Annotated in this window: 73 protein-coding genes and 4 pseudogenes (1 of these 77 only partly in view); 46 read left to right on the top strand and 31 right to left on the bottom strand. The window is 69.1% G+C overall.

The window, feature by feature from the left end; genetic code table 11:
• The 24 genes and pseudogenes from ACFYWX_RS24735 to ACFYWX_RS24850 all read left to right on the top strand — a co-directional run.
• Positions 1-342: the 3' end of a hypothetical protein gene (locus ACFYWX_RS24735; RefSeq protein ID WP_389426255.1), read on the top strand. It extends 441 nt beyond the left edge of the window; the window shows 342 of its 783 coding nt (coding positions 442-783); its start codon lies beyond the left edge, outside the window; its stop codon occupies positions 340-342.
• A gap of 8 nt (positions 343-350) precedes the next feature.
• Complete coding sequence (locus ACFYWX_RS24740) at positions 351-1226, top strand: hypothetical protein (protein ID WP_389426256.1); 876 nt, start codon at positions 351-353, stop codon at positions 1224-1226.
• Between the two features lie 15 nt (positions 1227-1241).
• Positions 1242-1961: a hypothetical protein gene (locus tag ACFYWX_RS24745; protein ID WP_389426257.1), complete on the top strand. Its 720-nt coding sequence runs from the start codon at positions 1242-1244 to the stop codon at positions 1959-1961.
• 27 nt (positions 1962-1988) lie between these two features.
• Positions 1989-2738, top strand: coding sequence for a hypothetical protein (locus ACFYWX_RS24750; RefSeq protein ID WP_389426258.1), 750 nt, complete (start codon positions 1989-1991; stop codon positions 2736-2738).
• Positions 2735-3394: a hypothetical protein gene (locus ACFYWX_RS24755; RefSeq protein WP_389426259.1), complete on the top strand. Its 660-nt coding sequence runs from the start codon at positions 2735-2737 to the stop codon at positions 3392-3394. Before ACFYWX_RS24750 ends, ACFYWX_RS24755 begins: the two co-directional genes overlap by 4 nt.
• Before the next feature lie 33 nt (positions 3395-3427).
• Positions 3428-3829 (top strand): hypothetical protein, encoded by a 402-nt coding sequence (locus ACFYWX_RS24760; protein ID WP_389426260.1) that lies wholly within the window; start codon positions 3428-3430, stop codon positions 3827-3829.
• A 43-nt stretch (positions 3830-3872) separates the two neighbouring features.
• Positions 3873-4649, top strand: a complete 777-nt coding sequence (locus tag ACFYWX_RS24765) for a DUF317 domain-containing protein (RefSeq protein WP_389426261.1) — start codon at positions 3873-3875, stop codon at positions 4647-4649.
• A 272-nt stretch (positions 4650-4921) separates the two neighbouring features.
• A complete protein-coding gene (locus tag ACFYWX_RS24770; protein WP_389426262.1) occupies positions 4922-5311 on the top strand; it encodes a hypothetical protein in 390 nt (129 codons plus the stop codon).
• Positions 5308-6123: a DUF317 domain-containing protein gene (locus ACFYWX_RS24775; RefSeq protein WP_389426263.1), complete on the top strand. Its 816-nt coding sequence runs from the start codon at positions 5308-5310 to the stop codon at positions 6121-6123. The genes ACFYWX_RS24770 and ACFYWX_RS24775 overlap by 4 nt, the downstream gene beginning before the upstream one ends.
• A gap of 58 nt (positions 6124-6181) precedes the next feature.
• Complete coding sequence (locus ACFYWX_RS24780) at positions 6182-6562, top strand: hypothetical protein (protein WP_389426264.1); 381 nt, start codon at positions 6182-6184, stop codon at positions 6560-6562.
• Entirely contained in the window at positions 6553-7419 is an 867-nt protein-coding gene (locus ACFYWX_RS24785) for a DUF317 domain-containing protein (RefSeq protein WP_389426265.1), read from the top strand. Before ACFYWX_RS24780 ends, ACFYWX_RS24785 begins: the two co-directional genes overlap by 10 nt.
• 17 nt (positions 7420-7436) lie before the next feature.
• On the top strand, positions 7437-8030 hold the full coding sequence (locus tag ACFYWX_RS24790; RefSeq protein ID WP_389426266.1) for a hypothetical protein: 594 nt from the start codon (positions 7437-7439) through the stop codon (positions 8028-8030).
• A 5-nt stretch (positions 8031-8035) separates the two neighbouring features.
• Positions 8036-8806 (top strand): DUF317 domain-containing protein, encoded by a 771-nt coding sequence (locus ACFYWX_RS24795; RefSeq protein ID WP_389426267.1) that lies wholly within the window; start codon positions 8036-8038, stop codon positions 8804-8806.
• Between the two features lie 33 nt (positions 8807-8839).
• A complete protein-coding gene (locus ACFYWX_RS24800; RefSeq protein WP_389426268.1) occupies positions 8840-10639 on the top strand; it encodes a type IV secretory system conjugative DNA transfer family protein in 1800 nt (599 codons plus the stop codon).
• 289 nt (positions 10640-10928) lie between these two features.
• Positions 10929-11300: a hypothetical protein gene (locus ACFYWX_RS24805; protein WP_389426269.1), complete on the top strand. Its 372-nt coding sequence runs from the start codon at positions 10929-10931 to the stop codon at positions 11298-11300.
• 102 nt (positions 11301-11402) lie between these two features.
• The gene (locus ACFYWX_RS24810) at positions 11403-12173 is read left to right on the top strand and encodes a hypothetical protein (RefSeq protein WP_389426270.1); all 771 of its coding nucleotides are present in this window, start codon (positions 11403-11405) and stop codon (positions 12171-12173) included.
• Positions 12170-12631, top strand: coding sequence for a hypothetical protein (locus ACFYWX_RS24815; RefSeq protein ID WP_389426271.1), 462 nt, complete (start codon positions 12170-12172; stop codon positions 12629-12631). Before ACFYWX_RS24810 ends, ACFYWX_RS24815 begins: the two co-directional genes overlap by 4 nt.
• 178 nt (positions 12632-12809) lie before the next feature.
• Positions 12810-13742 carry an alpha/beta fold hydrolase gene (locus ACFYWX_RS24820; RefSeq protein ID WP_389426272.1) on the top strand — a complete coding sequence of 311 codons (933 nt, stop codon included), beginning with the start codon at positions 12810-12812 and terminating at the stop codon, positions 13740-13742.
• A 23-nt stretch (positions 13743-13765) separates the two neighbouring features.
• Positions 13766-14641 (top strand): hypothetical protein, encoded by an 876-nt coding sequence (locus tag ACFYWX_RS24825; RefSeq protein ID WP_389426273.1) that lies wholly within the window; start codon positions 13766-13768, stop codon positions 14639-14641.
• Positions 14641-15915, top strand: a complete 1275-nt coding sequence (locus ACFYWX_RS24830; RefSeq protein ID WP_389426340.1) for a DNA cytosine methyltransferase — start codon at positions 14641-14643, stop codon at positions 15913-15915. The genes ACFYWX_RS24825 and ACFYWX_RS24830 overlap by 1 nt, the downstream gene beginning before the upstream one ends.
• Positions 15915-17048 carry a DnaB-like helicase N-terminal domain-containing protein gene (locus ACFYWX_RS24835; RefSeq protein ID WP_389426274.1) on the top strand — a complete coding sequence of 378 codons (1134 nt, stop codon included), beginning with the start codon at positions 15915-15917 and terminating at the stop codon, positions 17046-17048. Before ACFYWX_RS24830 ends, ACFYWX_RS24835 begins: the two co-directional genes overlap by 1 nt.
• A 128-nt stretch (positions 17049-17176) precedes the next feature.
• On the top strand, positions 17177-17302 hold the full coding sequence (locus ACFYWX_RS24840; RefSeq protein ID WP_389426275.1) for a hypothetical protein: 126 nt from the start codon (positions 17177-17179) through the stop codon (positions 17300-17302).
• Positions 17303-17503: 201 nt separating this feature from the next.
• Positions 17504-17824: pseudogene (locus ACFYWX_RS24845) on the top strand (transposase family protein); the annotation flags it as partial.
• 352 nt (positions 17825-18176) lie between these two features.
• A pseudogene (locus ACFYWX_RS24850) lies at positions 18177-18566 on the top strand (ISAs1 family transposase); the annotation flags it as partial.
• Positions 18567-18806: 240 nt separating this feature from the next.
• On the opposite strand, the gene ACFYWX_RS24855 reads toward ACFYWX_RS24850, so the two are convergent.
• The 3 genes from ACFYWX_RS24855 to ACFYWX_RS24865 all read right to left on the bottom strand — a co-directional run bounded on the left by ACFYWX_RS24855 (position 18807) and on the right by ACFYWX_RS24865 (position 24480).
• Positions 18807-22757: a LamG-like jellyroll fold domain-containing protein gene (locus ACFYWX_RS24855; protein WP_389426276.1), complete on the bottom strand. Its 3951-nt coding sequence runs from the start codon at positions 22755-22757 to the stop codon at positions 18807-18809.
• Between the two features lie 87 nt (positions 22758-22844).
• A complete protein-coding gene (locus ACFYWX_RS24860; protein ID WP_389426277.1) occupies positions 22845-23123 on the bottom strand; it encodes a hypothetical protein in 279 nt (92 codons plus the stop codon).
• 1105 nt (positions 23124-24228) lie between these two features.
• Complete coding sequence (locus ACFYWX_RS24865) at positions 24229-24480, bottom strand: FadR/GntR family transcriptional regulator (RefSeq protein ID WP_389426278.1); 252 nt, start codon at positions 24478-24480, stop codon at positions 24229-24231.
• Positions 24481-24643: 163 nt separating this feature from the next.
• Between ACFYWX_RS24865 and ACFYWX_RS24870 the strand changes: the two are divergent.
• Positions 24644-25891 (top strand): annotated as a pseudogene (locus tag ACFYWX_RS24870) (lactate utilization protein B); the annotation flags it as partial.
• Positions 25888-26523, top strand: coding sequence for a lactate utilization protein C (locus tag ACFYWX_RS24875; RefSeq protein ID WP_389426279.1), 636 nt, complete (start codon positions 25888-25890; stop codon positions 26521-26523). The pseudogene ACFYWX_RS24870 and the gene ACFYWX_RS24875, both read left to right, overlap by 4 nt.
• Positions 26524-26749: 226 nt before the next feature.
• Here the strand turns inward: ACFYWX_RS24875 and ACFYWX_RS24880 are convergent, their stop codons facing one another.
• Positions 26750-28804 (bottom strand): alpha-L-fucosidase, encoded by a 2055-nt coding sequence (locus tag ACFYWX_RS24880; protein ID WP_389426280.1) that lies wholly within the window; start codon positions 28802-28804, stop codon positions 26750-26752.
• A gap of 666 nt (positions 28805-29470) precedes the next feature.
• On the opposite strand from ACFYWX_RS24880, the gene ACFYWX_RS24885 reads away from it, so the two are divergent.
• Complete coding sequence (locus ACFYWX_RS24885) at positions 29471-29911, top strand: hypothetical protein (RefSeq protein WP_389426281.1); 441 nt, start codon at positions 29471-29473, stop codon at positions 29909-29911.
• Between the two features lie 557 nt (positions 29912-30468).
• Here ACFYWX_RS24885 and ACFYWX_RS24890 read toward each other — a convergent pair.
• Positions 30469-32136 (bottom strand): helix-turn-helix domain-containing protein, encoded by a 1668-nt coding sequence (locus tag ACFYWX_RS24890; protein WP_389426282.1) that lies wholly within the window; start codon positions 32134-32136, stop codon positions 30469-30471.
• A 317-nt stretch (positions 32137-32453) separates the two neighbouring features.
• Here ACFYWX_RS24890 and ACFYWX_RS24895 point away from each other — a divergent pair, with 317 nt between their 5' ends.
• From ACFYWX_RS24895 to dmpG, 9 genes are all read left to right on the top strand, one after another.
• The gene (locus ACFYWX_RS24895) at positions 32454-33479 is read left to right on the top strand and encodes a LacI family DNA-binding transcriptional regulator (RefSeq protein ID WP_389426283.1); all 1026 of its coding nucleotides are present in this window, start codon (positions 32454-32456) and stop codon (positions 33477-33479) included.
• A 39-nt stretch (positions 33480-33518) separates the two neighbouring features.
• The gene (locus tag ACFYWX_RS24900; protein ID WP_389426284.1) at positions 33519-34511 is read left to right on the top strand and encodes a C-terminal binding protein; all 993 of its coding nucleotides are present in this window, start codon (positions 33519-33521) and stop codon (positions 34509-34511) included.
• Positions 34508-35809, top strand: a complete 1302-nt coding sequence (gene eno, locus ACFYWX_RS24905) for a phosphopyruvate hydratase (protein WP_389426285.1) — start codon at positions 34508-34510, stop codon at positions 35807-35809. The genes ACFYWX_RS24900 and eno overlap by 4 nt, the downstream gene beginning before the upstream one ends.
• The gene (locus tag ACFYWX_RS24910; RefSeq protein ID WP_389426286.1) at positions 35806-36831 is read left to right on the top strand and encodes a phosphotransferase family protein; all 1026 of its coding nucleotides are present in this window, start codon (positions 35806-35808) and stop codon (positions 36829-36831) included. Before eno ends, ACFYWX_RS24910 begins: the two co-directional genes overlap by 4 nt.
• Before the next feature lie 275 nt (positions 36832-37106).
• The gene (locus tag ACFYWX_RS24915; RefSeq protein WP_389426287.1) at positions 37107-38030 is read left to right on the top strand and encodes a VOC family protein; all 924 of its coding nucleotides are present in this window, start codon (positions 37107-37109) and stop codon (positions 38028-38030) included.
• Positions 38030-38905, top strand: a complete 876-nt coding sequence (locus ACFYWX_RS24920; RefSeq protein WP_389426288.1) for an alpha/beta fold hydrolase — start codon at positions 38030-38032, stop codon at positions 38903-38905. Before ACFYWX_RS24915 ends, ACFYWX_RS24920 begins: the two co-directional genes overlap by 1 nt.
• 64 nt (positions 38906-38969) lie before the next feature.
• On the top strand, positions 38970-39782 hold the full coding sequence (locus ACFYWX_RS24925; protein WP_389426289.1) for a fumarylacetoacetate hydrolase family protein: 813 nt from the start codon (positions 38970-38972) through the stop codon (positions 39780-39782).
• A gap of 36 nt (positions 39783-39818) precedes the next feature.
• Entirely contained in the window at positions 39819-40754 is a 936-nt protein-coding gene (locus tag ACFYWX_RS24930; protein WP_389426290.1) for an acetaldehyde dehydrogenase (acetylating), read from the top strand.
• Positions 40751-41773: a 4-hydroxy-2-oxovalerate aldolase gene (dmpG, locus tag ACFYWX_RS24935; protein WP_389426291.1), complete on the top strand. Its 1023-nt coding sequence runs from the start codon at positions 40751-40753 to the stop codon at positions 41771-41773. The genes ACFYWX_RS24930 and dmpG overlap by 4 nt, the downstream gene beginning before the upstream one ends.
• Positions 41774-42010: 237 nt before the next feature.
• Here the strand turns inward: dmpG and ACFYWX_RS24940 are convergent, their stop codons facing one another.
• The 12 genes from ACFYWX_RS24940 to ACFYWX_RS24995 form a co-directional block, all read right to left on the bottom strand.
• Positions 42011-43519: a CoA-acylating methylmalonate-semialdehyde dehydrogenase gene (locus ACFYWX_RS24940; protein ID WP_389426292.1), complete on the bottom strand. Its 1509-nt coding sequence runs from the start codon at positions 43517-43519 to the stop codon at positions 42011-42013.
• Between the two features lie 171 nt (positions 43520-43690).
• Positions 43691-44644, bottom strand: coding sequence for an alpha/beta hydrolase (locus ACFYWX_RS24945; RefSeq protein ID WP_389426293.1), 954 nt, complete (start codon positions 44642-44644; stop codon positions 43691-43693).
• Positions 44645-44693: 49 nt separating this feature from the next.
• Positions 44694-45983 (bottom strand): MFS transporter, encoded by a 1290-nt coding sequence (locus ACFYWX_RS24950; RefSeq protein ID WP_389426294.1) that lies wholly within the window; start codon positions 45981-45983, stop codon positions 44694-44696.
• A gap of 478 nt (positions 45984-46461) precedes the next feature.
• Positions 46462-46731: a hypothetical protein gene (locus ACFYWX_RS24955; RefSeq protein WP_389426295.1), complete on the bottom strand. Its 270-nt coding sequence runs from the start codon at positions 46729-46731 to the stop codon at positions 46462-46464.
• A gap of 73 nt (positions 46732-46804) precedes the next feature.
• Positions 46805-48247, bottom strand: a complete 1443-nt coding sequence (locus ACFYWX_RS24960; protein WP_389426296.1) for an amidase — start codon at positions 48245-48247, stop codon at positions 46805-46807.
• A 148-nt stretch (positions 48248-48395) separates the two neighbouring features.
• On the bottom strand, positions 48396-50060 hold the full coding sequence (locus ACFYWX_RS24965; RefSeq protein ID WP_389426297.1) for an MFS transporter: 1665 nt from the start codon (positions 50058-50060) through the stop codon (positions 48396-48398).
• 44 nt (positions 50061-50104) lie between these two features.
• Positions 50105-50965, bottom strand: coding sequence for an alpha/beta fold hydrolase (locus ACFYWX_RS24970; RefSeq protein WP_389426298.1), 861 nt, complete (start codon positions 50963-50965; stop codon positions 50105-50107).
• Positions 50950-52404 carry an amidase gene (locus tag ACFYWX_RS24975; RefSeq protein ID WP_389426299.1) on the bottom strand — a complete coding sequence of 485 codons (1455 nt, stop codon included), beginning with the start codon at positions 52402-52404 and terminating at the stop codon, positions 50950-50952. Before ACFYWX_RS24975 ends, ACFYWX_RS24970 begins: the two co-directional genes overlap by 16 nt.
• 124 nt (positions 52405-52528) lie before the next feature.
• On the bottom strand, positions 52529-54322 hold the full coding sequence (locus ACFYWX_RS24980) for a dihydroxy-acid dehydratase (RefSeq protein WP_389426300.1): 1794 nt from the start codon (positions 54320-54322) through the stop codon (positions 52529-52531).
• 12 nt (positions 54323-54334) lie between these two features.
• Positions 54335-55090, bottom strand: coding sequence for an SDR family NAD(P)-dependent oxidoreductase (locus ACFYWX_RS24985; RefSeq protein WP_389426301.1), 756 nt, complete (start codon positions 55088-55090; stop codon positions 54335-54337).
• A complete protein-coding gene (locus ACFYWX_RS24990; RefSeq protein ID WP_389426302.1) occupies positions 55087-55866 on the bottom strand; it encodes a hydroxypyruvate isomerase family protein in 780 nt (259 codons plus the stop codon). Before ACFYWX_RS24990 ends, ACFYWX_RS24985 begins: the two co-directional genes overlap by 4 nt.
• A gap of 1 nt (position 55867) precedes the next feature.
• Positions 55868-56761 carry an NAD(P)-dependent oxidoreductase gene (locus ACFYWX_RS24995; RefSeq protein ID WP_389426303.1) on the bottom strand — a complete coding sequence of 298 codons (894 nt, stop codon included), beginning with the start codon at positions 56759-56761 and terminating at the stop codon, positions 55868-55870.
• A gap of 377 nt (positions 56762-57138) precedes the next feature.
• Here ACFYWX_RS24995 and ACFYWX_RS25000 point away from each other — a divergent pair, with 377 nt between their 5' ends.
• Positions 57139-57777 carry a GntR family transcriptional regulator gene (locus tag ACFYWX_RS25000; protein ID WP_389426304.1) on the top strand — a complete coding sequence of 213 codons (639 nt, stop codon included), beginning with the start codon at positions 57139-57141 and terminating at the stop codon, positions 57775-57777.
• A 169-nt stretch (positions 57778-57946) separates the two neighbouring features.
• Here ACFYWX_RS25000 and ACFYWX_RS25005 read toward each other — a convergent pair whose 3' ends face one another.
• The 4 genes from ACFYWX_RS25005 to ACFYWX_RS25020 all read right to left on the bottom strand — a co-directional run bounded on the left by ACFYWX_RS25005 (position 57947) and on the right by ACFYWX_RS25020 (position 62269).
• Complete coding sequence (locus ACFYWX_RS25005) at positions 57947-58285, bottom strand: 3-hydroxyacyl-CoA dehydrogenase NAD-binding domain-containing protein (protein WP_389426305.1); 339 nt, start codon at positions 58283-58285, stop codon at positions 57947-57949.
• A 96-nt stretch (positions 58286-58381) separates the two neighbouring features.
• Positions 58382-59560 carry an acyl-CoA dehydrogenase family protein gene (locus tag ACFYWX_RS25010; RefSeq protein WP_389426306.1) on the bottom strand — a complete coding sequence of 393 codons (1179 nt, stop codon included), beginning with the start codon at positions 59558-59560 and terminating at the stop codon, positions 58382-58384.
• A 49-nt stretch (positions 59561-59609) separates the two neighbouring features.
• Positions 59610-60764 carry a CaiB/BaiF CoA transferase family protein gene (locus ACFYWX_RS25015; RefSeq protein ID WP_389426307.1) on the bottom strand — a complete coding sequence of 385 codons (1155 nt, stop codon included), beginning with the start codon at positions 60762-60764 and terminating at the stop codon, positions 59610-59612.
• On the bottom strand, positions 60761-62269 hold the full coding sequence (locus ACFYWX_RS25020) for an aldehyde dehydrogenase family protein (RefSeq protein WP_389426308.1): 1509 nt from the start codon (positions 62267-62269) through the stop codon (positions 60761-60763). Before ACFYWX_RS25020 ends, ACFYWX_RS25015 begins: the two co-directional genes overlap by 4 nt.
• A gap of 260 nt (positions 62270-62529) precedes the next feature.
• Here ACFYWX_RS25020 and gabT point away from each other — a divergent pair, with 260 nt between their 5' ends.
• The gene (gabT, locus tag ACFYWX_RS25025; protein WP_389426309.1) at positions 62530-63906 is read left to right on the top strand and encodes a 4-aminobutyrate--2-oxoglutarate transaminase; all 1377 of its coding nucleotides are present in this window, start codon (positions 62530-62532) and stop codon (positions 63904-63906) included.
• A 7-nt stretch (positions 63907-63913) separates the two neighbouring features.
• Here the strand turns inward: gabT and ACFYWX_RS25030 are convergent, their stop codons facing one another.
• The 3 genes from ACFYWX_RS25030 to ACFYWX_RS25040 all read right to left on the bottom strand — a co-directional run bounded on the left by ACFYWX_RS25030 (position 63914) and on the right by ACFYWX_RS25040 (position 68639).
• The gene (locus ACFYWX_RS25030) at positions 63914-65452 is read right to left on the bottom strand and encodes a PucR family transcriptional regulator (RefSeq protein WP_389426310.1); all 1539 of its coding nucleotides are present in this window, start codon (positions 65450-65452) and stop codon (positions 63914-63916) included.
• A gap of 105 nt (positions 65453-65557) precedes the next feature.
• Entirely contained in the window at positions 65558-67033 is a 1476-nt protein-coding gene (locus tag ACFYWX_RS25035; protein WP_389426311.1) for an aldehyde dehydrogenase family protein, read from the bottom strand.
• Between the two features lie 76 nt (positions 67034-67109).
• Positions 67110-68639, bottom strand: coding sequence for an APC family permease (locus tag ACFYWX_RS25040; RefSeq protein WP_389426312.1), 1530 nt, complete (start codon positions 68637-68639; stop codon positions 67110-67112).
• Positions 68640-68840: 201 nt separating this feature from the next.
• Between ACFYWX_RS25040 and ACFYWX_RS25045 the strand changes: the two genes are divergently transcribed.
• From ACFYWX_RS25045 to ACFYWX_RS25055, 3 genes are read left to right on the top strand one after another with little or no spacing between them, the layout of a single operon-like run.
• Positions 68841-69590 (top strand): FadR/GntR family transcriptional regulator, encoded by a 750-nt coding sequence (locus ACFYWX_RS25045; protein WP_389426313.1) that lies wholly within the window; start codon positions 68841-68843, stop codon positions 69588-69590.
• A gap of 45 nt (positions 69591-69635) precedes the next feature.
• Entirely contained in the window at positions 69636-70376 is a 741-nt protein-coding gene (locus ACFYWX_RS25050; protein WP_389426314.1) for a hypothetical protein, read from the top strand.
• A gap of 51 nt (positions 70377-70427) precedes the next feature.
• Entirely contained in the window at positions 70428-70619 is a 192-nt protein-coding gene (locus ACFYWX_RS25055) for an alpha-L-rhamnosidase C-terminal domain-containing protein (protein WP_389426315.1), read from the top strand.
• A gap of 324 nt (positions 70620-70943) precedes the next feature.
• Here the strand turns inward: ACFYWX_RS25055 and ACFYWX_RS25060 are convergent, their stop codons facing one another.
• Together ACFYWX_RS25060 and ACFYWX_RS25065 are read right to left on the bottom strand one after the other, a co-directional pair.
• Positions 70944-71972 (bottom strand): nitronate monooxygenase, encoded by a 1029-nt coding sequence (locus tag ACFYWX_RS25060; RefSeq protein WP_389426316.1) that lies wholly within the window; start codon positions 71970-71972, stop codon positions 70944-70946.
• A gap of 27 nt (positions 71973-71999) precedes the next feature.
• A complete protein-coding gene (locus tag ACFYWX_RS25065; protein WP_389426317.1) occupies positions 72000-73187 on the bottom strand; it encodes a YbfB/YjiJ family MFS transporter in 1188 nt (395 codons plus the stop codon).
• Between the two features lie 132 nt (positions 73188-73319).
• Between ACFYWX_RS25065 and ACFYWX_RS25070 the strand changes: the two genes are divergently transcribed.
• The 4 genes from ACFYWX_RS25070 to ACFYWX_RS25085 all read left to right on the top strand — a co-directional run bounded on the left by ACFYWX_RS25070 (position 73320) and on the right by ACFYWX_RS25085 (position 76526).
• On the top strand, positions 73320-74174 hold the full coding sequence (locus ACFYWX_RS25070; protein ID WP_389426318.1) for a LysR family transcriptional regulator: 855 nt from the start codon (positions 73320-73322) through the stop codon (positions 74172-74174).
• Positions 74175-74275: 101 nt separating this feature from the next.
• A complete protein-coding gene (locus ACFYWX_RS25075; protein ID WP_389426319.1) occupies positions 74276-75097 on the top strand; it encodes an MBL fold metallo-hydrolase in 822 nt (273 codons plus the stop codon).
• Between the two features lie 49 nt (positions 75098-75146).
• Complete coding sequence (locus tag ACFYWX_RS25080) at positions 75147-75551, top strand: tautomerase family protein (RefSeq protein WP_389426320.1); 405 nt, start codon at positions 75147-75149, stop codon at positions 75549-75551.
• Positions 75552-75614: 63 nt separating this feature from the next.
• Positions 75615-76526: a LysR substrate-binding domain-containing protein gene (locus ACFYWX_RS25085; protein WP_389426321.1), complete on the top strand. Its 912-nt coding sequence runs from the start codon at positions 75615-75617 to the stop codon at positions 76524-76526.
• Between the two features lie 41 nt (positions 76527-76567).
• On the opposite strand, the gene ACFYWX_RS25090 is transcribed toward ACFYWX_RS25085, so the two are convergent.
• A complete protein-coding gene (locus ACFYWX_RS25090) occupies positions 76568-77134 on the bottom strand; it encodes a TetR/AcrR family transcriptional regulator (protein WP_389426322.1) in 567 nt (188 codons plus the stop codon).
• A 49-nt stretch (positions 77135-77183) separates the two neighbouring features.
• Between ACFYWX_RS25090 and ACFYWX_RS25095 the strand changes: the two genes are divergently transcribed.
• Positions 77184-77681, top strand: a complete 498-nt coding sequence (locus tag ACFYWX_RS25095; protein WP_389426323.1) for a DUF1348 family protein — start codon at positions 77184-77186, stop codon at positions 77679-77681.
• A gap of 118 nt (positions 77682-77799) precedes the next feature.
• On the opposite strand, the gene ACFYWX_RS25100 is transcribed toward ACFYWX_RS25095, so the two are convergent.
• The 4 genes and pseudogenes from ACFYWX_RS25100 to ACFYWX_RS25115 form a co-directional block, all read right to left on the bottom strand.
• A complete protein-coding gene (locus ACFYWX_RS25100) occupies positions 77800-79029 on the bottom strand; it encodes an alpha-L-fucosidase (RefSeq protein WP_389426324.1) in 1230 nt (409 codons plus the stop codon).
• 256 nt (positions 79030-79285) lie between these two features.
• A pseudogene (locus ACFYWX_RS25105) lies at positions 79286-79544 on the bottom strand (alpha-L-arabinofuranosidase); the annotation flags it as partial.
• Between the two features lie 43 nt (positions 79545-79587).
• Entirely contained in the window at positions 79588-80409 is an 822-nt protein-coding gene (locus tag ACFYWX_RS25110; RefSeq protein ID WP_389426325.1) for a carbohydrate ABC transporter permease, read from the bottom strand.
• On the bottom strand, positions 80409-81152 hold the full coding sequence (locus ACFYWX_RS25115; protein WP_389426326.1) for a carbohydrate ABC transporter permease: 744 nt from the start codon (positions 81150-81152) through the stop codon (positions 80409-80411). Before ACFYWX_RS25115 ends, ACFYWX_RS25110 begins: the two co-directional genes overlap by 1 nt.
• Between the last annotated feature and the right edge of the window lie 323 nt (positions 81153-81475).

Here is an 81475-nt window from a genome sequence, read left to right on the forward strand (position 1 = left end):
CTCGACGACGCCGGCGACCACGTCAAGACGTTGCATGTGCTGCTGCACGGACTGTGGCTCGGCCACGATCTGCCCGGGCGTGAGGAGCGCATGCTGCAGATCCTCGGTCGGCCGCCGTTCGCCTTGCGCACCGACCCGATCGCCCTGTTCCGTGAGGCCGGCGCCCTGCGTGGGCTCGGCGAGTATCAGGCCGCGCTGGAGTCGATCGACCGTGCACTGGACCTGCTGCCGCCTGGCAACGTATCCGTCCACGCCGACCTCGTCCGCGAACGCTCCCTGATCGCCTCGGCCCGCGACGTCCAGCGCCTCGTCGGCCGCCACGCGGAAGCAGGCCCGGAATGATCCCTCGCGTGCACACCCGCAGCCCGTACGCCACGGAAGCGCTGACCGAGGCCCTCGGACGTCCCGTGTCCGATCAGGAGGGACTGACCGGGCACACGGCGGTCGCCCACTGGCCGGGCCTGGAGCCTGTCGCCCCTGACGACGAGCAGCAGCTCTGGACATCGCAGGATTGGGCGGACCACCTGGACACGCCGTCGTGGGAGTATCCCCGCGCCACGAGTCCCCGGAAGGACCGATTCGCCATCTGGCACGCCGACGTGCGTCTCGCCCTCGGCGACCGCCAGCTCACCGGCCCGGAGTGGTCCGAGATCGCGCACCGGCTCGCTCGCGCCGTCGGCATCGCCACGCCCGGCGACACGCGGAGCTGCCGCTGGATCGCGGTCCAGGCTCAGCCCCGGCGTCTCGATCTGATCGCCAACCTCATCCTTCCCGGCGGCACGTGGACTTCCCAGCCCGGCCTGCTCCTCCGGCTGGCGGCGGAGTGCCGGCGGCTGGAGACGGCCCTCAGCCTCCTTGGGCCCTTGCCTGCCCGGTCCTCGCCGCACGCCGCCGCTCCTCCGGCCGCCGTGCACTCGGCTGCCGAGACGACGGGGCAGCTTGCCGAGCTGCTGCACCAGCTCGCCGATGAGGCCACCGGGCCGCTGGTCACCGGGCGCGGCCTCGTCGAGTACGCGGCGCACCGTCTCGGCGCCCTTCCCCACGCCTACGGTCCCGCCATGGAACACCAGCTGGGATGGATCGCCCGCCGCCTGTACGGCATCCAGCAGGACCTCGACGCCGTTGTCGCAGACCTGGCTGCCACGCCTGACCGGACAGCTCAGCCACCCGCGCTGCCTGTCCCGCGGCCTCCGACCGCATCTGCTCGTACTCTTTCAACTCCCTAGAAAGTTCCTGCCCCTTTGGCCCTGGCCGACCGTCTGTTGACTCTCCGGCGCGATGTTCATTCCGGCGAAGTCCTTGCCCGCGGAGGAGATCCCGAAGCCCACAGCATCCTGGAGCGCACCGGGTTCGTCCTCGTTGCCCGGCTCCACGAGCGCTACCACCGCCTGCCCACCGGCCTCGACGAGGCCGAGGAGCAGCGGATCGTCACCCGCGCGGTAGCCCGGCTGCGTGCGGTGAGCTACCACGTCGACTGCGGCGAGGTGTTCGACACCGACCACCGCGAGCCGTACTACCGGCCCCTCGGCGCTCAGGTCGCACACCTCGCCGATCGTCTCCGCGAGGCGACCACGACCGACGAGGCCGCCGACGTCCTCACCGAGTTGACCGCCACCCACGACGGCATCCTGACCGCCCTCGGCGACGTACTCGTCGCGGCAGCCGACTTCTTCGAAGGACTCGGCCAGCCTTCCGACCAGTACACCGCCCGGCGTTTGCGCTACCTCGCCGAGGAACGGTTGCGGATCGTCCGGTCCGACCTCGCGCACACCCGCACCGACCTCGTCGGCCGGCACACGCCCCACCCCGGCCGGCGGCCGTGCACGGCCGAGACCGGCCCGGGCGAGACCGGCCCGGGCGAGACGGAAGCCTCCGCCGTCTGCGCCTGCCCGCCACCCCGCATCCCCGCCAGCCTCGGTCCCCTCCCCACCGCGCCGGTCCCCACCAGCCGCCGGAGATGACCCGCCTGTCCCTTCCCGAGGAGACCTTTGCACGCCCCCGATGACTCTCTCGCCTCCTTCGCCGCCGTCCTCGCCGGCGAACTGCCCGGCCAGTGGAGCAGCCAGTACCACCCCGACCGCGAAGACAACGACTACGACGAACTGGCCGTCGATGTCTGGGACATGGACCAGGTCGCCGATGCCATGGCCGAGTACAGCCTCGACCACTGCGCGGTCCTGACCCGGCGCGTGGACGGCACGCGGCTGTTCGTCATGGACCGCAAGGGCCACGACGACGGCTTCCTCATCGCCGCCATGGCGCCCAAGGACCTGCCCATCGAGGCGTTCCGCGACGTTCGCGAGCCCGACGGCATCGCCGTCGACGCGGACCCCTTCCACGCCGCCAAGCACGTCCGGCTTCGCCTGCTGCCCCGCTACGACCAGGCCCTCGCCCAGGTACGGGACAACGCCTCCCGCCTTGCTGCGGCCCTGGCCGACGAGCAGCGCGTCGTGATGACCTGGTCCGGCGAGGACCTCGTCGTCGCCAAGCCCGATCGCGACGACATCGCCCGGGCCCTGACCGAGTACGGCTTCACCTTCGACACAAGCCGGAACGTGTTTGTACTGTCCGACGGCGACTCAGCCCGGGTGGCCGCGTCCGTCCGCGCAGCCGGCCACCGTCTGTCCGAGCTGGGTGTCGGCGTCCTCCTGTCCCGCCCGACAGGCCGGGCCGCGCTGGACATCACACCTGCCCAGCGGCCCACCCCGCCGACTCCGGCCCCGCACCGAACCCGGTGACAGGCCGGGCCCCTGGTGGCGCGCCGGAGTTCTTCGTCCTCAGCTACATCACCATCACCCACGATCCGCGCACGCAGCTCGTCGTCGCCATCGGCGGCGACGAACGCGCGGCCGGCATTCTCCAGACGGCCGGAGGATTCATCGACGCCCCGGCCCCTCGCGGCCCCTACCACCGCCAGCCCCACACCATGGCTGTCGACGAGCAGCGCACCGGCGCCACCGCCGCAGCCCTGGCTCTGCTACAGGCCGGCTACAGCGTCCACCTCGACCCCGCCCTCAACACCCTGAGCAGGCGAGACGAGGACCGGCAGGCCGCCCACCGCTACCTGGACCACCTCGCCGAACGCGCCCGCAACGCCAGCGGCGGCCACGAACTGGCCTCCATCCTCACCGAGATCGTCGCTCCCGACGACGGTGTGCTGCCCCGCCTGCGCGACATCCTGGTGTCTCTCTGGACGCGTTGGGACGACCGCCTCCACGACGCCGGACGCCCAGCGGCCCCCGCCGAGCAGCTGATCGACACGGTCAACGGCCTGTCCCGCCACACCCAGCGGCTCCAAGACATCCGCAACCAGGCCGCCCGTATCCCGGCATCTGCTCCATCCCCCGGCACCACGGCCAAGCCCGTCCCCGCGGCGCCCGGCCGGAGCCGCTGACCGCCCCTCTTCCGCCATAGGAGCATCCACCCGATGGGTAACCGTGCCGACGACGAAGGCACCGACGTCGAGATCTACCGCAAGCCCCTGACCGACACCGTCCACGCCGACACCCCCACCGGCGCCCCCGAACAACTCCTTGCCCTGCTCGACCGGCTCGGCTTCGAACGCAAGACCGTCTCGCCCGCAGGCACCGCGGGACCGACCTACGCCTGGCACGAGGCCCCGAGCCACCTCAGCGAGGACGAGAAGAAGCGACTGGCCACCCGCGCCGTCCCCCCACTGCTCGCGGCCGGATACGTCGTCCACATCCCCGACTACCTCTTCGACCAAGCCGCCTACCTCAGCGCCGCGGACGAACTCCGCACCCAGCGAGCGGCACCGGCCACCGCCTCGCCCGCGCCGGCCGCCCGGCCCCGCCGTACGCGTGGCTGAATCACCCCGGCCCTCGGCCCGTCCCACAGGAGTCCACTCCCCGGTGCCCCAACGTCCGCCGCAGGCCGTCCCGTATGTCCTGGCCTCGCCCGGCTACCTCGCCGGCGGCGGCGACTGGGAACACCTGACCGAGCTGCTGCTGCACGGCCACGGCTGGCGCAACGTGTCCACGATCGACCAGCACACCGCCCTGGCCAGCCCCGACGGACGCCTCCACGTCATCCTCAACCGACGTGCGGACTGGACCTGGACCCTGCACGCCACCACCCCTGACGGGCAGGACTGGGCAGTGCTCCTCGGCGCGCACCTACCCGTCGAGTACATCACCGCCATGGTCAACGCCCTGCTCCAGCCGCCGCCCACCGGCGACCGGGCGGTCCTCGACCCGTTGCGTGCAGGGGGCTGGACCGAGCAGGCCACCAGTCCCGGGGCCTCGGCCGTGTCACCGGACGGCCTGGTCCACTTCACCGAGGAACCCGCTCACCCCAGCGCACCGAGACCCTGGCGCGCCGCCTGCACCGTCAACGGGTACCGGTGGTGGACAGCCACCTTCAGCACCCGCACCCCGCCCGGCATCGTCACCGCGTTCACCCGCAGCCTCGCCAGCGACGATCCGCTGCCGCGGATGGCCATCGGAACACCTCTGTACGGCTGCGGGCCCTACACCCGTCTCACCCCGACACCACACACGTATGAAGACGAGCAGGCGCTGCTCAAGGCCCGGATCGCCGACGTCCGCAGCCGCCGCGTCACCGGACCAGGCACCGCCACACCGCCGCCGAACCCCATCGGACGCACGCCGGCAACCCGCACGCGGTGAGCCTCACCCCTCTCGTCGACGTGCACCGCACCACCCCGTTCAGGAGATTTCCGTACCCCGCACCTCCCCTCGCCCCACGCCACCGCCGATCACCGCCGAGCGCCGGCCCCGTCTGGCCGTCTTCCTCTTCCGCCGCTACCTGCGCGCATGCATCGTGCGCGCCCCCGCCCAGCCCCATCAGCTTGCCGGAGGGCGACCCGAGACCGTGCTGGATGAATCCCGGCGCCTCGGCCACCACACCTGACCCCCACCCGTCTGCCTCCAGGAGGCCCGTGACCGACCCGCCCCTCCACTCCATCCCCCACGCCCGCGCGATCGCCGAACAGCTCGGCCAGCTCACCAGTCAGCTCGCGCTCGCCCCACCGCGCGAGGCCGCCCACATCCTCGCCACCGTCCTCGACCGCGACGTCGGCATCCTCGGCCACTTCACCCAACTGATGGCCACCGGCTCCCAGTTCGCCAAACGCACCTCCGAGCAAGGCATCCTCCCGCCCGAGGTCTGGCTCGCTGTCGGCCGCGCCGCCAACGAACTCCACGACATCGGCCTCGACCTCGACGAACACACCGAAGCCCTCGACGCCCTCGCCAGCGCCGTGGCACCAGCTCCCACGACAGCGCCGAAACCGGTGCCTACCGCCATGGTCGTGAGGAGACGCCGGTGAGCAGGAAACAGTGGACCGGCTGGCGCACACCACGCGCCGGAGGCGAACAGGCCGAGCAGCACTACCTCATCGAACCCCGTCATCTCGCCGGCGGCGGCAACCTCGGCCACGTCACCGAGTTCCTGCGCGCCTCCGGCTGGAAGGACTCCTCCCACCAAGGCGGCCCGTTCGTCTTCGACAGCCCCGACCGCACGATCCGTATCGGCTACGACCCGCACACCCAGCCTGGCGGCTGGACCATCTCCGGCAAGTCCGCCGGTGCCCAGCCTGCGTGGCATGCCACCTTCGGCCGGCAGACCCCGGTGGAGATCGTGGCCGGCGTCACCGACGCCCTCACCCGCCCCCGCTCCGCACACGCGCCCAACGCTTGGACTCCGCTGGAGCAACAGGGCTGGACCAGTGAGCGCGGCGAGGACCAGTCGTTCACCGCCGTCCATCCCGGCCGCGACACCTGGCTGCAGTACCGTCCCGGCGAGCGCGGCCAGGACCTGTGGTGGGCCGGGGCCCGCACGGAACACGGGCAGACCTGGGACGCGGTGTTCACCCCCACCACCCCGCTGCATCTCATCGAGGCATTCGCCACGGCGCTGGCCGACCCGCAGCCGGTGATGCGACCGCGGGGACATGTCCCGCCCACGAGCCGGGTCCGCACCACGTCCGTCTCGGTGCTGCCCTCCCAGCTCTCCGCCTGGCAGCAGGCCCGTATCACCGCCGCCCGCGCCGCTACCTGGGCCCGCTTCGCCACCACCGGCGCCCGCAAGCCGTCCCGCACCGCGGGCCCGTACGCCACCGCCGGTGGCCGACGCCGCTGACCCGCCTCGGGCAGCCCTCGCCAGGCGCCCGTTTCCCACCCCCACGCACGAGGAAGTTATGACCGACCTGACCTTTGACGACACCCTCACCGCCGAAGATATCCACAGGGCTGTCCACAGCCTGGCCCGGCTCACCGCCCATCTGCGCACCGGCCCGGAGAACACCGAAGCCGCCGCTCTGCTCGCCCCGCTCGTCCACGCCGCCCCCGCCCTCATCGACACCGTCGCCCAGGTCCTGCGTGAGGTCTCCCGGCTCCTGGCCCAGCACGCCGACGTCCCGTGGGACGCGACCGTGACCGACCTGGTGCGCGAGTATCTCGACGCCGCCACGGCCGTCGATCAGCTGCGCAACCCGCTCAGCAAGACACTGAGCCTGCTGGAACAGGCCCCGATCCGTACCGTGCACGGCGATGGCGGGGGGAGCGGTACATGCCGGTGACCGAGCGGCAGTTGGCCGGCTTCCGACGCGACCACGAGTCGACGATCCTGCATTCCACCAGTCCCCGGCACCTCGCGGGTCCCGGTGACGCCCGCCACGTCACCCACGCCCTGCTCGCCGCCGGCTGGACCATCACCTCCGACCCGGCTTCCCCCGAGACTGAGGTCACCAGCCCCGACCTGCAGGCACGGCTGCAAGCCGCACCCCAGTTCAACCCGTCCGGCAGCTGGTGGCGCCTCACGGTCGAGCCGCCCAACTCCCGTAGTTGGTATGCCTCGTTCACCCATCAGGTCCCGGCCGAGATCCTGGCCGGACTCACCGACACGCTCCTCACCGCTGCCCCTGCGGACCGGCCCGATCCGTGGGACCTCTTCCGCACAGCGGGCTGGAGCGTCACCCAGAGCGAGAACGGAACCGGCTTCGAGGCCCGCTCGCTCGACCGGCGGGTGGTCGTTGAATACAGCCGCCCCTACGACGACGAGATCTCCTCCTCGTTCTCCTGGCGGATCCGCACCCGGGAGTACCCCGCCGACGCCGCCGAGTCCGCTTTCGACGGTCGCCCTGTCTGGAGCGGCTGGCTCGACGGACACGCCCCCGCGCAGGCCATCGCCGGTTTCGTCGCCGCCTTGACCAGCGCCGAACCGCTGCTGCGCGGCTGGGGCCGGCACAACTGGCACCATGACGTCCAGCACGAGCGAACCAGCCGGACCGGCGCGGATGTCGCCGACGCTCACCAGCAGCGTCTCAAGCACGTCCAGGCCCAGGTCCGCGCCGCGCGACGCCGTCAGCGGCTGGACACCGCCCCCTCCTCGGCTCACGTCGGCGCCTCCAACTCCTCGGCGGCTCGTACCCGATGACTGATGAAAGACCCCCTGTGGCCTCCCCACCCTCCCCTCCGAGGGTCATCCACCAGCAGCGCCTCGACCAGCTCGCCGAGTTCCTCCACACCGGCGAACAGATCCTGGCCGCGTGGGACGCCTACTCCGACGAGCACACCGACCCCGACAGCTGGCCGTACGACGACGAGTCCTACGGGCGGCGCGCCGCCCGCCGCGACGCCGACGCCTGGATCGCCGCCGCACAGATCCGCCCCTTCGCCCGCGAGCTGGTCTCCACCGCCGAAGTCCAGCTCCAGCAGCTCCCCGCCCGGGCCGTCCAGTCCCACTGGGCGTGGCACCTGGCGGGCGCCGAAGACGCTCTCGACCAGCTCGACGCCTTCGAGGAGGACTATCGCGCCCGCCTCGACGACCTGCCGCCCTCCGCCCGGCCGGGGACAGAGGCATACGACGACCTCTTCGACGCCCGCAATGCCGAGGCATGGCACGCACTCAACGAGCTGGCCCTGCACGCCCCCGTGATCCTCGCCATTCACACGACGACCCAACCCACCCCGCCTCGTCTGGAGGCCGTCGCTCCTCGACCCGCTCCATCGGCTCCCGCTGCCGCGGCGCCCGTGGCACGGAGGTGAGCCGCATGCGTTTCCTGCCTGACGATGCGGCCGACGAACTCCTCGTCACCCCGCCCTGCCTGGCCGGGGGCGGGGACCCGCGCTGGGTCACCGTGGCCCTCCACCAGGCCGGGGGATGGCGCTATGACCACACTCCGCTCTCCCCGATCGTCCATCTGGTCCGGCCCGACCAGCAGGCCGAGCTGAGCCTGTACCCGGACCCGGACGAGCCGTGGTGGACGATCCTCCACGCCCCCACCGACGAACACCCCGCCTGGTACGCCCGGTTCGGGGCGCGCATCCCGGTGGAGATCCTCGCCGCGTTCACCGACGCCCTCACCGAGCCCGCCCCCGAAGCGGCGGCGGCGAGTGATCCCTTCGAGATCCTGTACGCGGCCGGCTGGCTGGAACACTCCGACGTCTCGGCCCCGTCCCCCGACAGCCCCGTCCGGGTCGAGCGCGCCGGCCAGGGGCAAGGCAGCTGGTTCGTCACCACCTCTCTGCCCGGCGACCCCGACACGGTGATCTGGCGCGCCCACCTCGGCGCCGACACCCCGCTCCACCTGGTCGCCGCCTTCACCAGCGCCCTCACCGACCCCGCACCGCTGCGCCGCGACCCGCTCGCCCTCCCCTTCCAGGCTCGTCCCCACCTGCGGACGGCCCCCGCGCCGACGGGCCCGCCGGGCGGGCTGGATCCGCTGGAGCAGCGCGTCCAAGACCTCGCCGCCCGCCGCCGGCGTGGCGCGCCCTCGCTGCCGCCGCGTCGGCCGCAGCCGCCACCGCGCCGTACGCGCTGACCCGGCCACACCCCTCACTCCGGAATCCTGCCCTTGTCCCACGCCTCCCCCGCCTCCTCCAGCAGCGACGGCTACGACCTCGCCTTCAAGGTGCTCCTCGGCGCCCTCGCGATCGCCGTCCCCCTGTCCAACCTCGCCTGGCTGTGCGGCAACCTCGCCGCCTGGGCCACCCACTCCGGTCCCTGGGCGCCGTACCAGCCCATCAACGCCCTCCTGCACCCCGACCAGCTCTGGCCCACAGCCGGAGAAACGACCCTGCTCATCGGTGCCCGCATCATCCCCGTCACCGTGATGATCGCCCTTGTCCTCACCGCCGCAGTCGTCTGGTCACGACACAAGAACTCCGGCAGTGGCCGGAAGAAGAAGATCGCCGGCATGGCCAAGGCGAAGGACATCGAGCCGCTGATGGCCCGGGCGATCACCGCCAAGGCCCGCTCCCTGCGCCCCAGCCTGAAGGACGCCAAGCACATCGATGCCGCTGACACCGGCATCCTCCTCGGCAACCTCCAGGGCAGCCGCCACGAGGTCCGCATGGGGTACGAGGACGTCGCCGTCGCCATCATGGCGCCCCGCTCCGGCAAGACCACCTCGCTCGCGATCCCCTCGATCCTCGCCGCGCCCGGCCCCGTCCTGCTGACCTCCAACAAGGCCGCCGGCGACGCCTACACCGCCACCCTCGACGCACGACAGAGGACCGGCCGGACGTGGTCGATGGACCCGCAGCAGATCGCCCACGCCGAACGGGAGATGTGGTGGAACCCGCTCGCCGATGCCAGGACCCTCGACGGCGCAGGCCGTCTGGCCGGCCACTTCCTCGCCGCTTCCGTGGACGCCAGCCAGCAGGGCGACTTCTGGTCCAAGGCCGGCAGCAACATCCTGTCGCAGCTGTTCCTCGCCGCGGCTCTCGACGAACGGCCCATCACCGACGTCATGCAGTGGCTGGCCTTCCCCGCCGACCGCACCCCTCTCGACATCCTGCGCGACCACCAGTTCACCGCAGTGGCCGCCCAGCTCAAGGGCACCGTCGAAGGACCGCCCGAAACCCGGGACGGCATCTACGAAACCGCCCGACAGTACGCCGCAGCCCTCCTCAACAGCGATATCGCGGCGTGGGTCACCCCGCAGAAGGACGTGTCCGAGTTCCGGCCGTCGGAGTTCATCTCGTCCACGGACACTCTGTACCTGCTGTCGAAGGACGGTGGAGGCGGCGCCAGTGCTCTGATCGCGGCGTGCGCGGACTCCGTCATGCGCGCGGCGACCGCGCAGGCCGAGCGCGCCGGCGGACGGCTCGACCCGCCGATGCTCGCGATCCTCGACGAGGCCGCCAACGTCTGCAAGATCTCCGATCTGCCCGACCTGTACAGCCACTTGGGCTCGCGCGGCATCATCCCCATCACGATCCTGCAGTCCTACCGCCAAGGCCAGAAAGTCTGGGGAGACGCGGGCATGGACGCCATGTGGTCCGCGAGCACCGTCAAGGTGATCGGCTCCGGCATCGACGATCCCGACTTCGCCGACAAGCTCTCCCGCCTCATCGGCGACCACGACGTGGAGACCACCTCGACCTCCATCTCCGACTCGGGGAAGTCGACCTCCGTGTCGATGCGGCAGGAACGGATCCTGCCCGCGGACGCGATCCGCGCCCTGCCCAAGGGCACCGCCCTGTGCTTCGCCACCGGCATGCGCGCCGCCATGCTCGACCTGCGCCCCTGGTACGCGGAGCCCGACGCCGACGCACTGACTGCCGCCTCCGCCCGCGCATCGAAGGCCATCACCGCCCGCGCCGTCGCCAAGCACGCCCCGCAGCAAAGCGACTACGGTCCCGCCGCCTGACCACCCACCACGCCCGAGCACCCCGCCGGGCTGCCCCACCTGTACCCAGCCACCGGGATGACCGATAGCCATCACCGACCACCACGACGTCTTCATCGGCTCGACCGATGACGGATGGACGTTCGCCGTCCTCAACCGCCCCATCCGCAACGCCGCCCGACACCTGACCGCAGCAGGCTTCACAGCCCGCCAGCACCAGAGCCGCACCCTCTACCTCCTGCAGCCCGGGACCGCCGAGGACGCGCATGAGCGCGCCGGCGTCGCCTTCTACGGGCTCCTGTCCCACACCATGGACCCCGTCGACCTCGCCTGGACCACGCGCTACCCCCGCACCACCGACGCCGAGCCCGAGGCGACCATGCGCTTCCACGACGGCACGGTCACCGCCACCGCGGTCACCGACCGGGCCTGCGGTGTCCTCATCCAGCACGGCTTCACTCCGACGAAGGCAACGCGGGAGTACACACTTCCCGCCGGGTTCGGTGAATCCGACGCCGTGGGCGCGGTGGTCTGTGCCGAATCCCACCTCTACACGCTCGGCGCCAGCGTGCGCGTCGACCTCGGGATCCCAACCCTCCAGGACATCCCGCCCGCGCCCGCCCGCCGTCCAGCCACGCCCGCGACACCCTCCCCGGACCAGGCCCACCGACGCAACCGCTGACCACCAAGCCCCCCGGCCCTCACCCGGAGCAGCACCATTCACCAGATCGACCTGCAAGCCGAGATCGCCCAACTGCGGCAACTCGGCAGCGCCTTCGAGGACTTGCACAGCGAAGTCCGCTCACTCACCCTCACACCCGGCACCGACGCCCGGCAGCAGCTCACGTCGAAGATCCTGTCCACGAACGAGCTGGTCCAACAGGCCATGGAACGCCTGGCCGCCCTCGACGGCAGCCAGTACGCCGCCGTACCCGGCAGCCGCCCGGCGCTGGATGCACTCGCCTCCGTCGTCTCCGCCGCCAGCATCGCCGCATCCGATCTGGCCTGCGCACTGGACGCCAATCCACTGGAGGGCGCAGCGTTTCCCGGCCCGCCAGCCGATGAAACAGCCGTGCGCAAGGCGCGATACGCGGAGGCAGTCCCCGTCATGGCGGAGCACCTCGCTAATGCCGCCCACCAGCTCGACCTGGCCCGCACTGGCTGCTACTACCTCGCCAGCGGCATCACCCGGGACCTGAAGCAGCACGCCGAACAGAACCATGCGACACCGGCGCCGAAGATCACAGACAGCCAGTACGCCGTCCTCACCCAGCTGTCCGCAGGCGGCGGCACTCGTTACGTGATCAGCCGGTACGGCGTGCTCAAGGCCATCGACAAGGACCGGGCCACCGTAAACGTCGCCACCCTCAACGCCCTCATCAGGCGACGACTCGTCGAGGTGGACACCACCACGCCTTTGCACCAGGGCCAACGCCTTCACGTCACCGTCGAAGGCCACCGCGCCCTCATCCAGCACACGCCCACCACGGCCTCCGTCCGCGCAACGGCCGTGTCGACTCCAGCGACGAAGCAGACAGCGGGACTCACGCGATGACCAGCGCCACCACACCCAACCCGCCGTCTCGTTCCACGGAGCACAGCCTCCCCCTGCCCTCCGGTCCTGCCGAACCGCCGTTGTCCACATCCGAGCTGTCGGCCATCGCGCGCCTCCTGACCTGGCAGCAGCGCGCCGCCCTACGGGTTCTGTCACGGACGCCCAGCCGAGTCCGGCAACGGGACAACGGCTCGCAGTATGTGGACACCCAAACCTCGTCGCACATCGCGATCACCACGTGGAACGCCCTGGAGCGCAAGGGCCTGGCCTACCGCGACGACACCGCCCACCCCGCGTCCCTCATCGGCCAGCGCCTGGCACTGACTGTCAAGGGACTGGCCGTCCTCAACCACCTCTCCCAGGCCACCTTCCCGTCCTCGGCAACCCAACTGTGGCCCCCCGCTCCGCCGCGGCATTTCACTTCAGCCCCCAGCGCCCTACACGCCCGGCGCCGCTGACCGCCCGTGCCCCGCGAGGCCGCTCCTCGGCATCAATCCACCCCCTCACGTGGCCAGCCGCCATGCGGACCGAACGACTTCCGTCACCAGCACTGCGTGGACGGCAACACGGCTGGCGCTATCTGATCCCCTTCTCCGGAGTCCCTCTGTGCTCAATCCGGCTTCTACAACGGAAGTTTTGTCGGTCTCCGCCACTGACGGCACTTCGCTGTCCGTCTACCGTGACACCCCAGCCCACCCACGGTCCGACGGCGCAACGATCGTGCTGGTGCACGGCGCGTCCGTCACCGCGGACCTGTGGCGCGTCCACACCCGCCACCTGACCGGCCTGGGCTTTCACGTCCTGCGCTACGACCAACGCGCGCACGGCCACACCCCGCGCGGACGAGCACCGCTCAGCGTCGAGCAGCTCGCCGACGACCTGCACCAGATCCTGCGCGCCCTCGCCCCCATCGAGCCGCTGGTGCTCGCCGGCCATTCCCTGGGCGCCCTCGTCCTCCAGGAACTAGCCGCCCGGCACCCTCAGCTCCTGCCCCGAGTCCGGGGCATGGTGCTGCTGTCGGCCACCGCGCACGGGGCGAGCGTGCTGCCCGGACTCGGCCCGCGCGCCCTGCTTCTGGCCGCCGGACGCAGCCTGTTCACCCTGACCTGCACCCACGCGCCCCAGGCTGTGGACCGGGTTCGGCGCCTGCTGCCCGCCACCCACCGCTACACCCTCATCCCCCGCCCCAGCACAGCGTCTGGCGGGCCTCCGCAGTGCCGCCACGGCGTACGCCACATCCCCACCGCCGATCTCGCCGCACTCTGGCAGTCCTTGCGCGGCTACCGGGCGCGCCACCTGCCCGTGCTGGAGCAGCTCGGCGAGCGGCTGCTGTTGATAGCCGGCGCGGACGACCGGCACATCCCCGCCGCCCACACCGCGCTACTGGCCGAGCGCCTGCCCGCCGCCCGCCTGGAGATCATCCCCCGCGCCACGCACGCCCTGCCCGTACGCCACCCGGCACTCATCAGCGCCCGCATCGCCCACGTCGCCGCCTGGCCGCACTCCCGCCCTAACCTCCCCAAGGACCCGTCATTCCCGAACTCCCCGCTTTCCGAGCAATTTCTCTAGGCGCCGGCATTCAGTCCAGCGCCATGCTCGCCCTGTCAGCAGAAGGCGTCCTCCCGAAGGTCGACTACGCGATTTTCGCCGACACGGGCTGGGAACCCAGGGCCGTCTATTCCCACCTGGACCGCCTGGAACGCGAGATAGCGAAGCCCGCCGGGATCTCCGTCCTCCGCGTCTCCTCCGGCAACATCAGAAAAGACGCCCTCGACCCAGATCACCGCTTCGCCTCCATGCCGCTCTACATCCTGAATAAGGACGGGCGACCTGGGATGACGCGACGCCAGTGCACCGGCGAATACAAAATCAAGCCGATCAAGAAGAAGGTCCGGGAACTCCTCGGCTACCCGCACCCGGCGCGCGTTCCCAAGGGGGTGTTCGTCGAGCAATGGGTCGGCATCTCCACCGACGAATTCCACCGCGCCAAGGACGCCGACGTCAAGTATATGCGCAACCGGCATCCCCTCATCGCGGACATGAACTGGTCGCGCACTGACTGCATCCGCTATCTGACCTCGCTCGGCCTAGCCGACACCCCGAAATCGAGCTGTCTCGGGTGCCCGTTCCACGGAAACACCCAATGGCGCCATATCCGCGACAACTCCCCAGAGGAATGGGAGGACGTGGTGGACTTCGACATGGCCATCCGCAAGGGAAATGCCCGCGCCAACGCCACCGGCAATAAGCTACTCGGCGAGGCATTCCTCCACCGCTCCCGCGTCCCCCTCCGCGAAGCCCCGATCGACCACGTCACCGCTGCCGAATGGGCGGCGATGCAGCAGGAACTCACGTACACGGAACCGGACTTGGAGGAGCTGGAGCAGGGCGTCATCGACGGTTGTTCCCCGTGGGCCTGCCGCGGGGAAGTCGCGCCGGTACAGGACGACTTCGGACTGGCCTCTTGATCACCCTGGACCTCTTTGCGGGGCCGGGTGGATGGAGCCATGCACTGCACGTCCTCGGTATTCGGGATGTGGGCCTGGAATGGGACGCATGGGCCTGCAAGACCCGTGCGGCAGCAGGGCAGTTGACGATACGCACAGACGTGGCCTTGTATCCGGTCTGGCCGTTCCTCGGGCGGACCGTCGGGCTGATCGCGAGCCCGCCTTGCCAGGCGTGGTCGATGGCCGGCAAGCGCCTCGGCCTGGTGGACCAACCCCTGGTCCACCAGGCGGTCTCCGACCTCGCCCTAGGCCGCGACACCCGCGAGCAGCTCCTCGCCGCCTGCCGGGACGCGCGCAGTCTGCTGGCTGCCGAGCCCATGCGCTACCTCCATGCCCTGAACACGGTGGGCGAACCGGAGTGGGTCGCCATGGAGGAAGTCCCCGACGTGCTGCCGCTGTGGCGCCAGTACGCGGCCGTCCTCCGCCGCTGGGGGTTCTCCGTATGGACCGGCATCCTCAACGCCGCCGACTACGGCGTACCGCAGACAAGAAGGCGGGCGATCCTGCTCGCCTCCCGGGTCCGTACAGCCGAACCGCCTGCTCCCACCCACGCCCAGGTCGCAGAGCCCGAGTCGCTGTTCGGGCCGGGCCGCGCCCGGTGGGTGTCCATGGCCGAGGCCCTCGGCTGGGGGGCCACCGACCGTCCCGTCCCCACCGTGTGCGCTGGCGGCGGACCAGGAGGCGGCCCAGAGCCCTTCCCTTCCGGCTCCCGCCAGACACTCGCCAACGCCCGGGAGCGCGGTCTCTGGCGCCCGCCAGTGCCCGCCGCGGACGGGACACTCGAACCGCAGACGCGTGGAGCAGGTTGGACATCCAGGCACGGCCCCCGCTCAGCCACACCCACAGATGCCTCGGCCCCCACCTTCACCAGTAAGGCCACGCACTGGAAGTGGTCACTGCGCAGCAATAACCAGGCCAACGCCACCGTCCGCCGCGTGGACGAGCCCGCAGGCACGCTCTTCTTCGGGCACCGCGCGAACGAGTGCACCTGGATCGCCGAACCCGTCGGCACCCCGCCGGAGAGCGAGACCAAGGCCGCGCCGGAGCCGATCCGGATCACCGCACGCGAGGCCGGCATCCTTCAGACCTTCCCCGCCGGCTACCCATGGCAGGGCAACAAAGGCCAGCAGTTCTCCCAGATCGGCAACGCCGTGCCCCCGCTCCTCGCCGGCCACCTCCTCGCGCCGTACCTGCGAGTGCCCCTCAACCCCGACGACTTCACCCTTGCCGCCTGATGCCCCGTACCCCCGCCCCCGACGAGGACGACAACCTCGACGACCTGCCCGACACGCATACGCCGCAGCCCGTGTACTACGCCGAGCAGGCCCTCCTCGGCGCCCTCCTCCTCGAACCCCACCGCCTCACCAACATCGCCGGGATTGAGCCCGACTCGTTCTCCAACTACGCGCACGGCGCCCTGTTCGCCGCGATCCGCGATCTGCCGACCCCCGACCCGGCCCAGCACACGCGGGACACCAGCTGGCTGAACGCGGTGCTCGCCGCCGCCCACCAGCAGGCCCGCGGGCTGACCGCCTCCTACCTGCACGCCCTGATCCAGGTCTGCCCGTGGCCCCGGCACGCGTCCGCGTACGCCCGGATGATCGAAACGGATCACGCCCGCCGCACCCTGCGCGCCCACGCCGAGCGCCTCGCGCAGACCGCGACGGACATCTCGCTCCCGCACCCTGTGCCCACCACCCTCGCCGAAGCCGACGCCCTCGCCGTCGCCGTGGACGACATCGCCGCGCGGTTCCCTGCCCACTCCGGCTCCCTGCCCCGCACCCCGGCACCCGCGCCGACCGCGACCCCCAACAACACCGAGGAGGCCGCCGAGGAGGAGCGGCTACTGCTCGCGACCGCGACGGCGCACCCTGCCGGCGTCGAGCAGATGCGGTGGCTGACCGCCGACGACTTCACGCACCCCCTGCACGCCGGTCTGTGGCAGTGCCTGACCGCTCTGGCCCGGCGCCGTGCCCCCGTCGACCCAATCACGATCCTCTGGGAGGCCCAGCAGCGCGGCCTCCTCGCATCCGGGGCCGAACCGGCAGAGCTGCTCGACGTCCTCGGAGCACCAGCCGGTTCCCCGGAGTACTGGGGCGAGCTGATCCTCCAGCGCTCAGTCCTCGCGACCGCGCACCACGTCGGCTGCCGCATCGAGGCGTTCACCGACGACCCGGCGACCACCACGTATCAGCTCGTCGTCGGCAGCCGCCGCGCGCTCGCGGACCTGTCCGCCGTGCGCACCCGTTGGCACCACGCCACCTCACCAGCGCCGACGACCGTGCCCGCGCACACCAGGGCCACAGCACCGGCCCGGGCCGGCCCACCGCGGATTATGGCTCCTCCAGCCGCGCGCATCTCCCGCTGACCCCAAACCCGCCGGTGCCCGGGCCTCCAAACGGTCCGGCCACCGGCAGAAGCGAGCACCCCTTCGTGACGACCCCCTCCGTCAAGCCGCACGTCCGCCTCGATATCCACCCCGTGCACACCAGTGCCGTGACCGCCACGATCACCGGCCCTCGGCAGCAACTGGCACAGGCTCTGCTAACCGCCCGCGGCTTCGAAATTCTCGACGAAGACACCCTGGTCATGGCCCGCATCGACCGCGAGGAGTCTCAATGACTGAGTCAAGCGCCTGCATGAGCTTTGGCTCTCCGAGGTGGGCCTGTCAGCAGCCAGGGCCATTGCATGAAGGTGATAGGTCCGGTTCGCCTGGCTCATGCGTGATGTGCCGTCACGTCCTGGACTGGTGGTGGTCACCCCAGAGAGCAGTGCAGGCACGGCTCTGGTGATCATGTGGTTGTCGAAGCCTATGCACACCGAGTGAGACCATGCCTGCCCGTTCATCATCTCTCATGCCCCGCGCTGGAGCACCCGGCCTCCGCTCCGGCCGCAGCACCGTTGGCCGATGCCGTCGACCTGCGGCATTTCCTGCACGACGTACCCGATCCCCGCGACCGCAAAGGTCAGACCCACCCTCTGGACGCACTGCTGTGCACGGCCGCCGCGGGCGTGCTGGCTGGGGCGCGGTCACTGGCCGCAATCGGTGAGTGGCTCACGGATGCGCCTGCCTGGGCCCTGCGTGCACTTGGATTCCCTCCGGACCCGCTCACCGACCGCCTGCTCGTGCCGCACCCGGCCACGGCCCGCAGGATCCTGGAGCGGGTAGACGGCGACGTGCTGGACCGGGCCGTCGGCGCCTTCCTCCATCACCGCATGGCCGCCTCAGCATCTGCTCCGACCAGCAGGCCCGGGCGCGGTCCGCACCGCGTGATCACGGTGGACGGAAAGACGCTCCGCGGTTCGCGCACCCCCGCCCGCCAGGCTGTGGTCCTGCTCGCCGCGATGGACCACGCCGGCACCGTGCTCACCCAGCGGCAGATCACCGACTGCAGCAACAAGATCCCTGCTTTCGCCCCGCTGCTGGACAGCATCGACCTGTCCGAGGCCGTGGTCCACCGACGCACTGCACACCCAGCACGAACACGACGCCTACCTGCGCTCCCACGGCGCCCACGACCTGGAGATTGTGAAGCGGAACCACCCCGGCCTGCACGACCGAGTACGGCAACTTCCCTGGCGGGACATCCCGCTGGAGCACTACGACCGCACCCGTGCCCACCACCGCATGGAGATCCGGCGGCTGAAGGCCGCCGCGTTCGCCCACCTCGACTACCCCGATGCCCGCCAGGCCCTCCAGGTTGTCCGCTGGAGACGCGAGCTGTCCACCGGCAAGCTGACCATCGAGCGCGTCTGCCTGATCACCAGTCTGGAGCCCGGGCAGGCCACCGGCGGCCGGCTCGCCGCTTGGATCAGAGGCCACTGGGGCATCGAGAACCGTCTGCACCACATTCGCGACCGCACATACCGCGAGGACGACTCCAAGATCCGCGCCGGGCAGTTGTCCCGAACCATGGCCACCCTGCGCAACCTCGCCATCAGCATCTTCAGGCAGGACAGGCAGGCCAACATCGCCGCCGCTCTCCGCCGAGCCGCCTGCGACTACCGCCAACCCCTGTCAGCCTCGGCCTCACCTGACGAAACCGGACAGATCCCGATCATGCAATGCCCCTGCCCCCGGAACCACGAGGTTCCGGGGGGTCTTCAGCTTTCACTCGGCTCCGGTCTACTCGTTCATCACGACGGCCACCTCCGCGGCGGTCAATGCACGGTTGTAGATGCGGAACTCATCGATTCTTCCGTCGAGGTACGGATCGGAGGAGAACTGCGATCGTCCGAGATAGTTCTGGGTGTTGGCGCCGAGATCCGATGGCTTGATGCTGATGTTGCCACTGCCCACCTTTGCGCCATCCACATAGAGCGTTCCGGTGGAGCCATCCAGCGTCACGGCCACGTGGTGCCATCCACCTGTCGGCAATGCGGCCGTTCCATCGACAACCTGCTCGCTTCCCCCGTTCTTGATTCCGAACCGGATGAACCCGTTGGTCCCATTCTTCGCCGTCAGGAACATGTACCGAGACGTTCCGGAACCGAAATCGAAGATTCGTGCCCATGTAGCGGCCGAGTCCAGATTCACCCACGCTGCGACAGTGATTGCCTTGACATCGGAGATCACCCCCGTCGGCAATGCGACGTACTGGCTCGCCCCGCTCAGGTCGACAGCATTCCCCTTCTTGCCGGCCACGAACGTGGCGCCACCCGTCAACGTGCCGTTCCAGCCGTTGCCGGACAGATCGTTCGCCGTCGTTCCGCTCGACTCGTTGAACGGGACCTCGGCGGACGGCAGCGCGGTGAGCCCGCTCATGACATGCCCGACTTCCGAAGCGGTCAGGGCGCGATTGTAAATACGGAAGTCGTCGATCTTCCCATCGAGATAGGGATCGTTGTATTGGGACCGGCCGATCCAATCCTGAGTGGTCACGCCCAGGGTGGAAGGCTTGAACGTCATCCCGGTGTTGCTGCCGACCTGCACACCGTCGACGTAGAGGATGCCGGTCGATCCGCTGAGTGTGACCGCGACATGATGCCAGCTCCCGGTCGGCAACGCCGACTGCCCGTCGATCACCTGCTCACTCGAGCCATTGTTCTTGATCGCGAACCGGATCTTGCCATTCGCTCCGTTCTTCGGGGTGAGGAACATGTTGGTCGCGGTGCCCGATCCGAAGTCGAAGATCCGCATCCAGTTGCTCACGGTGTCCAGGTTGACCCAGGCGGCGACGGTGACGGAGTCGTCCGTGGCCACGACACCATTCGGCAGGGCGACGTACTGACTACTGCCGTTGAGGTCCACGGCGTTACCGCTCTTGCCTGCCACGTGACTCGCGCCATTGACCAGCGTGCCGTTCCACCCGTTGCTCGATGCGTCGTAGGCCGTGGTTCCGGTGGCCTCGTCGAACGGGAGCAGGGCCATGGTGGCGGTGTCCCCGGTGTCGCCGAGGATCTTGACATCGTAGAAAGCGGCTCGGGCACCGCTCGGCATTCCCGTAACGGTGATCCTGACGAACTCCGCGTTCGCCGTGAAGTGGTCGGCCTGCAGTTGCGCTCCCCCGCTGTTACCGGAGTTGGTCTTGTCGACCTTCGTGGTCCAGTTGGTGTTGTCACTGGACGTTTCGATCTTGTATTTGTAAGGCGCGCCTCCCGTTCCCCACATCACTTGGGTGCCGCCCGTGATGCTCATGCTGCGCCCCAGGTCCACCTGCCACCAGTGGCCCGTCGCTGCGTCGTCGGCACTCCAACCGGTGGACATACTGGTGTCGTTCGCATTGCCCGCGGGACTGCCTGCCTGTTCGCTGTCGGAAGTGGCGTTCTTACCGAGAGCCAGGTTCACCGGCTCGCCGAAGATCTTGAAATCGTAGAAGCTGGCCCACGCACTGCTCGGGAGGCCCGTGATCGTGATCCGCACGTACCTCGCCGAGGCGGCGAACACATCGTTCTGGACTTGCGACGTATCCGTGTTGGCAGTCCTGTCGACCTTCAGCGCCCAGGTGCTGTTGTCGCTCGAGGTTTCGATCTTGTACTGGTACGCCGCACCGCCGGTCGGCCACGCAACCTGCGTACCGTAGGTGATGTTCTTGACGTTCCCCAAGTCGACTTTGAAGGAATGTCCTGTGCTCCCGTCGTTCGCGCTCCAGAGCGTGGTCGGATTGCCATCGTTTCCATTGGACACCGAAAGCCCGGCCTTCGTGCTGTCCGCGCTTGCGGACTTTCCCAGCGCGAGATTGACGGGTTCGCCCAGGACCTTGAAGTCGTTGAAGCTCGCGGAAGCGCCGCTGGGCATTCCGGAAACCGTGATTCGAACATATCTCGCCACGTCATAGAACAGGTCGTTCTGAGTCTGCGTGGTATCGGTGTTGGCGGTCTTGTTCGACTTCAGAGTCCAGTCGGCACCATTGAGAGAGGTCTCGATCTTGTACCGATAGGCGCCGCTTCCGGCCCACATCACCTGGGTTCCCCTGGTGATGTTCATGTTCGAGCCGAGATCCACGGCCCACCAGTGCCCGGTACTCCCGTCATCGGCAGTCCATCTCGTCGCCGTGCTGGCGTCATTGCCTCCGGAGGCGGGATTCGCCGTCTGCGCACTGTCGGTGCTCGCCGGCTTGTTCAGCGCGAGGTTCGTCGACGTGTAGTGAGGTATGGACACGGGCGCGGGTGCCGAGCCGCCCGTGGCGATGAAGTTGACGTTGTTGGTGTAGCTACCGACGCTGAAGTTGCCGGCGCTCGCGCTGGTGATGACGCTCCCGTTTACTCTCAGGTTCTCGAACGTCACGTCTTGAGTCAGGCGACTGGCGCTGTTGCCGTAGATCTGATTCGCGTTCGCGTTCGAACCCGTGTAGCTCACGTTCTTGAAGTAGACGTTGTTCACGCCACGCCCCGGCCCCAGCCCGTAGCCCGGATTTTTGTACGTCAGAACATCGACGATCTTGCCGGGGGCGTTGTCGTCGATCCGTATGTCGGTGAACGACACGTCCGACACGACCGCTCCGTCACCGGCCGTGACAGAGATGGCCAATGCTTGGTGATAGTCCCAGATGTCGATGTTGGAGAAACTGAGCGACTCGATCGAGCCGCCTCCGCCCGGCAACGAGGGGTCGCCGTGCGTCCCGATGTTGATGGGGTGAGCCGTGTCGGGCGTCAGGATCGAATTGGTGACGCTGATGTTGTTGGAGTGGTTTCCCTGATAGATGCCACCGTCCGGTCTTGAACCGTAAATGGCAATCGCATCGTCGGACGTACGCATGAAGATGTCGTTGATGGAGACATTGCTGGCATTGAAAAGGTCAACGCCGTCGCCCCACTTGTTGCCGCTGTACGCCTTCACGTTGTTGATGGTCACGTTCGTCGTGTCGGCGAGGTGGATTGCATTCCCACCGTTATTACCGATGCCGTAGTCGTTGAGGATGACGCCGTCGATCGTGACCTGGTTGGCGTAGTTGGCCGAGATCGCCCGACCGGACGGGCGATCGATGACTCCTCGCCCGATCACCTTGGAGTTCGTGGTGTTGTCGAGAAAGATCTGCCCCTTGATGGCGGCGCCACCGGCGATGTAGAGCGTCTTGCCACTGGGAACCACGTAGTCGCGTGTGTAGTACCCCGGCCCGACGTAGATGACATTCGGGTCGGTCGGACTGGGCGGATCGACTTCGGTGGGATTGGCGAAGATGTCCAGCGTGTTATAGGCGTCGCCGTTGATCAGTGCCGACAGCTTCATCGGTCCGGACATGGAGAAGGTCATCGTGCTGCCACTGATCGTGGGTGTGATGCCCTGATTCGTGGGGCGAATCACCGCGGAGGTGATCGCACCACTGTTCAGTGTCACGGAAATGTCTACCGGGCCGTCTGTATCGAAGTAGACGAACGAGACATTGTGCGGATGTTGGTGATCGACCTTCGTCGAATACTCGTCCAAGTCCTGCCATGTGCCACCGGGGACGCGCACCTTCACCGTGTACGCCGTGTTCAAGGCGACGCCCGAGGGGGCCTGATACGTGGTCAAGTTCGTCGCGGCGTGCGCAGGGGCCGGAAAGCTCAGCATCAGAGACGTGAACACGAGCACGAGCGCGAGCAGAAACGCCGGCTGCGTCATCCTGGGCTTTGCCCCTAGAGGATCGTCATGCATCAGTGGGCTCCATCATCATTGTTGGATCGCTGAAACGTGGGATTTTTCGCGCACGTGACCGAGACCTGCTCCGGGTGGTGGGTGTCGTCAGCGCACCAGGCGTACTTCGGGCAGCCGGATGGTGGCTGCAGGTCCAGCCGTGGCCGACGCGGTCAGGGACATGAGCTGGGCGAAGGCGCCCAGGCCTCCGGCGCTCAGTCCGTACGTCGTGACCTTGCCCAACTGGCGCTTGGTCAGCCGCTTGCCGAGGTCGAGCCACTCGTCGCAGGAGAGGGGCACGGTGTCGCTGGGATGGCCGATGCCCGCCCCGTCGAACAGGTCGGTGCGGTACCAGAACATCGAGTCCTGCGAGTAGTCCTTCGCCATGCCGTAGCCGCGCCCTGCTTGTGGCCGTCGAAGCGCCACAGGTCGTTGACGGGGTCGAGGTCGCAGGTCTTGAGGGCGCTGCTCTTGGCGAAGTACGGGTCCAGATCGGTCATCAGCCACGCGGATGGCGAATTACGGCGTCTCCGGCGCGCCCCCGCTGCGCACCACGTCCGGCGGGTTCTGCCCGCCAGCATGGCGTTGAGCTTGGCGGGGTCCGGCTTGATGACGCTGACCTCCAGCCCGAGCGCCTCCTCGGCCTGGGCCTGGAAGGTCTTCGGGTCGTCCGCGGTCATCATGGTGAGCGTCCCGTCGCCCTTGCCGTCGCCGGAGGACTTGCCGCTGACGGAGGCGGCGCAGCCGGGCAGGGCGGTCGCGGCGGAGCGGCGCCGGCGGACATCAGAAAACGGCGCCGGTCGAGCGAGAATCTGGCTGAAGCGGACATGCCGGTGACCTTTCATGGGGGAAGGGTTTGCGGACAGGCGAATGCCGCATGGGAAAGACGCAGGGGAGGCTGCGCGGCGGGTACCGAACTGTGGTGTGCGATCGCCCGGACCGCGCGGAGTCGGCCTCGGCCTTTGGGCGGGATCAGGCGCCGCCCAGTCCCGAGGGCGGGTCGTCACCGCTGCCCGGTCGCGGGCGGGCTCCCGCTGTAGGGGGAGGCGGTGAACGTCGTAGCTTGAGGCATGCCCGGCGACGGAAGCGGGGGCCAGGTCAGTGGTCCTTCTGATGCTTCGCCGGGGAACGGGCACGTGACGCAGGTGGTTCGGCGGTCGCCATGGCGACTGCCGGGCTTCATGATCGATTCATCGCGCACCTCGCCCGTCGTCGGCCTGCGCCGACGCGGCATTTCGAGTGTTGAAGGAGACGGTCCCGTTCTTCGGCTCTGCGGGAACTCTTCCCTCGGTCGTTGTACCGCTACAAACTGCCAAGTACCGCTACAAACCTGCTAACGAACGATTTCGGTGAACGTTAGGTGGGTTCGTCGGAAGGTGTCAAGGAGGGTGTCGCAAGTGTCAGTTGGAAGATGGCGCGTTTCTCGTTGAGTGAGCTTGGCGAGGACGCCGTGTCCCGGCACGGTGGCCGTCTCGTTGCGGTAGCTGGTCGATCAGCTGGTGTTGAAGAGGCGGGTTGGATGGGCTGCGATGAGGTGCTTCAGGAGCATGGAGAGCACCGGGTTTCCGACGGCTTCGACGATGCGCAGGTGGAAGGCGATGTCGTGGGCGGCGAAGTCCTCGACGGTGTCGGCGGAGCGGCACCGGTCGAGGATGTCGCGGAGTTCCTTCAGGTCGGGCGGTTGCAGCATGGCCGCAGCCAGTCCGGTCGCCTGGGGTTCGAGCAGTCTGCGTACCTGGAGCAACTGCAGGGCGGTACGCCCTGGGGGACGTCCGCTGCGAAGGACAGCGTTTCGAGGAGAAGGTGGGGCTCCAGGCTGGAGCCGTAGGTGCTGTCGCCCTGCCGCTGACCAGGATCCGCATGGCGGTCAGGGCCCGCACGGCTTCGCGCAGCGAGTTGCGGGGGAGGCCGATCGCACCGTCCACTGGGCGGCGGACGCCGCCGAGGCCAACCGCATCGTCACCGGCCTGGTGGAGGCGACCGGCGAAAGAGAGGTCGTCAAGGTCAAGTCGATGGCCACACAGGAGATCGGCCTCAACGAGGCGCTCGCCGAGGCCGGCATCCGCGCGTATGAGACCGATCTCGCCGAACTCATCGTACAGTTGGGCGGCGACCGCCCCTCGCACATCCTCGTGCCGGCCATCCACCGGGGCCGCTCCGAGATCCGGGAGATCTTCCGCCGGGAGATGGGGCAGTGGGGCAGACCAGCCCCCGAGGGACTGACCGATGACCCGCGCGACCTGGCCGAAGCTGCCCGGCTCCATCTGCGGGAGAAGTTCCTGCGGGCCAAGGTGGCCGTCTCCGGCGCCAACTTCGCCGCCGCCGACACCGGCACGGTGGTGGTCGTGGAGTCGGAGGGCAACGGCCGGATGTGTCTGACCCTGCCGGAGACCCTGATCACCGTCATGGGCATCGAGAAGGTCCTGCCCTCCTTCGCCGACCTGGACGTCTTCCTCCAGCTGCTGCCCCGCTCGTCCACGGGCGAGCGCATGAACCCGTACACCTCCCTGTGGACCGGCGTCACCGAGGGCGACGGGCCCCAGGACTTCCACCTGGTGCTCCTCGACAACGGCCGCACCGCCACCCTGGCCGACGAGGTGGGCCGCCAGGCGCTGAACTGCATCCGCTGCTCGGCCTGCCTGAACGTCTGCCCGGTGTACGAGCGCACCGGCGGTCACGCCTACGGATCCGTCTACCCCGGGCCGATCGGCGCGGTCCTCACGCCGCAGCTCATCGGCGTCGAGAACGCGGCCTCGCTGCCCTTCGCCTCGACCCTGTGCGGCGCCTGCTACGACGCCTGCCCCGTGAAGATCGACATCCCCGAGGTACTGGCTCATCTGCGCGCCGAGGTCGTGGAGGCGGGGCGCCGGGACCGGCTGCTGCCCACCACCGAGGCGCTGGCCATGAAGGCCGCGGCGGCGGTGCTGTCCTCCCCGAAACGCCTGGCAGCCGCCCAGAGGATCGCCGCCCTCGGGGCCCGCCTGGTGGCCCGCGACGGCCGGATCGGCTTCCTGCCGGGTCCCCTCGCCCGCTGGTCCGCCACTCGGGACGCGCCCGCGCCGGCCCGGGAATCGATGCGTGCCTGGTGGCGCCGTACGAGAACGACCGGGCGAGACGAAGGCCGTACGACGGCGGAAGGCAAGGAGGCACGATGAGCGGCCGCGAGACAGTCCTGAGCGCGGTGAGGACAGCTCTGGAAGACGTACCGGGCTCCGAGAGCCCCGATGACGTACCGGTCCCGCAGGGTCGTCACGCGGACCACGCGGGGCCGGACATCGTCGGGCTGTTCACCGAACGCGCCGCCGAGTACCGAGCCACGGTGGTCCGTGTGCCTGCGCCTGGTGCCGCGGCCGCCGTCAAGGGCGCGCTGGCCCGCACCGGAGCGCGGTCCGTGGTCCTGCCGCCGGGACTCCCCGAGGACCTCGTCCCCCAGGGGCCATGGTCGCGGCTGGAGGACGTCCCGCCGCTGACGGTGGACCAGCTTGACGCGGCGGACGCGGTGATCACCACCGTCGCCGCCGCCATCGCCGTCACCGGAACCGTGATCCTCGATCACGGCCCCGGTCAGGGCCGCCGGACTCTGACCCTGCTGCCGGACCAGCACATCTGCGTGGTCCGGGCGAGCCAGATCGCCCCCGACGTGCCCGAGGCGCTGAGCCGGCTGGACCCGTACCGGCCGCTGACGTTCGTCTCCGGCCCCTCGGCCACCAGCGACATCGAACTGGACCGGGTGGAAGGCGTGCACGGGCCGCGCGTCCTGGACATCGTCGTGATCGAGGACGCGTAGCGGAGCAGGGCTCGATGGCCTGGTCTCGCGCCGCCACCGAGCACGCGGATGTGCGGCCGGGACTCCCCGATCGCGGCGATCTTCCCGATCGGGGGCTTCCACTACCCGGAGCGGATCTCTTTCAGGTGGCCGCGCTGCAGGGCGGCAACGAGGGTGGCCGTACACAGCTGCCGGCCGGCCTGGTCGGCCACCCTCACATTCAGGCATGCCACCGGGGTGGCGCCGGTCAGCCGACTGGGCTGAACGTCCACAGCAGGTTGTTGTGCTGCTGCCACGTCCACTGCTTGGCCACAGCCCCTGCTGCGACCATGCCGCCGCCGTCGAGGACCAGTCCCGTGCTGCGGTTGGCGATCGAGTACTGGCCCTGGCTGCGGTGGGTGATCTGCCACTGCTGCGTGTTGCCGCCGTCCCAGGCCTTCTGCCGGGCCGGGTCGCCGTTGCGGGTGGCGCCCCAGCCGTCGGCGACCATGCCGTTGGTGCGGTTGACGAGCCTGTAGTAGCCGTTTCCGAGGTCGATCGCCTGCCACTGGAGATTGGCGTGGTCTATCGGCTCCCACTGCTTCAGATTCGAGCCGCTGGCGACGTTGCCGCCGCTGTCCAGTACCAGGCCGTTCGTGACGTTGGCCAGGCGGAAGTACGTGGCCGGGTTGAACGTCACCTTCAGCGAGGCGATGACGTCGTTGTTACCGGTCTGGCGAAGGTCGGCGGCGTTCGAGGTGAACGTCCAGGCGGTGCCGGTGAAGTTGTCGCCGGAGTAGCCCATCACCTGGAAGCCGTCGGGCACCAGGATGGAGGAGGCCGTGGCAGGCCCCAGGCCGGCGGCGGACAGCTGAGAGGAGGTGTAGCTGCCCAGCGCGAGAACGGCGCGGGAGCCTTGGTAGTTGACGTTCTGGAACACCGTCGGTGAGACCCTCACGGGCATGCCCTGGACCTCGACGCACACCACGGAGACGTTGGCGTTCGGCGCGCTGGCCGGCACGGTGACATTGATCTGGTCGGTGACGGTGTAGGAGAGCGAGACCGAGGGGTTGTTCAGCAGGTAGACGCGGCTGATCGTGTTGTCGATCCGCGGGATCCGCAGCTGGCCGTTCGTGGGCCAGGTGAAGACATGGGCGAAGAGCTTGCCGCTCTTCTTGGTGACCTTCCCCCACGCCGGTTCGGTGACGAACGGGCTGCCGCTGGTGCCGTGAATGCTGTCGCTGTACGTCGACATCCATGAGGCCACGCCGTTGAGGATGGTCTGGGATCCGGCGGTGACCGAGCCATCGCCCTTGGGGCCGATGTTCAACAGGAGGTTGCCGTCCCGGGAGACCACCGTGACGAGCTCCTGGACGATGTCCTTCACGGATCTGTAGGAGTCCTCCCTCGACGCGTCGTAACCCCAGGCGCCGTTCATGGTGGCGCACCGCTCCCATGGCCGGCTCATCGGCGTGCTGGGTATGTCGAACTCCGCGACCGCGTAGTCGCCAAGACCGTGGTCCCGCTTGACCCGTTCGTTGACGATGAGGCCGGGCTTGCGGGCAATCAGCCAGTTGTAGAGGTCGACGCCGTCCGATGTCAGCCACCAGTCCTCCAGGGTGGGGCTGGAAGGCTCGCCGAACCAGTCGCCGTCGAACCACAGCAGCGCCGGGTCGTAGCGGTCCAGCAGTTCCTGCAGTTGCGCCTTCATGTCGGCGATGTAAGCGGTGCGGGCAGCCTGCGACGACATCGTCGTGAGACCGCTCTCGTGACGGTCGGTCTGGGAAGGGTGGTTCCAGTCGAGGATCGAGTAGTACAGGCAGAACTTGATCCCACGGCTCTCGCACTCGGTCTTGAGGTCCATGAGCGGGTCGGTCTGAATGCCGTTGTAGTCGTGCAGGTTGTAACCCTTGGTACCCGTGGTGTCGGTGAAGCCCGCCACGTCGGAGTTCCACATCGCGTAGCCCTCGTGGTGCTTGGCGGTGATCACGAGGTACTTCATGCCGGCGTTCTCGGCCAGCTCGGCGATGGTGGCGGCGTTGAACGCGGTCGGGTTGAAGTTCTCGGTGACCTGGGTCTGGTAGTCCGCCTTGCTCCACCGCTGGCCGTCGAACGCCCACTCGCCCTGGCCGAGCTGCGAGTAGGAGCCGAAGTGGATGAACATCCCGAACCTGGCCTGGTACCACCAGTCCATCTTCGAGGGGACGGTGTACGCCTCGGCGGTGGAGGGCCACAAAGCCTGTGGCAGTCCGAAGGCCGCCACTCCTGCGGCAAGGGCGGCGGCCTTCATCAGAGAGCGTCTGCTGAGGGAGGCAGAGGACATGGTGCGGCTCCATGGGTCAAGGGGAGGGAGGGCAGGGCGCTGGGGCCGGAACGCCGACATGGCGGCCGTGCTCCACGTCTCCCAACAGAAGACATCGGATGGATTTATAGGAGTGCGACGGTGGCCGCGTCTATAGCTGAGACGAGATTGCGCTCAAAGCAGGGGCTTTGCGCGAGGTTCTTGGAGGCATGTCGAACCCGAAGCGTCACTTACCGATCGAGCGAACTGCCATACATCGGATCTCTTGAGAGCAGCTCTCCCCGATCAGTAGCGCCCGGGCTGAACGGCTCAGTCGAGCGGCGCGACTCCTGGAGCGCCCTCGGCGTGGACCCTGTCCGTAGCCAGACCCACACCTTCGCGGATGCGGTGCGGCGGTACGTGCACTGGGCGCGTGAGGACCCGGCGTGGGTGCACACGCTGACGCGCGAAGAGCCCGGCAAGCGCCCTGTAGCGATGAGGTCGGCCGTGGTCTCGTGGCCGCGGTGTGCCGTCCTGGTGCCACGAGTTCAGGAGCCACGGGACCGCGGGCAAGGAGACTCCAATGTGACCGAAAACGTGATCCTCCGGAGCGTGGAACTCCAGTAGTACTTACTCCGGCGGCGGTTTTTGAAATTTCATCAAGCTGGACTACCTCCTTACCCCCACTCGCACTGATGAGGAGTATCCATGCACGTCAACCCCCGCAAAGCACATGCTGCGGTCGTGGCCGCAGCGCTCGCGACCGTCGGCGTGGGCGGTCTCGTCACTGCACCCGTCGCGATCGCCGATGCCGCCGCGCCTGCCGACACCGTCGCGACCGCCCAGCTGAAGGTCGAAGGGCCCTTTACCTGGCAGAGCCCCGGCGCCCCCACCGGGTCAATGTTCAACGGCATCACGGTCAATGACGGCACGACCACGACCTGCATCAACGCGATCGACGGCTACTGGGGCATCGTCGACTGGCGCTACACCGTCCTGACCAACTACGAGGTCACCGCAGGCAAGACCTACACCGTGACCGGCTGGACGTACAACAACTGCACGGGGCCCTCCACCAACAGCAGCGCTACCGTGACCCCCACTGACGCCGACATCGCCAGCGGTGTCGTCAGCGTCGTCATTCCGTGACCCGGACGTCCAGGAATCGGCTCGCTCACCCCGGCCGCATGATCACCCACAGATCACTGGGGGCCTGCTGAGCGTTCGCTAACCTGCGTTCCATTTACCCCGACGGCCCCGTCCACGGACTGCAGACGGGGCCGTTCGCACAGGTTCGGTGCCGTTGGCGATGCGGTGCAGGGCGGCGCCCATCGAGCGGGCGACGCCTGAGCCCGGAACCGGGATCCCGGACGGAACGAGAACAAGAGCCACGTCAAGCGCCGACGGCGTGTCCAGCACGCTCGCGTAGCATGCTCGGCCGCTGATCTCATGCCGCGTCGCGCTGACCAGTTGGACCTCACCTCGTACGTGGAGTGCACCAGCAGGTTCTCCAAAGTGTGAGCACCCAGGCCAAGCGGCCGGTCCGACGCCCCGGTCACGGCCACCGACCGTGGATTGAACAGCGGATCCAACGGCGACATCACCCTCATCGCCCGCGCCCCGCTGCGGCGGGGACCGCTCGGTGGGAAACGGTGACCGGAGGCAGGACCGAGTGGAAGCTGTCGAGGTTCATCAAGATCCTCCGCTCAGGGGCGTGTCCCCGCCCCTCCCTCACTCTGCCCGGCAGGGCCGACCCCCAGGACCGGGACCAGACGCAGGGCGAGCGTGGTGAAGAAGCGCACCTCGGGATCGTCCAGGTCGGCGGAGAGCAACGAGGAGATCCGCTCGACGCGGTACCGCAGCGTGTTGACATGGACGTGAAGAGCACGGGCGGTCTCCGCCAGCCGACGGTCCTTCTCCAGATACACCCTGAGGGTGTGCGTCAGGTCGGAGTTTCCTTGACGGTCCGCGTCGAGCAGGGGACCGAGGGTCTCCACGACCGCGCCGCGCAACGCCTCGATACCGCCGATGTGCGCGAACATCCGGTACATGCCCAGGTCGGCACTGGTCGCGATGGTGCGGTCGGTGCTGGAGTAGACGGCGACCTGCCGGGCGAACAGGGCCTCCCGTACGGCGTCCGGATAGTCGGTGACCCCGCGAGCGACCGGTCCGATCCCGGCCGTGAGAAGGAGACGCCGGCTCCGACATGCGGCGAGCACATCGCGGATCTGGCCTGGCAGGCGCCGCTCGGAGTCGGGATCGGGCACCGGCCACAGGAGGATCACGTCACCGTCGAAGGTGGTGAGGTGGCCGCTGCCGACCCGGGCTCGCATCTCGCGATGAATGCGCTCCAGCAGCCAGCGGTCGACCGGCCGGTCGTGCCCGATGGTCACCACGGCCCGCGGTACGTCGAGGTCGATACCGAGCAGTCCCGAGCGACGTTCCAGTCGGCGCAACCCCTCCGCGTCGGCGGTGCACAGACCGTGCAGGAACTCGTCGGTCAGCCGGGTCTCCGTCTCGACCGACGCGCGCTGCCGGGCGAATTCAAGCGCGACGACCTGCGCGAGCACGGTCAGTTGCCGTGCGGGCACGTGGCCCTCGGCAGTGAGCCGCGCGCCGTCGACCCCAGGGATAGGCACGTGAGCGCCGCGCCCGGCTGCGCCGTCGTCCTCGCGGCCGGGGACGTCCAGACCGGGGACCGGAGCCCCGTCGACGTGCAGCCTGAAACCCAGCATGTCCGACGCCGTGGTCAGTCCGTGGGCCAGCGGCTGCCCGCGCAGGAGCGAGCCGATCAGCCCCTCAAGCCCCGCCTCCAGCCGTTCCGAGGCACGCAACCGCTCGGCGAGCTCCGCGGCCCGCCGCTCCAGCGCCGCGTGCTCCCTCGCCCGCTCCCGCAGCGCCCGCGCCATGCTGGCGAACGCGAGCAGCAGATGCAGCTCGTCCACGGTGAACACCCGACGCTCGCGGGTCATCACGAGCAGCACCCCCTCGACGCGGTCGGGGCCGCGCATCGGAGCACCGGCCAGGGAGGTGATCCCCTCGAGCTGGGCGAACATCCTGAAGGCTTCGCTGCCGGCCGGCTCGCTCGCGTAGTCCGTCCAGGCGATCGGCTCGTCCCGGTCGAGAACCGCACCCGCCAGGCCCACGCCCGGCGGGAGGTGGGTGAGCTGGTGCACCTCGGGCCGGACCACGCCGGAAGTCGCGGCCATCTCCAGTCGGCCATCACGTTCGTCCATCCAGAAAGCGGCGTCGGCCTGGAGGACGCCTCGCGCGGCGCCGAGCGCATGGGCTTCGACCTCGCTCGGAACGCCCGCAGCTGTGACGTCCCGCAACGCCGCGAGCAAGCCGGCAAGTTTCGGTGAGACGGCAGTCATGTAGCAAACCTACGACGGATCCAGCTGGATTGGGCGAAAGCCTCCGTAGGCGAGCCACCGCCCTGCCCGCAGAGTGGATTTACCACCCCGACCGCCACCAGCGGCCGGCCGGGGTGCACGAAACGGCGCCAGATTCCCGACCTCGTAAGGATCCGGTTACGCATGTCCAGCCGAGCCAACGCCCCGGACCAAGCCGGCGCCGGAGCGATCGAATCGGTCCCCCTCGTTGTGGTCGGCGCCGGTCCTGTCGGCCTGATCGGTGCGCTGACCGCGCGTATCCTCTTCCGCTGTTTCCCCGCCAGGTAGGCATGGTCGCCATGTCGATCACTGCGAGCCAACGGGTCACCACGCGGGACATAGCCGACCAGTTGAGACTGTCGGTCTCGACCGTGGGCCGGGCACTCGCCGACGATCCGCGGATCAGCGTCGAGACCCGGCACCGCGTCCAGCGAAAGGCCACCGACCTCGGGTACATCGGCAACCACGCTGCGCGCATGATGCGGGGCGCCTCCAGCAAGGTGATCGGCCTGATGCTCCCGGATGTCCGCAGCACTCTCTACAGCGCGGCGGCACACGCGTTGGCCCAGTGCATGAGCCGACAGGGCTACCAAGTGATGCTCTGCGAGACCGACGACGACCGCGACACCGAACTCGCGCAGGTGAAGGGGCTGATCGCCGGGCAGGTCGCAGGCTTGCTCGTCGTACCGTCGCCGCGTCCCCGCAGCGAGTCCATCCGCCTGCTCAACCAAGTGCCCCACGTCCAGTTCCTGCGCACGCACCCGAAGTTGGCCGAGCAGTGGTTCACGATCGACGATCGTCAAGTCCTGCACGATGCGACGCAGCATCTCCGCGACCTCGGGCACACGCGGATCGCCTACATCGGCGACCTCCTGAAGCTGTCGACCAGCGGGCAGCGCTTCAAGGGTTTTCTGAACGTGGTCGGCGCCGACCACGATCCCGACCTGGTCGTCCACCTGCCACCCGGCTCCGTCGAAGCCGCGCGCGTGGAGCTGTCGAGACTCTTGGAGGGCCCCCACCCGCCCTCCGCAGTAGTCACCGCATCGGTCCGTATCACCCAGGCCACGTTGGAGGAGCTCACGGCACGCCAGGTGCAGGCTCCGTGCGACCTGTCTGTGGTCGGCATCGGCGACGAGCCGGCGTTCGCCTGGTGGGGCCCCGGCCTGACGACCATGGCACTGCCGGTGCACGAGGTCGCCACGGCCTCCTCCAGGTGGTTGCTGCGGCTCCTGCGGTACGGCGGCAACCCGACACCCTTCATCTCGCGTACCGCCGGACACCTACGCAAGCGGGGAAGCACCGCGCCCCCTGCAGCACCCCGCTGACGGCGCCGTTCCCCGGACCCACACACAAGGAGCACCGACATGCACCGAAGAGGAGTCGTCTTCCTCACGGACCGCGCCTGGCCGGACGACGAAATCGAACGCCGCATCATCGAGGACGCCGGGTTCGGGCTGGTCTCCGGACCGGCCGATCCCGCGCCGGAGCAGACCATCGAGCACCTGGTCAAGGCCTACGACCCGGTCGCGATCATGACGTGCTGGGCGCCGGTGTCGGCGACCGCCGTCCGGACGCCGTCACGTCTTCGGGTGGTCGCCCGGATGGGTGTCGGGCTGGACAACATCGACGTGGCCGCCGCCACCGAGCGCGGCGCGCTCGTCACCAACGTGCCCGACTACTGCGTCGAGGAGGTCTCCGACCACGCCGTCGGCCTCGTCCTCGACTGGACGCGCGGCATCACGGCACTCGACCGCCAGGTACGGGCGGGGCAGTGGGATCCGGCCGGCGCGCGGCTGCGGAGGCTGAGCTCGAAGACGGTCGGTATCGCCGGATACGGTCGTATCGGCCGGGCGTCGGCTCGCAAGTTCTCGGCGCTGGGCTGCCGGGTCGTCGTCCATGACCCAGGCGCCCAAGGCCGGGCGGACGTCGAGTTCCTGTCCTGGCCGGAACTGCTGGGCACGGCCGACGTGGTGGTTCTGCACGTCCCGCTCGCCCCGGACAGCCGGCACCTGGTCGGCGCGAAGGAGTTCGCCGCGATGCGCGACGGGGCCTTGCTGGTCAACGTGAGCCGGGGAGGCCTCGTGGACACCGCCGCGCTGGTCGACGCTCTGGACGCCGGCCGTATCGGCGGAGCGGCGCTGGACGTCCTCGAAGAAGAGCCGACCGTGCGCCCCGCGCTCCTGGACCGCCCGAACGTGGTGATCACCCCGCATGTGGGGTTCTCCTCCGACGAGTCCGTCGTGGAACTGCGGACCAAGGCCGCCGAGGACGTCGTACGCGTGCTGCGCGGACAGACGCCGCACTACCCCTGCAACACCCCTGCCGTCCGCCGGTCCTCCGAGGAGCATGCACGATGACCCGTATCACCCAAGTCCACGCCCGCCAGATCTTCGACTCCCGGGGCCGGCCCACCGTCGAGGCCGACATCGAGACCGACGACGGCACCCTGGGCCGCGCGGCCGTGCCGTCCGGTGCCTCGACGGGCACCAGCGAGGCATGGGAGCTACGCGACGGCACCGCTGAGTACGGCGGGCTCGGCGTGCGCACCGCGGTCGGCCATGTCAACGGCGAGATAGCGCGTGCCGTGCTCGGCCACGACGTCCGTGAACAGGCCGCGCTCGACAAGCTTTTGACCGAACTGGACGGAACCTCCCACCTCGGGCGGCTCGGCGCCAACGCGATCCTCGGGGTTTCGCTCGCCGCGGCCCGAGCCGCCGCGCACAGTCAGCGCATGCCGCTGTACCGGTGGGTGGCCGAGCTCGCGGGCACGACGCCCAGCCTTCCGATGCCCATGGTCAACATCCTCAGCGGCGGACTGCACGCCGGGCGCGGCATGGACGTCCAGGACTTCCTGGCGGTGCCGGCCTCGGCCACTTCGATGGCCGAGGCCATCGAAGTGGCCAGCCGCGTCCGCTCGGCCGCGACCGACGCGCTGGCTGCCCGGGGGCTACCGACCCTGCTGGCCGACGAAGGCGGGCTGAGCCCCGGCTTCGAGACGGGACAGGCCGCACTGGAGCTGATGGTCGAGGCGATCGAACGTGCCGGGCTGGCCCCGGGGCAGGACGTGGTGCTGGCGATCGACGTCGCCGCGCACTCCCTCTGGGACGCCGAGAAAGGCGCCTACCGACTGGCACGTGAGGGCAGGCAGGCCGATCGCGCGCAGATGATCGAGATGGTCGTCGGCTGGGCGGAGGACTTCCCGCTCGCCTCGATCGAGGACGCCCTCGACGAGGAGGACTGGCGCGGCTGGAAATTGCTCACCGGGTGGCTGGGCGACCGGATCAACCTCATCGGCGACGACCTCTTCACCACCCACCCCGAACGTCTCAAGCACGGCATCGAACTCGGCGCCGCCAACGGCATCCTGGTCAAGCTCAACCAGAACGGCACGCTCAGCGGCACCCTCGACGTCATCGCGGCGGCACGCGCCGCCGGGTACGTGCCCGTGGTGTCGGCCCGGTCGGGCGAGACCGAGGACGCCTTCATCAGCGACCTCGCGGTCGGCACCGGCGCGGGTCAGATCAAGATCGGATCGGTGCGGACCTCGGATCGGCTGGCCAAGTACAACCAGCTCGTCCGCCTCGCCGAGGATCCCGCACTCGCCTTCGCCGGCATGACCGGCTATCCCCGCCACGCACCGGGTCCGGTCCGATGAGCGCCGACACTCACGTGGTGGTCCCAGAGGTGGCACGGACCTTCCTTCTGGAGCACGGGCTCGCCACGGACGGCGACACACCGATCTGGACGCCTCTGACCGGAGGAGTCTCCTCCGAACTGTGGCGCGTGGACCTGGCCGACCGATCCATCTGCGTCAAGGGCGCGCTGGAGCGACTGAAGGTCGAGGGCGACTGGCACGCCCCGGTCAGCAGGAACACCGTGGAGTGGGACTGGCTCAACTTCGCCGCCACCGTGGTTCCCGGCCACGTACCCGAGCCGCTGGCCCACGACGAGGAACGCGGCCTGTTCGCGATGAGCTATCTGCCCGCGCCGGACCACCCCGTGTGGAAGACCCGCCTGCTGGAGGGGTCCGTCCACCAGGACGAGGCCGTCGCGGTCGGCTCGCTGATCGGCCGGCTGCACGCGGCCGCCGCCGGCGACCGGGAACTCGCCCGCCGCTTCGCCACCGACGCCAACTTCGCGAGCCTGCGCATCGACCCCTACCTGGTGGCCACCGCAACCCGGCATCCCGATCTCTCCGACGAGTTCGAGCGGATCATCCGTCGCACCACGAGGACGCGTCTGACGGTGATCCACGGAGACGTCAGCCCGAAGAACATCCTCATCGGCCCGTCGGGCCCGGTTGTGCTCGACGCCGAATGCGCGTGGTACGGGGACCCGGCCTTCGACCTCGCGTTCGTGGTCAACCACCTACTGCTCAAGACGCTCGCGGTCACTGGGCGGCGGGAAGCTCTCGTCGCGTCGGCGCACGCCCTGGTCGACGCCTACGCGCAGCAGGTGACTTGGGAGCCCGCTGACTCGACCGGTGCGAGGGCCGCCGCTCTGTTGCCGGCACTGCTCCTGGCCCGCGTCGACGGCCTCTCCCCCGTGGAGTACCTCGACGCGCAACAGCAGGGCGCGGTGCGGGCGGTCGGCAGAGAACTGCTCGGCGCTCGTTCCCCGGAACTGCACGACGTGATCACCGAGGCGGCCGCCGCGCTGGACGCCACCAGGGCCTGAGAACCGGGGAGAGGACGCGGGGAGCAGTAGTGATTCTCCAATGGTCGTCGGATCCTTCGTATGTTGGCCACATCGTCCCGACCCGTTCGGCGGCGCACAATGGTTCTCAGCCGGCGGATGGATCAGACCCTCGACCACCGGCTCGCGTTCGGGGCCGAATCCCGGGATCCCCGTTCTTCCTTCACCTCTTTCGAGTCGTATTCGACCTGTGCTCGAGCCGTTTTCGAGCTGCGCTTGTGCCGTGTCAGAGCCGCACATGAAAAGGAACCAGCAAAATGTCAGCGTTGACAAATTTGGGGTATTACGTCATCCAGGCGAGCGACCTCGACGCCTGGGCGACGTTCGCCGAAGACGTCGTCGGTCTTCAAATCGGGAGCTTCCAGCCCGGCAAGTCGCTCTCCCTCCGTGCCGACCAGCTCGAACAGCGCATACTGCTTGAGCAGGGTGACGAGGACGACGTCGTCGCGATCGGCTGGGAACTCGACACCCACGACGCCCTCGACGCGTATGTCGAGCGGCTGCGCCGGATGGAGGTGCGTGTCGAGGAGGGCGATACCGAACTCGTCGCAAGCCGTCGTGTCGAACGCCTCTTCCACTGCACCGACCCGAACGACCTGCGCCACGAGTTCTTCGTCGGCGCGCAGTACGCTCCGCAAACCCGCCCGTTCCGGTCGAAGCACCTGGTCAGCGCGTTCAAGACGGGACGGCTCGGGATCGGCCACCTGGTGGTCATGACCCGAGACCCCGGCTCCGTGAAGAGCAACGATTTCTACCACAAGGCACTCGGCCTCGCGATCAGCGACTACACCACCGAGGAACTGGCTCCCGGTCTCGTCGTGGACGCGACGTTCTTCCACGCGACGGCCGGCCGGCACCACTCGCTCGCCTCCGCCTACGGACCGCCCGGAAAGCGGGCGGAGCACATCCTGCTGGAAGCGGAGAGCATGCACGACGTCGGCCTGGCCCACGACCGCTTCGTCGCGGCCGGCGTACCGATCATCAACACCCTTGGCTACCACGGCGCGGACGGGATGTTCTCCTTCTACGCCCGGACGCCGTCCGGATTCGGCATCGAGTTCGGCTGGGGCGCGATCGTGATCGACGACTCGGACTGGCAGATCAAGCGCTACTCCAAATTCAGCGAATGGGGTCACAAGAGGGTGGCACCGATCGACGCGTCCCCGCAGGGAGAGAAGTGATGGCGACAGCAGTGGACCAGGCGCTCACCGAGGCCGCGACCAGCCACTTCGCGAAGGTCACCGAGGGCGAGGAACTGAAGGACTTCTCCCTCCACTACCAGGACGCCGGTGAGGGGCCCGTCGTCATCATGCTGCACGGCGGCGGCCCCGGTGCCAGCGGCTGGAGCAACTTCGAGCGCAACATCGGCCCGTTCGCCGACGCCGGGTTCCGTGTGCTGCTCGTGGACCAGCCCGGATATGCCAAGTCCGGCGAGATCGTCAGCGGCACCCAGCGGGGTCTGCTCAACGCCCGTGCGGTGAAGGGGTTGATGGACGCTCTGGAGATCGACAAGGCCCACCTGGTCGGCAACTCCATGGGCGGTGCGACCTCGCTCAACATGGCGGTCGAGTACCCCGAGCGGGTGGACAGCCTGGTCCTGATGGCGCCCGGCGGCGTCGGCCCGAGCATCCTCCAGCCGAATCCGCAGGAGGGCATCAAGTACGTGCACCGGCTGGTGGCGGACCCCACGCCCGAGAACATGGACCTGATGCTGGACGCGCTCATGTACGACGCGAGTGTTGTCACCCCGGAGCTGCGCGCCCACCGGCTCGCCGCGATCACGGACCATCCGCAGCACATCGCCAACCTCGGGGAGAGCCTGCGGCGGGCCCCGATCTCGGCGCTCGACATCAGGTCCCGGCTGGGCGAGGTACAGGCCAAGACGCTCGTCGTGTGGGGACGGGACGACCGTTTCGTCCCGCTCGACCACGGTCTGCTGCTGGTGGCCTCACTGCCCGACGCCGACCTGCACGTCTTCCAGCGGTGCGGCCACTCGGCGCAGTGGGAGCAGGCGGAGAAGTTCAATCGGCTGGTCATCCAGTTCCTGCAGTCCTGACGACCCCCGGCCGCCCCTCGGCCACCGACTCGACCGCGAGCGGCACAGAACGAATCGAGGAACCATGACCACCCCATCCCCCGCCGACTCCGCCACCGACCCGCGCATCGACCAGTACGCCGCGGAGCTCTACTCGGCGCTACGCGAGCGCCGGACCCTGCCCCGGCTGATGGAGCGGGATCCCTCGCTCACCATCGAGGACGCCTACGCCATCTCGCTCAACTACCTCGGCCGGCGCCTGCGCGACGGGGAGACGGTGGTCGGCAAGAAGATCGGGCTCACCTCCCAGGTGACCCGAGACCAACTCGGTGTTTACCAGCCCGACTTCGGCTTCCTGACCGACTGGATGCGGGTCGACGGCGACACGATCGACATCGACCGGTACAAGCTCATCCAGCCGCAGGGCGAAGCCGAGATCGCTTTCGTCCTGAAGGACGACCTGAACGGGCCCGGCATCAGCGCCGATGACGTACTCGCCGCCACGGACTACATCGCCCCCTGCTTCGAGATCGTGGACAGCCGCATCCACGACTGGAAGTTCGGCATCGTCGACACCGTCGCCGACAACGCCTCCTGCGGCGTGTTCGTCATCGCCGACGCCCGGGGCAACCCACGGGACTTCGACCTGGAGACGATCGAGGTCACGGTACGGAACAACGGCAGGGAAGTGGGCCGGGGCGTCGGCGCGGCGGCGCTCGGTTCGCCGCTCAACTCCGTCGCCTGGCTCGCCAACACCCTCGGTGAGTACGGCGTCTCGCTGAACAAGGGCGACGTCATCCTCTCCGGCTCGCTGGTTCCGCTGATCCCCGCCGTGAAGGGCGACGTCTTCGAGTCCGACGTCGCTGGACTCGGCCGCTGCACCGTCCGCTTCGTCTGAAGAAGGCCCCCGTTGAAGAAATCCCCAGTACGTACAGTGAAAGCAGCGATCATCGGATCGGGAAACATCGGCACCGACCTGATGGTCAAGATGGTCAAGTTCCCACGGAACATCGAACTGGTCGCAGTCGTCGGCATCGATCCGGACAGCGACGGCCTCGCCAAGGCCCGCGCGCACGGCGTCCGCACGACCCACGAAAGCATCGAGGGCCTGCGCAAGATGCCCGACTACGACGACATCAGCATCGTCTTCGACGCGACTTCGGCGCACGCCCACAAGGCACACGACGCCATACTGCGCCCCGAGGGCAAGCGCGTCATCGACCTGACACCGGCCGCGATCGGCCCGTTCGCCATCCCGCCCGTCAACCTGGAGGCGCATCTCGACGCGCCCAACGTCAACATGGTGACCTGCGGCGGCCAGGCGACCGTGCCGATCGTCGCCGCGGTCGCCCGGGTCGCGCAGGTGCGCTACGCCGAGATCGTGGCCTCGCTCTCGTCGCGCTCGGCCGGACCGGGCACCCGCGCCAACATCGACGAGTTCACCCGGACGACGGCACGTGCCCTCGAAGAGGTCGGCGGTGCCGAAAAGGCCAAAGCGATCATCATCCTCAACCCCGCCGACCCGCCGATGATCATGCGGGACACCGTGTTCACCCTCTCCGAGGGCGCCGACGAGGACAAGATCCGCGCCTCCGTCGAGGCGATGGCGGACCAGGTTCGCTCTTACGTCCCCGGCTACCGCCTCAAGCAGGACGTGCAGTTCGAGCACTTCACCGACGACAGCCCTCTGACCATCCCCGGCCTCGGCGCCTTCACCGGCGTCAAGACGTCGGTCTACCTGGAGGTCGAGGGCAACGGGGACTACCTGCCGCCCTACGCCGGCAACCTCGACATCATGACCTCGGCCGCCAAGGCGACCGGCGAGCTGATCGCCGAACGTGTCCTGGCCGAGAGGGAGGACAAGTCATGACCTTCGACCCGGACGCCGGCGCGAAGCTCTACATCCAGGACGTCACACTCCGCGACGGCATGCACGCCATACGGCACCAGTACGGTGTCGACCACGCCCGCGCGATCGCCAAGGCCCTGGACGACGCCGGCGTGGACGCGATCGAAGTGGCCCACGGCGACGGGCTCGCCGGCTCCAGCTTCACCTACGGCTTCGGCGCACACACCGACTGGGAATGGATCGAAGCCGTCGCCGAGGTGGTCCAGAACGCGGTGCTGACCTCACTCACGATCCCCGGCGTCGGCACCATCGAGGAACTCGAGCACGCCCACTCCCTCGGCGTGCGGTCGATGCGGGTGGCGACCCACTGCACTGAGGCGGACATCTCGAAGCAGCACATCGGGATGGCACGCGATCTCGGCATGGACGTGTCGGGCTTTCTGATGATGTGTCACATGATCGAGCCGGAGGCGCTCGCGCGGCAGGCGCAGCTCATGGAGAGCTACGGCGCGAACTGCGTCTACCTCGCCGACAGCGGCGGCGCCATGGACATGGACCGTATCCGGGACTACCTCCGCGCCTTTGACCGGGTACTCAAGCCCGAGACACAGCGAGGCATCCACGCCCACCACAACCTGTCGCTCGGGGTCGCGAACACCCTCGTCGCCGTGCAGGAAGGCGTGTACCGGGTCGACGCCAGCCTCGCCGGCATGGGCGCGGGCGCGGGCAACGCACCGCTGGAGGTCTTCATCGCGGCTGCGGATCGCAAGGGCTGGAAGCACGGCTGCGACGTAATGGCCCTGATGGACGCGGCGGAAGAACTGGTCCGCCCGCTCCAGGACCGGCCCGTCCGAGTCGACAGGGAGACCCTGACCCTGGGCTACGCCGGCGTCTACTCATCCTTCCTCCGGCACGCGGAGAAGGCGTCGAACGAATACGGCGTCGACGTACGGGAGATTCTGGTGGAGGTGGGCCGACGCAAGATGATCGGAGGCCAGGAAGACCTGATCGTCGACGTGGCGCTGGACCTGGCGCAGTAAGGCGAAGCCGTCGGGCACACCTGGGGCCTGTGTGATGCCGCGATGAGTCTTGTCGATCCGGATCCGTCTGGTAGATGGATCCGGTAGGAAGGCGATCGGCTCGCGTGCCGTGAGGGTTGTCCGGGGCGTCGGTGCGGGAGGAAGTGGGCAGGACGGCTCGTGGCTCCGCGGCGTCAGTCCCGCAGACTCGGGCCGATGCCGCCCGTCCGGCTGACGGCATCGGTTCCGCGTGAACGTTCAGGAATGGGTCGGCATCGCGAAGTCCGCGCGTACCTGGCTGTCGTTGGGCCAGCGGGTGGTGGCGGTCTTGTAGCGGGTGTAGAAGCGCACGCCTTCGGGGCCGTGGATGTGGTGGTCGCCGAACAGAGACCGCTTCCAGCCGCCGAAGGAATGGAAGGCCATGGGCACCGGGATGGGCACATTGACGCCGACCATGCCCGCCTTGACCTTGGCCAGGTAGGTGCGCGCGGTGTGTCCGTCGGCGGTGAAGATCGCTGTACCGTTGCCGAACTCGTGGTCGTTGACCAGCTTCAGCGCCTCGACGAACGACTGGGCACGCACCATCGACAGCACCGGGCCGAAGATCTCCTCCCGGTAGATCCGCATGTCCGGGGTGACGTGGTCGAAGAGCGAGCCACCGAGGAAGAAGCCGCCCTCGTGCCCGGGAAGCGCGGTCTGGCGGCCGTCGACGACCAGCTCGGCGCCCTCCTCGGTGCCCACGTCGAGGTAGCCGGCCACCTTGTCCCGGTGGACCTTGGTGACCAGGGGGCCCATCTGGACTCCGTCCTCGGTGCCGGGGCCGATCTTGAGGTCGGCGAGGGCCGCGACGATGCGCTCCCGCAGGGCGTCGGCGGTGTCCTCACCGACGGGGACGACGACCGAGATCGCCATGCATCGCTCGCCGGCCGAGCCGTAGGCGGCGCCCATCAGTGCGGCGACGGCCTGGTCGAGGTCGGCGTCGGGCATGACGACCATGTGGTTCTTGGCGCCGCCGAGCGCCTGGACGCGCTTGCCGTTGGCCGTGGCCGTCTGGTGGACGTACTCGGCGATGGGCGTGGAGCCGACGAAGCTGACGGCCTCGATGTCGTCATGCGCGAGGAGGGCGTCCACCGCGGTCTTGTCGCCGTGTACGACGTTGAACACGCCCTTGGGCAGTCCGGCCTCGGTGAGCAGCTTGGCGAGCTCGACGCTGAGGGTGGGGTCCTTCTCCGACGGTTTCATCACGAACGTGTTCCCACAGGCGAGCGCGACGGGGAACATCCACATCGGCACCATGGCGGGGAAGTTGAACGGTGAGATGCCCGCGACCACGCCGAGCGGCTGGCGCAGGGACACCGCGTCCACCGCGCGGGCGACGTTCTCGGAGAACTCCCCCTTCAGCTGCTGGGGGATGCCGCAGGCGAACTCGACGACTTCAAGCCCGCGGATGATCTCGCCCTTGGCGTCGTCGAGCACCTTGCCGTGCTCGGACGTGATGATCGCGGCCAGCCGGTCCGCCTCCCGTTCCACCAGGTCCCGGAACCGGAACAGGATGCGGGCCCGGATGTGCGGCGGGGTGAGGGACCAGGTCTCGAACGCCTCGGCGGCGGCCCGTACCGCCGCGTCCACGTCCGTGGCCGTTGCCAGGGCGACGAGGCCGGTCACCTGGCCGGTCGCAGGGTTGTACACCTCACTGCGGTCCTGAGCTGCGCGGTCGTCGAGGCGGCCGTCGATGTAGTGGTCGATGTGCGTTGCTGTGGTGGTCATCGTGGCTCCTCAGAGAGACGGGGAATCAGCCGTGGATCGTCGTCTGCTGTAGGCGCGGGGCGTCGGCGCTTCCAGGGTGTGGGCAGTCGGGTATCGGACGGCTCGTGCTGTGGGTCGTGGGCATCGCGACGCCGGGAGGTCAGAGACGAGGCGCCGCCCGGCGTCGTACGGTCACCGAGTCGAATCACGCAACCGCGAGTTGGCCGTCCGCAGCGCCGCGGTCGACGCCTCCTGCCATGCCCGCGCCGAGGCCAGCAGCCCGGTCATGGACGGGGACATATGGACATGCCCCTCTCCCAGGTAGAGCTCGACGGGGACATCCGCGTCGCCCAGTCGCTGCGCGTACCACTCGCCATCACCGCGCAGAACGTCGTACTCGGCTACCGCGATGTATGCCGGGGGGAGCCCCGTGAGGTTTGCGGCCAGCAGAGGGGAAGCAATCGGATCATCGCCGTTGCCGCTGTCCCCGAGGTAGAACGCGCAGAACGTGCGTACGTCGGTCATCGACAGCGGCAACTCGTCACCCTCTTCCCTCGGGCGGCTGTGGGTCAGGTCCAGGACGGGCACCTCCAGGAGCTGATGGGCGATGTCGTCCCGCCCCTGATCGCGCAGCAAGAGCGTCGCTCCGGCGGCGATGTTGGCGCCCGATGACTGGCCGCCGACGGTGATCGCGCCCGACAGCGCGCCGATCTCGGCGCTGTTGTCGTTGACCCAGTTGATGACCGATACGACATCGTGCACGGGCGCCGGATAGGGGTGCTCGGGTGCCTTGCGGTAGTCGACGGAAATCACGATGCAGTCTGCGTGCACGCTGCGGTGGCGGCTGACGGCGTCGGAGTCCTTCGAGAAGGCGCTGTTGATCACCCACCCTCCGCCGTGCAGGAAGATGTGGACCGGATGAGGTCCGGCGGTGGCCGGTCGGTACAGGATCGCTTGCACGCTCTCGCCGGCCGAATCGATGTTCAGGACCCTGCGCTCGGCGACGCTCGGACCGGGGCTGCCGAACGTGTCGAATGCTGCGTCGTTGTTCTGGTTCATCTGCGCCCGGAAGAGCTCCGGGTCTTCGATGACCTTCGGAGGATGACCGAAGGGCAGAAGCGGCTGCAGGGCCGGGTCGATCGGCATGTGTGTCCTTGAGGGTGCGTAAAGGAGGTGGTGGCGCCAGGGGCGGGCGTCAGCGGACGCTCCGTACGGGAAGGATCGCGAGACCGCCGAGGATGGCGACACCGCCGGCGACGGCGAACAGCGTGGAGTACGACCCGCCGCCCAGCAGGAGGATGAACGGTGCCGCCGCGGGAGCGAAAGCGTTGGCGAGCGTGCTGGACATGTTGAAGACCGCCATGTCCTTGCCCGCGTTCGCCGGGTCCGGAAGGACATCGGTGACCAGTGCGAGATCGACGGCGAGGAACGCCCCGTAGCCGATGCCCGCGATGGCCATCGCGACCAGGTAACCGTTGAACCCGGTGATCAGCGACGCAATGATCAGCGCGACGCCGTATATCGCCGCGGAGGCCAGCACGAAAGCCTTTCGGCGGCCAAGGCGGTCCGACAGCTTCCCGCCGGTGACGCTGGTGAGGATCGTGGTGATCGACAGCACCAGACTCGCGATGAAGATCTGCCGTGGCACCTCGTTCTGGCTGGATCCGAGGTGGTTGAGCAGAAAGAACGCCTGGTAGGTGGTGAGGAAACCGTAGCCGATCACAAAAAGGAGACGGCCGAGCCAGACCCACGCGAAGTCCGGGTGCCGGACCGGGTTGACCCAGAAGGTCCCCGCGATCTCGCGCACCGACAGTTTCGGCTTGGGAGCGTACTTGGAGAGCCGGCGGTCCTTGACCAGGGCGATGAAGACCAGGACGCTCACGGCCGCGATGAGCGGCGGCAGCAGGAACATCAGCAGCGAGTCGGTGGCGACGGCCTGGACGATGAACGTACCGCCGATCACCGCCAGCGGGAGAGTGAGACCGACCAGACCCGACACGAGGCCACGCTGATGCACCGGCACCCGGTCGGCGATGACCGCGAGCAGCGGGGTACCGATCAGGTTCGCCGCGACGCTGTACAGCGCGAACGCGGTGAGCAGTACGGGCACGTTCGGGGCAAGCCCCATCACCGCTCCGAGCGCCACCACTCCGGCCGCGCCGGCGAGTAGGTAGGGACGGCGCATGCCCATGCGTGCCGTCGTCCGGTCGCTCAAGCGCCCCACGACCGGCATCAGCAGCAGGGGAAGGAGGACACCCACGCCGACAATGGCACCCAGTGTGCTTGCGGCGTCCTTGGAGCCGACCAGAGCCTGGACCTTGAGTGCCAACGAGACCGTGCCGGGAGTCAGGCAGGCGATCCAGAATCCCGCGTAGGCGAAAGCGAACGCGAAGATGAACGACTTTCCTACCGGGGGATGCTCATTCTCGGATGGCACAGTGAGGGACTGGGCCAGCGGCTCAGTCGAGATGGGGGACGCAGTCATGTCGTGCCAATCTTCGTTCTCTCACTCAGACGAGCAAGTTACTGACGGTGGGATGCTCGAATCTCAAGGCATCGGTAGGGCGCGCACAGCAGGGCGAAGTTCCTTTCGTCCGAGCGGCTGTCGGCCGAAGGCGCGGCATTGCGGAGACTGTAGACTCGCCGAGGTTTCAGAACCAACGATTGGTTCTGATGGCGCCCATCGCTGGGCGAGAACTCTTGAGAGGGTCGACGAGCGTCAGTCGGACCGGTGCGGGCGGCTGTGCGACGGCGAGGGTGGCCGAGTGCCCGCCAGAGCGGCAGGAGACTGCCCGATCAGCGCGTCGACGCCGACTTCGGCCGCCGCGACCTACCTCGTCCGCCGCTCGGAAGCACTTCTGAATCGTGCTCCTGTGCCCGCCATCCGGCGCCCGCACGAAGCTCTCCACACCCGGCTCGCTTCAGCGCCGCCGTGAGGGCGGCGATCGCACCGATATGCTCGGTCAGGTGCGGCTGCCGCTGAAGGCGGCTGCGGCCGGGATCCCTGCCGAGACCCGAGGCCCGGGGCGCTGCGGCCGCGCGCGGCTTCGCCGCTGGCGTGTGGAGCGACGCACGCCGGGAACCTCTGCACCAGCCACCGCCCCGCACAGGATCGCGATGCGGCGGCAGCCCCGCTCGATCAGGTGGCGGGTGGCCGCCCGGGAGGCGTCGAGGTCGGACAGGGCGACGTGGTCCACGGGACCGTCGAAGACGCGGTCTCCGAGAATGACCACCGGGTAGTCCACTCTGGGCCGGTCGGCGTCGGCCTGTCCCAGGCTGACCGACCCGGGGCCGGTCCCGGAGGCGTCAGGTCAGGTGCGGCGTCGGGTGGGGCCTTTCGGCTTCGATGGCAGCGGCGGCCGTCAGCAGTTGCTCCTCGCGGAAGCGTCCGCCGATCAGCTGGACGCCGGTGGGCAGGCCGTCCTGGAGCCCGGTCGGGACGGAGATCGCGGGAAGGCCGAGCACCGGGACACAGGTCATCGGCCATTGCGCGGCCGCGATCTGGTCGAAGCGCTCCTGGCCGGAAAGGTCGGCGTCGTTCTCGAAGGGGGCTTCCGCCGAGACCGGGGTGAGGATGATCGTGTTGTCCGCAAGCATCTCCTGCAGCTTCCGGATCAAGGTGCCTCGGCGGGCCCAGCCCCGGATGTAGGCATCCAGGCCCGGCGCGGCACCCCACATGTCGGCGCTGACGGAGTACATGCCTGCGAGGGAGGTCTTGATGCCGTCGTCGCCGAACTGCTCGATCATCGGCTGCAAGGTGGCACGGACGTCCTCCCAGAGCAGCAGGAACCACAGTCGGGAGGCCTCCGCCAGCAGCGGCAGGCCCTCCAGTTCTTCGACCGCGTAGCCCGCGTGCGACAGCCTGGCAGCGGCCTGGTCTAGTGCCCAGTCGACCACCGGCTGCGGTTTGGCCACACCCACGTCGCGCACGAGGAGGACACGGCCGGGCGTCTGGGGCTGGTCCGGTACGGGGGCGAGGGGGACTCCGAACGGATCACGCAGGTCCGGCGTGGTCATGCTGTGCAGAGCGAGGCGGGCGTCCTCGACAGTGCGCGCCAAGGGGCCGTGAACGGCCCAGCCCTGGAATGTGGGCGGGAGGTCGACCTCCAACTCTCCGGAGGGTTCCCAGCCGGAGACCAGGCCCGTGGTGGGGCGGATGCCGACGAGCCCGCAACTGAACGCGGGATAGCGCACCGATCCGCCGATGTCGTTGCCGTGAGCGAGCGGGACCATGCCCGCGGCGACGGCGCTGGCGGCTCCGCCGCTGGATCCGCCGGGGGTGCGGGACGGGTCCCAGGGGTTGAGGGTGCGGCCGTGCAGGGCGTTGTCGGTGAACCAGCGCAACGAGAAGGTCGGGGTGTTGCTGCGGCCCACGAGTACGGCACCGTCCTCACGCAGACCCTGGATGCAGGCGGCGTCGCCCGGGGCGGTGAGATCGGCGAACGCGGTCACGCCGTGGGTCACGGCGTGACCGCGCTGAGAGGTGTTGACCTTGGTCGACACGGGGACGCCGTGCAGGGGCCCCAGGTCCGCGCCGGCCGCCACCGCCGCGTCGGCTTCGCATGCCGCCTCGACGGCCTCGTCACGACACAGCTCGACCAGAGCGTTGAGCCCAGGGTTTACCTGTTCGATGCGCCCGAGACAGGAGTCCAGCACGGCGGCGGCGGAGATCTCGCGGGTCCGGATGCCTTCGGCCATCTGGACGGCCGTCCAACGCCACAACTCGGACGGGTTGTTCGACTGATTCATTGCAGGGTCTCCAGGATTCGGTGGGATTGGCGGGTAGGGGCGACGGCACTTCCTCCGCGGCCACAGGCGCCCACGGACCCAGCCCGGTGGCCCGCTGCGGGTCCGGCCCCGCAGCCCCGGGGAGAGGCGGGGCCGGTGTGCAGATTTTTCAGGCGGGGACCTTCTCCTGGAGCTTGGCCAGTTCGCGCTCGACGGCGATCCGGTGGGTCTCGGCGTCCTCGCGGGCGCGGCGCGGACTCCACCGCCCGCGCATGAGGAAGACGGACGGGAGGAAGACGATCTGGCCGGCCAACGTCACCCACCACCAGGTCTGCCACTCGTGCGGGCCGTTCCTGACCGCGTCAGCGACCTCGGGACCATACGCCTTGAGGATCGCGAGCTGCGGCTGAGCCTTCTGCACGACGGCCACCTTGTCGGCACCCACCTGCGACACGGCGTTCCGCATGACGGATGGCGGGATCGCGTTCGGCGGGTACTTGGTCAGGCCGGCGAACGTCTGCGGATGGGCGTCGATAATCGCAAGCGCCGGTGCCGCCTGTGCCTGCGCCGCCGCGACCTGGGCGCCGTGGTCGACGATCGGCGTCACCGACGTCACCACCACCGGCACGATCGCCGTGGACACGGCGACGACCACGCGCATCAGCCACCCCCAGATGGCCAGGCCCGTCGCCGTGGCAGCGGGGCTGCGCTCCTCGACGGTTTCGGTGAACGCGGCCATCCACGGCGCATACGTTGCGCCGGCGAGGGCCCCGGCGATCAGGAACAACAGGGCGAAGGTGTAGTAGCCGGTGTGCGGGCGAGTCGTCAGAAGCGCGAAGACCGTCGTGGTGACGATGGTCCCGACACAGCCGAAGACCATCAGGGGCTTGCGGACCTTGAGCCGGTCCGACAGCGCGCCGCCCGCGATGAGTCCGACGGCCATAGACGCCCAATACCAGTTGCCAAGAGCATTGGCGCGCTGCTCGGTGTAGCCGAAGACGGATGCGAAGTACAGAACGAGGCTGCCGACCAGGGCGTAGTACAGCAGCATGTACACGCCGATCCCGAAGGCCGGACCCAGGATGTTCAGCCGTACCATCTGGCGCCAGTGGCCGGTGGGCTGTTGCTCAGGGTTGATGCCGCGGGCGCGTGCCTCGATGAGGGCGCGATCGCGCGCGCTGACCATGATCTGGTCGCGCAGTTCGGGCGAGAGCTCCCGGAGACCGATCAGCGCCAGCCCGAACATGATCAGCGCGCTGGTGCCCGCGTAGCGGATCTCGTCCTGCCACGTGGAACTGCCCAGCGTGGTGCTGGTGACGGTGGTGACGACCAAGCTGCCGACCACCGGACCGATCGTCCAGAACCCCATCGCCGTGGCGCGGCGCAGCTGCGGCGAGAAGTCCCGTATCAGCGCCGGCGTGGCGACCAGGATGATGCCTTCGACGAAGTTCAAGGCCGAGAACAGCGCCAGGAACGCGCCCTTGCTTGGCGTGCTCGGCAGCAGCAGCACCAGGACGCCGGCCACGAGCAGCCCGTAGACGACGAGGTTGGCGCGGCCCCAGCGGTCCGCCAGACCGGCAACGAGCGAGGCGAACGCGCCGACCGCGTTGCCGACGACCGACATCCAGATGAAGTAGGTGAAGGTCATCCCGTAGTGGGTGATGATCGAGGTGGCGACGGCGTACTGGATGTACAGCAGGTAGTACAGGACGACCGTGGTGGCCACGACGATCGCGAGATAGCCGTAGCGTCGGCTGCTCTTCGGATAGGAGGCGAGGTCGCGGCGCCAGAGCCGCGTGAGGAGATCAGGCGAAGCGGCAGTGGTGGATGACAAGGAGACTCCTCGGGGGCGGGGGTCCTCAGGGAAACCGGGCTGTTCTACGGGTTCAGGAACCCGAGAAGTGCGTCGACCATCTCCTTCGGGGCTTCCTCGGCAAGGAAGTGACCGCCCGGCAACGGTGCGCCGCAGACGTCACGGGCCTTTTCGCGCCACAGCGTCAGGGGGTCGTAGTGGCGGCCCACGAACCCGCGGTCGCCCCACAGCACCAGCAGCGGACACTCGACCTGCCAGCCTTCGTCGGCGGCGTCGTGTTCGAGGTCGATCGTGGCTGCTGCCCTGTACTCCTCGCAGGTCGCGTGAATCGTCGCGGGGTCGCGGAAGCAGCGCCGGTACTCGGCCAGTGCCTCGGGAGCGAAGTGGGCCCCACCGGACGTCAGGTGGTCGAGCCAGAGATCGGGATCGGCGCCGATCAGCTGTTCAGGTAGTTCGTTCGGCTGGATCAGGAAGAACCAGTGGAAGTAGGCCGTGGCCATGTCGCGGTCGGCCATGGCGTAGACCGCTGCGGTGGGGACGATGTCGATCACGACGGCCTTCTCGACGCGGTCGGCGTGATCGAGGCACATCCGGTGAGTGACGCGGGCTCCGCGATCGTGGCCGACGACCTGGAACCTGTCGAAGCCGAGCTGTTCCATCACGCGGACCTGATCGGATGCCAAGGCCCGTTTGGAGTAGGTGGCGTGAGCTTCGTCGCCGGCGGGTTTCGAGCTGTCACCGAAGCCGCGGAGGTCGGGGATCACGAGTGTGAAGCGCTCGGCGAGCGCCGGCGCGATCCGATGCCACATCACGTGGGTCTGCGGGTAGCCGTGCAGGAGGAGCAGGGGAGGTCCGTCACCGCCGGTGCGCAGGTTGATGGTCAGGCCGTCCGCGTCGACGCGCTGTTGCTTCAGTCCTTCGAACATCCGAGCCTCTTGGGGTCGATCGGGGTGGTGATGCCCGAGCGGTTCTCGATTGCTTCGCCCGCGCGGAAGAGCGATTCCTCCTCGAACGCCCGACCGATGAGTTGCACGCCCAGCGGCGCACCCGTGGTGGGCGTGACCGGGATACCGAGGCCGGGGAGATCGAGCACGGGGACGGCCATGTTCGGCCATTGACGGGTCATGAGCTCGCGCGTACGCCCGACCGACTTGACGTCGTCGCCGAGCGCGAACGCCGGTTCCCCCGAGTTGGGCACGACCACGATCGGATAGCGGTCCATGAACTCCGAGACCTGCCGACGCAGCAGGGCACGCCGGTTGTGTCCGGCGAGGTAGTCGGCAAACGAGATCTCCCCGAAAACATCGTCCGACACCGCGTACATGAGATCGAAGAAGGCGCGAATCCCGGCGTCTCCCACCCGGTTCACCTCGGACACGAGGCCAGCCGTTTTGAACTCGGACAGCGTGAGCTGCCACCACAGGGTGGCGGCCTCGCCGAAGACCGGGAGCTCGACCTCCTCGACCTCGTACCCGGCGTCGGCCAGCCAGCCGCCTGCGGTCCGCACCGCATGATCGGTCTCGGCGCTGCCGGGCCCCGCCAGCTGATGACTTCCCGGATCGGTCACCAGTGCCACCCGCACCGGTCCTTCCGCGGCCGGCGGGACCAGGTGCCCCACGGGCACAGCCAGCGGGTCGCGAGGGTCGGCGCCCTGCATGACCTGGAATGCCAGGCGAAGATCGGCGATGTTGCGCGCCAGGGCGCCTTCCACCGCGAACTGCTGGACACACAACGGAATTCCGGTGCCCGGCGGCGCCTGCCAGTGGGGGATGCGGCCGACCGTGGGCCGGATGCCCACCACCCCGCACACCGCGGCCGGGTAGCGGATGGAGCCGCCGATGTCGTTGCCGTGCGCGATGCCGACCACGCCAGTGGCCACTGCCGCAGCGGCACCGCCACTCGATCCGCCGGGTGTCACCGTGGGATCCCAGGGGTTGCGGGTGACGCCGAAGTGTTCGCTCTCGGTAGTCCATCTGGTGGAGAACGGGGGGCAGTTCGTACGGCCGACCATGATGGAGCCTGACGCCAGCAGGTTGCTGAGCACCGGGGCGGTCTCCTGGGCGATGTTGCCCAGATAGTCTGCCACCCCGTCCGGGGTGGGCAGGCCGGCGACGTCGGTGTTGAGCTTGAACGCCGTCGGGACGCCGTGCAGCTGACCGACCTTCTCACCGCGCGCGAGCGACGCGTCGGCCTCCTTGGCCTTGTCCAGCGCGTCCTGGGCGATCTCCCCGAACGCGTTCGTCGCGGGGTTGGTCTCCGCGAGGCGGGCCAGTGACGCAGTCACGACCTCCACGGCCGAGACCTCGCCGTCGCGGATGCTCCGCGCCGTCTGCCCGGCGGACCAGCGCCACAGTTCATCGCTCATCACGGTCTCCTTCCATCACGGCGCCGCCTGTTTGGCGGCCGCCTCCAAGGTCAGTGCTTCTTGTCCTGCCGGTGAGCCAGTCGTCCTTGAGAGCTGCACAACGGGGCGATCAGCGAAGGCGTCCTCATTCCGGCGGACCGGCGCGCAGCCGCCCGTCGCCCGCGTTTGCTTCGACGGTCCTTGAGGCATCGGCTGCTGCGGGCTGGTCGGCTCCGATGAAATCGGCGCGCAGGAAGTCGAAGTCGCAGCCGTGGCTGGGCTGCAGAACATGGCGCTGGTAGATCCAGTCGTATCCCCGGGCTGCTGTGCCGCCCGGGGAGGTACTGGCCCTGCGGGCGTTCAGCTCCGCCGGGTCGACCTCGAGGTCGAGAGTGCCCGCTTCGACGTCGAGCGTGATCATGTCGCCGTCGCGAACGAGCCCGAGTGGTCCGCCCGCCGCGGCCTCGGGCGCCACGTGCAGGACCACGGTCCCCGACGAGGTACCGCTCATCCGCGCGTCCGACACCCGCACCATGTCGGTGACCCCTTGGCGGGCCAGCTTGGCCGGAATCGGGACGTGCCCGACCTCGGGCATGCCGGGGCCACCTCGGACGCCGAGCCCCCGCAGCACCAGCACGCTGTCGGCGTCGACGGGGAGTTCGGGATCGTCGATGCGTGCGTTGACATCGTCGATGCCGTCGAACACGACGGCCCGCCCTCGGTGGCGTAGCAGCCGCTCGCTTGCGGCGGAGACCTTCAGCACGGCGCCGTCCGGTGCCAGGCTGCCGGTCAGGACGGCCATGCCGGACGCGGCGAGCGGCTCGGCAAGCGGGGCGAGCACACCCGTACCCGTCCGCACCGCGGCCTCCTTGGGCACGGCGTCGACAACGGCCTTCCAGCTCCGGCCGTCGGCTGTCGGCGTGTCGAGGTCGAGCAGGGGCGCCAGCTCGCGTACCACAGCGGGGACACCTCCCGCCTCCTCGAGGTCGGACAGCAGGTGGTCGCCGGACGGCCGTACCGCCGCGAGCAGCGGTGTCGCGGCAGCCCATTCGCGAAGGGTTGCCGCGTCCAGATGCAGGCCGGCCCGGCCGGCAATCGCCTCCAGGTGCACGACAGCGTTGGTCGAGCCACCCAGCGCGCACACCACGCGGAAGGCGTTCTCCAGGGAGGCGAGGGAGACCAAACCGGCCGGTTGGCGCCCCTCGTGGAAGGCGGCGACAGCCAGCTCGCCGGCCCGCTCGGCGATGGCCCGCCGCCGCAGGTCGGCCGCGGGCGGCAACGCCGAGCCGGGCGACGCGAACCCGAGGACCTCGGCGACGGCCGCCATGGTTGTCGCGGTGCCCAGTACATTGCAGGTGCCGGCACCGATCACGAGGTTCTCCTCGGCGTCGCGCCACTCCTCGTCGCTGACCTCACCGAGTCGACGCCGCTCGATGAGCGGCCAAGCGTCGTCAATGGTCGTTGCCCGGCCCCGCCAGCAGGACACCGGCCGAGGACCGGCGGTGACGAGCACCGCTGGTTTGCCCGCGCTGATCGCACCCATCAGCTGGGCGGGTACCGTCTTGTCGCAGCCGCCCAGCAGCACGACGGCATCGATCGGCGAGCTGGAGATCATCTCCTCGACATCGATGGACATGAGGTTTCTCAGATACATGCTGCTGGGCCGGCTGAACGGCTCGGACAGCGAGATCGTCGGGAACTCCAGTGCCAGCCCGCCCGCGGCTGCTACCCCGCGCTTCGCCGCCGCCGCCAACTCCCGCAGTCCGGCGTTGCACGGGTTGAGCTCACTCCAGCTCGAACAGATCCCGACCACCGGCCGGCGCGTACGCTCCTCGAACGGAACTCCCTCACCGCGCAGGAACGCACGGTGCAGGAAGCCGTCGGGACCCGGATCGGAGAAAAGAGCCCCGCCGCCGCGGGTCACGTCCTTCTGAGACATCGACGTCCCCTTTCAGCTCAGGTGGAGGCCGCCGTCGACGGTCAGCACGGCTCCGGTCGTGTAGGGGCTGTCCAGCAGGCTCAGCACGGCCGACGCCGCATCCTCCGGTCCGCCCAGGCGACCCAGTGGTGCTCGTGCGCCGACGGCTTCGCGAAGCGCGGTCCAGTCGTGCGTGAGGGGCGTGTCGATGTAGCCGGGCGCGATCGCATTGACCCGGATCTCGGGTGCCAGTGCCACCGCGAGCAGCTTGGTCAGGTGTGCCAGGCCCGCCTTGCTCACCGCGTAGGGGATCGAGCTTCCGCTCACCGTCAGCCCCGCCACCGACGCCACATTGACGATGGCGCCGCACGTTGCGCGCAGTGCCGGCGCGGCTGCCCGGGAAACCCACCAGGGACCGAGCAGGTTCACGCCCAGGACCTGGTGCCAGAATTCGTCCGAGACGGCGTCGAGGTCTCGGTGCGGGATCTGCCGGGCGATGCCCGCGTTGTTCACCACGACGTCGAGGCGGCCCCAGCGATCGACGGCCGCGGCCACCAGCCGCGGCGCGACGTCTGAGTCCGAGATGTCGCCGTCGACGTACACGGCGTCCGGCAAGCTCGCTGCCAGCGCTTCTCCCGCCTCGGTTTTCGCGAAGTCATGGATGGCCACGGCATGGCCTCGGGCGCTGAGGGCACGACAGACGGCCTCGCCGATGCCGCCCACTCCGCCGGTGACCAAGGCCACCGGAACGTCCTTGGCCCGTTCCTGCGCTCCGCTTACGGCTGTCATGCTGGATCACCCCAAATCTGAACTGCCTGCAGCAGCGAGAGTTCGGTGTCCGCGGAGGGCGCGTACTCGAGGCCGATCCAACCGTCGTACCCCGACTCGTCCACGGCGGCGCGGCATGCCGTCCAGTCGATCTCGCCGTGTCCCGGCTCGTGACGACCTGGCACATCGGCCACCTGAATGTGCTTGGTGACGCCGACGGCTTCGCGGAAGACCTCGGCCACCGGCTGGGACTCGGTCTGGTGCAGGTGGTAGAAGTCGAACAGGAGCTTCAGACGCGGCGGGTCACCGGCCGCCCGGCGCAGAGTCGTGGCGTCGTCGACGGTCCGGGTCAGGTAGTCGGGCCGGTCGGGCCCCAGGGGCTCGAGAACGAGATCGACCCCGTTGCCTTCGATGCGTTCCAGCCCGGTGGCGAGGTTGCGGGCGGCCGTTTCCAGCTGCTCGGCCGCGGTGAACTTCTCGATCCGGTTGCCGGTCAGCGCGTTGACGGTCGTGCAGCCGACGTCCTGCGCGAGACGGACCGCCGACACCAGCGCCTTCTGCCACCAGTCAACGGCGTCGGGGTTGGCGAGCTGCCCGTGCGATCCGGCGGGGCCGGGGTGGACGTTGAGTACGGACACGGCGAGACCCGTTGCCGCGATCTCCCGTCTGACCACCGCCGGGTCCTCCCACGGCCAGAACTCGACGGCCGCGAAGCCGTGGTCGCGCGCCGCGCGAAACCGCTCGGCGAGGGGCAGTTCCGTCCACAGGAGGGAGAGGTTCGGGCTGAGCCCCTTCATTTCAGTCCCTTCCGTCGGTGGGCAGGTCGGCCAGCGCCGCAAGATCGCGCCGCTGCCAGCCCAGTTCGGTCGCCCGGGCGAAGCGGCCGGCGGCCGCGTCGAAGACCGGGAGCGGAACGGGGCGCATGTGGGCGATCAGCTGCTGGGCTTCCAGCAGGCCGCCCAAGGGGGCGTTCGAGTCATGGTCGGTGGCCTCGTCGAGGGCCAGCGGCAGACTGCGCTCCAGCATGGTGCTCGCGCCCCAGCCCGAGCACAGCACAGAGATGGCCGCATCGCGGTCAAGACCGGCAGACCGGACGAGCGCGGCAGCCTCACCCGCCGCGGCCGCGTGGACCGTGACGAGCATCTGGTTGATCAGTTTGAGCCGCAGGCCGTTGCCCGGCGCCCCCGCCCGCACCAACTTGGCGGCGTAGGACGACAGCACGGCCGCGACCCGTTCAACGGCGTCCTCGCGACCACCTGCCATGATCACGAGACTGCCGGCCGTTGCGGCTGCTCGTCCGCCCGTGACCGGAGCGTCCACGAACGCGGCGCCGCGCTGCTCCGCCTGTTCACAGAGGGCAAGGGCCACCTCGGGGGCGAAGGTCCCGTGTTCCACGAGGACCGTGCCCGGCCGGGTACCGGCCAACAACCCACGCCGGCCGAGGTAGACGGAGCGGACCACCTCGCTGTCCAGCAGGCAGCTCAGCACGACATCGCAGGCGGCGGCCAGTTCGTGTGGATCTGCCGCGACCACCGCGCCGAGATCGGCGAAACGCTCGGTCTTATTCCGGTCACGCGTCCACACCCGTAGCCGATGGCCTGCGCGCAGAAGCCGTTCCGCCATGGGCCCACCCATGACACCGAGCCCCGCGAAACCCACAACCGGGTTGGGCACGGAATTCTGCTGAGGCACCTGCTGCTCCTTCTATCCGAATTGAGCCGGCTGGGCGGATCGGGCTGGACGCAGCCGGGCGGTTCTGGAACCGGCGAGGGAGAGCCGGATGGGCTTGCGTCAAAGGCCGTTGGTGATGTGGGCGGTGAGCGGCCCCAACGTGATCGCCGTGGGGATCGTCCGCCGGCGTCACGGTGCTGGGTGCGGTGTGGTTCCCGCCGTCGGAGCCTTGGCGGGGCCAGCCCAGGTCAGCCCACCCGGGGTGTTCGTCGAGTGCCAAGACGATGACATGTTTTTCTGATGTGCGACAAGAGTTTCACTGATATATTGCTGCGCTATCGATATCGCCCTACGACTCAGCGATATATTGCTGATACTTCAGTGCTGGGAGACAGACTGTGACCCTGACGGACGATGTCTATGCGCGGCTTCGGAAGCAGATCCTGACGGCAGAGAGGGCGCCCGGCGACCTGCTGTACGAGGCTGAACTGGCAGGGCTGTTCGAGGTTTCGAAGACCCCGGTGCGGGAGGCTCTCCGTCTTCTCGCCCAGACCGGCTGGGTCGTCGTGATGCCCCACAAGGGCTACATGGTCAGGCCGGTCAAGTTGAGCGACGTGCGCGACATCTTCGCCATCCGACGGATGATCGAGCCCGTCCTGGCCGCCGAGGCCTGCGCCATGTCCGATGTTCCGGCGCACGCCGACCAGCTCGAGAGCATCCTGGAGCGGCAGTCGGCTGCAGGGGGCGACATCGCCCAGGCGCTTGGTGCGGCGCGCAGCTTCCATCTCGCATTGGCCGGAATAGCTGGCAGCGCACGTGTCCTGGGCATCCTTGAGAACCTGGTCGACGAAGTGGTGCGGCTGCACCACTTGCTGCCCAAGATCGAAGGCCACATCATCTCCACCGAGGAGATCGAGGCTCACCGCAAGCTGGTGGAGGCGCTGCGCGCCAAGGACACGTCCGCCATGCGTGGTCTGATGGAGGAACACCTGACCGAGGTCGCCCGCACTCTGGTGACGGGCTTTTCCGGCGTGTGAAGGCTTGATCTTCGGAGGCGGTCGCTTCATGGGCCAGTCATCCAGACCGAGTTGGCCGGCGGCATGGCTGGCCGTCCCGCGGACGTGCGCCCGCGCAGCTTCTCCTGACAGCGCCGGGCACGAGCTTGGTGGCCGGCCAGGGCGGGCAGCGGCGCTTGGCCGTCCTCTGTCACGCGCTCCGCTGAGCAGGGACGGCACCAGTTCCACGAGGTCGAGGACCGGTACCGCTTGAAGAAGTGGATGCCGATGGCCTGGTCCGGCCAGTCGGTGGCCGTCCCGATTTTCGGGATCGGGAGACGGAGGAGGCGTGGGAGGAGATGACTCTTCGCCGTCCTGCCCCGGCGGATTCAGGACCTGCCTCCTGGACGACGACGTCGAGTCCGGCGCGCGCGCAGACTTCCGTGATGCCGCTGCCCACGAGGCCGGCTCCGCCGACGTCCACACGGCGGATGTCCTCAGAGGGGCCATTCAGGACGAACCGTGGGCGAGGTGACGGCGATGTGGCCATGGGGCCTCACTCCCTGAAGTGGGCGGACGGGGTGGGACCAGTTTCCGGACGCGGGGAGGCCGCTCACTGCGTCCGGAAACCGGGTCGTGGGGGCGGTCAGCGGAACGCCGCGTGGCCGGTGATCGCCTGACCGACGACCAGGGTGTGCATCTCGCCCGTGCCTTCGTAGGTGAGGACTGATTCCAGGTTGTTGGCGTGGCGGAGCGGCGAGTACTCCAGGGATACGCCGTTGGCACCCAGGACGGTGCGGCACTCCCGCGCGATGGCGATGGCTTCCCGGACGTTGTTGAGCTTGCCGACGCTGATCTGCTCAGGACGGATCCGTCCCTGGTCCTTGAGGCGCCCCAGGTGCACGGCGAGCAGGGCTGCGCCGCCCAAGGACACGGTCATGTCGGCGAGCTTCTTCTGGGTGAGCTGGAATGCGCTGATCGGCTTCCCGAACTGCACCCGGGAGTCGGCGTACTCGATGGCCGCCTGGAGCGAGTCCCGCGCGGCGCCGACCGCGCCGAAGAGAATGCCGAAGCGGGCCTCGTTCAGGCAGGACAGCGGCCCTCGCAAACCCTCGGCGTGCGGGAGCCGAGCCGAGTCGGGCAGCCGGACGTTGTCGAAGTACAACTCCGAGGTGACGGAGGCGCGCAGCGACATCTTCTGCTTGATGTCCTGCGTGGTGAAGCCCGGTGTGCCGCGCGGCACGAGGAAGCCGCGAACGCCGTCCTCGGTCTGCGCCCAGACGGTGGCGACATCGGCGATGGAGCCGTTGGTGATCCACATCTTGGACCCGTTCAGGACCCAGTCGTCGCCGTCACGGACGGCCCTGGTGCGCATCTCGGCGGGGTTGCTGCCGAAGTCGGGCTCGGTCAGGCCGAAGCAGCCGATCGCCTCGCCGGCGGCGAGCCGGGGCAGCCACTGAAGCTTCTGCTCCTCCGAACCCCACTTCCAGATCGAGAACATCGACAGCGAGCCCTGCACGGAGACGAAGCTGCGGAAGCCGGAGTCCGCCGCCTCCAGCTCCAGACAGGCGAGGCCATAGCTGACCGCGTTCGTCCCGGCACAGCCGTAGCCGTCGAGGTGCATACCGAGCACACCCAACTTGCCGAGCTCCGGCGCGAGTTCGCGAGCGAAGTGGGCGTTCTCGAACCACTCGCCGATGTGCGGGCGCACCCGGTCGGCGAGGAACCTGGCGACGGTGGCCTGGATCTCGCGCTCCTCGTCCGTGAGGGAAGAGGAGAAGTCGAGCAGGTCGAGGGGGTCCTTCATCGGCTTGGCGCCGCTCATCGTGTGCTCCTGGGGGTGGTGATCGGAATCGGGCAGGGTTGGCCGACGGTCAGGAATCCAGCCAGGCCCTGAGGTCGTCGGTGTGCTCACCGAGCCGGGGCGGGCGACGTTCGTAGCGGGGCGGGGTCCGGGAGAGGCCGATGGGGTTGGCGACCAGCTGCATGGCTGAGCCCTCTGGCCCGGTGACCGTGGCACGAGGGCTCAGGCCGAGGGTGTCGGCCAGGTCGAAGGCCTGGGAGAGGTCGTTGACCGGGCCGCACGGAACACCGAGCGGAGTGAGCCGCCCGAACCATTCCGACGCGGTCCGCGCTGACAGCAACTCCCCCAATTGCTCAGCGAGTTCGTCGACATGTGCCACCCGGTCGGTGTTGGTCGCGAAGCGAGGGTCGTCGGCCAGGCCGGGTACGTCCAGCCCCTGACACAAGGCGCGGAACTGCCGGTCGTTGCCGACGGCGACGACCAGCGGACGGTCCTTTGTCGGGAAGACCTCGTACGGCGCGATCGACGGGTGGCGGTTGCCCAGGATGCCCGGCACCTGGCCCGCCAGGGTGTAGCCGCCGGCTTGGTTGACCAGGCTGGACAGCAGGCAGGAAAGGAGGTTGACCTGGACGTGTTGTCCTTCCCCGGTGGCCTCACGGTGCCGCAGCGCGGCCAGCACTCCGATCGCCGCATGCAGTCCGGTCAGCACGTCCACGAGGGCCACGCCCGTCTTCACAGGCTGCCCGGGCGCCGGCCCGGTGACGCTCATCAGGCCGCCGACCGCCTGGATCAGCAGGTCGTAACCAGGCAGGGCGGCCCCCTCCTCGGCTCCGAACCCGGTGACCGAGCAGTACACCAGACCCGGGTTGAGCTCGCGCGCCCGGTCCTGGCCGAGCCCGTACTTGTCCATGGTCCCGGGCCGGAAGTTCTCGAACAGGACGTCGGCCCGGCGTACCAACTCCGTTGCTCTGCACAGGTCCTGCTCGTCGCGGAGGTCGAGCGTGAGGGAACGTTTGTTGCGGTTGACCGACAGGTAGTACGTGGCCTCGCCCTGGGCGTGGGGCGGTCCCCAGGCCCGGGTGTCGTCCCCGGTGACCGGGTGCTCGACCTTGATCACGTCGGCGCCGAGGTCGGCCAGCAGCATGGTCGCGTACGGGGCGGCCAGGACGCGTCCAAAGTCGGCTATGAGCACGCCGGACAGGGGTCCGCCGGATGTCGCGGTCACGGTTCCCGCCGTTCCGACGGCCGTACATACACCGTCTTGGTCCGGGTGAAGAACTCGCGGGCCGCACGGCCCTGTTCCTTGGGGCCGTACGCGCTCTGCTTGGCTCCGCCGAAGGGGACGTGCGGATCGGCCCCGGCCGTTTCGGAGTTGATGTGGAGCACGCCCACGTCCACCTGCTCGGTGGCGGCGGCCACGGCCCGCAGGTCGTCGGTGAAGACGGCCGCGGAGAGTCCGAAGTCGCTGTCGTTGGCCAGGCGGAACGCCTCCTGGATGTCGCGGGCCCGGCGGACGGAGAGCACGGGGCCGAACAGCTCCTCCCGCCACAGCGGATCGTCTCCCGCCAGCTCGACCACCGTGGGCGCGAGGAAGGCACCGTCCATACGGTCGTCTTCGTACGGTCGGCCACCTGTCAGCAGATCGACCCCCGCGCGGGTGGTCCCGGCATCCACGGACCGCTGGATCTCGTCCCGGGCCTGGACCGAGACCACGGGCCCCATCTCCGTGTCTTCCTCCAGCGGATCACCGACCCGCAGCGCCGCGGCCCGCTTGGTGAGCAGGGCCAGGAAGTCGTCGGCGACCGGCTGCTCAACGACGAGCCGGGAGGTGGCCGTGCACTTCTGCCCCGACGATCGGAAGGCACCAGCGAGCACCTCCCCCGCCGCCAGCTCCAGGTCGGCGTCGGCCAGGACGACGGCCGCGTTCTTGCCTCCCATCTCCGCCTGGAAGGGCCGGGCCAGCCAGCCGCACGCCGCGATCAGGCTCCGGCCGACGGAGGTCGACCCGGTGAACGTCACCGCGTCCACCCCCGGATGCTCGACAAGCCGACCGCCCAGGGGACCTCCGCCGATCAGCAGCGACAGCACGCCTTCCGGCAGCCCGGCCTCGACGAGGGCCTCGGCCAGTCGTACGGCCAGCAGCGGGACCAGGCTGGCGGGCTTCCACACCACGGTGTTGCCGTAGCTGAGGGCGGGGGCGATCTTCCAGGCCGGGATGGCGATGGGGAAGTTGAACGGGGTGACGACGGCGACGACACCGACCGGTCGGTGGATCACGTGGATCTGCTCGCCGGTCCGCGGCGAGGCGAAGACCTCGCCGACCGGGCGCGACGCCTCACTCGCGTAGTAGCGGAAGATCTCCGCGGCGCGTTGTACCTCGCCGATGCCCTCGGCCCGGGTCTTACCCTCCTCCCACGACAGTTCCTCACCCCACGGCTCGGCGTGGGCGTCGAGGATGTCGGCGGCGCGGTCGAGGATCCGGCCGCGCACGTGGTGAGGGGTCGCCGCCCAGCGAGGAAAGGCGTCCCGGGCTGCGGCGACGGCCTGGTCCAGGTCGTGGTCCTGGGCGAGCTGCCCGACCGCCACGGTCTCGCGGGGCCGCGCCGGGTTGACGTCGACCAGTTCGTCGCCGTCGCCGGTTCGCCACTGCCCCGCGAGCAGGTTGCGCAGGGGCCGGGCGGACCGGTCGAGTCCGCCTGCCGTCGCGCTGCTGCCTGCGCTCTGTCGCATCGGCCTTCCTTTCAAACGGTCCGTACGCATCTCTAAGGGTCCATACGCTCGTGCGTCGGGAGAGGTCCTGTGTCCGTACGCGCCACGTCGGCGCCTCCGGTGCATGAGGCCGTCATTCTTGGGACTGGGCCGACGGCACCGCACTCGACGAGATGTCCTGCACCCTGCGGCGGGAGCACTCCGATCCGTCCATGGCCCGACAGACCGCGGCGGTGCTTGGCTCGTCGCTCCCAACCCCTGTCACATCCGGAGGATGTTCCATGCCCGGTGCTTCCCGCCCGGTCGGCGGTCCCGAGCTCGCGCAGGTCCGGCGGGTCGTGAGCAAGATCCCCGGCCCGCGTTCCCGTGAACTGCTGGCCCGTCAGCGCAGCCTGGTGCCGGCCGGCGTCGGCTCGACCCTGCCCGTCTTCGTGGAGGCGGCCGGCGGTGGCGTGATCGTCGACGCGGACGGCAACTCCTTCATCGACTTCGGCAGCGGCATCGCCGTGACCACGGTGGGCAACTCCGCCCCCGCCGTGACGGAGCGCGCGGCCGCGCAGCTGCGCCGGTTCACCCACACCTGCTTCCTGGTCAACCCGTACGAGTCGTACCTGGACGTGTGCGAGAAGCTCAACGAGCTCACACCCGTCCCCGGCGAGAAGCGCACCATCCTGGTGAACTCCGGTGCCGAGGCCGTGGAGAACGCTGTCAAGATCGCCAGGGCCGCCACCGGCCGCCCCGGCATCGTCGTCTTCGACCACGCCTTCCACGGCCGCACGTTGCTGACCATGAGCCTCACCGCCAAGAACCAGCCCTACAAGCAGGGCTTCGGCCCCTTCGCGCCGGAGGTGTACCGGGCCCCCATGGCATACCCGTACCGCTGGCCCACGGGTCCCGAACGCTGTGCGGAGGAGGCGGCGTATGCCCTGGCCGACCTGCTGGACCGGCAGGTCGGCGCCGACAACGTGGCCGCGGTCGTGGTCGAGCCGATCCAGGGCGAGGGCGGCTTCGTCGTCCCGGCTCCCGGATTCCTGAACAGCGTCGCCAACATCTGCCGGGCGCGAGGCATCCTGCTGATCGTGGACGAGATCCAGGCCGGCATCGCTCGCACCGGCCGGATGTTCGCCTGCGAGCACGAGGGCATCCAGCCGGATCTGATCACCACCGCCAAGGGTCTCGCCGGAGGGCTGCCGCTGGGCGCGGTGACCGGCCGGGCAGAGCTGATGGACGCGGTGCCGGCGGGCGGGCTCGGCGGGACCTTCAGTGGCAACCCGGTGGCCTGCGAGGCCGCGCTCGGTGTCTTCCAGGAGATCGAGGCCCACGACCTGCTGGAGCGCGCCCGGGAGATCGGCGACATCATGCTCGAATTCCTCGGTGAGCTCAGCGACCGGTGCCCGGTGGTCGGGGAAGTCCGGGGCCGGGGCGCCATGATCGCGATCGAGCTGGTGGAGGCGGACGGTGACCGGGTGCCCGCTCCCGACCTCGCGGCCCGGGTCGCCCGGCGGTGCCACGCGGACGGCCTGCTCGTGCTGACCGCCGGCAGCTACGGCAACGTGCTGCGGTTCCTGCCGCCCCTGTCGATCTCCGACGCCCTGCTGGAGGAGGGGCTGTCCCTCCTCGGCGAGGCCGTCGAGAAGGAGATGGCCTCAACGGTCTGACCGATCCTCAGCCGGTTCGGCCGATGCCGCCGGGCTCCTGCCACGCGGACAACGCCAGCAGGAGTTCGGCGCGCACATGAGCCGAGTCGAGATCCGCGCCGAGCAGGCCGCGTACGCGCTCCATACGGCTGCGCAGGGTGTGCCGGTGCACGCCGAGCACGGCCGACGCGGTCTCCCACTGACCGTTGTGCTCCAAGAAGGCGCGCAACGAGTCGAGCAGGTCGGTGCCGTTTGCGGTGTCGTGCGCTGCGAGAGGAGCGAGCTGCGTCTCGGCCAGCGTCGCGAGGATCCTTCTCGTCTCCGGGGTGGCGGCCAGCAGTCGGCCGGCCAACGACTCGAACGCGACCACGTCGCAGCTGCCTCGCGTCCGGGCTACCGAGGCGGCGTTCAGGGCTTCGGTCAGGGCCGCGGGCCCGTCGGCCAGATGGTGGGCGGCGCTCAGGCCGGCCCACACGCGCGACCTCAGCCGGGCACGCGCGCCGTCCGTGGCCGTCTGTGCCGTGACCGCGTGGCCGGCCGGCAGCAGCACCGCCGCGCAACCGCCGTGCACACGTCCGAACAGGGGCAGACCCCGTTCGGCAAGCTCCTTCCCCAGGGCCTGAAGAGCCTGGCGTGGGCTAGCGCCGCGCAGGACGAGGACACGGATGCCGTCGCGGACGGGGAAACCCGCCTCGGTCAGATGGTTCTGAGCCGCTGATGCGGTGACGGTGCCGTCCAGCAGCAACCGCAGGAACAAGCCGTTGACGCGGTTCTGCTCGTCGCGCAGCCGCAGGGGCTTCTCCGCCTCCAGGGCGACCAGCGACGCCGCGTGCCCGAGCAGGAGGTGGTCGACGGGCGTGAGGGTCCGGTCGGCGACCAGGACCAGGCGGCCGTGGACGCGCGGCCCCACGCGAACCCGCTGCACGGCCAGCACACCGTCATGGCCACAACTCACCGCGGCGGCCGCCCCCTCCGGGGCACCGAGCCCGGCGACCAGGGCGGCCTCAAAGGCTCCTGCGCCAGGCGGATGGGCCGCGCGTACCCCGCTGTCGTGGTCCAGGAGGACGGCGGACGTGCCGGTCGAGACGGCCAGCTCCCGCACCACCGCCTGGGCCCCTCCGCGCAGCGCGGCCCGGGTCATCCTCGGCTGGATCCGTGATGCCTGGACGACACCCTCGTACTGCTGCTCGGCCAGTCGCTCCATGACTGCCTTGGTGACGGCCACGAACGGTGTGGGAAGCGGGATCTCCAGCAGCGGCAACCCTGCTTCCTCGGCCGCGTCGACGAGGGTCTCGGGCACCTGCTCGTGCGACAGCCCGACTCCGAAGCCGACAGCGGCCACCCCGGCTTTCGCGAGACGCTCGACATAGTCCTCGCAGGTGCCGGAGTCCGCCGCCAAGCGGATCCCGGTGGTGAGCACCAACTCGCCGCCGTTCAGCCACGGGCCGGGATCGACGAGTTCGATGCTGTGTGCCCAGACGACTTCCCGGTCCAAGCCGCTGCCGCCCGCCAGCACCTTCAGACGCAGATCCTGACGCCTCAGCAACCAGGCGAGCTGTACGCCCACGACACACCACCAATCATGACCTTCAGAAGTGCAGGTAAAACTTGGGGGTACGGCTGTGGGGCCGCCGGACGTGGTGCAGCCGGCGGCCCCGCGCGTGCGACGTGGTCACCAACCTCCTTCGGCACGTCGGTCGTAGCGCAGTCCGCTGTCACCCAGGTCGAAGACGAGCAGCTTGGACTCGGTGAAGGTGTCGAGGAACCAGCGGGAGAGCTCACGACCGACCCCGCTCTTGCCGGTGCCGCCGAAGGGGGCGAGCTGGTCCCAGTAGTTGCTGGTCTCGTTGATGTTGACCGTGCCGTGCTGCAGGGCCTCCCCCACGCGCCAGGCGGTGGCGAGGTCCCGGGTCCACAGGGAGGCGATCAGGCCGAGGTCGCTGGAGTTGGCGATCTCCACGGCCTCCTGCACCGAGGAGACCTTGATGACGGGGGCGACCGGACCGAAGGTCTCCTCCTGGGCGATGCGCATCTCGGGCGTGACGCCGGTGAGGATCGTGGCCGGGAAGAACAGGCCCTCCTCCTTGCCGAACTGCACGACGTCCGCGCCCCGGTCGCGGGCGTCCGCCACATGCTCGGCGATGCGCCGCAGGGTGGCCTCGTTGCGGACGGGTCCCATGTCGGTGTCTTCAAAAGCCGGGTCGCCGATGCGGAGCTGGGCCGCACGGGCGGTCAACTTGGTGACGAACTCGTCGTGCACGGCCTCGTGGACCAGGAGCCGTTCCGCCGAGGTGCACACCTGCCCGGCGAAGTAGAAGCAGCCGTTGACCGCCGCCTCCACGGCGGCGTCGATGTCCGCGTCGGGAAGGATGATGAACGGGCCGTCGCCGCCGAGTTCGAGCAGGTGCGGGCGCAGGGCCGCGGCGCGGGCGATGCGTTCACCGGTGGCGGTGGAGCCGGTGAAGAACAGACCGTCGACACCCGGGTGTTCGACGAGGGCCGCTCCGACGTCGCCGAGCCCGTGCACGACGTTGATCACGCCGTCGGGCAGACCGGCCTCGGTGAAGATCTCCGCCACGAGGTTGCAGCTGATCGGCGCGTACTCCGAGGGCTTCCAGACGGCCGTGTTGCCGGCCGCGACGATGTGCGCCAGCGCGATCGAGGAGATGTCGGTGGGGAAGTTGTACGGGGTCACCACGCCGACGACGCCGAGCGGACGGTAGTTCATGACCAGCCGCTTGTTGTTGGTCTGCTCCTGGGTGGAGGGGAACGACAGGCCCCGGTGGCGCAGGACCTCCTCGCCGGCCTTCTGCCAGGCGGGGGCCGCGTACTCGATGACCTCCTCGCGGGCCTCCGCGACGGTCTTGCCGATCTCCAGCGTCAGCACCCGGGCGACCTCCTCGGCGCGCTCGGCGAAGAGGGCGTGGACCCGGCGCAGGATCTTGACCCGCTCGATGAGGGGCGTCGCGGCCCACTGCGGCTGGGCGCGGCGGGCGGCGGACACGGCACGGGCGACGTCCTGGACGTCACATCGGGTCACGTCCGCGATCAGCTCACCGGACTGCGGGGAGTGCACGGGGAAGCTGCCCGCGCCGCCGTCCAGCCACGAGCCGTCGATGAGCGCCTTTGTGGGCAGGGTTGGGGGCATGTTGGTATCCACCTTCGGTTCTCGGGGTCGCATCGCGCGACGCTTGAAAGCTGAGGGACGCTGAGGGACTACGTGCTCAGACGGAGGCGGGCGACGAGGACGGCTCCTGCGCGGCCGGGGCGGCCAGCGCATCCCCCGCCGGAACGTCCCCCCGCTCGTGCGGCCTGGCGACCGCCATGTACACGGCACCCACGCCCACCACGACGGCTCCGCTGACCAGCACGATGTAGTTGTCGTACCAGGGGGTGCCGGGCGTGCGCGGCCAACTGATGTTGACAAGCGCGACGACGCCGTAGACGAGGGCGCCGATGGTGACCGGAAGCCCCCACCGCTCCAGCCGGTACTCGCCCGACGGCCGCCAGCCGCGCAGCCGCGCCCGCAGGGAGGCGAGAACAACCATCTGGAAGGCCAGATAGATACCCAGGGTGGAGAAGGAGATGATCTTCACCAGGGCGTCGGCGGAGTAGGCGGAACCCACGATGATCAGCCCGGGGAGGACGGCCGCGAGCAGCAGGGCGTACGGCGGCACCCGGAGCCGTTCGGAGAACGCCGCCAGCACACGGCTGCCGACGATCATCCGGTCGCGGGCGAAGGAGTAGGTCAGCCGACTGGCGGCGGCCTGCAGGCTCATCGCGCAGGAGATGAAGGAGAGCAGGACGACGACCAGGACGGCCCGGGCGCCGCCGCTGCCGAACGCGTCGGTGAGCACGGTCGTCACCGGGTCGGCGTCCTTGCCCGAGATGACCGCGCCGAAGTCGCTGACGGAGAGGATGAGGGCGAGGCACACCGCGGTCGCGGCGGCCCCTCCGATGTAGATGGTGCGCCGCATCGAGGTCGGGATCCGCCTGCCGGGGTTCGGGACCTCCTCGGCCACGTCGCCGCACGCCTCGAAGCCGTAGTACTGGAAGACACCGATGAGCGAGGCTGCCGCGAAGGCGTAGAGGTACGAGTGGCTGCCCTGGGAACCGAAGCTGTCGAACAGCACGCCCAGTCCGTGGTGACGGTTGGCGATCAGCAGCCAGGCGCCCACCACGACGGCTCCGACGATCTCGGCCACGAAGCCGAACACGGCGACGGCGGAGAGCACCTTCGTGCCGCCGAAGTTGATGACCGTGGCGAGCAGGAGGAGTCCCAGGGCGCAGAGGATCGTCGTCGTGGTACTGGAGGCGAAGCCGAACACCGCTGCCACGTACGGTCCGGCGCCGTAGGCGACCGCCGAGATGGTGGACAGCAGCGCCAGGAGGTAGATCCAGCCGGTCATCCAGCCCCACTTGCGCCCCCACAGCCTGCGGGCCCATGGGTACACCCCGCCGGCCACCGGGAACTCGGCGACGACCTCGCTGAAGACCAGGGCCACCAGCAGCTGGCCGACGCCCGCGATCACGAAGGCCCAGATCATCGGCGGGCCGCCGGCCATCAGCGAGGCCGCGAAGAGGGTGTACACGCCGACGACCGGCGAGAGGTAGGTGAATCCCAGCGAGAAGTTCGCCCACAGGCTCATGTCCCGCTTGAACTCGGACTCGTAACCGAGGGCGGCAAGGCGCTGGGCGTCGGCGTCTGCTTCTCCGTCTGCGGGGGGCGGCGGGGACTGCGTGGCGTCGTTCATCGACGGGCTCCTTGAGGGAAACACGCTGCTGAGCGGGATGTCGGCAGGACCGGGGCCGTGGGGGAGGCCGACGAGGACCGGGAGGTGTCCGGCATGTCGAGTGGGCGAAAACCTACTACATTGAAGTTCAAAGGACAACGGTTTGACTGCTACCCTGGAGACGATCTCTCGTTACGGATCTTTGACCTTCGAGGAGGGGCCGTGGCGGCAGTGGACGGCCGCTCGCCGGTGATGAGCGCCGCCTTCGCGCCCCTGAGCGACTCGGGCCGGGCGGACATGGTGGTCCGCAGGGTCGCCGAAGCGGTCACCATCGGGCTGATGGCGGACGGTGAGCAGCTACCCAGTGAGAGCGACCTCGCCTGCCAGCTCGGGGTCGCCAACGGCACGGTCCGCGAGGCCCTCGCCATCCTGCGCGAGCAGGGACTCGTGGAGACGCGGCGCGGACGCAACGGTGGAAGCTTCATCCGCGACCCGGAGGAGGGCCTGACCAGGATCCACCAGGCCCGTCTGAGGGAACTGGGCATCTCGGAGCTGCGCGATCTCGGCGACGAGCAGTTCGCCGTCTCGGGCACCGCGGCCCGCTTCGCCGCCGAACGCGCCCCCTCGGACCTGGCGAAGAGCCTGGACCGCCTCGTCACGGCCCTGCGCAAGGCCGAGTCCGCCGCCGAACGGCGCAAGGCCGACGCCCGCTTCCACATCGAGGTGGCCGTCGCCGCGCAGTCCGTCCGGCTGACGCGGCTGGAGGTCCGGCTCCAGGCGGAACTCGGGCCGCTGCTGTGGCTGCCCGGAGGCGACGGGCCCGACGCGTCGGACTTCGCCGATCAGCATCACGAGATCCTGGTGGCCATCATGGCCGGAGACGCGGCCGAGGCGCGCCGTCTCGCCGAGGCGCACACGGTTGCCGGCACTCGCCATCTGGTACGTACACACCTACGGTTGACCGATGCCTGATCCGGTGGCGCACCCGCGCGCCGCCCTCCTTGACGGAGCACAGTGATGACCAGCACCTCAGCCACCGGCATCGTCCGGTGCAGCGAGTCCATCCGGGACACGGTGGAATCCGTCTTCGCGGCGCTGGCCGTCCTGGAGACCGAGGCGCGAGAGCGCCTGAGCGCGGTCGGCCGGAAGGGCAGGCGTCCCGGCACGGGCGATCTCACCGCCCTGCGCCCGACGATCCAAACCCTGCTGCGCGAGCAGGGCGACAGGTTCAACGGCGCGGGTGTCGTCATGGCGCCCGACGCGCTCGCCGACGCCGCCTTCCACCTCGAGTGGTGGCAGCGGGCCGGAGAGCAGGAGTCCCGGCCGCTGCGGCTGAACCTGGATCCGCGCAGCGAGAGTTTCTACGACTACACCCTCAAGCCCTGGTTCGTGATCCCCCGCGACGAGGGTCACGGCACGGTCATGGGGCCCTACGTCGATCTGCACTGCGCCGGCCTCTACATCCTGACCTTCACACGGCCCCTGACAGTGGACGGTGAGTTCGCGGGGGTCGTCGGGGCCGACGTCCCGGTGGCCGGCTTCGAGCAGATCGTCATCCCCTCACTCAAGTACCTGGGCGGTGAAGCGGTGGTGATCACCAGCGAGGCCCGGGTCCTCGCCGCGAACACGCCCACGTGGGCCGTCGGGGAGATCGCTCGCGAATTGCTGGGCCATGGAGCCGGAGTGGAGCAGGCGGCCGTGCCCACCCCGGAAGTCGACTGGAGCGTGATCCGGGTGCCGTCCTCGGCCGACGGCTGAGAGAACTGGTCACCCCCGATCGCCTACCACTTCGCTGTCCCCCATGCATCGGTGGACTGGGCACGTGGCACCTTCGACAGTCCGCGCGGCACCATCGCGGTCGAATGGCGCGCCGATGACCATGAACCGGACATCACCGTCGATGCCCCGCCCGCCTCCACCGCCACTGCCGTCTTCCCCCACGGCGAGGAAATCACGGCCGGGCCAGGGCCAGTTCACCTCGCGCGCCTCATCGCACGGTGAACGACTGCTGATCACTGCTGAGCACAGAGAGGCCACCCTCAACGCTCAGCAGTGAGAGTCGACTGTGCCGAAGACCTTTCGGTGCGGCGCCGTCCGTGCGCGGACGCGATGGTGAGTCGACGCGGCGCCTGCGCACCCCCTGTGGTGACGCGTGTCTTGCCGGTGCCCGGTGTCTCGAGAAAAGCAGCACTCTCGTTGGCCAGTTGGAAGTCCCGTGCTCCCAGGTGCGCGAGTTGTTGCCGCGTCAGACCGCACATGTGGACGGGGTCGACTTGTTCGAGGGCCTTGATGGCGAGAAAGCGTGCGGTGCGCCTGTCGCAGGACTCACAGCTGGTCGGCGAGCCGCGCGAGGGTGTCGGCGGCGTGCTCGACCCTTGCCTGGCGGTGCCCGGTCCCGGCCCACAGGTGGATCAGCCGTGTGTCGGCGGCCGCGGTGGCGGCCTTGCGGAGTGGGCCTGTGAGGTGGTGCAGGGCGGGGTAGCCGACTGGAGCGATCGGGTCGTATCGGTCGGTGAAGTGGTTGCGCAGGGCACGCGCGGGCCGCCCGGTGAAGGCACGGGTGACGACGGTGGTGTCGAAGGCCGGGTCGACCAGGGCCGCCTTGTGCGGTGCGGACGCGCCGCTCTCCCGCGTGCGCAGCAGGACGGTGCCGACCATGGCGGCTTGGGCACCCGCGCCCAGCGCGCCTGCCACGTCGGTGGCGGTGGTGATTCCGCCAGTGGCGACGAGGGGCAGGGCGACGGCGCCGCGCACTCCGACGATCAGGTCGGGCAACGAAACCTGTACGGGAGGCCGTTCGGGGGTGAGCGTGGCCGAGTGCCCGCCGGCGGCGGGTGCCTGCGCGATGAGGGCGTCGACCCCGGCGTCAGCCGCTCGACGTGCCTCGTCGGCGGAGGTGACGCACTGCAGAACGGTGCTCCCGGCCCTGCGCAGGGCGCTGACGACCGCGCGGTCCGGGATGCCGAAGGTGAAGGACACCCAGGGGACGGGAGAGGAGGTGAGCAGGTCGATCTTGTCCGTCCAGTGGTCGTCGTCCTCGACCGGCTCCTCGGGCAGCGTGAGGCCGTAGCGGTCGGCCTCCGCGTACACCTCCCGCGCGTAACGCCGGTACGCCTCCCGGGAGACGGGGACCGGGTTCGGAACGAACAGGTTGACGCCGAACGCGACGCCTTCCGCACGGGTGGTGTGGATCTGCCCGGCCAGTGCCTGTGCGGTCTTGTACCCGCCGGCCAGGAAACCCAGACCGCCCGCGTGGGCGGCGGCGGTGACCAACTCGGGCGTGCTCGGCCCCCCGGCCATCGGCGCCGCGATGAGGGGAAGGTCTGCTCCGAGGTCGGAGAGCAGTGTGCTCATGGCAACTCCTCCTGAAAGGTATGAGCGTCAGGCCGCCGGGGCCACGGGGCCGAGGTGGTGCGGGAAGCGGACACAGACGGCGGCGGCCGCGACCGCGGCGACGACGACCAGCGCGCTGCCCAGCAGGAGCGCCTGGTGGTAGCCGTGACTGAGCAGCGGGGCGGCGAGCAGCGGGCCGAGGATCTGGCCGGCGCTGTATCCGGCGGTCAACAAGGCCACGGCGCGGGGTACTTGGAGGTGGGCGCCGATGGACAGGGCGATGGTGCTGACGCCCATGAAGGTGGCGCCGAACAGCACGGCGGACACGAGTGCGGGCGTGGCACCGCCCAGCAGCGCCGGCAGGGCGATGCCGACGGCCTGGATGGTCAGCGAGGTGAGCAGCAGGGCCGGCCTGGACCAGCGGTCGGCCAGCCGGGTCCACAGCGCGCACGAGGGCAATGCGGCAAGGCCGACCACGATCCAGGCCCCGGAGCCGAGACGGCCCGGGACTCCCTGCTGGATCGCGGCGACCAGGAAGGTGCCGGCGATGATGTAGCCGATGCCTTCGAAGGTGTAGCTGGTGAGCAGTGCGAGGAACCAGCGGTGGGTGCGGGGCCGTTCGGTCTTCTCGGTCGCCTCGGAACTCCTTGGTTCCGGCTGTGGGGCCAGGGGCCAGGCGACCACCGCGAGGAGGGCGGCCAGGATGGCGCAGGTCCACCATGCCGCCTGCCAGGTGGACGCGGCCTGCACGGCGACGACCAGCAGGCCGGACAGGGCGATCCCGGCACCGACTCCGCCGAAGGCCCAGCCGACCAGGTGGTGGGCGTGCTCGCGCAGCCCCGAAAGCACGGCGCTGACGGCGATCACGAAGATCAACGCGCTGGCGGCACCGGCCACAAGACGCAGCAGGAACCAGACGGTGCCGTCGTGGGTGACCGGCATGAGCACCAGCGTCGCCACCAGTACGACGAAGGAGCCACGCAGAGCCACGGCCGACCGGACGACGGCGGGTACGGCGATGCCGGCCAGGGCTCCTGCGAGGTAGCCGATGAAGTTCGCGGTCGCCAGGTTGGCCCCTTGCGCCGAGGAGAGTCCGGCCTGGGTGTGCATGAGGGGAAGGATCGGGGTGTAGACGAACCTGCCGATCCCCTGCCCCGCGGCGAGCGCTGCAGCCGCCTGCGCGACGATCGTCCAAGGAGACCGCGCTCGGGGAGGGGACGTGGCTGATGGCTGCACTGACCTGGGTACCTTCCTGGTGACTTTCTGTGGCCGTCCTTCACGCTAGGCAGCGCGTATACGCCTGTGAAATGCCGGTTAGGCTGCCCCTATGCATGGCAGGCATGGATGCCGGGAAGGGGCGCGAGGAGCATGGACGTCGAACTGCGCCATTTGCGGGCCTTTGCGTCCGTGGCCCGCCATCGCTCGTTCTCCCGTGCAGCCGAGGAACTGCTGATCACGCAGCCGGCGCTGAGTCGTACGATCGCGCAGTTGGAGGGCAACCTGAGCGTCCGCCTGCTCGACCGGTCCTCACGGCATGTCGAACTGACCGATACCGGCGCGGAGTTCCTCGTCCACGTAGAGCGGGTGCTGGCCACACTGGACCAGGCCCTCGCCGTCGTGAGCCATCGAATCACCCTGCGCCTGGGCTTCAGTTGGCTGCTGCCCGATCCCTGGACACAGCGGACCGTCAGCCGCTTCGAGGAGACCACAGGAGCGACGGTCGCCCTGACCCGGACCGACGATGCCCTTCAGGCGCTGCGTCAGCGCACGCTCGACATCGCGGTGGTGCGGGGCGACTTCGACATGCCACGAGGAGCGCGCTCCGTGCACCTGTTCGACGAGCCGCGCGTCGCCCTATGCTCCGAGCACTCCGACCTGACCCGTTTCGACCATCTGGACTGGACAGACGTCCAGTACTGGCCGCTGGTCGTCAACACGGTCAGCGGCACCACCGGCCCCTGGTCCTGGCCGACCGACCAGCGCCCCGACCGGATCATCGAGACGGCGAACTACGACGAGTGGCTGGAGACGGTGGCCGCCAACCGGGGCATCGGCATCGTCCCGGAGGTCGCTCAGCGCCGTACCCAGCACCCCGCCGTGCGCTTCGTGCCCCTGACCAATGCACCGCCGAGCCCGGTCAGCCTCGTTCACTTTCCTGACGCCCGGCGGACGCTGATCCGCCGGTTCCTGGACGCCGCCGTACCGGCCGCCACCTCGGGGTGACCGCATACCGCGGTCCGGGGAGCACTATCGATAACCGGTGAGCATAGACAGTTCACCAAAGGCATTTCTGCTGCGAGTGGCGAGTCATTACCGTCGAGGGCATGAGCGTGAGCGAAACCCTCAGCACAGGTCTGTCCCGACAGGAATGCGCGATCACCGTCCTGGGCGGCCCCACGGCCGTCATCGACATCGGTGGCCTGCGCATCGTCAGCGATCCGACCTTCGACGAGGCCGGCCCGCACGGTTACCTCACCAAGACGGCCGACCCCGCCGTCGACGAGGACGGGGTGGGGCCGGTCGACCTTGTTCTGGTCAGCCACGACACACATCCGGACAACCTCGACGAGCGCGGCCGCGCGTTCGCGAAGGCCGCCCCGTTGGTGCTCACCGGCCCCCTGGCCGCCGGCCGCTTGGGATCACCGGCCGTCGGCCTCTCCCCGTGGGCCAGCCACTCCGTGCCCCGCGCGGACGGTGGCGGCGACCTGACCGTGCTGGCGGTCCCCGCGGTCCACGGCCCCGAGGACGGCGAGCGCGACGCCGACGGGAACGTCAACTGCGAAGTCACCGGGTTCGTGCTGGCCGGGGAAGGGCTTCCCACCGTGTACGTCAGCGGCGACAACGCATCGATCCGCACGGTCGCCGAGATCGCCCGTCGGGTGCCGGACATCGACGCGGCCGTCCTGCACGCCGGAGCGGCACGCGTCCCGGCGAAGTTCGACGGCCGTCCGCTGTCCCTGGACAGTCGCGCCGCTGCCGCCGCGGGAGCCGTCCTCGGCGCCGGCACCGTCGTTCCGGCCCACTGCGACGCCTGGGCCCACTTCTCCGAGGGCGTGTCGGAGATCGAGCTGGCCTTCCACGAGGCCGGCCTGTCCTCCGTGCTGCGGGTCGCGCCCCATGGAACGTGGGTGCAGCTCACCCGCTGATCCGCCACATCTACACACACCGGCAACAGACGAGCAAGGAACTACACGTATGCCCTTCGTACGCATCGATGTCATCCGCGGCCGCCGTCCCGACGAGATCCGGGCGATCGCCGACGCGGCGCACCGGGCGCTCGTGGACGTGCTGGAGATCCCCGAGCGGGACCGGTTCCAGGTCATCACCGAGCACGACGCGGACCACATCATCGCCCTCGACGCCGGCCTGGGCTTCGAGCGGAGCGACAACCTGGTGATGCTCCAGATCTTCACCCAGGGAGGGCGCACCACCGAGGTCAAGCAGCGGGTCTTCGACGCCATCGCCAAGCAGCTGGAACCCCTTGGCATCACCGGTGCGGACGTCTTCATCAGCTTCATGGAGAACGGCCCGCAGGACTGGTCCTTCGGTTACGGACGCGCCCAGTACGTCGAGGGCGACCTGGCCGTCCCCGGCCGCTGACACCATCCGTCTTTTCGCCGGCCGCAGGTATGATCCTGCCCACGGGCCCCTATGGAGGTCGACATGGAACTGTCCGACCTGCGGATCTTCCTGGCCGTCGCGCGCACGCACGGCATCACCAAGGCCGCTCAGGAACTGCACACCGTGCAGTCGAACGTCAGCGCGCGCGTCCACGCGCTGGAGAAACAGCTGGGCGCCCCGCTGTTCCGTCGGCATGCCCGGGGCGTGGCCCTGACGAACGCGGGCGAGCAGCTGCTGCCGTACGCCGAGCGCATCAGCAGGCTCGTCGACGAGGCACAGCAAGTCGTCGGCGACGAGACCGATCCGTGCGGTCCACTGCGGATCGGGTCCATGGAGACCACGGCGGGCCTGCGGCTTCCCACCGTGCTGGCGGCCTTCGCCGATGACTGCCCCCGCGTCGACTTCTCGCTGATCACCGGGCCGACCGATCAGCTGGTCCGGGACGTCCTGGAGTACCGGCTGGACGGCGCGCTGGTCAACGGCCCGGTGCGGCAGCCCGACCTGGTGGAGACCCCGGTGTTCGAGGAACGCCTCGTCCTCGTCACGGCGCGCCGGGTCGCCGGCCTGGACGCCGTCATGCGCGACCCGAAGATCCTCGTCTTCCGTACCGGCTGCTCCTACCGCAGGCGCTTGGAGAGCATCCTGCAGGCGCGGGGCGCCATCGGCGTTCGCTGCATGGAATTCGGAACGCTGGACGGCATTCTCGGCTGCGTCGGGGCCGGCATGGGTCTCACCCTGCTGCCCGCCGCCGTTGTCGAGCGGCACGCCTCCCGCGAACAGGTGCGGGTGCACGAGCTGCCGGAGGAGGAGGCACGCGCTCAGACCGTCTTCGTCCAGCGCGTCGACACACCGCCGTCGCCGGCCCTGACGCGGTTCCTCACGCATGCGCGAGCCATGGAGCAGACACCGCCCGTCCTGCGGATGGTCGGCGGCTCCTCCGCTGCCACGGGCTAGATATTGCGGGTCAGCAGGTTGGTGACGCTGCGGCCGAGAGATCAAGGTGTCCCGAGCAATGTCGCGACGGCTGCGCGAGCATGACGCGCCGGGGCCGGGTCGCCACTGATGCCGGCCGTCACGATGGCTCCTTCGGCGAGGAGGAAGACCGGTTCCACCACCGGCACCCCGGTGGCGTGGACCCACATGGCGATCTGCTCGTGGAACGCCTGCTTGTGCGACCGGACTTCGGACCGCACCGCTTCGGACGTCGAGCCGAGTTCGCCGTGGGCGTTGACCCAGGCGCAGCCGCGGAAACCGGGCTGTGCGAACCACTCGGCAAGCCAGTCGAACACCGCGAGTACGCGCTCGCGGGGATCCGGGACCTGTTCCACGTGGGCGGCCAGGTCTCCTCTCCACCGTTGGTCGCGACGTTGCAGCATCGCCACGACGAGACCCTCTTTCGCCGCGAAGAACCGGTAGATCCGCTTCAGCGGCAGACCTGATGCCGCGCGCACCTCGTCCATTCCGACCGCCTGGATGCCTCGCTCGTAGAAGAGCCTCTCTGCCGCGTCGAGCAGTGCTTCACGGTCCAGGCGGTTCTGTTCCTCGGTGACCGGGGCCGGCATCGAGCCTCCTTGACATTGAGAACGATCGTTCCCTACCTTAGACCCCACGATGGAGAACGTACGTTCTCAATGTGAGGAGACCGCAGTGCCGGAAGATCGCCCGCCCTACCCCCCGTTCACCCGGGAGACCGCCCTGCAGAAGGTCCAGGCCGCCGAGGACGCATGGAACACCCGCGATCCCCAGCGGGTGGCACTGGCCTACACGGCGGACTCGACATGGCGGAACCGGGACACTTTCGTCACCGGCCGCGAGGAAATCGTCGCCTTCCTGACACGGAAGTGGGAGCGCGAACTGGACTACGCGCTACGCAAGAGCCTCTGGTCGTTCCACGAGGACCGGATCGCCGTCCGCTTCCAGTACGAGTGGCACGACACGGAAGGTCAGTGGTGGCGCAGTTACGGCAATGAACTGTGGGAGTTCGACGAGCGCGGCCTCATGCGGCGCCGCGAGGCGAGCATCAACGACATCGCCATCTCCGAAGCCGACAGACGCGTCCACGGGCCTCGACCCGTGGACGAATACGGGATCGACATCCCGCTCCAGTAGAGAGCCCGCCCTCACGTCATCCCAAGCCGGTGGGCTCAGCTCAGGCAGCACGGAACGCCGCACCGCGGCCCTCGACGGCGCGGTAGGCGGGAGACGCCCGTGTCCGCAGGGCGCGGGGTCAATGGGAGTGGTACTGAGGTCGTGCGGGACCGTCGAGGTCCAGTTCCACGACATTGACGTAACGTGCCGGCGAATGGGCCGGCAGGCCTGTGATGACGACCCGGCGTCCCTCGCGGTGCACGGAGAGCTGCTCGCCGGTGGGCAGCAGGCGTGCTGCCAGCACCTCGTTCTCGAGTTGCGTGATGACGATTTCACCGGTGGCGCTCCATTGGTCGAGCGTCAGGAAGGCCTGGTTGCCCTTGGTCGTGATGCGGCCGGTGGAGTGGAAGTCGAAGTAGTTCGGCAAGAGGCGTTCCGTGCCGTATACGGCTTCCCCATGTGTCCTGAGCCAGCCGCCCATCTCGCGCAACCGCTCGACGGACGGGGCGGGGATGATGCCGTCCGGGTCGGGGCCGACGTTGAGCAGGTAATTGCTGCCGCGAGCGGCGCAGGCGATCAGCTGCCGGATCAGCAGGTCGGTGCTCTTCCAGTTTCCGTCTCCGATGGTGTAGCCCCAGTGGTCGTTCATGGTGACGCAGGATTCGTACACGCGTGTGTCGTCGGGCACCTCCATGGGCACGGTCTGCTCGGGTGTGGCGTAGTCCTCGGGGAGGCCGGAGCGGTCGTTGATGAGGATGCCGGGTTGCAGTTGGCGGACCTTCTCGTTGAGAGCTTCCGAGTCCCACACCTCGGCCGTGCGCTCCCCCCATCCTCCGCGGAAGTCCGCGTCGTCCGCGCAGTCGTAGAACAGGATGTCGATGGGGCCGTAGTTGCTCATCAGCTCCAGAGTCTGCTGGTGGAACCGGTCGACGCACTCCTGCCAGCCGGACGGGTCGGTCTCCGGGCCGCGGAAGTAGGCCGGGATACTCCAGTCCTTGACGCTGAAGTACAGACCGGCCATGAGGCCTTCGGCTCGGCAGGCGTCGAGGTACTCGGCGACGAAGTCGCGCCGGGCGGCGGTGCGCACTGAAGTGAAGTCGGTGTGTTCGCTGTCGAACAGGCAGAAGCCGTCGTGGTGTTTGGCGGTCAGGACCATGTAGCGCATTCCGGCCTCACGGGCGATGCGTGCCCAGGCCCTGGGGTCGTAGTGGCGGGGATTGAACCGGTCGGCGAGTTTCTCGTAATCGGCGGGCGGAATGTCTTCTTGGTATCGGACCCATTCGCCCCTGCCGGGGATGGCGTACAGCCCCCAGTGGATGAACATCCCGAAGCGGGCGTCGTTGAACTTCTTGAGGCGCTCTTGGCGCATGGCTGTATCCCTCGGGCAGTGGTGGGCGGATCGGGCTGCGTTCTTGCTGCCGTATGCCGCTCGTGGTGGATTGCTGGTTGGTCATGATGGTCAGCGTCGTCCTGCCTGACCGCTGCCGCGTTGCCACTGCTGGGGAGGAGTGCCGCCGCACAGGAAGACTTCAGAAGAGGCAGGACGAAGCAGCGCGTTGGTCCGCGCTGAGCAGTGCGGGCACCGTCTTCAAGGACCGTGCGAGCTGGAACACGGCATATTGAGGAGGCCGGGCCGCTCGGTCCCGGCGGTAACCGGAGACGAGGCTGCCGCCCGGGTAGCGCACGGTGGTGACCCCGAGTTCCCGGATGAGCGCCAGGACGTCCTGGCGCAGTCCGGCCTCGTCCGGCGGTTGGATAGCCGGGGTGGTGGAAACCCGTGTACACGCAACGGCCGAGGTGTTCGACGAACGATCTGTAGAGCAGGGGGTGGACGGCGCCGGGCGTCGCCGGGCCCTCACTGTCGGTGGCCGCGCCGTCACCCAAGTGCCCTCGGGCGCCGGGTCGCCCGGTGGCGCGCGGAGCGTCCCTACTTGAGCCCGGAGGTTGAGATACCCGCGACGAAGCCGCGCTGCAGGATCAAGAAGAGCGCGAGCACGGGCAGGACGTACATCACGGCGCCGGCGGCGACGAGATTGCTGAGCGTTGCGCCCTGTGCGTTGACGTAGCCGGTGGCGAGCTTGACTGCCAGGGTGGTTCGGTTGGTGTCCAGCAGCAGCGCGGGCGCTATGTAGTCACCCCAGGTCCAGCTGAAGGACAGGATGATGCTGGTGGCGATGACCGGCCACGACTGGGGCAGGAAGATCCGCCAGAAGATGCGGATCTGCCCGCAGCCGTCGACGATCGCCGCTTCCTCCAGTTCCTTCGGCATATTGGCGAAGAACTGCCGGAACAGGAAGATCAGATACGGCGCACCGCACAGGCCCCACAGCACCCACGGCATGTAGGTGTTGACCAGGCCGATTTTGCCGAACAGCAGATAGGTCGGCACCAGGGTGATGATCTGCGGCATCATCATCGTCGACAGCAGCACCCCGAAGATCACCCGCTTCCCCGGTGCTTCGAGCCGGGCGAAGCCGAACCCGGCCCAGGCCGAAGCGAGCGTGACCAGCCCCGCGTAGATCACCGAGATCGTCAGCGAGTTGCGGACGTAGCCGAGGTAGTCCCACGTGGTCAGGGCCTCCTTGAAGTTGTCCAGGCTCGGGTGGTGGGGCCACCAGTGGATGGGGAAGGCGCGCAGCTCCGACGGGTCCTTGAAGGCGGTGATCAGGAGCCACCCGAAGGGGCTGAGGAAGAGAACAAGGAGCGCCACCAGGACCATGTAGACGGCGCTGCGCCGGGTGAACACCATCACGACTCTCCGATCGTCCGGGGCTTTGTCTTCGCCGGCTCCGGGTCCAGGGAGTAGAAGACCGCGCCCTTGCTCAGCCTGAAGACGAGGAAGGTGACGACGCCGATGATCGCGAAGAGCACCCACAGCATGGCCGAGGCATAGCCGTAGCGTCCGTTGGCGAAGTACTGGGTGAAGACGCTGATGATGAACAGGTTGTTGCTGTCCGGGACGCGTGCCACCCCCTGCGGGGAGGAGTCCAGGGATATCAGCAGCGGTGCGACACTCTGCAGTGCCGCGATGATCCCGGTGACGACCTGGAAGAAGATCACCGGGGAGAGGAGCGGCAGGGTGATGCGGGTGAAGGACTGCCAGGGGCCGGCCCCGTCGACACGTGCGGCCTCGTGGAGCTCTTTGGGTATGTCCTGCAGGCCCGCCAACGAGATGATCATGACATTCCCGACCGCCCACATCGTCAGCATGATCAGCACCCAGCGGGCATAGGGATCCATCAGCCATGGCACGCCGTTGATGTGGAAGACGTCCAGGATGCCGTTCGCCGCCCCGGAGTCCCGGTCGAAGATCAGCTTGAAGGTGAGGGCCGCGCCGACCGGCGGTACGACGGCGGGCAGGTACAGCAACGTGCGGAACAGTCCGCGGGCGCGGATCGGCTGGTTGACCAGTACCGCCAGCGCAAGTCCCGCCACGATCGACAGCGGTACCGTGATTCCGGTGAACAGCGCGGTGCGCCCGAGGGACGCCATGGTGTCCGGGTCAGTGAAGACCTCCCTGTAGTTGGCCAGCCCGACGAATCGGGAGCGGCTGGAGAGCCCGTCGGAGTTGGTGAGGCTCAGCCACAGCGCGTACCCGAGTGGGTAGGCGGTGAGGGCCAGGAAGCCCAGTACCCACGGGCCGACAAAGACGTAGAAGGCTGCGGCCCTGCGCTGCCTGAGCGAGAGCCGTTTGCGCGTGGACCGGCGGGGGGGGGGGGGGGGGGGGGGGGGGGGGGGGGCGGGCGGCGCGGCGGGGGGGGGGGGGGGGGGCGGGGGCGGGGGCGCCCCCCCCCCACAGCACCCGCGGCGCGGGG

Source organism: Streptomyces sp. NPDC002888 (genome assembly GCF_042888465.1).
In the GTDB taxonomy this organism is placed as follows: domain Bacteria; phylum Actinomycetota; class Actinomycetes; order Streptomycetales; family Streptomycetaceae; genus Streptomyces.

Bases quoted from the DNA above. Each gene is read 5' to 3' on its own strand.
- ACFYWX_RS24915 (WP_389426287.1), top strand. From the start codon at position 37,107: ATGTCAGCGTTGACAAATTTGGGGTATTACGTCATCCAGGCGAGCGAC.
- ACFYWX_RS24805 (WP_389426269.1), top strand. From the start codon at position 10,929: ATGGACCCCGTCGACCTCGCCTGGACCACGCGCTACCCCCGCACCACC.
- ACFYWX_RS24945 (WP_389426293.1), bottom strand. From the start codon at position 44,644: ATGCCGATCGACCCGGCCCTGCAGCCGCTTCTGCCCTTCGGTCATCCT.
- ACFYWX_RS25005 (WP_389426305.1), bottom strand. From the start codon at position 58,285: ATGGCCACATCGCCGTCACCTCGCCCACGGTTCGTCCTGAATGGCCCC.
- gabT (WP_389426309.1), top strand. From the start codon at position 62,530: ATGCCCGGTGCTTCCCGCCCGGTCGGCGGTCCCGAGCTCGCGCAGGTC.
- ACFYWX_RS24895 (WP_389426283.1), top strand. From the start codon at position 32,454: ATGTCGATCACTGCGAGCCAACGGGTCACCACGCGGGACATAGCCGAC.
- ACFYWX_RS24880 (WP_389426280.1), bottom strand. From the start codon at position 28,804: ATGTCCTCTGCCTCCCTCAGCAGACGCTCTCTGATGAAGGCCGCCGCC.
- ACFYWX_RS24760 (WP_389426260.1), top strand. From the start codon at position 3,428: ATGGGTAACCGTGCCGACGACGAAGGCACCGACGTCGAGATCTACCGC.
- ACFYWX_RS24940 (WP_389426292.1), bottom strand. From the start codon at position 43,519: ATGACCACCACAGCAACGCACATCGACCACTACATCGACGGCCGCCTC.
- ACFYWX_RS24785 (WP_389426265.1), top strand. From the start codon at position 6,553: ATGCCGGTGACCGAGCGGCAGTTGGCCGGCTTCCGACGCGACCACGAG.
- ACFYWX_RS25095 (WP_389426323.1), top strand. From the start codon at position 77,184: ATGGAGAACGTACGTTCTCAATGTGAGGAGACCGCAGTGCCGGAAGAT.
- eno (WP_389426285.1), top strand. From the start codon at position 34,508: ATGACCCGTATCACCCAAGTCCACGCCCGCCAGATCTTCGACTCCCGG.
- dmpG (WP_389426291.1), top strand. From the start codon at position 40,751: ATGACCTTCGACCCGGACGCCGGCGCGAAGCTCTACATCCAGGACGTC.
- ACFYWX_RS24885 (WP_389426281.1), top strand. From the start codon at position 29,471: ATGCACGTCAACCCCCGCAAAGCACATGCTGCGGTCGTGGCCGCAGCG.
- ACFYWX_RS25050 (WP_389426314.1), top strand. From the start codon at position 69,636: ATGACCAGCACCTCAGCCACCGGCATCGTCCGGTGCAGCGAGTCCATC.
- ACFYWX_RS24835 (WP_389426274.1), top strand. From the start codon at position 15,915: ATGCCCCGTACCCCCGCCCCCGACGAGGACGACAACCTCGACGACCTG.
- ACFYWX_RS25070 (WP_389426318.1), top strand. From the start codon at position 73,320: ATGGACGTCGAACTGCGCCATTTGCGGGCCTTTGCGTCCGTGGCCCGC.
- ACFYWX_RS24875 (WP_389426279.1), top strand. From the start codon at position 25,888: ATGAGCGGCCGCGAGACAGTCCTGAGCGCGGTGAGGACAGCTCTGGAA.
- ACFYWX_RS25115 (WP_389426326.1), bottom strand. From the start codon at position 81,152: ATGGCGTCCCTCGGGCGCACCGCGCTGTTCACCGGAATCACGGTACCG.
- ACFYWX_RS24920 (WP_389426288.1), top strand. From the start codon at position 38,030: ATGGCGACAGCAGTGGACCAGGCGCTCACCGAGGCCGCGACCAGCCAC.
- ACFYWX_RS24910 (WP_389426286.1), top strand. From the start codon at position 35,806: ATGAGCGCCGACACTCACGTGGTGGTCCCAGAGGTGGCACGGACCTTC.
- ACFYWX_RS25040 (WP_389426312.1), bottom strand. From the start codon at position 68,639: ATGAACGACGCCACGCAGTCCCCGCCGCCCCCCGCAGACGGAGAAGCA.
- ACFYWX_RS25080 (WP_389426320.1), top strand. From the start codon at position 75,147: ATGCCCTTCGTACGCATCGATGTCATCCGCGGCCGCCGTCCCGACGAG.
- ACFYWX_RS24960 (WP_389426296.1), bottom strand. From the start codon at position 48,247: ATGAATCAGTCGAACAACCCGTCCGAGTTGTGGCGTTGGACGGCCGTC.
- ACFYWX_RS24950 (WP_389426294.1), bottom strand. From the start codon at position 45,983: ATGACTGCGTCCCCCATCTCGACTGAGCCGCTGGCCCAGTCCCTCACT.
- ACFYWX_RS25075 (WP_389426319.1), top strand. From the start codon at position 74,276: ATGAGCGTGAGCGAAACCCTCAGCACAGGTCTGTCCCGACAGGAATGC.
- ACFYWX_RS25035 (WP_389426311.1), bottom strand. From the start codon at position 67,033: ATGCCCCCAACCCTGCCCACAAAGGCGCTCATCGACGGCTCGTGGCTG.
- ACFYWX_RS24815 (WP_389426271.1), top strand. From the start codon at position 12,170: ATGACCAGCGCCACCACACCCAACCCGCCGTCTCGTTCCACGGAGCAC.
- ACFYWX_RS24975 (WP_389426299.1), bottom strand. From the start codon at position 52,404: ATGAGCGATGAACTGTGGCGCTGGTCCGCCGGGCAGACGGCGCGGAGC.
- ACFYWX_RS24900 (WP_389426284.1), top strand. From the start codon at position 33,519: ATGCACCGAAGAGGAGTCGTCTTCCTCACGGACCGCGCCTGGCCGGAC.
- ACFYWX_RS24980 (WP_389426300.1), bottom strand. From the start codon at position 54,322: ATGTCTCAGAAGGACGTGACCCGCGGCGGCGGGGCTCTTTTCTCCGAT.
- ACFYWX_RS24890 (WP_389426282.1), bottom strand. From the start codon at position 32,136: ATGACTGCCGTCTCACCGAAACTTGCCGGCTTGCTCGCGGCGTTGCGG.
- ACFYWX_RS24990 (WP_389426302.1), bottom strand. From the start codon at position 55,866: ATGAAGGGGCTCAGCCCGAACCTCTCCCTCCTGTGGACGGAACTGCCC.
- ACFYWX_RS25110 (WP_389426325.1), bottom strand. From the start codon at position 80,409: ATGGTGTTCACCCGGCGCAGCGCCGTCTACATGGTCCTGGTGGCGCTC.
- ACFYWX_RS24780 (WP_389426264.1), top strand. From the start codon at position 6,182: ATGACCGACCTGACCTTTGACGACACCCTCACCGCCGAAGATATCCAC.
- ACFYWX_RS24855 (WP_389426276.1), bottom strand. From the start codon at position 22,757: ATGCATGACGATCCTCTAGGGGCAAAGCCCAGGATGACGCAGCCGGCG.
- ACFYWX_RS25085 (WP_389426321.1), top strand. From the start codon at position 75,615: ATGGAACTGTCCGACCTGCGGATCTTCCTGGCCGTCGCGCGCACGCAC.
- ACFYWX_RS25090 (WP_389426322.1), bottom strand. From the start codon at position 77,134: ATGCCGGCCCCGGTCACCGAGGAACAGAACCGCCTGGACCGTGAAGCA.
- ACFYWX_RS25060 (WP_389426316.1), bottom strand. From the start codon at position 71,972: ATGAGCACACTGCTCTCCGACCTCGGAGCAGACCTTCCCCTCATCGCG.
- ACFYWX_RS24970 (WP_389426298.1), bottom strand. From the start codon at position 50,965: ATGTTCGAAGGACTGAAGCAACAGCGCGTCGACGCGGACGGCCTGACC.
- ACFYWX_RS25020 (WP_389426308.1), bottom strand. From the start codon at position 62,269: ATGCGACAGAGCGCAGGCAGCAGCGCGACGGCAGGCGGACTCGACCGG.
- ACFYWX_RS24825 (WP_389426273.1), top strand. From the start codon at position 13,766: ATGCTCGCCCTGTCAGCAGAAGGCGTCCTCCCGAAGGTCGACTACGCG.
- ACFYWX_RS25100 (WP_389426324.1), bottom strand. From the start codon at position 79,029: ATGCGCCAAGAGCGCCTCAAGAAGTTCAACGACGCCCGCTTCGGGATG.
- ACFYWX_RS24925 (WP_389426289.1), top strand. From the start codon at position 38,970: ATGACCACCCCATCCCCCGCCGACTCCGCCACCGACCCGCGCATCGAC.
- ACFYWX_RS25010 (WP_389426306.1), bottom strand. From the start codon at position 59,560: ATGAGCGGCGCCAAGCCGATGAAGGACCCCCTCGACCTGCTCGACTTC.
- ACFYWX_RS24860 (WP_389426277.1), bottom strand. From the start codon at position 23,123: ATGGCGAAGGACTACTCGCAGGACTCGATGTTCTGGTACCGCACCGAC.
- ACFYWX_RS24985 (WP_389426301.1), bottom strand. From the start codon at position 55,090: ATGACAGCCGTAAGCGGAGCGCAGGAACGGGCCAAGGACGTTCCGGTG.
- ACFYWX_RS24795 (WP_389426267.1), top strand. From the start codon at position 8,036: ATGCGTTTCCTGCCTGACGATGCGGCCGACGAACTCCTCGTCACCCCG.